Source organism: Leclercia sp. LTM14 (assembly GCF_023736175.1).
Classification (GTDB): Bacteria; Pseudomonadota; Gammaproteobacteria; order Enterobacterales; family Enterobacteriaceae; genus Enterobacter; species Enterobacter barmai.
Genome location: NZ_JAIKTT010000008.1, coordinates 114,626 through 229,673, shown reverse-complemented (window position 1 = coordinate 229,673; position 115,048 = coordinate 114,626). Strand labels below are relative to the sequence as shown.

Below are 115,048 nucleotides of genomic sequence, written 5' to 3'. Positions count from 1 at the left end.
GAATGATTTTCTGGGTAAACTGAGAAAGCATCAGGATATACGTTATCTCCAGGGGGTAACACCTGCGACATTTTTCCGTTTTTTGAATGGCAGCGTCCACCTTAGCCATATCACTGAACTGGCAAAAAATTCCGTGCTGAATGTTCTGCAAAACCCGGAGCGGGCTGATTTTATCTCTTCTTTCTTTGCCGATTTACGTTACCGGGGGAAGGGGCTAAAAACACAGGCTTTCAGGGATAGTCTGATGTGGAGCTATATCCGGCTATATCACCCGCAGCACTTTAAGGTGAATATCTATCATGATGCTTACATTTGTGATCAGATTAATGCTCTGGAGGCATTCTTTGATTCATATTGCTCAGGCGTCAGCAGCGTTCATTTTCAGGCAATAGATAATCTTTATGCAAATGGCAGCCTGTCTTTCTTCCCTGCGGTCAGGACCCTTACACACTCCCCTTTTGACAGTCGCACCTGTAATAACGCTCTGAAAACCATCCGGAAGACGGGGATGGACTCCCTGTATGTGCTGGATGAGAATTTAATGAAGGTGCTGAATTTTTCCGCCCAGGACGGGATTCAGCACGTAATGCAGCTTTATCAGCCGAAGGAGCCGGCATCTGCACTAGCGATTATTGAATATTCGCTGCGGCTATACCGCGAATGCAGAAAGGATGCTGAGGATTTCGCAAATAACTTTTCTGCCAGTGACTACAATGAAAAAAGAAAAGTACTGGAGAAAAAAATCGCTTTTGACACTGTTTTTCTCTATGTGCTGCTGACGGATTTTTGTGACGCTAATGGATTTGATGCTTTCGACAATAAGGCACTGGGTTCGATTAAGCCGGTTCGACCAACCATTTTCTATATAAAAAGCCGGTTCAATTTGTCAAGTGATAAAGTCCTTTCTTTGCAGAAAGAGATTGTCTTGAAATCGGTGCTTTATGCTGTGCTGAAAAGAATGCAGGCAGACAGCAGCACGCAGTATACCCGGCATCGCTTACTCCGGGAGATTGGTGAGCACTATCCCTGGATTGATGCGAACACATCGCGTCGTAACCTTGATATAGAGACCCTGATAGACCGCCCAGAACAGGAATGTTGCATAGAAGCATTATGGGCGGCCAGAACCCTTGTTGATTCCTTCTGTACGGTATAACGGTGCATCCCGTCCCTCAACTGCCGGGCCCATTACTTGGTGCAAGATGCCCATGGCACCCGGCGTCACATTGCACACATCTGGTAAATCAGGGCATGCGTCGTATGTGATTAATTTATTGTTTTTCATTGGTTTTATTGCTCTGCGCACCGCAAAACCGTGTATTTTTTCTGGGGTGTATGGCTTCCCTTACGGGGATTGTCCCAATAAAATTATCCCCGTGCCGTAGATGAAAGCACGCACCTCTACGGCGTTACCTTAATGGAAGGATACTTTGATATGAATACTTTACGCTTTACCCTGAATGCAGCTGGCTATGATGACACTTGCTGAGTTGTTCTTGCGGTATCTGGAATACTCCAGAATACACAAGAAGTCGTTTGCCTCAGATCAGTCAAAAATTAAACATTACCTTCTGCCAAGACTGGGCCATATTAAACTTAATATGATAAACCGGCGTGATATCGCTGATTATATTAATGGGCTTGATGGCCTGAAGTTCTCGACACGCAATCGCCACATCGCTTTACTTAAGGCTATATTTACCTGGGCCAGGGAGTTTGACTATATTTCAACATCTCCGGTCGCAGGGTTTAAAACTTTTAAAGAACCTGCATCATTACGGCGTGCAATGGAGCCTGATGAATTTACCGCTTTTATGCAGGTGCTGGATGCTGAAATTAAACAAGAACCAAGGGACACGCTTTTAATTCTGTCTTTTTTGGCGCTAACCGGTATGCGACTCGGTGAGGCGCGCTCTGCGGATATTCAGAGCATTAATATGAGCAGAAAAACCTTGTTTCTTCATGATACGAAATCAGGGGATTCGCGGCTTGTTCCCTTATGCCAGAGGGCGATGGATATTGCTCTGATGCAGGTGAGCAAGTATGGCAATGGAGGGCTGCTTTTTCGCTCAGGAGCCGGTGGCAGAGTCACTGAGCCCCGCAGGCTCATGACGGCAATATGTGAAAGGGCGGGGATTGCGCGCTTTACTATTCATGAGCTTCGCTACACCGCCGGAAGCGCAATGCTGGCTGTGACCCGGGACATTTATTCCGTTCAGCGGTTTCTCGGTCACAAATGCACCAAAACAACTGCGATCTATGCACAGTATTTTGGTGGGCAGCAACATGATGATATCGAACGCGCGATGGCGCTGATGCTGAACCGCTGAGATTAGTAATTAAACCTTGAATCTGTATTACGGAATTCATTCCCTTTAACCGGGAAGGGGATTCTACAACCTGAATTTAACCTGAATAAGGATGTATTATGTCTGACGTTAAGAAGAAAAATGAACTTCGTTTACCGGAAGGTTTTGTTGAAGAGAATGGTAGATTGTATTTTTGTCATGAAGATGACGATAAAAAGAAACTTGTGTCCAGTCATTTACTGGAACCTGTGGCAAAAGCCTGTAACCGTGCCCGCAACGGTAACTGGCAAATTATTCTGAAATGCACGAATCATAGCGGCACTGAAGTTGACATAACTATCAGCCTGAAAAAGGTTAAAAGAAATGCCGATTCTGTTATCAGCCATCTTGCTGGTAAGGGCGTTTTTGTCCAGGACAGCAAATTATTCCTTTTGTTCCTGGAAAAGTCCTGTGAGCTGGACTTGCCACTCTGCCGCGTGGCGATTCGACCGGGTTTTCAGCCTGAGGAGTTGGTGTTTCAGTTTGGTCCTTATCCCATTTTTGTTGCTGAACGAGAGGGGATTCAGGATGTGATCCCGAATGAGGATATGGCGATTAATGATGCTATTGCTGTCTCGGGTCCGCTTGAGCAATGGCAGGAACATATTGCTCAGAAGGTATGTGGTATGGCACCCAAATTGTCGATTCTGGTGGGGCTGAGTTCATCCCTCCTTCCTTTACTCGGCGAAAGTGGTGCAATTTTCCATCTGTGTGGTGACAGTTCTACGGGCAAAACTGCTGCGATCCAGGCTGGAGCCAGTGTGAATGGCCTTGCTGCTGAACCCGGAAGCGGTAGCCCGACCCAAATTCAGCGCTGGAACAGCACGTCAAACGGACTGGAATTGCTGATGGTAATGAATAACGGAACCACGTTGTGCCTGGATGAGCTGGGTTCCTTCACCGGCAAATTTTTTGCTGAGACGCTGTATGACATTGTTTCTGGGGCAACGAAGTCGAGAATGGACGGCGAGACTCTGGGGATGGCCCGACAATCAACGTGGGTGCAGAATGTGCTTTCGACCGGCGAGTTAACCATTGTAGACAGAATTCGGCAGGAAAAGTCACCTGTGATGGACGGCATGTTGCATCGCGCCTTGTCTATTCCTGTCACGGCAGAGGATTCCCGTGGCGTGAATGAAGACATTGATGCTGCCCGACAGCGCATTGGTGACATAAAAACCAGCCTGCTGACCTGCCATGGTAGTGCTGGTTATGAATTCATTTGTTGCCTGACGGGCCTTACCGATGGAGAGGGTAGGTATTTTGACTGGAAAGCGACCTCTGATTTTCTGAAAGCAGACCTGGGTGTCATGCTTGATGAGATGAAACGACGTTTACATGCAGGCCTGATCACCCTTAATTCTGTTGAGTGCAGGGCTCTCCAGCGTTTTGCAATCCTCTATCTTGCGGGTGCTCTGGCATCAAAGTGGCAAATCCTGCCATGGGAAAAAGAAGAGATTGCCGATGTGGTTTACATAGCTTTTAACCGCTGGTTGCAGAACTATCGTTTTGATGCGGGCCGTAAGCAGAACGTCCTGATTACCGTTCAGAACTTCATTGCAGTGAGCCGGTCAAAATTTATTGATGTGAAAATGCCCTGTTTTGCGTCCCGTAAAACCGATACTGCCGGGTATATTCTAAATGACGGGAGCTATTTGATACTGCCGGATACCCTTGAGAAACTTGGCATGAACTGGGGCTTGTCTGCAAAAAAACTGGCCCGCTTAATTGACGAAGAAGGTTATCTGACCCGCCCGGAAGGCGATCGTCTGACGACACGCCGGACCATACAAAAAGTGAACGTGACGGGGTACTGCTTATCCGCCGAATTTGCCACAGCCGGTTTCTGAACTCTTAATAATTGATTCATAGGCCGCCCGCACAGGCGGCCTTTCTCATTTCTGTTGATTAATCAGATGACCCGGAAAATGCCAGTGCATTACCAATATGTTGCTCTATCAACTGACCGGTTGCTTTCAGCCGTTGCGGATGCAGATGAGCATAACGCTGTGATGACTGAATGCTGCGGTGTCCGAGCTGGGCCTGAACATCATATAAGGTGCCTCCCCGTGAAACGATTAATGCTGCGACGGAATGGCGGCATGTGTGAATACAGACCTCTTCATCGTAGATGCCTGCCCGTCGGATAATGCGCCTGAAGGCTTTGGTGACATTGCAGACAGGTTTACCCGGAATTTTGCCGCCAAACATCCAGATATTGCCCCCGAAGCGGGGTAATTCATCAATCAGCTTTATCGCCCAGTCGTTGAGATGCACCAGTCTGCCTGAGCCATTCTTGGTTTCCGGCAGCCACAGCGTTCCCTGTTGCATACTGTAATGCGCCCATTTTGCCAGTCTCAGCTCATCACGTCGCAACCCGGTCAGTAACAGTAAACGAATATAAATCCCGGCCACGCGGCTGTTGTCCTGACCCGCGGCATCGAATATGCGCCGGATTTCCGTTTCTGAAAAATAGCGCTGGCGGGCGTTATTTTCACGCAGCAGAGGGATGTTCGCTGCCGGGTTCACCGTTACCATCTCATGGCGCAGTGACCATCTGAGGAGGGCTTTCAGCAGGGCAATCACCCGGTTATTGGTGGCGGGCTGGCAGGTTTCGCACAGTGAAGACTGAAGGTGGGTGACGTGACGGGGCGTGATTTCATTAAGCAGCAGATTTCCCATCACCGGGGCAATGTGGTCACGAAAGCGCTGTTCATCCTTATTCCAGCTCTTTTTATGCAACTTTGCCCACGGGAAATAATACTGACTGAAAGCTTCCTGAAGGGTGGGAATGTCCCGGCATTTGTCCCGCTCATAACGCGGGTCAGTGCCGTTGGCTATCTGGCGTTTCATCTCAGTGGCAATCTTTCGGGCGACAGTGACATCAATTTCCGGCCAGTGACCGATACTGATAGCACGTTTGCGGCCCTGCCAGAGATAGCGCAGGAGAAACTTCTTCTTACCTTCTCCTTTACCTACCAGACATTTGAGCCCGCTGATTTCGGTATCGCTGTACTCGGCTTCCCGGGAAGCGGCATCGGATTCATTAGGCGGCAGGCCATCAATGAGGCGGTGAGTGAATTTGAAACGACGTGGTGTGGGCATGCAGAAGTCTCCTTATGCAGTGGGTGATTTAATGCGTGAATGTGGTCAGAAAGTGAGGCAGGGAGGGAAGAGTCCCGTTCCTCAGTGTGTAATGCGCGTTGGAGCAGAAAAGGCAGCATGACTATGTTGTGGCAATGACGGCTACTGATGGGGGAAGGTGATCGCCAGAATTCTCCGGTCCGTCTCTGGTCTTCCCCGCAACTTACCCGGCGAAATCCCTTAAAACGGGAGCTGAAAAAGTAATGCGCCATAACGTTTTGACAGGTAATTCCCCGTTTCCCCGTGAGAATGGTGCAGGGGAGGGCACTGAATTAAAGGCAACGGTGTGTTGTTTACTATCGGTCTTTCAGTGAATAGGGTAAACTTATTAGATAATAAACAACCTATATGAATAATATATAAATGAATATGTACATGAAACCGTTTGTTGATCAGTAAATCATTACAGTTAATTTGGAACTATTTTATTAATGGATATGAATATTAATAGTTGACTTAATTATGAAAGAAATATCAGTCACGCTGTGTTTCCACCTTTATCTGCTGCAAGAATAAAAGTCATGGTTAATGATACATCATGTCACTTGAGAAAATAAAATGAAAAGCCTTCATTGTCTGTTTAATTTGCTTTTATCATGTAACGTATGTTTTTTGGAATTGAATTTATTACCATTATTTTATGAAGGAATATACAGAGTGATATAAATGTTGGATTGATGACTGGTGGTAGCATTCATACCTACCCTGTGAAAATAAATCGGGGAAACGGGAAATTTATAGCAAAGTGTTGGTATACAAGGGATGTGTGGATCTCTGTTACGGGAAAACTACGGGGATATTGTGGGAAAAGGACGGGAGAGAGGTCCTATGTTGATGCTGATCAGATCTTTTCTGGTTTGCACTTGCTCATATCGTGAATAGCGTTAGTGTGGTGAGCATCATTTGCCAAAAGGGTAAGACAATGAAAGCCATACAGCAGCATGCTGCAGCGCTTATGGATAGTATTGCACGATGGAATGAAGTGACGACTCTGGCTAAATTACGCTATCAGTCCGAGCTGGCACCTGATTTCAGCCTCATGGACTGGCTGAGGAATGACGAACTGGCCCTTTCACGCTATCTACGATTTTTGCTTTCTCCTAATGAAACTCATGGTCAGTCAGCACTGTTTCTAAAGGGATTTCTTTCCCTCATTGAAAAGAGTGGGCACGATAGCCCTATAACTACCGGAGGCAGCCATCATAAAGTCAGGGTTGATTATGAAGTCACTATTGAAAACAGAAGAAAAATAGATCTGTTGATGACGTCTTCAGAGGGTTTTATTGCTATCGAAAATAAGCCATGGGCAGCAGATCAGGAAAATCAGTTAGGGGATTATGCATTATGGCTGAACAAAAGTGAAAGACCATGGAAGTTAATTTATTTATGCAATCAGGAACCAGGAGAGTGGACTCTTCCTGACAATACCCCGGAAGCGCTGAAGCAACATATCCTCACGATATCCTGGCATGAAGTCGTCAAATGGCTTAATGAATGTTTATTACATATTCGGGCAGGTGCGGTCAGAATATTTGTTGAATCATTGATTAAATATATCAACCAGTCAATTAATGGTGAGTTCATAATGAATAATAGTCGTGAGTTGTCAGAAATCATCCGCAAGGATAGGCACTCTATAGAATCGGCATTTATGATTTTTAACCAAATGAATGAGGTTCGCAACGATTTATTCAAAGAGTTTATTTCTGATTTAAATGCCAGTTTCATTAATCATCCTTATTCTATTGAAATCTCGGATGAGGACATATCGAAACGTGGGGCTAATTTTTATATCCCATTAAGTCCGGATGGTAATTACTCTTTGTGCTGGGAGTTTGAGTATTCAGGTTATTATGGCTTATTTTTTGGCATTTCGGGAGTGAGTCTGGTTGAAGGTCAATCTGCAAAAATAGCTGCTGCCATGTCAGAGATATTTCCACACACGCAGGGTAAATCCAGCGAATACTGGTCATGGTGGAGCAGGGGTTTCGATCTGAAAGGGAAAAATCGCATTCCTAGAGACTGGGGTAATGATGGAGCGGTTTGGGCGAAGCTCCGTGAGCGTGATACAGACAGTATTTTTGCAGCTACCCGTGAAGCGATTCTGGCCGTTCATGAAAAGCTGGATATGTGTTTATTGCGTTAATTATCTGATCGCCTGCAGTGGTAGATAGCCAATGAGGACAGGACGTGATCACGACTTAATGTGGTAAGCAAAATCTATGAGAGGGTACATGGATAATATCGAAGACAGCATTCCGTTTGGTATGCAGTAGTTGATTGATGCTGAGAGCGACGGGAAGATTTGGCTAAACAGTATTCCGGTCGTGAACGAGCTGTTGGATGATTTGCAGCGCGTGGCATGGCATGCGCGAATTCAGCAGGCAAAACATGAGATAACGGCGCACAAAAGCGCGTATTTGGTGAATGCCAAGATCAGCGAACTGGTGCAGATCTTCGAGGGTAGGAATCCGGCCTATGCCGTCCTGCCGTGGAATACCGATCCCCACCAGATGAAAGCATACATTATGAAACAGGACGACTACTGGGGAGACGATGCCGACGTTATCTATGATGATGCCTTGCCGCGATTGCTCAATTGCTGTGCTGCTGCGGCAACTTGTGGTGTTGAGTCGCTATTACCAGACTGCCCTGAGATATTCCGCAGCAGCAAAGAACAAGTTCTCGCTGACCTGTCTGAGCAGCGCTATCTGGCTGGTGCGTTCCTGATGGGGGTGCCAGTAGAAATATTTATCCAGATGGCGGGCTAAATACCCCCCAATACCGCTACATTTTTACCAATCCATGCTTACTTTCGGAGAATGGACTGGCGGTTTCTATAAAATGGCGAACCTTCTTCAACGGCAGCCAAATTGAACGACACTGGTGATTGTGGGTTATCGTATCATGAAAAGCTTGCCATAGTCTGATCAGTAATTGAATAACTGTAATCCTGTGACTTTTGGCTATACAAGTTGGAGTCAGTTGGTTGAGAGTACTCATAACCGATATTATTGAGAACCGTGAACAAGGCCGGGAACCCTTTCCGGGATTGTGAGGGGTTGAGCAAGCCTACCGGCGCGGTAGTATTTTTACACCAGCTGGGAACAGTTTGAAGACCAGAGCCTCGTTTAGGATTATGTCCATTGTTGGAGGGTAAGATCACAAAGAGATTACACCCGAACAATGGTCAAAAGTCTCTGATGAAATTCAGCATAAACTTCAATTACAATGCGTTTAGTTCTTCCTTCCTTATCATTATCGCTTCGTCTCTATTTAGAAAACCTTTACCTCGACATTTTCTACAATTCCTTATAGTAATTTTTGTACAGTCCGGACAGTCAAAGGAGTCGAAAACATCGATGTCAATTTTTGAATAAATGTTATTCAAAACATAGCCATTCCCCATACAGACAGGACAAGACTGTGCACCCAATACTTGAACACCTTCACAAAGAGGGCATTCAATATATGTACGACCAGGATTCACATTTCGTTTTTTCTTGGGGATAAGTTTAATATACTGCTCAAAATATTTTTTAACTGCTCTATATACGTCCTTTCTATCTTCAGTCGATTGAAAAAGTTCCGGGTCAATTCTAAGTCTCATCATCCCCGTCTGTTTCAAAACAATCAGATCCTTTTCTTTATCACTGACAATTCCCCATGAATTAGTGTGTTCAGGATGCCCATCATATTCAAGTCCAATTTTAGCAATGATTTCATTTGTATCTGAGTCATATAATTCAATTATTAAATCGTTTGAAAGGCTTTTTTTGGTTTTTGGATTGTAAACCTTTTTCTGAAGATGAAAATTTACAGAGTAACATCCATGAACACCATTTATTACGACATTAGTTCCTGAGATATTTTTAAATCTTAATGGTTTAAAATAAGACATAACGTATGCAATAAATGTTGTCTCCGGGGCGGATGAAATTTTGTTGTTAGATTTGAAATTAAATAAATAATCAGATAGATTTTTATTATTAAGTATCGCATCCATTTCTGAGAGACTTAGGCATACTATAGTTCTTTTTTTCTTTTCCATATTTAATTCACCTGAAAATAATTTTTATTTAACTTCTATTAATATCTTCAAGCAACATATCTTTTAAATTTTCTACGCTTAAGGCTTCACTGCTGCGATGTATCATTGCATGACAGTTGGGACAAAGGGGAACCATATCAGTAATTGGATTTACCACGTAGTCCTCACCTACCGTATGCAGCGGTTTGATATGGTGCACGTGGATAAAGCCTTTGCCGTGTTCACCATAGACTTTCTCAAAGTCGAAGCTGCAACACTTACAGGAAGTACCGTGATGGTCAATGCAAGCCTGTCGTGCTCGTGGATCACGCTCGTAAGAGTTTACTGTAACCTGCTTTTTTGCACCTTCTGCGTAATTCTCAGGTGCGGGAATTTCATCGGGAAACGAGTTAGGTAAGAAGTCGGCATACCATACTGTTCCTTCTTTTCGTAGAAAACGCTTTTCAAGTTTAGGGGTAAAACTTTTGATAACGGCAACATCTCGATCTTCGTCGTTTCGCCCCTGCTCCATATCAAAGGTGAAAAAGTCATAACCTTCGGCAATCAATTGGATGTGTTCAATAGCTTGAACGTATCCCAAGTTCTTTCTTGTCTTGCCATCTACCACTTTGGTTTTCCACCGCTCTCGGAGTATTACAGACCTTTCCTGTTCTCTCTGTACATCCCATGCGCCAAAAATCACCATCTTCTTTGCGTGATTAACGAATGACCAACTCCATGTCCAGTTCCTGCAAGTAGCCCCATGTGACTGGATGAATTGTTTTCTGTTCATGTCCATCTCCCTTTTAAGTATTTCTTTGTACATAAAAAATGTACGAGTGATCCAGCACTTTATATAGTTTTCTGACAGCACCAGCATAAGGGGATTTGAGCAATTAGAGGTTAGTATGAAACCGGGCTTGAACAGGCCGGGGCAAACGAGCAAATCGAAGTGCGGTAGTTACTCACGAATAATTACCAAATCACTTTAAGTACTTCAATTGTAGGTACTGTTGTCTGCTTGAGCAAAGCGAGTGCAATCAATCCCTGCGGGTTTTCAGGGGGATTACCGGAAAGGATGATGCTTTTCTTCCCCAGACCGGACAAAGACCGGATGCTGCCTTGCTGTGATCAATTCACCAGCCAGGTATACTTGTTGGAAATAGTGTTTTTTGGTAGCGTGAAGACCAGCAGACGTTGGCACAGTGACCGGAGGGGTGAGCCGCTAAAGGGAAATGCTCAGGCTGGATGGAAGAGGCCGAGTGGCGGTAACTGTGGCTAAGACGACCAGAAATCTACCGGAACCTCAGAAAGCAAAAAACCAGCCCTAGGCTGGTTTTTCTAAATAGTGGTGCCCGGACTCGGAATCGAACCAAGGACACGGGGATTTTCAATCCCCTGCTCTACCGACTGAGCTATCCGGGCAACGGGGCGCATTAAACCCGATCTACCCTCTGCCGTCAACGATATTTGTTAATTTCGCTACTGACCGCATACTCTGTCGCCATTTCGCTGCAATATCAGGCAAAAAACGCAGTCCACAGGGCAGAGAGCGGCATGGCGATCACCAGCGCAGGCAGCATATTCACCACCGCAAACATCTTGATCCCACAGATCCTCAAACCCGTCGCCAGCAGCAGCAGGCCACCGACGGCGGTGAAGTCAGCCATCATTGCCGGGGTTGTCAGCGGCAGTATCAGCGTGGCGCAGGTTGCCAGGGCGAGCTGGATAAGCAGCATCGGCACGCAGATGGCGGCGACGGCAATACCGAGTGTGGTCGCAAAGATGGTGGCGGTAAAGAAATCGAGAAAGGCTTTCGCGATCAGTATGCTCGGATCTCCGGTCATTCCTTCCTGCATCGAACCAAAAATTCCCGTACCGCTGGCGCAGAACAGAATAATGATGGCCACATAGTTCTGGATAAACGCGTCGTGACCGCCGCCTTTCTGTTTACCCCGCGAGAGCAGATTTTTCGCTCTGCTGACGGCACCATTAATACCCTTCTCCAGATAGCAAAACTCGCCAATCAGCGCTCCAAGCAGCGTTGCCAGCACCATTACCGGCAGGTTGGCGCACTTGATAACCAGCAGAATACCAATACCTAGTGAGGCCAGGCCGAAGATCGAGGGCATGGAGGAGCGAATACGCTCCGGTAATCGCTGGCTCAGCACGGCGCCCAGCACGCCGCCCAGCAGCACCGCACCTGCGTTAATAAATGGTCCAATAACCACTGCGAACTCCTACTATTTACTCATTGATATTGCATTATTATTACTCTTTTCAGTGAGTAATCGCCAAATGTAATGACGTATTTTGCATAAAGATTCCTTCTTGCACCACCTTATGAAAGGTGACATTATTGCGCGAATTTTCTTCTCTCAGATACGGGGCCGCCCATGAACAGATCTTCTCTCGCTGTGCGAATGGCTGGCCGTATCGACACATCTTATTCTACGCTCACCATGCGGTGAGGGTAACGCAGGCTCACTGCAGGACAACAGTAAAACCAGACGCGTTCTGTTTTTACTGATGTCTGGCGGTCGGAGCTGAACTCCGGTCAGACACATTCGTTGGGCAGGGGGACTCCCTGTCCGGGGCTTTTTCTCGCCTTGCACGGGTATTTGCGCTTATGAAATCAATGAAAATTGCCGTCAGCCGCGAGCTGGCGTCCGCCTTATCCACGCACCGGGAAGTGGTGACGCTGGATAACACAGATTTTACGGATGTGGCGGCAGTCGTCATTACCGTCGCTGACAGTCACAGCGGCATCCTCGCGTTACTGAAACGCACCGGTTTCCATCTGCCTGTCTATATGTTCTCAACAGAGCCTGTAGAAGCCCCTGCGGGTGTCGATGCGGTAATCGACGGCAAAGCGCAGGAGTGGTTAGAGCTGGAAGCCGCCGCCTGTCGCTACGAAGAGAACCTGTTGCCGCCGTTTTTCGACACCCTCACTCAGTACGTGGCGATGGACAACAGCACCTTTGCCTGTCCGGGGCACCAGCACGGCGCGTTCTTTAAGAAGCACCCTGCAGGGCGTCAGTTTTTCGATTTCTTCGGTGAGAACGTCTTTCGTGCCGATATGTGCAACGCCGACGTGAAGCTTGGCGATCTGCTGATCCACGAAGGTTCCGCCAAACATGCGCAAAAGTTCGCGGCGAAAGTGTTTAACGCCGACAAAACCTACTTCGTTCTCAACGGCACCTCGGCCGCCAACAAGGTGGTGACCAATGCGCTGCTGACCCGTGGCGATCTGGTGCTGTTCGACCGCAACAACCATAAGTCCAACCATCATGGCGCTCTGATCCAGGCCGGTGCCACGCCGGTTTATCTCGAAGCAGCCCGCAACCCGTTTGGCTTTATTGGCGGCATTGATGACTGCTGTTTTGACGAGGCCTACCTGCGGGAGCTGGTCCGTGAAGTCGCTCCGGAAAAAGCCCGTGAAGCGCGTCCGTTCCGCCTGGCGGTGATCCAGCTCGGCACCTATGACGGCACCATCTATAACGCCCGCCAGGTGATCGACAAGATTGGCCAGCTCTGCGACTACATCCTGTTTGACTCCGCGTGGGTGGGTTACGAGCAGTTTATCCCGATGATGGCGGACAGTTCGCCGCTGCTGCTGGAGCTGAACGCCAACGATCCGGGGATCTTTGTCACCCAGTCGGTGCACAAACAGCAGGCCGGGTTCTCCCAGACTTCGCAGATCCATAAAAAGGATAACCATATCCGCGGCCAGGCGCGTTTCTGCCCGCATAAGCGGCTCAACAACGCCTTCATGATGCACGCCTCTACAAGCCCGTTCTACCCGCTGTTTGCGGCCCTCGACGTGAACGCCAAGATCCACGAAGGGGAGAGCGGACGTCGGCTGTGGGCAGAGTGCGTTGAGCTGGGCATTGAAGCGCGCAAGGCGATTATTGCCAACTGTAAGATGATTAAGCCGTTTATCCCGCCGGTCGTGGCCGGACGTCCGTGGCAGGATCACCCAATCCACGCGATTGCCAGCGAACTGCGCTTCTTCAGCTTTGAACCGGGGGCGAAATGGCACGGCTTTGAGGGCTATGCCGACCAGCAATACTTTGTCGATCCCTGTAAACTGCTGCTGACCACGCCGGGCATCGACGCCGAAAGCGGCGAATATACCGATTTTGGTATTCCGGCGACCATTCTGGCGCACTACCTGCGTGAGAAAGGCATTGTTCCGGAGAAGTGCGATCTCAACTCCATTCTCTTCCTGCTGACCCCGGCGGAGAGCGCCGAAAAAATGGCGCAGCTGGTGGCAATGCTGGCCCAGTTTGAGCAGCACATCGAAGATGATACCCCGCTGGCGGATGTTCTGCCGACCATCTGGAACAAATATCCGGTGCGCTACCGCGACTACACGCTGCGCCAGCTCTGCCAGGAGATGCACGATCTGTATGTCAGCTTTGACGTGAAAGATCTGCAGAAGGCGATGTTCCGCAAAGAGAGCCTGCCCACCGTGGTGATGAACCCGCAGGATGCCAACCAGGCCTTTATTCGCGGTAACGTCGAACTGGTACGCATCAGCGAAGCCGAAGGGCGCATCGCGGCGGAAGGGGCGCTGCCATACCCGCCGGGCGTGCTGTGCGTGGTACCGGGTGAACTCTGGGGCGGCGCGGTGCAGCGTTACTTCCTGGCGCTGGAAGAGGGCGTCAATCTGCTGCCCGGTTTTTCACCGGAACTGCAGGGCGTATACAGCGAGAAGGATGCGGACGGGATTAAGCGTTTGTACGGCTATGTACTGAAGTAAAAAAAATCCCCCTCCGCAGGGAGGGGGACTTAACCGATTAATGCGCGACGGTTTGCGCACCTGTTGGGGTACGAACATGTTTGTACTTGAACAGCACCATGAACGCGAAAGCCAGTACCAGTGAGTAGCCTGCGAAGATCAGCCACACCGGCTGCCAGTTAGTAATACCGTTAGTGGTATACATCTCCACAACCTTGCCGCTCACCACGCCGCCGAGAATACAGCCGAAGCCGTTGGTCATCATCAGGAACATGCCCTGGGCGCTGGCGCGGATTTCCGGACGAACCTCTTTTTCCACGAACACGGAACCGGAGATGTTGAAGAAGTCGAAGGCGCAGCCGTAGACAATCATCGACAGAACCAGCAGCACGGTACCGAAGGCAGACGGGTCACCGTAGGCGAACAGACCAAAGCGCAGCATCCACGCGAAGATACTGATCATCATCACGTTCTTGATGCCGTAGCGGCTCAGGAAGAACGGGATGGTCAGGATGAACAGTGTTTCGGAGATCTGGGAGATCGACATCATCACCGAGGCATGTTCAACGATAAAGCTCCCGGAGAACATCGGGTCGTTATCAAAGCTGTGCAGGAAGGTGTTGCCGAACATGTTGGTGATCTGCAGCTCCGCACCCAGCAGCATGGAGAAGATGAAGAAGATCGCCATGCGTTTGTTTTTGAACAGCGCGAACGCGTCCAGGCCGAGCATGGAGCTCCAGCTCTGGTTTTTCTGCTGGTTAGAGACCGGAATGTGCGGCAGCGTCAGGGTGAACAGCGTCAGCACCAGAGACAGCGCAGCACCGATGTAGAGCTGCATATGGCTCAGTTCGAAGCCTGCGAAGCTCACGCCCCACATCGCCATGATAAAGCCGATGGTGCCCCAGATACGGATCGGTGGGAAGTCGGTCACGATATCCATACCGGCGTTTTTCAGACGGTAGTAGGAGATGGTGTTGATAAGCCCCAGCGTTGGCATATAAGCCAGCGAGTTAAGCAGGATCACCATAAACATCGCCCCTGGCGTGGTGACTTCGGCCGCCATAAACAGCGTACCCGCCCCCACCAGATGACAAAGCGCATAGACCCACTTCGCGCTTATCCATTTGTCCGCCACGATCCCGAGCAGCGTCGGCATCAGGACAGCGGCAATGCCCAAAGAGCTATAGACAGCGCCGATAGAGGCACCGTCGAATTTGAGCGTGACAAACATGTAGGAGCCGAGCGTGGTCAGCCAGCTCCCCCACAGACAGAACTGCAGAAACGACAAGATTTTAAGCTGCAGCTTAAGGTTCATGTTACTTTCCTCACAAGAGAGCGGGCTGTATGTTGGTGTAGAAACATTTGGGTTTTGGATTTGATGCAATTCTATCAGCGAGTGGCGTTAAGTTTTGTTACCTCCCGCAAAAAAATGCAATCCACATTAATTTGCAGTTTGGATTGTGATGCAAATAACAATTTCGTATGGATAAAGCGGGCGGTCAGGAATGAAGGATTACCCTCTCCACAACGGAGAGGGTAAAAAAAGTCACACTACTTTCTACGATAGCTCTTCTGAGCCGTATTGACCTTATAGAGGTAGCGGCGGGACTCTGCGGAAGGGTGACGGGTGGTGAGGGTCTGATAAACATCCCCCGGCGACATGCTGTTGATGATGCTCGCCGCCTTGATTTTATCGTTGGAGAAGACGCGCAGCACGCTGCCTGCGCCACCGTTATAGGCGGTGATCACCGCGTAGCGACGCGAGGTCGGGTTATCAATGCCGCCCAGGTAAACGTTATTCAGCATCGCCAGATAGGCGGTGCCGGTATCGATGTTGCTTGCGGGATCGAACAGATAGCTGCGGCTCGGGGTGCCGGAACGCCCCTGCGAGCGGAACACGTCTTTGCCGGCGCTGTGCTGCACAACCTGCATCAGGCCCAGGGCGTCGGAACGGCTTACCGCGTAAGGGTTAAACGACGACTCCGTCTGCATAATCGCCAGGATCAGCGACTCATCCACACCGTATTTACGCGAGGCCTGGCGTACCATCCCGACATATTTATGCGCACGCTTATCGAGGTGGTTCGGCACCAGGTTAATGGTTACGCTGTAGATCACGCGCAGGCCGTTGCTGCGGCTTTTCAGGCGCGTCTGCAGGAGGTAGTTAGCAAAGTTGTTGGCGCGGCCTTCCCAGCGAATGGACTGGCCGGTCTGATCCACCACCTGACCATAGAGGAACGGCTCTCTGGAGATAGTGATATCGTCGGCGTCGGAGTAGAGATCGATAGAGCCCGGATCGTCGCCCATCAGCAGGGTTTTAACGATCGCCTGACGCAGTCGTCCGGCAGGATCGGTCCCGGCGATGGTCTCGACGGTGATAGTCCCTTCGTCAAAGTTGATGTGGCTGCGGGTCTGGTAGCCGTCGGTGTACTTAACGTAGTCCTTGGGACCGGCGATCAGAACTTCGTTAAAACCCCATATGTTTTCGATGTTATGGGCGAACTGCCCCATCAGAATGTCAAAACCGTTGGTGTCCTTTACCCAGGCTTCGTTATAGCTATCGCCTTTATTACTGGAGGAACACGAAACAAGTAACGGTGCAACAAGAGCAAGCGCTAAAAATTTTTTCATCATTCCGGGAGTGCGTGTTGTGTTTGTTCCGGGGCTGTTTTCGCCGGGCAAGCGTAGCGCCACCCGGCATCAGACGCTGGGTATTATTTTTCTGGCGGCGTATAACCTTCGATGTGCACCTCTTTCCCTTCAAACAGGAAATTGACCATCTCTTCTTCGAGCTGTTTACGGTGTTCAACGTTCATCATGTTGAGCTTGCGCTCGTTAATCAGCATGGTTTGCTTGTGCTGCCACTGCGCCCACGCTTCTTTTGAGATCTCGTTATAGATGCGCTTACCCAGATCGCCCGGATAAAGCTGGAAGTCCTGACCTTCTGCTTCACGTTGCAGGAAGGTGCAAAAAATTGTTCTGGCCATACTGATTCCTCTTTGTCGCCCGGAGCTAAACCGTTGCTCCGACACGTAATTGCTGTAACAGGCGCTCTACGGGAGCCGCCAGACCCACTGATGGCGGTTGCGCTAAGTTATACCAGAGAGCGCTGCCTTCATCCATGCACGCCGTGAATGAGGACACGGGAAGCCACATCGGCACAATATCCAGATGGAAATGGCTGAAGGTGTGGCGAAACGCGGTGAGCTGCACAAGAGTATCGGCGCTAATGCCGCGCTGCGCCAGCCAGTCGCGAAGTCCGGCCTCATCCTCAAACTGCGGGAAGCAGAACAGTCCGCCCCATAATCCGCTTGGAGGACGCTGGGCGAGGTACACGGTCTCCTCGCGCTGCATCAGCAGAAAATAGCCGGTACGCTCTGGCAGGGTCTGCTTCGGCTTTTTACCGGGATATTGCGCCCACGACTGGTTAGCATAGGCCACGCACAGATTATTGAGCGGGCAAAGTTCGCATTTAGGTTTCGAGCGGGTGCAGACCATCGCCCCTAAATCCATCATCGCCTGGTTAAAACGTTCAACCCCTCTGGCGGGCGTCACCGCTTCACTGATTTCCCACAGGCGTTTTTCCACCTCTTTTTTGCCCGGCCAGCCGCTGACTGCGTAGCAGCGCGCCAGCACGCGTTTCACGTTGCCGTCGAGAATAGGGAAATGTTTGCCCAGCGAAAGGGAGAGGATCGCCCCGGCGGTGGAGCGCCCGACGCCCGGCAGGGCGGCCACTTCATCGAAGGTTTCGGGGAAGATGCCACCGTGCAGCGACACCACCTGCTGGGCGGCTTTGTGCAGATTGCGGGCGCGGGCGTAATAGCCCAGCCCGGTCCAAAGATGCAGCACTTCGTCCAGCGGGGCGTTGGCCAGATCGGTGACCGTCGGGAAACGCGCCATAAAGCGCTCAAAATAAGGGATAACCGTCGCGACCTGCGTTTGTTGCAACATCACCTCTGAGAGCCATACTTTGTACGGTGTTTTTTCAGTTTGCCAGGGCAGGGTTTTACGCCCGTATTTGTCGTACCAGTCCAGCACCTGGGCTGAAAATTGAGAGGCTTGCATGGTCTTCGCTTTGCGGTATCAGGGACGCAGATTGCAGCACAGCGGCATGCGACTGTAAACCGGATCTTTCCCATGCTTGCATCCGGTCATTAACTTTGGATAATGCCCGTTTCCCGAACATTCTCACAAGCAGACTACTCTTTTATGAAAAACGACGTCATATCACCGGAATTCGATGAAAACGGCCGCCCGCTGCGCCGTATTCGCAGCTTCGTCCGCCGTCAGGGGCGCCTGACAAAAGGGCAGCAGCACGCGCTGGATAACTACTGGCCGGTGATGGGCGTTGAGTTCACCGAACAGCCGCTCGACTTTGTTGAACTCTTTGGCCGCGATGCGCCGATTACGCTGGAGATCGGTTTCGGTATGGGCGCTTCGCTGGTCACGATGGCCAAAGCGCGCCCGGAGCAGAACTTCCTCGGTATTGAGGTACACTCACCGGGCGTAGGCGCTTGCCTGGCGACGGCTCATGAAGAGGGCGTCGAGAACCTGCGCGTCATGTGTCACGACGCGGTAGAAGTGCTGCACAAGATGATCCCTGACAATTCTCTGAACATGGTTCAGCTCTTTTTCCCTGACCCATGGCACAAAGCGCGTCATAATAAACGCCGTATCGTTCAGGCACCGTTTGCCGAACTGGTCAAAAGCAAGCTGAAGCTGGGTGGTGTTTTCCACATGGCGACCGACTGGGAACAGTATGCGGAACATATGCTGGAAGTGATGTCAGGTCTCGACGGGTATAAAAACCAGTCGCAGAGCAACGACTATGTGCCGCGTCCTGAATCACGTCCGGTAACCAAATTTGAACAGCGTGGCCATCGTCTTGGTCACGGCGTATGGGATTTAATGTTCGAGAGGGTGAAATAATGGCAAAGAACCGTAGCCGTCGTCTGCGTAAGAAAATGCACATCGACGAGTTTCAGGAAATTGGTTTTTCGGTTGCATGGCGTTTCCCGGAAGGCACCAGCGTAGAAAAAATTGATGAAGACGTGGATGCGTTCATCAATGAAGTGATCGAGCCGAACAAACTGGCGTTTGACGGCAGCGGCTACCTGGCGTGGGAAGGGTTGATCTGCAAACAGGAGATCGGCCAGTGCACAGAAGAACACCAGGCCATCGTGCGTAAGTGGCTGGAAGACCACAAATTCGAAGAGGTGCGCATCAGCGAACTTTTCGACATTTGGTGGGACTAATAGAGCATCAGGGGCCAGCAATTGCTGGCCCATTTTGTATGAGGGAGAAGATATGATGCGCAAAACGCTGCTCGCTGCGGCTTTAATGACCACGGCCCTGACTGCTCACGCAGAGTACAAATGCGAAGTCACGCCGCGCGACGATGTGATCCTCAGTCCGCAAACCGTGCAGGTAAAAGGTGAGAACGGCAACCTGGTGATCACCCCTGATGGCAACGTGATGTTCAACGGCAAGCAGTACCAGCTCAGCGCCGCCCAACGTGAACAGGCGAAAGATTACCAGGCCGATCTGCGCAGCGCGCTGCCGTGGATCGACGAAGGCGCGCAGACCCGCGTGGAAAAAGGCCGTGTGGCGCTGGATAAGATCATCGCTAAAGAGGTAGGGGAGAGCAGCAACATGCGCTCGCGCCTGACCAAACTGGACGCGCAGTTAAAAGAGCAGATGAACCGCATTATTGAGCATCGTACCGATGGCCTGACGTTCCACTACAAGGCGATCGATCAGGTGCGCGCCGACGGGCAGCAGCTGGTAAACCAGGCGATGGGCGGCATTTTGCAGGACAGCATTAACGAGATGGGCGCCAAAGCGGTGCTGAAGGGCGGCGGCAACCCACTGCAGGGCGTGCTGGGTAGCCTGGGCGGTCTGCAAACCTCTATTCAGAACGAATGGAAAAACCAGGAAGCTGATTTCCAGAAATTCGGTAAAGACGTGTGTAAACGGGTGGTTTCGCTGGAAGAGAGCCGCAAGGGGCTGGTGGGATCGCTGAAGTAGGTTGGTGCGGTCTGGGCCCCTCACCCTAGCCCTCTCCCCAAAGGGGCGAGGGAACAGTCGGGAGCCTGTGGCAAGTACATCGCTGGTTTTCTCCCTCTTTCCAGAGGGGCGAGGGAACAGTATGCTGCACTGCTTTTCTCCCTCTCCCTTTCAGGGAGAGGGCCGGGGTGAGGGTAGAAGTATTTGCAGAGTAGCCAATATTTTTTCCAACCCCTTCTTCATTGTCCCAAAACCGAATCACCAGCCAGGCGGTTCTCTGCTGGTCAGTTAGGTTGGTGCGCTCTGGGCCCCTCACCCTAACCCTCTCTCCAGAGGGGCGAGGGAACAGTATGCTGCACTGGTTTCTCCCTCTCCCTTTCAGGGAGAGGGCCGGGGTGAGGGTAGAAGTGTTTGCAGGGTCGCCAGTATTTTTTCCAACACCCCTTCCTCGTTATTCCAGAGTTCGTTATTCCGGAACCGAATCACCAGCCAGCCTTTTTGATTCAGCCAGACAGTTCTCTGCCGGTCATATTCTTCTCTTTCGTCGTGCTGCCCCCCATCCAGCTCAATAGCCAGACGAGCCTCGCAACAAACGAAATCCAGAATGTAATTCCCAACAGGATGCTGGCGACGAAATTTATAGTGAGCGAACCGACGACTGCGTAACAGATACCAGAGTCGTCTCTCTTCTGTGGTCAACTCACGGCGGAGCCGTTTTGCGTAAGAACGAATAATTTCCATCCCCACACTCTGCCAGCTTTTCCCTCAGCCAGCAGAACGGGATGCAAAATCCTGAATCAGGCTTCAGGATTCTTCGGCGAGGAAAAGCTCGAGAAGGGAGTTTAAGAACAGTTTGCCATGCTCGGTGATCTGCCAGAAATCTGCGCACTCGGTTAGATACCCCTGCGCCAGCGCCTCGTCAATCTGCGGGCGAATCACCGATTCCGCTAACCCGGTATACAGCGTAAACTCCGCGCGCGGTGCGGCTTCCAGCAGGCGGAAGCGGTTCATAAAGAACTCGAACGGCTTATCTGCGGCTTCGACATCATGGCTGCGCTCAAGATAGCGTCCTTCCATATAGCCGCGCGGATGGCGGGTTTTGGCCGTGCGCAGAATACGCCCGTCCGGGAATGTCACTTTGCCGTGTGCGCCACATCCAATGCCCAGGTAGTCGCCAAAACGCCAGTAGTTCAGGTTGTGCTGACACTGGTAGCCCGGCTTGGCATAGGCCGAAGTTTCGTACTGCTGATACCCGGCGGCGGTCAGAAGCCTGTGGCCCTGCTCGAAAATATCCCACAGCGCGTCATCATCAGGCAGTACCGGGGGACGCGACCCGAACAGCGTGTTCGGCTCAATGGTCAGTTGATACCACGAGAGGTGCGGCGGATTCAGCTCAATGGCCTGGCGCAGATCGTCCAGCGCCTCTGCCAGAGACTGATCCGGCAGGCCGTGCATCAGGTCGAGGTTGAAGCTGCGTAGCCCCAGCCCGGTCGCGAGATGGGCGGCGCGCTTCGCCTCATCCGGGCCATGAATTCGGCCCAGACGCTTTAACTTTGGCTCGCTGAAGCTCTGCACGCCAATGGAGATACGGTTCACCCCGGCGCGCTGATACTCCACAAAACGGTCGGCCTCAACCGTCCCCGGATTGGCCTCCATGGTAATTTCTGCATCCGCTGCCAGACTGAGGCGCGCACGCACGCCATCCAGCAGCGTCTGCATCGCCGGGCCTGAGAGCAGGCTCGGCGTACCGCCACCGATAAAAATGGTCTTAACTTCACGTCCCTGCGCGTAAGCGACGTCAGCGTCCAGATCGGCAAGCAGATGCTGAACGTAATCGTCATTAGGCACTTCGCCTTTCAGCGCATGCGAGTTGAAATCGCAGTACGGGCATTTCTGCACGCACCACGGGATGTGAATATAAAGACTCAGGGGTGGCAAATTAGCCATTACGTAATGCTTCCAGTAACAGTTTCAGGGCGCGTCCACGGTGGGAGATCGCGCTTTTTTCTTCGCGGGTCAGTTCCGCAGCGGTTTTGCCCTCGGTCGGGACAAAGAAGATCGGGTCATAGCCAAAGCCGCCGTTGCCAGCCGCCTCGCGGGCGATGACACCCGGCCAGCTGCCGTGGCAGACAATCGGCGTTGGGTCTTCGGCATGGCGCATATAGACCAGCACGCAGTGGAACTGTGCCTTGCGCTGTTCGTCCGGTACGTCCTTAAGCGCGTCCAGCAGCTTTTCAAGGTTCTGCTGGTCGGTGGCATCGACGCCGGAATAGCGGGCGGAGTAAATTCCTGGCGCACCGCCAAGCACGTCCACTGCCAGCCCGGAGTCGTCGGCAATGGCCGGCAGGCCGGTGACCTGCGCGGCATGGCGCGCCTTCAGAATGGCGTTTTCGATAAACGTCAGGCCGGTCTCTTCGGCAGAGTCCACGCCCAGCTCGGTCTGGGCAACCACGTCCAGACCAAAATCATTTAACAGCGAGGCCAGCTCGCGCACTTTACCGGCGTTACCGGTAGCGAGAACAACTTTTTGCATGTGTTAATCCTGTTGTATTAGTGCCGCGACTTCCGTCGGGATATGTTGCGGATTAAGAATTTTGACCTGCTTGTGGCGTCCCAGTTCACCCTTCTCGATCAGCACATGGCCTTTCGCGACGCGAAACTGCTTCGCCAGATACTTCACCAGGTGGGCGTTCGCCTGGCCGTCCACCGGGGGCGCGGTGATGGCGACTTTTACTTCGTCGCCATGCAGCCCGATAATCGAATCACGGCTGGCTTTCGGCTGAATATACAGCCGTAAAACCAGCCCGTCGGCGCAAGTGCTGACCGCACTCATAACGCCATCCACAGCCCCGGCAGCAGCACGTTGCCTGTGGACTGCAGCAGTTCAGCGATACCCATATTGATGACGTACAGCAGCAGCACGAGGATCATCGGGGAGAAGTCGATCCCGCCCATGGCTGGCAGCAGATTACGAATCGGGCGCAGCAGCGGGTCGGCGAGCTGAATCAGGGAGTATTCCACCGGGCTACGGCCCTGGCTTACCCAGCTCATGATCGCCATCAGCAGCAGCACCCAGAAAATCAGCAGGCCGATGGTTTTTATCAGGATCAACACCGCTGCGATCCAGATGATCGGCTGGAAGGTGATGACCATAAACAGCACGATCGCTTTTACCACGCACAGGATCAGCGCAATCAGCAGAGAGGCGCTGTCAATAGGCCCCATCGGCGGGATCACCCGGCGCAGCGGCCCGACAATCGGTTGGGTGACTTTCACGACAAACTGCGAGAAGGGGTTATAAAAATCACAACGGGCCCACTGCATCCAGACGCGTAACAAAAGCACCATCGTATACAGTTCAATGACCGTTGAGAGCAGGAAGGTCAACGTCTTCATGGCGTTCCTCAGGTTTCCTTATTATTGGGTGTAATCGCGCGCGCCGAAAATAGCTGTCCCGATGCGCACCATGGTGCTGCCAGCTGCAATCGCGGCAGCCATATCGTCCGTCATGCCCAGTGAAAGCGTGTCGACCGTTGGGAAGCGTGTTTTAAGCGCCTCAAATGCTACAGCCATTTGCCGGGCTACGGCAAACTGCCTGTCGTAATCTGACTCCGGGGCCGGGATCGCCATTAACCCGCGAAGCGTAAGGCCAGGCAAGGCTGCCACCTGTTCCGCCAGCTGATCAAGCTCTTCCAGCGCAATACCGGATTTGCTGTTCTCATCGCTAATGTTAATTTGAATCAGCACGTTAAGCGGCGGCATCTCTGCCGGGCGCTGTTCGCTCAGACGGGTGGCGATGCGCAGTCGATCGACGGTATGACACCAGTCGAAATGCTCCGCCACCAGCCGGCTTTTGTTCGACTGCAGGGGCCCAATAAAGTGCCACTGCAGATCCGCGGCGCCTGCTTCCCGGAAGTGGCGAATCTTTTCCACCCCTTCCTGCACGTAATTTTCACCGAACATGCGCTGGCCTGCGTCAATCGCTTCTGCGATGGCGCTCGCAGGTTTGGTTTTACTGACTGCAAGCAACGTAACTTCTTCTGAAGCACGGCCGCAACGCGTTGCTGCGGCTGAGATTTTGTCCCTGACCTGTGCCAGGTTATGCGCAATGTCGTTCATTTTCCGGGGATCATTAAATGGATATGGAAGAAATTGTGGCCCTTAGTGTAAAGCATAACGTGTCGGATCTACACCTGTGCAGTAACGCGCCACCACGCTGGCGGCGGCGCGGGAAAATGGAATTCGCCCCTTTTCCGGGACCGGATGTCGCCATGCTGCTAAAAAGCTGGCTCAGCGATGAGCAGCAGGGAGCCTGGTGCGCCCAGGGACAGGTGGATTTTGCCGTCGCGCTGGAGCACCACCGGCTGCGGGCCAGCGCCTTTGCCCATACGCAAGGCTGTTCGCTGGCGCTGCGGCTGCTTGCAGAGCAGTGTCCGCAGCTGCGAACCCTGGGCACGCCGCGGGCGATACCCGAGCTGCTGACCAACGATAACGGCCTGATTCTGGTGACCGGGGCCACCGGCAGCGGCAAATCCACCACCCTTGCGGCCATGGTCGATTTTCTCAATCACCACAGCGACGGGCATATTCTGACTCTGGAAGATCCGGTGGAGTTTATCCATCAGAGCAAGCGCTGCCTGGTACAGCAGCGGGAGATTGGCCTGCATTGTCCGTCGTTTGCCGACGGGCTACGAGCGGCCCTGCGTGAAGATCCGGATGTGATCCTGCTGGGCGAACTGCGTGACAGCGAGACGATCCGCCTTGCGCTCACCGCCGCCGAGACGGGGCATCTGGTGCTGGCGACTCTGCATACCCGGGGCGCGGCTCAGGCGGTAGAGAGGCTGGTGGATGCTTTCCCCGCCCAGGAAAAAGAGCCGGTACGTAAACAGCTGGCGGGCAGCCTGCGCGCCGTGCTGGCGCAAAAGCTCGAAAGGGATAACCAGCAGGGTCGCGTCGCGCTGTTTGAGCTGCTGGTGAATACCCCTGCCGCCGCGAATTTGATCCGTGAAGGTAAAACTTATCAACTGCCCGGCGTGATCCAGATCGGGCAGCAGGCGGGCATGCAGAATTTCGATCAGAGCCTTGCCGAGCGCCGGGCACAGGGGCGGCTGTAATGCATTAGCGGCAGCAGAGAATGGCTTCGCGGCCTTGTTTCCTTCGGTACGGGCGCTAAAATCGACTTTCTGATTGCACTGATTGAAGCGGCTATGTCATCACAACCGAACCAAAGTCTTATCGACGGCATTCGCTGTCTGCAGTATCTGGTTTCCAGCGGCCGCGCCATCGGCTGCCGTGAACTCGCACGACTGATGGGGATTAACACCACCCGTGTTAACCGTTTGCTGATGACGATGGCCTCCATTGGCCTGACCATGCAGGACGATCATCGTCGCTATCTTCCCGGCCCCGGCATTCATGCCCTGGCGGCGCAGTCCATCCGTGGCTCTGAGCTCTTCTCCCGGGCGCTGCCCCGGCTGGAGCGCCATGCGCCGCGCGACATCGTGGTGGCGCTGGGGGTTTTGTGGGAAGACCAGGTTATCTATATCTGGCACTCCGTTCCCGGCAGCCAGACCAGCCAGGCGCTGGCCGGTTTCCACATGCTGCCTGCCTGGCAATCGGTGATTGGTATGTCGCTGCTGGCGAGCGAAACGGATGAAGCGCTAATCCCTCGCTTTACGCCCGAGCAGTGGCAAAACCTGGCCCCACATGTGGCCCAGCAGCGCGAGCAGGGGCATGTGATCTGGCATCACGACGACGGTGAAGTGTCGATGGCGCTGCCCGTGGGCGCGCATCATGCCGCGCTGGCGTTTGCCGGTATGTGGAATATTGACGATGCGAGCGTCCGGACGCGTCTTACTGAACTGACCGCGCTCAATGCCACGCTGCTGGCGGAATAAACGTGATTTGCCCGGGGAACCGGGCAAAGGGAAGGGGGATCAGTAACCCTGCTCGAAGAAACTCTCAAGGATAACCACGGCGGAGGCGGAATCGACGCTGCCTTTGTTAAGCGCGCGGAAACCGCCATGCTCAAACAGACCGGCGCGAGCTTCTACCGTGCTTAACCGTTCGTCGTGCAGCTTAATCGCCACTCCAAAACGGCCATGAATTTTATTGGCAAAATTGCGCGCCCGGGCAGTTAATGGCTGTTCGGTGCCATCCATATTCAGCGGTAAGCCGACAATGACGACATCCGGCTGCCACTCTTTCAGCAGTCGTTCAATCAGGTTCCAGTCCGGGGTGCCGTTTTGCGCTTTCAGCGCCGTCAGCGGACGAGCGGTGCCGGTAATGCGCTGGCCGATTGCCACGCCGATACTTTTGGTGCCGAAATCAAAGGCGAGAAGCGTGCCGCTCATCAGGCATGCCCCGCTACGCCAGGCATGGTCTGGATATCAATGCCAATCAGCTTAGCCGCATCACGCCAGCGATCGGCGATCGGGGTTTTAAACAGAATGTTCAAGTCTGCCGGGGCGGTGAGCCAGGCATTATCCAGGATCTCCTGCTCAAGCTGACCTTTTTCCCATGAGGAGTAACCGAGCGCCACCAGCACATCGGCAGGCTGCTTTTCTGTGCCCAGCGTCTCCAGCACGTCACGGGAGGTGGTCACAACGGTATTGTCAGAGATACGGATGCTGGAGGAAAAACCTGGCGGCGTATGCAGGATAAAGCCGCGATCTTCTGCCAGCGGGCCACCGAGCATTACCGGTTTGTCGAGACGAATTTCAGGCACACGTTCGTCCTGGGAAATTTTCAATTTTTCCAGAATGCCTTCAACAGAAAGATTTTCCAGCGGTTTATTGATGATAATCCCCATCGCGCCTTCTTCGCTGTACTCGCAGATATAAACGACGGAACGGCGGAAAATCGGGTCCTGGAGAGCAGGCATGGCAATAAGAAAGTGATGCTGTAAATTCATTGTCAGAGGTTCTGTTTCCTGGTTTAAAAAGCGACAGCACCCAGTATGCGGACAAAACCCGATACTGTCACTATACACTTCGCCCTTCACGCTGCCTCTGCGTTGGCTGCGCCTTCGGACCCCAGTCACATAGTTGTCTATGCTCCTGGGGATCCTCAGGCTTGCCGCCTTGATGCAACATGAATGGCTGTGTGTATAAATATGGGAGCTATTACTGCTTCAGCCGTTTTTCGATGGCATCCATCAGCATGCCGGTAATAGATACCGGGAACTCAGCTTCGATTTCACGAATACAGGTCGGGCTGGTGACGTTCACTTCCGTCAGGCGGTCGCCAATGATGTCGAGACCTACGAAAATCAGCCCCTTGGCTTTTAACAGCGGACCCACGCGGCGGGCAATTTCCCAGTCGCTTTCGGTCAGCGGACGCGGTTCGCCACGGCCACCGGCCGCCAGGTTACCACGGGTTTCGCCGCCCTGCGGAATACGCGCCAGGCAGTAAGGCACCGGCTCGCCGTCCACCACCAGCACGCGCTTGTCGCCGTCGACAATCGCCGGAATATAGTTCTGCGCCATGCAGTAGCGGGTGCCATGCTCGGTCAGGGTTTCGGCGATAACGCCCAGGTTCGGATCACCCTCTTTGACGCGGAAGATAGAGGCGCCGCCCATGCCGTCCAGCGGCTTCAGGATGATATCGCCGTGTTTCTGCCAGAAGGCTTTCAACTGGGCTTTGTTGCGCGTCACCAGCGTCTCTGGCGTCAGGTCGGAGAACCAGGCGGTGTAGAGCTTCTCGTTACAGTCGCGCAGGCTCTGCGGTTTGTTGACGATCAGCGTACCTTTCTCTTCTGCGCGCTCAAGAATATAGGTGCAGTAGATGTATTCGGTGTCGAACGGCGGATCTTTACGCATCAGGATGACGTCGAGTTCGGCCAGGGGCAGATCCTGCTCGGAACCGAACTCATACCATTTATCGTAATTCTGCTCGACGTTGACGATGCGGGTGCGGGCCCGCGCTTCGCCGTTAATCAGATACAGGTCGCTCATCTCCATATAGTGGAGCTGGTAGCCGCGACGTTGCGCTTCCAGCAGCATAGCGAAGCTGGAATCTTTCTTGATATTGATGCTTGTGATGGGATCCATCACGATGCCGAGCTTGATCATTGTCTTCTCCGTTAATGCTTCAACCTAAATCGCCAAAACGCACCTGCAGGGCAGTGATGGCGGTTAGCGCGGTGGTCTCAGTACGCAGAACGCGGGGTCCCAACAGAATATCAGTAAACTGGTAGCGTGCGGTCATGGCGATCTCATCCGCCGACAGGCCGCCTTCCGGGCCAATCAACAAGCGCACGCGCTCAATCGGCAGCGGCAGGGTATTGATGCTGGCGCTGGCGCGAGGGTGAAGGTTGAGCTTCAGACCCTGTTCCTCTTCGGCACACCAGTCTTCAAGATCCATCGCCGGGCGGATCTCCGGGACGCGATTGCGGCCACACTGCTCACAGGCGGCAATGGCGATTTTTTGCCACTGCTGGAGCTTCTTATTCAGACGTTCAGCATCCAGTTTAACGCCGCAGCGCTCAGAAAAAAGTGGCGTAATGAGGCTTACACCCAGTTCGATCGATTTCTGGATAGTGAATTCCATTTTTTCGCCGCGCGACATCACCTGGCCTAAATGGATATGCAGCGGTGATTCACGATCGTCGATTTCGCCACGCACGATGCTGACGTGCACGCTTTTCTTATCGGCGCGGATGATATTCGCGTCAAAAACCTGGTTTGAACCATCAAACAGCTGAATGGCCTGGCCTGTGCCCATGCGCAGCACGCGGCCCACGTGGTTGGCGGCCTCTTCAGACAGGGCAATCTCGCTGCCTGCGGCGATCGGTTCAGGGTGATAAATACGGGGAACGCGCATAGTCAAAGAATTCCATAAATAGCAGGACCCGGCTCGGTCTATCCCCTCTCCCCTATGGGGAGAGGGTCAGGGTGAGGGGTATACACTTAAAGAAACAGTTGCCGCTAGTGTAGGTTAGCTCTTTTGCGCCTGGCAAGCGCGCTGGACGTAAGGGTTGTGATTCCCCTGCACTTTGGCAATGCGCTCGTCGCGCTCGCACTCCCAGGCGGTCACCGGATAGAGTTTATTCCAGGCGTTGAAGAGCTGGGTTTGCTGGCGGGAGAGGTTGAGGCTATAGCGATCGCGCATATAGAAGTAGGTGCGGGCGATGCTGCCGCGTGCGCGGGCCGGGGGCTCGGCAAGCTTCTCTTTGAAATCGACCTTCATCGCACACTGGCCGTACTGGCCTTCGCCGCCGTTCCACTGGCTGTACATAAAGTTGCCGCGATCGCCATTCACCTCGCCCACGGCGGGTTGCAGGTTATGCATGTCGCTCTCAATCTGGCGATAAACCGGGTCTTTGGCGCAGTTTTTACGCCCGCCATCCTGCCAGCACTGGCGCTGGTGGCCGAACTGCCAGGCCGGGACCACATGTTCCCATTCAATGCGGCTGGCGCGGTTTTCATTTTTACGCACTTTGTAGCCGCAGGACGCCAGGTCCACGACCCCTTTTTTGCCCTGCCAGTTAATTTTGCAGCCACAGTAAAAATCGCCCGCGACGTCGGCATTGACCTTCACGCCAGCGGCTTTTGCCTGAGAGAAACTGTTGATACCTTCGGCCAGCGCATGGCCTGAGAACGCCGTCGTCAGAAACGCGACCGCGAGAGAGAAATTACGGGACATGGTCAACTCCGTGTCAAAACGAGCCCGCAACGTAACGAAAGTTGTTCCTGTATGCAATCAGGCAGATCAGGAATGTTCCTGATAGTTCTGTCGCTTACCCGGCAATAAGCGGTTCACCGCATTTCACGCAACGGTAGGTCGCTTCGCCGCGCACGACACGGTTATGACGACGCACCGTGAGCTGGTGCTGCTGACACTGGCAGCGGTAGGGGAACGTATTGCGGCGAACGGAATCAAGCTCGAACTGGTGGGTCCGACGAGCAGGCACGCCCAGCACCGCTTCCATCATCCATTTCCACTCTTTGCCGTGCGGCGCCACGCGGCCAAAGTGCTTCCACACCAGCAGATGCGCCAGCTCGTGCGGTACCACTTCGTCGATAAAGGCCTGCTGGTTTTCCAGCATTAAAACGGGGTTGAGGCGGATCTCATACGCATCCAGCCAGGCGGTGCCTGCTGCGGTGCCGCGCTGCTGCCAGACCAGCTTAGGTTCAGGGTAGTTCCGGCCGAGCTTCAGGTTGGCCTGGGCCAGTTTGTCGCGCAGGCTGCACATGGCGGCTTGCTGAAGCGCAATGGGGAGACGGGGTGTTTTCATAGGGGCAGAGCATAAAACGTGCGGCGGGGCGGTGCAAGGGGCTTCCTCCGCGAGGGAGGAAGCCGGAAGGATCAGTCGTGAGCGCCAATTTCGCGCAGGGGACGACCTTTCATCAGGTTGCGTTCGATATGTTCCAGCGAAACGTGTTTAGTTTCAGGAACCAGCCACAGGGTCAGGACGATAAACAGCAGGTTCAGACCGCCGTACACCCAGAAGGTGTTGGCGTTACCCAGCGTATCGAGCATGGTCAGGAAGGTTGCGCCGACAATCATGTTGGCGATCCAGTTAGTGGCGGTGGAGCAGGTGATACCGAAGTCACGGCCTTTCAGCGGCTGGATCTCAGAGCAGAGTACCCAGATCAGCGGGCCTGCGCTCATCGCAAAACCAACGATAAACATCAGCAGCATCCCAACGGCCACATACTGCAACTCAGGGGACTCGATGCCCACATGTAGCATGGTACCCAGCACGCCCATGCCGACGGCCATCACCAGGAAGCCCAGCGTCAGGGTCGGTTTACGGCCCCAGCGATCCACCAGACCGATGGCGATAAAGGTTGCCAGCACGTTGGTCAGGCCGACAATCACGGTGCCCCACATCTGCTGGGTGGTGTTGCTATAACCCGCCAGCTCAAAGATTTTCGGCGCGTAATACATGATGACGTTCATCCCGGTGAACTGCTGCATGATCTGCAGCAATACGCCAAGGAACACCGCCCGACGGAAGTTGCTGTTCTCTTTAAACAGCGCCCAGCCGCTCTGTTTTACCTGCAGGCTTTCGCGGATCTCTTCCAGCTCACGCTTCGCTTCGGCGCTGGTGTCGCGCAGGCGCAGCAGCACCCGTTCCGCATCGTTAAAGCGGCGTTTGGCCGCAAACCAGCGCGGGCTGTCAGGCAGGAAGAAGACGCCAATCAGCAGCAGCACCGCCGGGATAATGATCACCCCCAGCATCCAGCGCCATGCGCCGCTGTAGCTGAAGGCGGTGTCAGAAAGATAGGCCCCGAGAATACCGATAGTGATCATCAGCTGGTACATGGAGATCATGCTGCCGCGGATTTTCTCCGGCGCAATCTCCGACAGGTACAGCGGCGCGGTATAAGAGGCCACACCCACCGCCAGGCCCAGCAGCACGCGGGAGGCAATCAGTACTTCCACGTTCGGTGCCGCGGCGGAAAAGAGCGAGCCGGCGACAAACAGGATCGCGCCAATCATCAGGCTCTTTTTACGCCCGAGCTTGAAGGAGAGCCAGCCGCTGCCGACCGCCCCGACCGCCGCCCCAAACATCATTGAGCTCACCACCCACTCCTGGGTGTGGGAACTGATCTGGAATTCATCGGTAATGAACGGCAGGGCACCGGCAATTACGCCGATATCCAGACCAAACAGTAATCCTGCCAGTGCTGCGAGGAAGCAGACGAAGAATGTCATCGTCTTATTGGACGTCCGCCCCTTTTTTTTATTATCAGGCATCAAGCCCTCCGGTTAGTTTTATGTTTTTGAATGTAAAGATTTGAATGGGATACTGTAAAAGTATGTGAGAGGGGCGAGACAAACAAAGAGAGTATTCCGAAAGGGCTGCGCTTTTCTCGCGGTGAGAGCGTTTTCAGACAGGGGTAATGAGGCAGAAAAACAAAAAGGCCAGCACGCGGCTGGCCTCATTAAAGCTTTGTCAGTCGATTATTTCAGACCGGCAGCTTCACGCAGCTGAGCGGCTTTGTCGGTTTTTCCCATGGGAAATGTTCGCGACCAAAGTGACCGTAAGCAGCGGTTTCTTTGTAGATCGGGTGCAGCAGATCCAGCATCTGAATCAGGCCGTATGGACGCAGGTCGAAGAACTCGCGTACCAGCAGGGTCAGCTGCTCGGTTGCCACTTTTTCGGTACCGAAGGTTTCAACCATGATAGAGGTGGGTTCTGCCACGCCGATGGCGTAGGAAACCTGGATCTCACAGCGGTCAGCCAGGCCAGCCGCAACGATGTTTTTCGCAACATAACGTGCCGCGTAGGCTGCAGAACGGTCAACCTTAGACGGATCCTTACCGGAGAATGCGCCGCCACCGTGACGCGCCATGCCGCCGTAGGTATCAACGATGATCTTACGACCGGTCAGACCGCAGTCGCCCATTGGTCCACCGATAACAAAGCGGCCCGTTGGGTTGATGAAGTATTTGGTTGAAGCGTTCAGCCACTCGGTTGGCAGAACCGGCTTGATGATCTCTTCCATCACTGCTTCCTGCAGGGATTTCTGGTCGATATCCTCAGCGTGCTGAGTGGACAGAACCACCGCGTCAATGCCGACAATTTTGCCGTCGTCGTACTGGAAGGTGACCTGGCTTTTCGCATCCGGACGCAGCCACGGCAGGGTGCCGTTTTTACGCACTTCAGCCTGACGCTGCACCAGACGGTGAGCATAGGTGATTGGCGCTGGCATCAGCACGTCGGTTTCGTTGGTCGCGTAGCCAAACATCAGGCCCTGGTCGCCCGCGCCCTGTTCCAGCGGATCGGCACGGTCAACGCCCTGGTTGATGTCAGGGGACTGTTTGCCAATCGCGCTCAGGACGGCGCAAGAGTTGGCATCAAAGCCCATATCAGAATGCACATAGCCGATTTCACGCACGGTGTTACGGGTGATCTCTTCGATATCAACCCATGCACTGGTGGTGATTTCACCGCCAACCATAACCATGCCGGTTTTGACATAGGTTTCACAGGCTACGCGCGCCTTTGGATCCTGCTCGAGGATCGCATCCAGCACCGCATCGGAGATTTGGTCAGCAATTTTATCAGGATGTCCTTCTGATACGGACTCGGACGTAAACAGGTGTTTTGCCATGTTTTAATTTACCTAAGGAGAATTTGTTTAGCTCAAACTGTCGTGTGGGGTAGCCGTGGCAGTATTTTCCACCAGGACTTGCAGATGATGACACTGGCAGTCTGAGTGTTAATCAGTATGGATGGATTAACATCTGGATGGCTATTTTAGGTCACTTCTTCGCCCGATTTCCAGCTTTTTTTGATTGCGTGCCTACGCCCTTGAAAACCCGGCTGGAAATTTTTGCTGACGGTGCTGGCAATGCGCGCATTTATATTTTGCATTTTCCCCGTCTTGTCGGTATAAAACGCGGCGCGCGGCTCATACAAAAAAGCACACGACGTTTCTTCGTGTCGCCACTTCCAGCCGGGTAAAGCAGTGAACTTTTAGCTTTAACTTGTCGCGGGTTTAATCAGGCTTGCGTGGAGGTGATACGAGATAATGAACCGTCGTTTTCCGCTAATTCAGTTCTGCCTTTCAGGCCGGAACATGTTCCCCGCCATTCGCATTTCTAATCTGCAAACCTGCCGATGTTATACCCATCTCGGCGCTTCTCAGGATTCAAGGGCTGGCACTACGCTTTGTGAAGACTGAACAAGGGCGCTCTTGTAAATACAAGAGTTTTCTCGTGGTTTCGCCGGACCTTGTCATACAGAGTTCGGATACGTGTTTTACAATGATATGAATAAGAAACCGGTCGCACGCCCCGGCTTTCAGCATTCTGTGCTGGAAAGCGGGTCGGATAATGGGTTGTTATCGCAGATTGACGCTGCGATAGTAGTCAACTGTTTTACACTGAATAGTAAGAGTTGAGGTTCGCTATGTCTGACGACATGTCTTTTGTTTCGCCTTCGTCAGCGGGCGAACAGGGTGTACTACGTTCTATGCAGGAGGTTGCGATGAGCTCCCAGGAAGCCAGCAAGATGCTGCGCACTTACAATATTGCCTGGTGGGGCAATAACTACTACGACGTCAACGAACTGGGCCACATCAGCGTTTGCCCGGATCCTGACGTACCGGAAGCGCGCGTCGATCTCGCCAAACTGGTGAAAGCACGTGAAGCGCAGGGGCAGCGTCTGCCTGCTCTGTTCTGCTTCCCGCAGATCCTGCAACACCGTCTGCGTTCCATTAACGCCGCCTTTAAGCGCGCGCGTGAATCCTACGGCTACAACGGCGACTACTTCCTGGTCTATCCGATCAAGGTTAACCAGCATCGTCGAGTAATCGAATCCTTAATTCATTCTGGCGAACCGCTGGGACTGGAAGCCGGTTCTAAAGCGGAGCTGATGGCGGTACTGGCACATGCCGGAATGACCCGCTCGGTGATCGTCTGTAACGGCTATAAAGACCGTGAATACATTCGCCTGGCACTGATCGGTGAGAAGATGGGCCACAAGGTCTATCTGGTCATTGAGAAGATGTCTGAGATCGCCATCGTGCTGGAAGAGGCCGAGCGCCTGAACGTTGTGCCGCGCCTCGGCGTACGTGCGCGTCTGGCGTCCCAGGGCTCCGGTAAGTGGCAGTCCTCCGGCGGCGAAAAATCCAAATTCGGCCTGGCGGCGAACCAGGTTCTGCAGTTGGTGGAAATCCTGCGCGAACGTGGTCGTCTGGACAGCATTCAGCTCCTGCACTTCCACCTCGGCTCGCAGATGGCCAACATTCGCGACATCGCCACCGGCGTACGTGAGTCGGCCCGTTTCTACGTTGAGCTGCACAAGCTGGGCGTGAACATTCAGTGCTTCGACGTGGGCGGCGGTCTGGGCGTGGACTATGAAGGTACGCGCTCGCAGTCCGACTGCTCCGTAAACTATGGCCTGAACGAATACGCGAACAACATCATCTGGGCGATTGGTGATGCCTGTGAAGAGCACGGCCTGCCGCACCCGACGGTAATTACCGAATCCGGGCGTGCGGTGACCGCACACCACACGGTGCTGGTCTCCAACATCATCGGCGTTGAGCGTAGCGAAATCAGCGAAGCGACGCCGCCAGCGGATGATGCCCCACGTTCTCTGCAAAGCATGTGGGAAACCTGGCAGGAGATGCACGAGCCGGGCACCCGCCGCTCGCTGCGCGAATGGCTGCACGACAGCCAGATGGATCTGCATGATATTCATATCGGCTATTCATCCGGGACGTTCAGCCTGCAGGAGCGCGCCTGGGCGGAGCAGCTGTATCTGAACATGTGTCACGAAGTGCAGAAACAGCTCGACCCGAGCAACCGCGCGCACCGTCCGATTATCGACGAGCTGCAGGAGCGCATGGCGGACAAGATGTACGTCAACTTCTCCCTGTTCCAGTCGATGCCGGATGCCTGGGGTATCGATCAGCTGTTCCCGGTTCTGCCGCTGGAAGGGCTGAACCAGGTGCCTGAGCGCCGCGCGGTGCTGCTGGATATTACCTGTGACTCCGACGGGGCTATCGACCACTACATTGACGGTGACGGTATCGCCACCACCATGCCAATGCCGGAGTACGATCCGGAGAACCCACCAATGCTGGGCTTCTTTATGGTTGGCGCCTATCAGGAGATCCTCGGCAACATGCACAACCTGTTCGGGGATACCGAAGCGGTTGACGTGTTTGTCTTCCCTGACGGCAACGTGGAAGTGGAACTCTCTGACGAGGGCGACACCGTGGCGGACATGCTGCAGTACGTTCAGCTCGATCCGAACAAGCTCCTTACTCAGTTCCGCGATCAGGTGAAAAAGACCGATCTGGACGACACGTTGCAGAAACAGTTCCTGGAAGAGTTTGAAGCCGGTCTGTACGGCTACACTTACCTGGAAGACGAGTAACGCCTGTGCCCGGTGGCGCTGCGCTTACCGGGCCTACAAAGCCGCGACACGTAGGCCGGATAAGGCGAAGCCGCCATCCGGCGATAAAATTTCGCCGGAATTGCGTTTGCTATACTCACTTGAACCCGTATGAAATAGCGGCGATAATCCGCCGCAACAGGCACTATTCGAATCAATCCCTTCCTCGTCGGGTTTAACGACGCGGAGGGGATTTTTTTTCATCTATTTTTAATGCACCGACGTTATAAAGAGGTCAGGACATGAGCACTTTAGGGCATCAGTACGATAATTCTCTGGTATCTAACGCTTTTGGTTTTTTACGCCTTCCGATGAACTTCCAGCCGTACGACAGCGACGCGGACTGGGTGATCACCGGGGTGCCATTTGATATGGCGACGTCCGGCCGTGCCGGTGGCCGTCATGGCCCGGCGGCGATCCGTCAGGTCTCCACCAACCTGGCCTGGGAGCACAACCGCTTCCCGTGGAACTTCGACATGCGCGAGCGCCTGAACGTGGTTGACTGCGGCGACCTGGTGTACGCCTTTGGTGACGCGCGTGAAATGAGTGAAAAACTGCAGGCCCACGCAGAAAAACTGCTGGCAGCCGGCAAGCGCATGCTCTCTTTCGGTGGTGACCATTTCGTGACTCTGCCCCTGCTGCGCGCCCACGCGAAGCACTTCGGCAAGATGGCGCTGGTGCATTTCGATGCCCATACCGACACTTACGCGAACGGCTGCGAATTCGACCACGGCACCATGTTCTACACCGCGCCGAACGAAGGCCTGATCGATCCGAACCACTCCGTGCAGATTGGTATTCGTACCGAGTTCGATAAAGACAACGGCTTCACCGTGCTGGACGCCGGTCAGGTGAACGATCGCGGCGTGGACGATATTCTGGCCCAGGTGAAACAGATCGTCGGCGATATGCCGGTCTACCTGACCTTCGACATCGACTGCCTGGATCCGGCCTTTGCCCCGGGTACCGGTACCCCGGTGATCGGCGGCCTGACCTCTGACCGCGCCATCAAACTGGTGCGCGGCCTGAAGGATCTGAATATCGTCGGCATGGACGTTGTGGAAGTGGCGCCTGCCTATGACCAGTCCGAGATCACTGCCCTGGCCGCAGCGACCCTGGCGCTGGAAATGCTCTACATCCAGGCGGCGAAGAAAGGCGAGTAATAAAGACAGAGGCCGGGACAGATTGCCCGGCCTGTGTATCGACGTTACTTGAGGCCGTCTGCGGACATGCGATCGCGAATATGCTGCGCACGCTCTGCAGAGGCAGGGTGGTCGTCAAACATGGAGCTTTGACGGCCCGCTTCCTGTTGAGCCAGCTTTTCGAAGCTGGTGGCTAAACCTGACGGGTTAATGCCACGTTTGCGCAACAGATCGTATGAGTAGTCATCGGCCTCAGATTCCTGACGCTGGGAGAACTGGGAGTTAACCAGTTTTTCGCCGAGATCGCCAAGCTGCGACTGGGAGAGGCTCCCGACAATGCCGCCAGCAGAGGCTGCCGCCACGCGTACGGCGTTAGTGCCGAGCGCGACCTGCATTCCTTTCTTCACGTGGCCGAGGGCAACGTGACCCATTTCATGGCCGATAACCGCTTCGACTTCGTTGTCGTTCATCATATCCATCAGCCCGCTGTAGACGCGGATACAGCCGTTGGCCATGGCAAAGGCGTTGACGTCTTTGGCCATGTACACCTTGTAGTTCACCGGCTGGCCATTAATGTTGTCGCCGAGGGCCGAAGCAATCTTATTCAGACGCTGAGCGTAGGTGCTGTCAGCAGGCGCGATGGTCGCTTTGCCGTCCATCTCCTTACAGGCCTCATCGCTTAACGTTTTCACCTGGGCGTCGGTCAGGGAGTAGGCCTGAAAAGCCTCTGCTCCGGAGCTCAACAGGCCGCCAGAATTCATATTTTGACACCCGCTAAGCAGGAGCGTCGTTCCCAGAGCCAGCACTATTGCACGCATTTTCATTATGTTGCTTCCGTACTCGTTAACATTGATAAATTCTGAAAGTTTTGCCGCCCCGGAGAAGGGTGCAGGAGTAATTATAAGGAATTTAAACCCAGCCGGGCGAGAAGATTGCGCAACGTGCGATCGTGTTCCGGAGATTTCTTAAGCGGCAAAAGAATGGTCCATGTACATGCTTTGTCGCTTGGGTTACATTGTTGGCACTTTTTTCTGGCGTAGCCCAAAACGCGCTGTCGTCAAGCCGAAACGGGTATGGCCTTCAACATCCGATCTGGAGTCAAAATGTCCTCACGTAAAGAGCTTGCCAATGCTATTCGTGCGCTGAGCATGGATGCTGTACAAAAAGCTAAATCCGGTCACCCGGGTGCCCCGATGGGTATGGCTGACATTGCCGAAGTGCTGTGGCGTGATTTCCTGAACCACAACCCGCAGAACCCGGCCTGGGCTGACCGCGACCGTTTCGTTCTCTCTAACGGTCACGGCTCCATGCTGATCTACAGCCTGCTGCACCTCACCGGCTACGACCTGCCAATCGACGAGCTGAAAAACTTCCGTCAGTTGCACTCCAAAACCCCGGGTCACCCGGAAGTGGGCTACACCGCAGGTGTAGAAACCACGACCGGCCCGCTGGGCCAGGGTATTGCTAACGCCGTAGGTATGGCGATCGCCGAGAAGACGCTGGCGGCGCAGTTCAACCGTCCGGGCCACGACATTGTTGACCACTTCACCTACGCGTTCCTGGGTGACGGCTGCATGATGGAAGGCATCTCTCACGAAGTGTGCTCCCTGGCAGGTACCCTGAAGCTGGGCAAACTGGTTGCGTTCTACGACGACAACGGCATCTCCATCGACGGCCACGTTGAAGGCTGGTTCACCGACGATACCGCAGCACGTTTCGAAGCCTACGGCTGGCACGTGGTGCGTGGCGTTGACGGCCACGATGCTGAAGCGATTAAACGTGCGGTAGAAGAAGCGCGCGCAGTCACCGACAAACCGTCCCTGCTGATGTGCAAAACTATCATCGGTTTCGGTTCTCCGAACAAAGCCGGTACGCACGACTCTCACGGCGCACCGCTGGGTGATGCTGAGATCGCGCTGACCCGCGAAGCGCTTGGCTGGAAACACCCTGCGTTTGAAATCCCGTCTGACATCTATGCCCAGTGGGATGCAAAAGAAGCCGGTCAGGCAAAAGAAGCGGCCTGGAACGAGAAATTCGCTGCCTATGCGAAAGCCTTCCCACAGGAAGCGGCAGAATTCACCCGTCGTATGAAAGGTGACATGCCGGCAGACTTCGACGCGAAAGCGAACGAGTTCATCGCTAAGCTGCAGGCTAACCCGTCCAAAATCGCCAGCCGTAAAGCGTCCCAGAATGCCATCGAAGCCTTCGGTCCGTGGCTGCCAGAGTTCCTCGGCGGCTCCGCTGACCTTGCGCCTTCTAACCTGACTATCTGGTCCGGCTCTAAAGCGATCAACGAAGATACTGCCGGTAACTACATCCATTACGGCGTGCGTGAGTTCGGTATGACCGCAATCGCCAACGGTATCTCCCTGCACGGTGGTTTCCTGCCGTACACCTCCACCTTCCTGATGTTCGTGGAGTATGCCCGTAACGCGGTGCGTATGGCTGCGCTGATGAAACAGCGTCAGGTGATGGTCTACACCCACGACTCCATCGGTCTGGGCGAAGATGGCCCGACTCACCAGCCGGTTGAGCAGGTTGCCTCTCTGCGCGTGACCCCGAACATGTCCACATGGCGTCCATGTGACCAGGTTGAGTCCGCGGTAGCGTGGAAATATGGCGTTGAGCGTAAGGACGGCCCGACCGCACTGATCCTCTCCCGTCAGAACCTGGCTCAGCAGGATCGTACTGAAGCACAGCTGGCGAACATCGCCCGCGGTGGTTACGTACTGAAAGACTGCGACGGTCAGCCGCAGGTGATCTTCATCGCCACCGGTTCTGAAGTTGAACTGGCCGTTGCGGCCTGGGATCAGCTGGCAGGGGAAGGCGTGAAAGCGCGCGTGGTGTCCATGCCGTCTACCGATGCCTTCGACAAGCAGGAAGCGGCTTACCGTGAATCCGTGCTGCCGAAAGCCGTTTCTGCCCGCGTGGCAATCGAAGCGGGTATCGCTGACTACTGGTTCAAATACGTGGGCCTGAACGGCGCTATTGTCGGTATGACCACCTTTGGTGAGTCTGCTCCGGCTGAGCAGCTGTTCGAAGAGTTCGGCTTCACCGTTGAGAACGTGGTCGCGAAAGCGAAAGAACTGCTGTAATTGCTGTTTTGCCCGGTGGCGCTACGCTTACCGGGCCAACAAATGGCACGAAAACCAGGCCGGGTAATCGCAAGCGAATTACCCGGCTTTTTTGTATGTACTATTCCTCCAGCCTGTAACCAGACCGTTAATTATTCCATTAGAAATGTGACGCAAGTCATATAGCTGGCTTATTGGTCTGGACAGTCATTTCCTTTATTCCGTGTTTCGCTTATTCTGGCTGAAGCGTTTCAGTCGACTAAATGTTCGACAAATGACCAATCAGTTGGAGTTTGTGACAGGCAAGGATTCCCCTCAGAGCGTTGCTGCATTACTCTGTCAGCCACCTCAAGTCAGGGAAAGCTTTGCAGGAGACTTATGACCGTACGCGTAGCGATTAATGGTTTCGGTCGCATCGGACGTAACGTGGTTCGTGCTTTATATGAATCCGGACGCCGGGCGGAAATTACCGTGGTGGCCATCAACGAACTGGCGGATGCCGCAGGCATGGCGCATTTGTTGAAATATGACACCAGCCATGGGCGCTTTGCCTGGGACGTTCGTCAGGAGAGAGAGCAGCTGCTTGTCGGTGATGACGTGATTCGTCTGCTTCATGAGCGGACGATCGACGCATTACCCTGGCGTGAACTGGGCGTTGATGTGGTCCTCGATTGTACCGGCGTCTACGGCAATCGCGAACACGGCGAAGCCCATCTGGCGGCCGGCGCAAAGAAAGTGCTCTTTTCACACCCTGGCAGTAACGACCTCGATGCCACGGTGGTGTACGGCGTCAACCATCATGAGTTGCGCGCGGAACACCGTATCGTCTCCAATGCCTCCTGCACCACCAACTGTATTATTCCGGTCATCAAACTGCTGGACGATGCCTACGGCATTGAGTCGGGTACGGTTACCACCATCCACTCCGCCATGCACGATCAGCAGGTCATTGACGCTTACCACCCGGATCTGCGACGCACTCGCGCGGCGAGTCAGTCGATTATCCCGGTGGACACCAAACTGGCGGCCGGTATTACCCGAATTTTCCCCCAGTTTGAAGACCGTTTTGAAGCCATTGCCGTGCGTGTTCCCACCATCAACGTGACGGCAATCGACCTCAGCGTAACCGTGAAAAAACCGGTAAAAGCCTGTGAGGTCAACCTGTTGCTGCAAAAAGCGGCACAGCAAGCATTTCATGGTATAGTTGACTATACGGAATTACCGTTGGTCTCAGTAGATTTTAACCACGATCCGCATAGCGCCATTGTTGATGGCACGCAAACGCGCGTAAGTGGAGCGCATCTGATCAAAACGCTGGTCTGGTGTGATAATGAATGGGGCTTTGCTAACAGGATGCTCGACACCACGTTAGCTATGGCCGCTCAAGGTTTCAGGTAAGACGCGTATTGCGTCTGCAAAACTTTAAGAATCAACGAGAGGATTCACCATGTCTGTAATTAAGATGACCGATCTGGATCTGGCAGGTAAACGCGTTTTCATCCGTGCGGATCTGAACGTACCGGTTAAAGATGGTAAAGTGACCAGCGACGCGCGTATCCGTGCTTCTCTGCCAACCATCGAACTGGCACTGAAGCAGGGTGCGAAAGTGATGGTAACCTCCCACCTGGGTCGTCCGACTGAAGGCGAGTACAACGAAGAGTTCTCTCTGCTGCCGGTTGTTAATTACCTGAAAGACAAACTGTCCAGCCCGGTACGTCTGGTTAAAGACTACCTGGACGGTGTTGAAGTTGCTGAAGGTGAACTGGTTGTTCTGGAAAACGTTCGCTTCAACAAAGGCGAGAAGAAAGACGACGAAACCCTGTCCAAAAAATACGCTGCGCTGTGCGACGTATTCGTCATGGACGCTTTCGGTACTGCTCACCGCGCGCAGGCTTCCACTCACGGTATCGGCAAATTTGCTGACGTTGCTTGTGCAGGTCCACTGCTGGCAGACGAACTGGAAGCACTGGGTAAAGCACTGAAAGAACCTGCTCGTCCGATGGTTGCTATCGTTGGTGGTTCTAAAGTGTCTACCAAACTGACCGTTCTGGACTCTCTGTCCAAAATCGCTGACCAGCTGATTGTGGGCGGCGGTATCGCCAACACCTTCGTTGCAGCCCAGGGCCACAACGTCGGTAAATCCCTGTACGAAGCAGACCTGGTTGGCGAAGCTAAACGCCTGCTGACTACCTGTGACATCCCGGTTCCAACTGACGTTCGCGTAGCGACCGAGTTCTCTGAAACCGCAACCGCAGAGCTGAAATCTGTTTCTGACATCAAAAATGAAGAGCAGATTCTGGACCTGGGCGACGCCTCTGCAGAGAAGCTGGCTGAAATCCTTAAGAATGCAAAAACCATTCTGTGGAACGGTCCGGTTGGCGTGTTCGAATTCCCGAACTTCCGTAAAGGTACTGAAATCGTAGCTAACGCGATTGCAGACAGTGAAGCATTCTCCATTGCTGGCGGCGGTGATACCCTGGCAGCAATCGATCTGTTCGGTATTTCCGACAAGATCTCCTACATCTCCACTGGCGGCGGCGCATTCCTCGAATTCGTGGAAGGCAAAGTTCTGCCAGCAGTAGCCATGCTCGAAGAGCGCGCTAAGAAGTAAGCCATTTTAGGGCAGGGAAACCTGCCCAATTTTCAGCGCGCTTTTAAGAGCTCGCCCCTTTCCAAGGCCGAAGATACAGGACTCGCAACATGTCTAAAATTTTTGATTTCGTAAAACCTGGCGTGATCACTGGTGATGACGTTCAGAAGGTGTTCCAGGTAGCTAAAGAAAACAACTTTGCTCTGCCAGCTGTTAACTGCGTCGGTACCGACTCTATCAACGCCGTACTGGAAGCCGCAGCGAAAGTTAAAGCTCCGGTAATCGTTCAGTTCTCCAACGGTGGCGCTGCGTTCATCGCAGGTAAAGGCGTTAAAACTGACGTTCCTCAGGGCGCAGCAATCCTGGGCGCAATCTCTGGCGCACATCACGTTCACCAGATGGCTGAGCACTACGGTGTTCCGGTTATCCTGCACACTGACCACTGCGCGAAGAAACTGCTGCCGTGGATCGACGGTCTGCTGGACGCGGGCGAAAAACACTTCGCTGCAACCGGTAAGCCACTGTTCTCTTCTCACATGATCGACCTGTCTGAAGAGTCTCTGGAAGAGAACATCGAAATCTGCTCCAAATACCTGGCGCGCATGGCCAAAATGGACATGACTCTTGAAATCGAACTGGGTTGCACTGGTGGCGAAGAAGACGGCGTGGACAACAGCCACATGGACGCTTCTGCTCTGTACACTCAGCCAGAAGACGTTGATTACGCTTACACCGAGCTGAGCAAAATCAGCCCACGTTTCACCATCGCTGCCTCCTTCGGTAACGTACACGGCGTGTACAAACCAGGTAACGTGGTTCTGACGCCAACCATCCTGCGTGATTCTCAGGAATACGTTTCCAAGAAACACAACCTGCCGCACAACAGCCTGAACTTCGTCTTCCACGGCGGTTCCGGTTCTTCTGCTCAGGAAATCAAAGACTCCGTAAGCTACGGCGTAATCAAAATGAACATCGATACCGATACCCAATGGGCGACCTGGGACGGTATCCTGCAGTACTACAAAACTAACGAAGCTTACCTGCAGGGCCAGCTGGGCAACCCGAAAGGCGAAGACCAGCCGAACAAGAAATACTACGATCCACGCGTATGGCTGCGCGCAGCCCAGACCTCTATGGTGACGCGTCTGGAGCAGGCTTTCAAAGAGCTGAACGCGGTTGACGTTCTGTAACTTGAGCTGCTAACAGCATCAGAAGCCCGCGTTAATCGCGGGCTTTTTTTATGTCTTTTCAACTGGCTATCTTGCCTGTTTTTGTGATCTGTTTGGCAAAAGCCAGCCTTTTTGTTTACCCTTTACACACTTGCCACTCCATCAGTGGAATGGCGTATTGTGGTTTTTATGTGCATAAGGAAAGATAAATGGAAGATCTCGGTGTTGTAGATAGCATCAATAACGCTGGCTCCTGGCTGGTGCGTAACCAGGCATTGCTGATCAGCTATGCCGTCAATATTGCTGCGGCTATCGCCATTATCGTGGTGGGAATGATAGTCGCACGTACGGTTGCCAGAGGCGTTAACCGCGTAATGCTCGCGCGTCATATCGATGCAACCGTCGCCGATTTTCTTTCGGCACTGGTGCGCTACGCGATTATCGCTTTCACCCTCATTGCGGCAATGGGGCGCGTGGGTGTCCAGACCGCCTCAGTGATTGCGGTACTGGGTGCCGCCGGTCTGGCCGTGGGGTTGGCATTGCAAGGTTCGCTGGCAAACCTGGCTGCCGGTGTGCTGCTGGTGACCTTCCGTCCATTCCGCTCCGGGGAATATGTCGATCTCGGCGGCACTGCGGGTACGGTGCTGAACGTGCAGATTTTCTCCACCACGCTGCGTTCAGCAGACGGCAAAATTGTCATCGTGCCTAATAAGAAGGTTATCGACGGCAATATCACGAATTTTTCCCGTGAGCCGGTTCGCCGAAATGAGCTCGTTATCGGCGTCGGTTATGACTCCGATACTGAACTGGTGAAAAAGCTGATCACCGATATTATTGAATCCGATGAGCGCATCCTCAAAGATCGGGAAATGACTGTTCGCCTGAACGAGCTTGGCGCATCATCCATCAACTTCGTGGTGCGTATCTGGAGCAACAGCAGCGATTTGCAGAGCGTTTACTGGGATGTGCTGGAGCGCATCAAGCGTGACTTTGACGCCAACGGCATCAGCTTCCCGTATCCGCAGATGGACGTGAACTTCAAGCGTGTGAAAGAACCGGCGGAATAACCTTTCTGCCTGACCCGGTACGCGCAATGCGTGCCGGGTTTAATTAGCTTCTCTTATTGCCAATTAATATTATCCATTTCCTCTTATTATTCTCCCGCAGTATAGTCAGCCCTCAAGACACACTTCTGAGATTAAATTCCATGTTCTCTTTTTATATTCAAGGGCTTATGATTGGCGCAGCGATGATCCTGCCCCTCGGCCCGCAAAACGCCTTCGTCATGAATCAGGGCATTCGTCGGCAGTATCACATCATGATCGCGCTGCTCTGCGCGGTGAGCGATATGCTCCTCATTTGCGCCGGAATTTTTGGCGGCAGCGCGTTGCTGATGCAGTCCCCGTGGCTGCTGGCGCTGGTCACCTGGGGTGGCGTAGCCTTTCTGCTCTGGTATGGCTTTGGCGCGTTGAAAACGGCGATGGGCAGCAATATCGAGCTGGCAAGCGCCGAAGTAATGAAGCAGGGGCGCTGGAAAATTATCATCACCATGCTGGCGGTGACCTGGCTTAATCCGCACGTTTATCTGGATACGTTCGTTGTTCTGGGGAGCCTGGGAGGGCAGCTGGACGCTGAGCCAAGGCGCTGGTTCGCGCTGGGCACCGTGAGCGCCTCTTTCCTGTGGTTCTTTGGTCTGGCGCTGCTCGCCGCATGGCTGGCACCCCGCCTGCGCACCGCCAAAGCCCAGCGCATTATCAACGGTCTGGTCGGCGTGGTGATGTGGTTTATTGCTTTCCAGCTGGCGAAAGAAGGGATTCATCACATTAGTGAACTATTCTACTAAGCGTTGTCTTATGGACATTCGACCAGCAGCCGCTAAGCTTGCTGGCATGCGCCCTGTTACATGGGCACTCTTCGCAACATGGAGGAATAAAAGTGAAGTTGAATGCAATCGCCCTGGCGGCATTAATGGGTTTTGGCGCAGCATCCGTTCAGGCCAGTGAACTGCCTGACAGCCCGCACATTGTGACCTCCGGCACCGCAAGCGTGGATGCGGCCCCGGATATCGCGACCTTAGCCATTGAAGTGAACGTGGCGGCAAAAGATGCGGCCACCGCCAAGAAACAGGCAGACGACCGCGTTGCGCAATATCTCTCTTTCCTGGAGCAGAACGGCGTCGGTAAAAAAGATATCAACTCCGCCAATCTGCGTACCCAACCGGATTACGACTATAAGGATGGCAAAAGCATCCTGAAAGGTTACCGCGCGGTACGTACCGTAGAAGTCACGGTGCGTCAGCTGGATAAACTCAACTCCCTGCTGGACGGCGCCCTGAAAGCGGGCCTGAATGAGATCCGTTCGGTGTCACTGGGTGTTGCGCAACCTGAGAAGTATAAAGATGAAGCGCGCAAAGCGGCGATTGATGATGCCGTTCGTCAGGCACAGCAGTTGGCCGCTGGCTTTAACAGCAAGCTGGGCCCGGTTTACAGCGTGCGTTACCACGTCTCTAACTACCAGCCGAGCCCGATGGTGCGCATGATGAAAGCGGAAGCGGCGCCGGTCTCTGCCCAGGATACCTACGAGCAACCTACGATTCAGTTCGACGATCAGGTTGATGTGGTGTTCCAGCTTGAGCCCGCTCAGGGTCAGCAGCAGACTCAGCAGAACCAGCCGGTTCAGCAAAATCACCAGCAGGATACGGCGACTAAAGCACCGTAAGTATTGTTTTGATATACAGCGACAAGGCCGGGTCAGCGTTTACGCGACCCGGCTTTTTTATTAGTCCTGACGCAGAACCTTATGACCGTGGGCCAGCAGCGCATCGGTCACGTTGCGCATCATACGGCTTTCCGGCGCGAAGCGGTGCCAGTAGAGCATGCGGCGCTGGTGCAGGCCTGGCGTCAGGTCGATCAGCTCACCGCTCTGCAGCTCTCTTTCAATCTGCAGATGCGGGATCATGCAGCAGGTCGTGCCCTGACGCGCCAGCTGTACGAAGGCTTCGGAGGAGTTAACGATATGGCAGGGAACGCTGCCGGGCGGCAGGTCGAAGTTCTGCTGTAAAAACGCCTGATGCATATCATCAAGATGGTCAAACGCCACGGCAGGGGCTTTGAGCAGGGCCGCGCGGGTAACGCCGTTCGGGAAGTAGCGCTCAGCAAAGGCTTTAGAGCCGACAAACAGGTAGTCCAGCGCCCCCAGCTGATCCACCAGGCAGCTTGGCAGCGCCTGGGGCTGGATACTGACTGCACCTACCACTTCACCACGACGCAGACGCTCCTGGGTACGGGTTTCGTCTTCAACCTGTAAGTTCAGGCGAATAGGCGAATCGGCCAGCACCGGGGCGAGGGCAGGGAGGAGCCAGGTTGCCAGACTGTCGGCGTTGACCGCCAGCGACAGCAGCAGCGGCGTGGAGCCGGTCTGTTCATCGCCAAGCCACTCATCTTCCAGCAGCTCAACCTGACGCAGCAGCGCCAGCAGCTTTTGCCCCTGTTCGGTAGGACGCGGCGGCACGGTACGAACCAGCAGCGGCTGCCCGAACATGTTCTCAAGCTGTTTGATTCGTTGCGAAACGGCGGACTGGGTAATACACAGCTTCTGTGCTGCGCGTTCGAATCCGCGTTCACGTATAACGGCATCAAGCGCCTGTAATGTTCTGTAGTCCGGACGTTTCATTGCTCTGGCTGACTCCCAAATAATTCAATACTTCGCACTATGACATAAATTTATGTTTGATACAGACGAAATTGGTGACCTCGCAGATCACATGGCGCAGGTGAATGCTCTATAATGCGCGTCACGCAAAATCACCACGGGCAAGAGATCATGACGCAGGATGAACTGAAAAAAGCAGTAGGATGGGCCGCTCTCCAGTATGTACAGCCGGGTACCATTGTCGGCGTGGGCACCGGGTCAACGGCAGCACACTTTATTGATGCGCTGGGCACGATGAAAGGCCAGATTGAGGGCGCAGTTTCCAGCTCCGATGCATCCACGGAAAAGCTGAAAAGCCTGGGCATTACCGTTTTCGATCTGAACGAAGTGGACCGTCTGGGGATTTACGTGGACGGCGCGGATGAGATCAACGGCCATATGCAGATGATCAAAGGCGGCGGCGCGGCGCTGACGCGCGAGAAGATCATCGCCTCTGTCGCGGACAAGTTTATCTGTATCGCCGATGCCTCCAAGCAGGTGGATATCCTCGGCAAATTCCCGCTGCCGGTTGAAGTGATCCCGATGGCGCGTAGCGCGGTTGCCCGTGAGCTGGTCAAGCTGGGCGGACGCCCGGAATACCGTCAGGGCGTGGTGACGGACAACGGGAACGTGATCCTGGACGTGCACGGTCTGGAGATCCTCGACGCCGTCGCGCTGGAAAACGCCATCAATGGCCTGCCGGGCGTGGTAACCGTAGGGTTATTTGCCAACCGTGGCGCGGATGTCGCGCTGATTGGCACCGCCGATGGCGTCAAAACCATCGTGAAATGATCTGACGGGGGGAACCTCCCCCCGCTAACTTTTTTTGCAAAAGCGATATTCGGTGACTTGTGTCACATTTCTAACCCTCTACTGACGATCCTGCCGCTTTCTTATTTCTCCGCAGCATTTTTCACTGCCAATTGACGCTGTATGACATTTCTTCAGAGTGCCGACGCAAACGTTCATATTGCTGCAATAGTTTTTTTTGATATGTTGGCTGGAGCGGATTCAAATCCAGCACAACAACAGTTCAGACAATCAGACAGGGTCGGGGAAATGGCAAAGGTATCACTGGAGAAAGACAAGATTAAATTTCTGCTGGTCGAAGGGGTGCATCAGAAAGCACTGGATAGCCTTCGTGCGGCGGGTTACACCAACATCGAATTTCACAAAGGTGCGCTGGATACCGAACAGCTGAAAGAGTCGATCCGTGATGCCCATTTCATCGGCCTGCGCTCCCGTACCCATCTGACAGAAGACGTTATTGCGGCGGCAGAAAAACTGGTGGCGATCGGCTGCTTCTGCATCGGCACCAACCAGGTTGACCTTGATGCGGCTGCGAAGCGCGGTATTCCGGTCTTTAACGCGCCATTCTCCAACACCCGTTCCGTGGCGGAGCTGGTCATCGGCGAACTTCTGCTGCTGCTGCGCGGCATCCCTGAAGCCAACGCCAAAGCCCACCGCGGCATCTGGAATAAGCTGGCCTCCGGCTCTTTCGAAGCGCGTGGTAAAAAGCTGGGGATCATCGGTTACGGCCACATCGGTACGCAGTTGGGTATTCTGGCCGAATCGCTGGGAATGCACGTCTTCTTCTACGACATCGAAAGCAAACTGCCGCTGGGTAACGCCACTCAGGTTCAGCATCTCTCCGACCTGCTGAATATGAGCGACGTGGTGAGCCTGCACGTGCCTGAAAACGCCTCCACCAAAAACATGATGGGTGCGGAAGAGCTGGCGCTGATGAAGCCGGGCTCACTGCTGATCAACGCCGCGCGCGGTACGGTGGTGGATATCCCGGCCCTGTGTGACGCGCTTAAACGCAAACACCTGGCGGGCGCGGCTATCGACGTCTTCCCGACCGAGCCTGCGACCAACAGCGATCCGTTCACCTCGCCGCTGTGTGAGTTCGACAACGTGATCCTTACGCCACATATTGGTGGCTCTACTCAGGAAGCGCAGGAAAATATCGGTCTGGAAGTGGCCGGTAAGCTGAGCAAATACTCCGACAACGGTTCAACGCTGTCTGCGGTTAACTTCCCGGAAGTATCGCTGCCGCTGCACGGTGGGCGTCGTCTGCTGCACATCCACGAAAACCGTCCGGGCGTGCTGACCGCCATTAACCAGATCTTCGCCGAGCAGGGCGTCAACATCGCCGCACAGTACCTGCAAACTAACGCGCAGATGGGCTATGTGGTTATCGATATCGAAGCGGATGAGGACGTGGCAGAGAAAGCGCTGCAGGGGATGAAAGCCATTCCGGGCACCATTCGCGCGCGTCTGCTTTACTGAGTTTAGTGCGGCCTGATGCCCTCACCCCGTCCCTCTCCCACGGGGAGAGGGCGCAAAACTAAAAACGGTAACTGGCGTTACCGTTTTGCTTTTACCTCCACTGCCACAATTTCGACGGTGTCACCACCGCAGGCAGCGGGATATCCCATTTCTCCACCGGTAACTTTTCAACGCCCTGACAATCATGGGCATAGCCCACCGGCTGTAAGCCGTGCTGCTGCCAGTTCTGCAGGGTGCGATCGTAAAAACCTCCGCCCATCCCTAAGCGCTGACCGCTTTCATCAAACGCCACCAGCGGCGTCACCAGCACGTCGAGTCGATCCAGCGGCAATACGTCGCGCACGTCCAGTTTCGGTTCGGTGATTTTGAGACGATTTACCACCAGTTCGCTGTGCGGGTGGTAGTGCAGAAACAGCAGATTACCCGGGCTGAAAGGGTGGAGTACCGGCAGATAGACCTTTTTCCCGGTGCGCCAGAGTTCATCGATTAGCGGTTGGGTATCCAGTTCGCCGTCAAAGGAGAGAAACAGGGCCACCGTGTGCGCCATCACCACGGGCGGATACGCCATCATGCGGGCCGCGGCTTGTTGCGCGAAATGGGCTTGTTGTTCAGGCGTTAAGGCTCTGCGCTGCTGACGGATAAACTGACGAATGTGCTGACGGGAAGAGGTAACTTCAGGAAGTTGCGTCATGGTAGTCGCTGGGTAGAAAGGTGAGGGAATCTCCGAGATGCCGCCGCAGGCTGTAACCCTTGAACCCTTGGTTCAAGGTGAATGTGTCGTCATAGTTTTAAGGCTTCTCGGACGAACCGAGCATGCTCACCAACCATGGAGCGCCACATTCTTGTGGTATGAAATATCGGCTCAGGGGACTGGCCCGCATGCGAACATCTCAGAGAAATTTTTCCTTCAGGGTCACTCTACCATAGTAGACCATGAAGTGTTATTCAAAGTTTTGCCCCGGTCTGTCTGTAATGCGACCCTGATCAAGCAATGCCTGTTCAATGGTCTGCTGGAGCATTTTAATACGTTGTTCCATGCTCGCCGCGTATTCGCGGGTCTTCGCTTTTTCCTGAGTCAGCTCATAACTGATGTTCAACGCGGCGATGAAGACCAGCTGCTCAGTATTTGTGACTCTAGTGCGTTCTTTTAAATCTTGCAACCGCTGATTCAAATCATCCGCAGCCTGATTCAAAGCATCCCTTTGTTCAGGCGGACAATTCACTCGCAGCGAACGGCCAAAAATTTGGATATCGACGGGTTGTGCAGACATGCCACCTTCCTGCTGTTTGACTGCGCTGCCTTCACACCCGATTCCGGGGGCTGCGAAGGGGCGACACTATAGCTACCCTGGTGCGCAGATACAAGCCCTATTCTGGTTCACCAGGGTCCAAAGTGGTAGCATACCATGAATATTCCTCCCAATGATGACGAATGCGCATGTCTATACAGAACGAAATGCCTGGCTACAACGACCTTAGCCAGTTACTGAACCAGCAGGGCGTAGGTTTAACCCCGGCTGAAATGCACGGTCTGATCAGCGGGATGCTGTGTGGTGGAAACAGCGACAGCTCATGGCTGCCGCTGGTTCACGACCTGACGAACGAAGGTCTGGCGTTTGGTCACGATCTGGCCCAGGCGTTGCGGAGCATGCATGGCGCAATCAGCGATGCGCTGGAAGATGACGGCTTCCTTTTTCAGCTTTATCTGCCTGATGGCGATGACGTCAGCGTGTTCGATCGCGCCGATGCGCTGGCCGGGTGGGTCAACCATTACCTGTTGGGGTTGGGCGTAACGCAGCCTAAGCTTGAGAAGGTGACGGGCGAAGCCGGAGAAGCTATCGACGATCTGCGCAATATTGCGCAGCTGGGCTACGACGAGGACGAAGACCAGGAAGAGCTGGAGATGTCCCTCGAAGAGATCATTGAGTATGTGCGCGTTGCGTCGCTGCTCTGCCACGATACCTTTACGCGGACCCAACCGACTGCGCCGGAAGTGCGCAAACCAACCTTACACTAATAACAACGACTGGAGGGTGTCATGACTCAGCAAGAGTATCTGCGCCGTCGGCAGGCGCTGCTGGCCACAATGCAGCCGGGAAGCGCCGCGCTGATATTTGCCGCACCGGAGGCCACGCGCAGTAACGATAGCGAATATCCGTACCGCCAGAGCAGTGATTTCTGGTACTTCACCGGCTTCAACGAGCCGGAGTCGGTACTGGTGCTGATTAAAAGTGATGACACCCACAACCACAGCGTGCTGTTTAACCGCGTCCGGGATCTGACCGCCGAGATCTGGTTTGGTCGCCGCTTAGGCCAGCAGGCTGCGCCCGAAAAGCTGGGCGTGGATCGTGCGCTGGCGTTCAGCGAGATCAACGAGCAGCTCTACCAGTTGCTGAATGGTCTGGATGTGGTCTATCACGCGCAGGGTGAATACGCCTGGGCCGATGAGATCGTCTTTGCCGCGCTGGATAAGCTGCGCAAAGGCTCCCGGCAAAACCTGAAAGCTCCGGCAACCCTGACCGACTGGCGTCCTGCTGTGCACGAGCTGCGCCTGTTTAAATCGGCGGAAGAGCTGGACGTGATGCGCCGTGCAGGCGAAATCAGCGCGCTGGCCCACACCCGGGCGATGCAAAAATGCCGTCCGGGGATGTTCGAATATCAGCTCGAAGGCGAAATTCATCATGAATTCACCCGCCACGGCGCGCGCTACCCGGCCTACAACACGATTGTTGGCGGCGGGGAAAATGGCTGCATTCTGCACTACACCGAAAACGAGTCCGAACTGCGCGATGGCGATCTGGTGCTGATTGATGCCGGTTGCGAATATAAAGGCTATGCCGGGGATATCACCCGCACCTTCCCGGTGAACGGCAAATTCACACCCGCCCAACGCGCCATTTACGACATCGTCCTGCATTCGCTGGACACCGCCCTGATGCTGTTCCGCCCCGGCACCTCCATTCAGGAAGTCACCGGCGAAGTGGTGCGCATCATGATTAGCGGCCTGGTGGAGCTGGGTATTCTGCATGGCGATGTCGATCAGTTGATTGCCGAAAACGCGCACCGTCCCTTCTTTATGCATGGCCTGAGCCACTGGCTGGGGCTGGATGTGCATGATGTGGGTGTCTACGGCCCGGAACGTTCCCGCGTGCTGGAGCCGGGCATGGTGCTGACCGTTGAGCCGGGACTCTATATCGCCCCGGATGCCGATGTGCCTGCGGAGTATCGCGGGATCGGCATTCGTATCGAAGATGACATTGTCATCACCGAAACCGGCAACGAGAACCTGACCGCTTCGGTGGTGAAAAACGCCGACGAGATTGAGGCGCTGATGGCGGCGGCGCGCCCATGAGCATCATCATCGTTGGTGGAGGCATGACGGGAGCTACGCTTGCGCTGGCGATCTCCTCCCTGACCCAGGGTAAACTTCCGGTTCATCTGGTCGAGGCCGTTGCGCCACAGTCGACCGGTCATCCGGGATTTGACGGACGCGCTATCGCCCTGGCGCAGGGCACCTGTCAGCAGCTGGCACGCAGCGGCATCTGGCAGGCCATTGCCGACTACGCCACGGCCATCGAAACCGTTCATGTCAGCGACCGGGGCCATGCCGGGTTTGTTACCCTTGAGGCGCAGGATTACCGTATTGATGCGCTGGGGCAGGTGGTTGAGCTGCACGACGTGGGCCTGCGCCTGTTCCGTCTGTTAAAAGAGGCCCCAGGCGTAACTCTGCACTGCCCCGCGCGCGTGGAGCGCTTTACCCGCAGCGAAGACGCGGTGAGCGTCACGCTGGATGACGGCACGACGCTGGACGGACAGCTGCTGGTGGCCGCCGACGGTTCCCGTTCGGCACTCGGCCAGCAGTGTGGGATCCAGTGGCAACAGCAGCCTTACCATCAGTTGGCGGTGATTGCTAACGTCGCCACCGCCGAGCCGCACCGGGGGCGCGCCTTTGAACGTTTTACTCAGCACGGCCCGCTGGCCATGCTGCCGATGTCCCAGGGGCGCAGTTCGCTGGTCTGGTGCCATCCCCTGGAGAGTGCGGATGAGGTGCAGCGCTGGTCTGATGAACGCTTCTGTACCGAACTGCAAAAAGCCTTTGGCTGGAGGCTGGGACGTATCACCCATGCCGGCAAGCGGGCGTTTTATCCCCTGGCGTTAACCACGGCGTCGCAGTCTGTCTCCCATCGCGTCGCGCTGGTGGGCAATGCGGCCCAGACGTTACACCCCATCGCCGGGCAGGGCTTTAATCTCGGACTGCGCGACGTCATGACCCTGGCCGAAACGCTGGCCCAGGCGTTTGCGCAACAGCAGGATTGCGGTGCCTACCCGGTCTTATGCCATTACCAGAAACGACGCCAGGCCGATAAAGAGGCCACCATCGGCGTAACCGATGGGCTGGTGCATCTGTTTGCCAATCGCTGGGCACCGCTGGTGGCGGGCCGTAACGCAGGGTTGATGGCGATGGAACTATTCATTCCGGCACGAGATGTGCTGGCACAGAGGACGCTTGGTTGGGTCGCTCGCTAAGGAGTAAACAAAGTGCAGAATGTTGATGTCGCCATTGTCGGTGGCGGAATGGTAGGACTGGCGTTGGCCTGCGGCTTGCAGGGCAGCGGTCTGCGCGTGGCGGTGCTGGAGCAGAAGCAGCCGCAGCCTGTCGCTCCCGACGCGCCGCCTGAGCTACGCGTCTCGGCGATCAACGCCGCCAGTGAAAAGCTGCTGACCCGCGTCGGCGTCTGGTCGGAGATTATCGCCCAACGCGCCAGCTGTTATCACGGGATGGAAGTGTGGGATAAAGACAGCTTCGGGCATATCGCGTTTGATGACGAGAGCATGGGCTACAGCCATCTCGGGCATATCATTGAAAATGCGGTCATCCACCATGCTCTGTGGCAGAAAGCGCAGCAGTGCAGCGATGTTACGCTGATTGCGCCTGCTGCGCTGCAGCAGGTCGCCTGGGGTGAAAACGACGCCTTTATTACCTTGCAAAGCGGAGACATGCTCACCGCTCGCCTGGTGGTGGGGGCCGATGGCGCAAACTCCTGGCTGCGAAATAAAGCCGACATTCCGCTGACGTACTGGGACTATCGTCACCATGCCCTGGTCGCCACTATTCGCACGGCGGAGCCGCATCAGGCCGTGGCCCGGCAGATCTTCCACAATGACGGCATTCTGGCCTTCCTGCCGCTCAACGATCCGCATCTCTGTTCGATCGTCTGGTCGCTGGCGCCCGAGAAGGCCCAGCAGATGCAGGAGGCGTCAGCCGAGGAGTTCAATCAGGCTTTGTGCGTGGCGTTTGATAACCGGCTGGGGCTGTGCTCCGTCGAAAGCGAGCGTCAGGTATTCCCGTTGACCGGCCGCTATGCGCGCCAGTTTGCCGCGCATCGTCTGGCGCTGGTGGGCGACGCGGCGCATACCATTCATCCGCTGGCCGGGCAGGGCGTAAACCTGGGCTTTATGGATGCCGCCGAACTGGTGGACGAACTGCGCCGACTGCATCGCGAAGGCAAGGATATTGGTCAGCACCTTTATCTACGCCGCTACGAGCGCAGCCGCAAACACAGCGCGGCAATGATGCTGGCAGGTATGCAGGGGTTCCGCGAACTGTTTGCCGGGGCGAACCCGGCGAAAAAACTGCTGCGCGACCTCGGCCTGAAACTGGCTGATACCCTTCCAGGCGTTAAACCTCAACTTCTGCGTCAGGCGATGGGGCTTAACGATCTGCCGGACTGGCTTCAGTAAACCAGACCCCCATCACACTTTCTTCCCCCGGCCTGTGGGCCGGGAAATTACCCTCGTTTGAAATAATCTAATTTCACCGACTTTTTCGCATTAGATTATCTAATCTGGCTGTTTTTATGTTACGGAAATTCCGCGCGTTTTTCCGCAGTAAATATCATCCTGTGCTCAACTCCATGCTGTTGACTTTGCTTTTGTGCGGAACGTTTCGCATTTTTATAGTGAATAACTCTGTACGCTTTGTTGGCTTTTTTGACCATAAGCTAATGTGATGACCCATTTTACCTTATGGTTAACCACCCTTTTCGGTGGTAAGTTCAGAGGAAAGAGAACGTTTGCGTCGGCGTCCGGGAGCGATGCCGATGCCGGGTTTTGTGGTGATTTTTTCACCTTGAAACGCAAGACAGCCCTGCTCATTCAACGAGGATAAGATGGCTCAACAGACGCCTTTGTACGAACAACACACCCTGTGCGGTGCACGCATGGTCGATTTCCATGGCTGGATGATGCCGCTGCATTATGGTTCGCAGATTGATGAGCATCATGCGGTGCGCACCGATGCCGGTATGTTCGACGTCTCTCACATGACCATTGTCGATCTCCACGGCAGCCGCACCCGGGAGTTTTTACGCTATCTGCTGGCAAACGACGTGGCTAAGCTCACAAAGCCGGGTAAAGCGCTCTACTCCGGCATGCTGAATGCCTCCGGCGGCGTGATTGACGACCTGATTGTCTATTACCTCTCTGATGATTTCTTCCGCCTCGTTGTTAACTCCGCCACCCGCGAAAAAGACCTCTCCTGGATCACCCAACACGCAGAACCCTACGCCATCGACATCACCGTGCGTGACGATCTGTCGCTGATCGCGGTGCAGGGTCCAAACGCGCAGGCAAAAGCGGCCTCCCTGTTCAGCGATGAGCAGCGTCAAGCCACCGAAGGCATGAAGCCGTTCTTTGGCGTGCAGACGGGCGATCTGTTTGTGGCGACCACCGGCTACACCGGTGAAGCGGGCTATGAAATTGCGATGCCGAACGAAAAAGCGGCCGATTTCTGGCGTGCGCTGGTGGAAGCGGGCGTTAAACCGGCGGGGCTCGGCGCGCGCGATACGCTGCGTCTGGAAGCCGGTATGAATTTATACGGTCAGGAGATGGACGAAGGCGTCTCTCCGCTGGCGGCCAACATGGGCTGGACCATCGCCTGGGAACCTGCCGATCGTGATTTTATCGGCCGTGAAGCGCTGGAAATGCAGCGCGAGAAGGGCACCGAACAGCTGGTTGGCCTGGTGATGACCGAAAAAGGCGTCCTGCGCGGCGAGCTGCCGGTACGTTTCACCGATGCTAACGGCAACCACTGTGAAGGCATTATCACCAGCGGCACCTTCTCTCCGACGCTGGGTTACAGTATTGCTCTGGCGCGTGTTCCGGCGGGCATTGGCGAGACTGCCGTGGTGCAGATCCGCAACCGCGAAATGCCGGTCCGCGTGACCAAACCGATTTTTGTTCGCGCCGGTAAACCGGTCGCCTAATTATTTTTATCAGGAGAAATTCAATGAGCAATGTGCCAGCAGAACTGAAATACAGCAAAGAACATGAGTGGCTGCGCAAAGAAGCCGACGGCACTTATACCGTTGGGATCACCGAACATGCTCAGGAGCTGTTAGGTGACATGGTCTTTGTGGATCTGCCGGAAGTGGGCGCGACCGTCACTGCAGGCGACGACTGCGCGGTAGCCGAGTCCGTAAAAGCGGCGTCGGACATCTATGCCCCGGTCGGCGGCGAAATCGTGGCGGTTAACGACGCGCTGAGCGACTCACCGGAGCTGGTCAACAGCGAGCCTTACGGCGAAGGCTGGATCTTCAAAATCAAAGCCAGCGACGAAGCGGAAGTTGCCGCCCTGCTGGATGCAACAGCCTATGAAGCACTGTTAGAAGACGAATAACCGTTTTTCTCCCTCTCCCATTCAGGGAGAGGCGAGACAACGTAGGCCCGGTAAGCGTTAGCGCCACCGGGCAACAGAGTTACAGACAACTACGATTCACTGCACGTTTCAGGAACCATCGCTCATGACACAGACTTTAAGCCAGCTTGAAAACCGTGGCGCCTTCATTGAACGTCACATTGGGCCGGATGCTCAGCAACAGCAGGAGATGCTGAAGACGGTTGGCGCGGATTCGCTCAACGCCTTGATCGGCCAGATTGTGCCAAAGGATATTCAGCTCGCCACGCCGCCGCAGGTGGGGGAATCGACCACTGAATACGCCGCGCTGGCGGAACTGAAAGGCATTGCCAGCCTGAACAAGCGCTTTAAGTCTTACATTGGCATGGGCTACACCAACGTGCAGTTACCGCCGGTGATCCTGCGTAACATGCTGGAAAACCCGGGCTGGTACACGGCCTATACCCCTTATCAGCCGGAAGTGTCTCAGGGGCGTCTGGAAGCGCTGCTCAATTTCCAGCAGGTCACGCTGGATCTGACCGGTCTCGACATCGCTTCGGCTTCGCTGCTGGATGAAGCCACCGCCGCTGCAGAAGCCATGGCCATGGCAAAACGCGTCAGCAAGCTGAAGGGCGCAAACCGCTTCTTCGTCGCGGCCGACGTTCACCCGCAAACCCTGGACGTGGTGCGTACCCGTGCAGAGACGTTTGGCTTTGAGGTGATCGTTGATGATGCCGATAAAGTGCTGGATCACCAGGATGTGTTCGGCGTGCTGTTGCAGCAGGTTGGCACCACCGGTGAAGTGCATGACTACAGTACGCTGATTGCCGGGCTGAAAGCGCGCAAAGTTCTCGTCAGCGTGGCGGCCGATTTCATGGCGCTGGTGCTGTTAACCGCCCCGGGTAAACAGGGTGCGGACATCGTCTTCGGCTCTGCGCAGCGCTTCGGCGTGCCGATGGGCTACGGCGGTCCACACGCGGCCTTCTTCGCCGCAAAAGATGAATTCAAACGCTCCATGCCAGGCCGTATTATCGGCGTATCGAAAGATGCGGCCGGTAACACCGCCCTGCGCATGGCGATGCAGACTCGCGAGCAGCACATCCGCCGTGAGAAAGCGAACTCCAATATCTGTACCTCTCAGGTACTGCTGGCCAACATCGCCAGCCTGTATGCCGTCTATCATGGCCCGGCTGGCCTTAAGCGTATCGCCGGCCGTATTCATCGCCTGGCCGATATTCTGGCCTGCGGCCTGCAGCAGAAAGGTCAAAAACTGCGTCACGCGCACTTCTTCGACACCCTGTGCGTTGAAGTGGCCGACAAAGCGAACGTGCTGGCACGCGCTGAAGCAGCTGAGATCAACCTGCGCAGCGACATCCTGAATGCGGTCAGCATCACCCTGGATGAAACCACCACCCGTGACGATGTGCAGGTGCTGTTCAACGTCCTGCTGGGTGACGACCACGGCCTGAATGTGGACGCGCTCGATAAAGAGGTGGCGCACGACAGCCGCTCCATCCAGCAGAGCATGCTGCGTGACGATGCGATCCTGACCCATCCGGTCTTTAACCGCTACCATAGCGAAACCGAGATGATGCGCTATATGCACTCCCTGGAGCGTAAAGATCTGGCCCTGAACCAGGCGATGATCCCGCTGGGCTCCTGCACCATGAAGCTGAACGCCGCTGCCGAGATGATCCCCATCACCTGGCCGGAATTCGCTGAGCTGCACCCGTTCTGCCCGGCTGACCAGGCGGAAGGTTATCATCAGATGATCAACCAGCTCTCAGACTGGCTGGTAAAACTGACCGGCTATGACGCACTCTGCATGCAGCCAAACTCCGGCGCACAGGGTGAATACGCGGGCCTGCTGGCCATCCGCCACTACCACGAGAGCCGCAACGAAGGCCATCGCGATATCTGCCTGATCCCAAGTTCTGCCCACGGCACCAACCCGGCATCGGCCCAGATGGCAGGGATGGAAGTGGTGGTTGTGGCCTGCGATAAGAACGGTAACATCGACCTGGCCGACCTGCGTGCGAAAGCGGAACAGACCGGCGATAAGCTCTCCTGCATCATGGTCACTTATCCGTCCACCCACGGCGTGTATGAAGAGACCATCCGTGAAGTGTGCGAGATCGTGCATCAGTATGGCGGCCAGGTTTACCTCGATGGCGCCAACATGAACGCCCAGGTGGGCATCACCACCCCAGGCTTTATCGGCGCGGACGTGTCGCACCTGAACCTGCACAAAACCTTCTGCATTCCGCACGGCGGTGGCGGCCCGGGCATGGGTCCAATCGGCGTGAAAGCGCACCTGGCACCGTTCGTACCGGGTCACAGCGTGGTGCAGATCGAAGGCATGCTCACCCGTCAGGGCGCGGTCTCTGCGGCACCGTTCGGCAGCGCCTCTATTCTGCCAATCAGCTGGATGTATATCCGCATGATGGGCGCAGAAGGGCTGAAACAGGCAAGCCAGGTGGCGATCCTGAACGCCAACTACATCGCTACGCGTCTGAAGTCTGCCTATCCGATCCTCTATACCGGCCGTGACGGTCGCGTGGCGCACGAATGTATTCTCGATATTCGTCCGCTGAAAGAGCAGACCGGCATCAGCGAGCTGGACATTGCCAAACGTCTGATCGACTACGGCTTCCACGCCCCGACCATGTCGTTCCCTGTTGCAGGTACGCTGATGGTGGAGCCAACCGAGTCCGAAAGCAAAGCCGAACTGGACCGCTTTATCGACGCGATGCTGGCGATCCGCATGGAGATCGATCGCGTTCAGGATGGCGAATGGACGCTGGAAGATAACCCGTTGGTGAACGCTCCGCACACCCAGCACGAGCTGGTGGCTGAGTGGAACCACGGTTACTCCCGCGAGCTGGCGGTCTTCCCGGCAGGCGTTGCTAACAAGTACTGGCCGACCGTGAAGCGTCTTGATGACGTCTACGGCGACCGTAACCTGTTCTGCTCCTGCGTGCCGATGAGCGAATACCAGTAACTCTCTGCCATACTCTAGGCCGGGTAAGCGTAAGCGTCACCCGGCTTTTTTTATCCGGAGGTTGTAGATGGCAATAGCATTAGTAACCGGCGCCAGCCGCGGGATCGGCAAAGCGACGGCGCTTCAACTGGCACGTGAAGGCTACACCGTAGCGGTGAATTATCACCACAACATCAAAGCCGCCACCGATGTGATCAATCAGATTGTCGAAGAGGGCGGCAAGGCCTTTGCCCTGCGCGCGGACATCAGCGACGAGGCCCAGGTTATGGCCATGTTCGAAAGCCTCGACCGCGAAGGCGAGCCCCTTACCGCCCTGGTCAACAACGCCGGTATTCTGTTCGAGCAGAGCACCATCGAAAATCTCTCCGCCGAGCGGATTAACCGCGTGCTGGCCACCAACGTGACCGGGTATTTCCTCTGCTGTCGTGAAGCGGTGAAACGCATGGCGCTGAAGCACGGCGGGAAAGGCGGGGCGATCGTCAATGTGTCGTCTGCGGCCTCGCGACTCGGCGCGCCGGGGGAATATGTGGATTATGCGGCATCGAAAGGGGCCGTGGACTCCCTCACGACCGGGCTGTCGCTGGAAGTGGCGGCGCAGGGGATCCGGGTTAATTGCGTACGTCCGGGGCTGATTTATACCGAAATTCATGCCTCCGGCGGTGAACCCGGGCGCGTGGATCGGGTGAAGTCGATGCTGCCAATGCAGCGCGGCGGTCAGCCGGAAGAGGTGGCGCAGGCGATTGTCTGGCTGCTGAGCGAGAAAGCCTCGTACGTGACGGGGAGTTTTATTGAGTTAGCGGGCGGGAAATAAATGCCGGGTGGCGGCTTCGCCTTACCCGGCCTACCTGAATCGTAGGCCCGGTAAGCGCAGCGCCACCGGGCAAAACCTTAAAGCGTCTCGCCGTTGCTGGCGATCACTTCTTTGTACCAGTTAAAGCTCTTCTTGCGTGAACGGGACATGTCGCCGGTGCCGTCGTCGTGCTTGTTCACATAGATAAAGCCGTAGCGTTTGCTGTACTGGCCGGTGGTGAAGGATACGCAGTCGATGCAGCCCCACGGGGTGTAGCCCATCAGATCCACGCCGTCGTAAGTGACCGCTTTTATCATCTCTTCCACGTGCGCGCGCAGGTAGTCGATGCGGTAGTCATCGTTGATGCTGCCGTCTTCTTCCACTTTATCGTAGGCACCAAAACCGTTTTCCACGATAAACAGCGGCTTCTGATAGCGTTCATACAGTTCACACAGGGCGTAACGCAGGCCCACCGGGTCAATCTGCCAGCCCCAGTCAGACGCTTTAACGTGCGGGTTCGGCACGCTGCCTTCGAAGCCGGAGATCGCATCCCCGGTGCCGCCTTCGGCTTTCACCGCGTTGGTCATGTAATAGCTGAAGCCGAGATAATCACAGGTGCCTTCACGCAGGATCTGCTCGTCGCCCGCTTCCATGTTGATGGTGAAGCCGCGACGTTCCCACTCGTTCAGCACGTAGGACGGGTAGTAACCGCGCAGCTGCACGTCGGTAAAGACATAACGCTCGCGCATTGATTCCTGAGCAAACATCACGTCTTCTGGTTTGCAGGAGAACGGATAGAGCGCCACCATCGCCAGCATGCAGCCGACTTTCATCTCCGGGTTGATGCGGCGAGCCGCTTTCACCGCCAGGGCGCTGGCCACGAACTGGTGATGCAGCACCTGGTACATGGTCTCTTCCGGGTTTTGATGCTCGGTATAGACCACGCCGGAGCAACAGTAGCCGAACAGCGGCGCGCGCCAGTTACGCTGGTTGTTGATTTCGTTGAAGGTCATCCAGTACTTGACCTTGCTCTTGTAGCGCTCAAACACCACTTCGGCGAAGTTAACGAAGAAATCCACCACCTTACGGTTGGTCCAGCCGCCGTACTCCTGCACCAGGTGCAGCGGCATTTCGAAGTGGGAGAGGGTGATCACCGGCTCGATGTTGTACTTCAGCAGCTCATCGAACATGTCATCGTAGAACTTCAGCCCCTCTTCGTTAGGCTGGGGTTCATCACCTTTCGGGAAGATGCGGGTCCATGCGATGGAGGTGCGGAAGCACTTGAAGCCCATCTCGGCAAACAGCTTGATGTCTTCTTTATAGTGACCGTGGAAGTCGATGGCTTCGTGGTTCGGGTAGTATTTACCCTCAACCACTTCCTGGGTGATTTCACGCGGTACGCCGTGCGCGCCGCCGGTCAGCACGTCACAAATGCTCGGGCCTTTGCCGCCTTTGTTCCAGCCGCCTTCAACCTGATGCGCCGCAACCGCGCCGCCCCATAAAAAGTCTTTTGGTAAGGTGAGTTTTTTCATCTTTGCTAATCTCATTTATTACTATTGTTTTTGAGTCTAACAAAGGGAAATAAAAAGTCACGATATAACAATTCGCCGGAATTGTAATTTGTCACATCAAAAAAACAGGGTGTTTTATTCTGTTAATTTCTTCGCCAGTTTACGTCCCAGCGATTCGAGAATATAAACGACCGGAATTTGGGTGGTAATATCGTACACGCCGCCAATACGCGTTTGCGGCACGTGCCAGGAGAGATTGAAATCCGCTAATTTAGCCAGACGCGAGTGCTCGTGGCTGGTGATAGAGAGCACCTTGCAGTGATGCAGACTGAACTGGCTGGCGAAGCGCAGGATCTCTTCGGTTTCGCCCGAGACCGAGAGCACAATAGCCAGCGCGTTTTTCGCCATATCATTAGTGACCGGGAAATAAGGATCGTCGATATGGTTGCTGAATTTTCCAATATTGGAAAAGAAACGCGCGCCATATTTCGCCAGCGAGCCGGACGTACCTGCCCCGACAAAGATAATACGCTCGGAGGATAATATAATTTCCACCGCTTCATTTAATAGCGCGTCAAATTCGTCGTTATTTACACTCTTGAAAAAACTGATAATCTCACTGGCGCCAAAATTAGCCTGCTGCGGTTCGTTCTGCTCAAGATATAATTTAAACCGCACGCGGAATTCAGAGTAGCCATCGCAGTTCAGCTTGCGGCAAAAGCGCAGCACGGTGGTGGTGGACACTCCCGCCGCATCCGCCAGTTCGCGTATGGTCATGTACATCACCCGATCGCGGTTTTTGATGACGGTGTTGTAGACCATCATCTCCAGATTATTGAGACTGGCAATGGCGGAATGGGAGAACATGCTCACAGTGGCTAAACTCACTCATCAGACTTCATCTTCAGGGAATAATAACATGCAGCCAAACGACATTACTTTTTTTCAGCGTTTTCAAGATGACATTCTGGCCGGACGTAAAACCATCACCATTCGCGATGAAAGCGAATCACATTTCAGCGCGGGCGACGTGCTGCGGGTAGGTCGCTATGAGGATGACGGCTATTTTTGCACCATCGAAGTCACAGCAACCTCGACGGTAACCCTTGATACATTAACGGAAAATCATGCTCAGCAGGAGAACATGACCCTGGACGAACTGAAGGGGGTGATTACAGAAATTTACCCTGACCAGCAACAGTTTTATGTTATTGATTTTAAATGTCTTTGAGGTTTTATGTGAACACACGTTAGCTGAAATAATCACTCAAGCCTATGATTGTAATATATAAAGTTTTAGGCGATATTTATTTTAGCTAACAGGTGTTCACTGGAATCATTCTCAGTTAGCATAGTCAGCGATGCACTATTCACTTTTGTTTTCCCGGAGTTATCTATGGTTAGCAAACCATTAACCACACAGGGATATTCGCTGGCTGAGGAAATAGCCAACAGTATTAGTCACGGAGTCGGCCTGGTGTTTGGCATTGTCGGGCTGGTGTTGCTGCTGGTTCAGGCCGTCGATACCAATGCCAGCGCGCTGGCGATCACCAGTTACAGCCTGTATGGCGGGAGTATGATCCTGCTGTTCCTGGCGTCCACCCTTTACCATGCCATTCCCCATCAGCGGGCCAAGATCTGGCTGAAAAAATTCGACCACTGCGCCATCTATCTGCTGATTGCCGGAACCTATACGCCATTTTTGCTGGTCGGGCTGGATTCGCCGCTGGCGCGTGGGTTGATGATTGTTATCTGGAGCCTGGCCCTGCTGGGGATCCTGTTTAAACTCACTATCGCGCACCGCTTTAAGGTGCTGTCGCTGGTGACTTACCTGACGATGGGCTGGCTGTCGCTGATAGTGGTTTATCAGCTGGCAGTAAAACTGGCGGCGGGCGGCGTGACGCTGCTGGCGGTGGGTGGCGTGGTCTATTCGCTGGGGGTCATTTTTTACGTCTGTAAGCGCATCCCCTATAACCACGCGATCTGGCACGGGTTTGTGCTGGGCGGCAGCGTGTGCCATTTCCTGGCGATCTATTTGTACGTCGGGCAGGTTTGATTCCGCTTTGCCCGGCGGCGCTTCGCTTGCACGGGCCTACAAAACCCGTAGGCCGGGTAAGGCGAAGCCTCTACCCGGCACTAACAGCATTACTCTTCCAGCGAATACGGCAAAGGCTCGATGCTCAGAGTGTTCACATCCTCGCGCACGCGGAACACGCTGTCGGGCTCCATATCGTTATTCATCACGGCCTGAACCAGCAGGCGACCATCGTCGAGCTGAACGGCAGCCAGCACGGTGCCGGTACGACGCCAGTTTTCACCCATTTTCAGTTCCAGATCTTCACCGGCTTCCGGTACGCGGCTGGCTTTACCCGCCAGATACCACAGGGCGCGTTTGTTGGCGCCGCGGAACTTCGCGCGTGCCACCATCTCCTGGCCGGTGTAGCAGCCTTTTTTAAAGCTGATACCGCCAAGCGCCTGCAGGTTGGTCGCCTGGGGAATAAACTGCCCGCTGTTGGCGGCGTCGATCACCGGGATGCCCGCTTCAATGTTCAGCGACAGCCACTGCTGGCTGTTATTCAGCTGCGCTTCGCCACGCAGGGCCTGGGTCACGCGCTCGGCGGTGGCGACATCGGTCACCAACAAGAAGCGCTCTGCCGGATGTTCAAACCACAGCAGGGAGGTGACCCCGTCGGTGGTCACCTGTTTTTCTGCATCAGGCAGTTCGCTGAACAGATTTTTCAGCGCAGCGCGCGCCTGGAAGCCCGCCACACCCAGCAGCACCAGTTCGTCATCGGCGGCAATGGTGACTTTGGAGAACACCGCATACTTTTTCAGTTCGGCGAGCTGTGCGTCGCGCAGGCTGCGGCGTTCGATAAGGGCGAAACCGTCCTGACGGCGGAACAGACGCAGGTTGCTCCACATCTTGCCTTTCGGATCGCAGTGCGCCGCCAGCAGGTGCTGGTGTTCGGTCAGCTGACTGACATCAGCGGTCACCTGGCCTTGCAGGTACTTTTCGCTGTCTGCGCCGACGAGGGTCGCCAGCGCCCAGTCATCAAGGGTCATAAGCGTCAGCGGCAGACGCGCAGAGGCGACAGGCTGGCGCGGAGAAAACGGTGTAAATGCCATATTGATGTCCTGAATTGCTTAACGCTTTGATAATGCCTAATGGTAAAAGAGACTGTCGCCATTGCAAGCGGTTTCAACAGGCTATTCGTGCCCTCAGGCTATTCTGCGTAACGCCACGCAAAACAGATGAACACGCTTATTTATTGTGGTTTTTTGTGGAAGCCTGCTCCAGGAACGTAATATTCCAGTAATGAAACAGCAAAAAACACGTTACACTAGAGGCCGTTTCATCCCGGTAGAGCGCCTTTCGCCGCCGGTACGAACGGAACACTGCCTGAACTCAACGTTATGCAGGAACCAGACATGGACATTAATAACAAAGCCCGCATTCACTGGGCATGCCGTCGCGGCATGCGCGAACTCGATATCTCCATCATGCCGTTCTTCGAATACGAATATGACAGCCTGAGCGATGAGGATAAGCAGCTCTTTATCCGCCTGCTGGAGAACGACGATCCTGACTTATTCAACTGGTTGATGAATCACGGCGAACCCGCCGACACCGAACTGCAACGGATGGTGCTTTTAATTCAGACACGGAATCGGGAACGTGGTCCTGTGGCAATCTGATCTACGCGTCTCGTGGCGCTCCCAGTGGATGTCTCTTCTGCTCCACGGCCTGGTCGCGGCCTTCATTCTGCTAATGCCGTGGCCGCTGAGCTACACCCCGTTATGGCTGATACTGCTGTCGCTGGTGGTGTTTGATAGCGTACGCAGCCAGCGGCGCATTAACGCCCGCCAGGGTGAAATCAAACTGTTCATGGATTCCCGGCTGCACTGGCTGGGCAACGAATGGGAGATTGTCGGCACGCCGTGGATGCTCAATTCCGGCATGATGCTGCGCTTGCGCAAAGGCGCAGGACAACGCTGCCATCATTTATGGCTGGCGGCAGACAGTATGGAAGAAGGGGAGTGGCGGGATCTGCGTCGGATGATTTCACAGCAGCCGACGCAGGGGCGATAGCGGTTTAACTGAACTGCTCCGCCATTTCACCGAGGATCTGCTCGCACCAGTTCTGCAGGCGCTCTTCACTGAGGTCGTACTGGTTGGTTTCATCGAGAGCCAGTCCGACAAACAGCTGGCCGTCGGCGATGATCGGTTTCTTACTGGTAAATTCATAGCCTTCTGTCGGCCAGTAACCGATGAACGTCACCCCTTTCGGTGCCAGCTTGTCATGCAGCATACCCAGCGCGTCGAGGAACCATTCGCCGTAGCCCAGCTGATCGCCCATGCCGTACAGCGCGATGATTTTGCCTTCAAGCTGCAGGGAATCGAGCCGATCCCAGATGGCTTCCCAGTCTTCCTGCAGTTCGCCGAAATCCCAGGTCGGGATGCCCAGAATGAGCACGTCATACTGCTCCATCATCGATGGGGCATCGTCTTTAAGGTTATGCAGGGTGACCAGTTCCGGGCCGATAATGTCGCGAATTTTCTCTGCGGCCATCTCGGTGTAGCAGGTGCTGGAACCATAAAACAGACCAATATTCATCGCTAAAATGTCTCAATACTTGCTATGACTTTGCGAGTAGTGTACCAGAAACAACACCCATTCAGGCATAATGCCCCATTGCAGAACGAAAGAGGCGGACGTGGAAAAGGATCTCTCACTCATCGAACAGTTTCTCGATGCGCTCTGGCTGGAGAAGAATCTTGCCGAGAATACCCTTAGCGCCTACCGACGCGATCTGGCTATGCTGGTGGCATGGTTACACCATCGCGGCCTCTCTCTTGCCACGGCGCAAAGCGACGATTTGCAGGCCCTGCTTGCCGAGCGAATGGAGGGGGGATACAAAGCCACCAGCTCCGCACGGCTGTTAAGCGCCATGCGGCGTCTGTTTCAGCACCTGTATCGCGAGAAATTACGCTCCGACGATCCCAGCGCGGCGCTGGCGTCGCCAAAATTGCCTCAGCGTCTGCCAAAAGATCTCAGCGAAGCACAAGTTGAGAGATTATTACAGTCGCCGGTGGTTGACCAACCGCTGGAGTTACGCGATAAAGCGATGCTTGAAGTGCTATACGCTACAGGATTGCGCGTGTCTGAACTGGTGGGGCTGACGATGAGCGATATCAGCCTGCGCCAGGGCGTGGTGCGGGTGATCGGTAAAGGCAATAAAGAACGTCTGGTGCCGCTGGGCGAAGAGGCGGTTTACTGGCTGGAGAACTATCTTCAGCATGGCCGTCCGTGGTTGCTGAACGGTGTCTCCATTGACGTGCTGTTTCCCAGCCAGCGTGCGCAGCAAATGACGCGTCAAACCTTCTGGCATCGCATCAAACATTACGCCACACTGGCAGGTATCGACAGTGAAAAACTTTCGCCGCACGTTCTGCGTCACGCTTTTGCGACCCATCTTCTGAACCATGGCGCCGATCTGCGTGTGGTCCAGATGCTGCTTGGTCACAGTGACCTCTCAACGACGCAAATCTACACGCATGTCGCGACGGAACGCCTGCGGCAGCTACACCAACAGCATCACCCACGCGCGTGAGTGATGACTTGTAACAGGAACCCATATGAAAAAGTCTTTAGTGCTGTTCTCTCTGCTGGCAGCATCTTTAACCGGTCTGGCGCATGCTGACGATGCGGCCATCAAACAGTCTCTGGCGAAGCTCGGCGTCACTAGTAGTGAAATTCAACCTGCGCCCGTAGCCGGTATGAAAACGGTGCTGACCAACAGCGGCGTGCTATATGTAACCGAAGACGGTAAGCACTTTATCCAGGGGCCGCTGTACGACGTGAGCGGCGCGCAGCCGGTCAACGTGACTAACCAGATGCTGATGAAAAACCTGAACGCGCTGGAAAAAGAGATGATCGTCTACAAAGCGGCGCAGGAAAAACATGTCATTACCGTGTTTACCGACATCACCTGCGGCTACTGCCACAAGCTGCATGAAGAGATGAAAGATTACAACGCGCTGGGGATCACCGTGCGTTATCTCGCCTTCCCGCGTGCGGGCGTGCAGAGCCAGCCTGAGCAGGATATGAAGGCCATCTGGTGTGCGAAAGATCGCAACAAAGCCTTTGATGACGCGATGAGCGGCAAAGGCGTTCAGCCTGCCTCCTGTGATATCGACATTGCTAATCACTACGCGCTGGGCGTGCAGTTTGGCGTGACCGGTACGCCAGCAATCGTGCTGAGCAACGGCTACGTCGTGCCGGGCTACCAGGGGCCGAAAGAGATGAAAGAGTTCCTCGACGCGCACCAGAAACAGTTTGGCGGTAAATAATTCGCGTGAAATCTTCGACACAACTTCGTCGTCGTGAAGTGGACGAGAGCGCTGCGCTACCCGCAGAACTCTCGCCGCTGTTGCGTCGGCTGTACGCCAGCCGTGGCGTGCGAAATGCAGACGACCTTGAGCGCAGCGTAAAGGGCATGCTCTCCTGGCAGCAGCTGAGCGGCGTCGAGCGCGCCACGGAGCTGCTGTACAACGCCTTGCGGGAAGGGACGCGCATTATCGTGGTAGGGGACTTTGACGCCGATGGCGCCACCAGTACCGCGCTGAGCGTGCTCAGCCTGCGGGCGATGGGGTGCGATAACGTCTCGTACCTGGTGCCGAACCGCTTCGAGGATGGCTACGGCCTGAGCCCGGAAGTGGTCGATCAGGCCCATGCCCGCGGCGCACAAATGATCCTCACCGTGGACAATGGGATCTCATCCCATGCTGGTGTCGATCGGGCGCATGCGCTCGGGATCCCGGTGCTGGTCACCGATCACCATCTGCCCGGCGATACATTGCCGGCGGCGGAAGCAATCATTAACCCTAACCTGCGCGACTGCGACTTTCCGTCGAAATCGCTGGCGGGGGTGGGGGTCGCGTTCTACCTGATGCTGGCCCTGCGTACACGGCTGCGTGATGAAGGCTGGTTTGAGGCGAAGGGCATTGCGGCGCCTAATCTGGCTGAATTCCTCGATCTGGTGGCGCTGGGTACCGTGGCGGACGTAGTGCCTCTGGATGCCAATAACCGCATTCTGACCTGGCAGGGCTTAAACCGCATTCGTGCGGGGAAATGCCGTCCGGGCATTAAGGCGCTGCTGGAGATCTCCAACCGGGATCAGCAGCGGCTGGCGGCCAGCGACCTGGGCTTTGCCCTGGGACCGCGTCTGAACGCCGCAGGACGGCTGGATGATATGTCGGTGGGCGTGGCGCTGCTGCTGTGCGACAACATCGGCGAAGCGCGCGTGCTGGCCAACGAGCTGGATGCCCTGAACCAGACCCGCAAAGAGATCGAGCAGGGGATGCAGGCCGAAGCCCTGACCCTGTGCGAAAAGCTGGAGCGCAGCGGCGATACGCTGCCCGGCGGGCTGGCGATGTATCATCCCGAGTGGCATCAGGGCGTGGTGGGGATTCTGGCCTCGCGCATCAAAGAGCGTTTCCACCGTCCAGTGATCGCCTTTGCTCCGGCCGGAGACGGCACGCTGAAAGGATCTGGTCGATCCATTCAGGGGCTGCACATGCGCGATGCGCTGGAGCGTCTTGATACGCTGCATCCAGGGCTGATGCTCAAATTTGGCGGCCATGCTATGGCGGCGGGACTGTCGCTGGAGGAGGCGAAATTCGACCAGTTCCAGCGTCTGTTCAGCGAACTGGTTACCGACTGGCTGGATCCTGCCCTGTTACAGGGTGAAGTGGTTACCGATGGCCCGTTAGCCCCGGCTGAAATGTCCATGGAGGTGGCGCAGATGCTGCGCGATGCCGGTCCGTGGGGACAGATGTTCCCTGAGCCGCTGTTTGACGGGCGTTTCCGCCTGCTGCAGCAGCGTCTGGTGGGGGAACGTCATCTGAAGGTGATGGTAGAACCGGTGGGCGGTGGCCCGCTGCTGGACGGCATCGCCTTTAACGTCGATACCGCGATCTGGCCGGACAACGGCGTACGTGAAGTCGAACTGGCCTATAAACTCGATATCAACGAGTTTCGCGGCAACCGCACCCTGCAAATCATCATCGACCATATCTGGCCACTTTAGCATCACTATTCCGCTATAAAACAGGGCGTGAATCCGGTACAATTCCGCCCTTACACCGCATTTTGACTCGTCCATAAAAGAAAACAGACCATGTTTGAAATTAATCCGGTAAAAAACCGCATTCAGGACCTCACAGAGCGCTCTGACGTTCTTAGGGGGTATCTTTGACTACGATGCCAAGAAAGAGCGTCTTGAAGAAGTAAACGCCGAGCTGGAACAGCCGGACGTCTGGAACGAACCTGAACGCGCACAGGCGCTGGGTAAAGAGCGTTCCTCTCTCGAAGCTATCGTAGATACGCTGGATCAAATGGCGCAGGGTCTGGATGACGTTTCCGGGCTGCTGGAGCTGGCCGTTGAGGCCGACGACGAAGAGACCTTCAACGAAGCCGTCGCAGAGCTCGACGTGCTGGAAGAGAAGCTGGCGCAGCTGGAATTCCGTCGTATGTTCTCCGGCGAGTACGACAGCGCCGACTGCTACCTGGATATCCAGGCCGGTTCCGGCGGTACAGAAGCACAGGACTGGGCCAGCATGCTGACCCGTATGTATCTGCGCTGGGCTGAAGCCCGCGGCTTCAAGACTGAGATCATCGAAGAGTCTGAAGGCGAAGTGGCAGGCCTGAAATCTGTCACCATCAAGATTATTGGCGATTACGCTTACGGCTGGCTGCGTACTGAAACCGGCGTTCACCGCCTGGTGCGTAAGAGCCCGTTTGACTCCGGCGGTCGCCGTCATACCTCGTTCAGTTCCGCGTTTGTCTATCCGGAAGTGGACGACGATATCGACATCGAAATCAACCCGGCAGATCTGCGTATCGACGTTTACCGTGCTTCCGGTGCGGGTGGTCAGCACGTTAACCGTACGGAATCTGCGGTGCGTATTACCCACATTCCTACCGGGCTGGTAACGCAGTGCCAGAACGACCGTTCGCAGCATAAAAACAAAGACCAGGCCATGAAGCAGATGAAAGCGAAGCTTTATGAGCTGGAGATGCAAAAGAAAAATGCTGAGAAACAGGCGATGGAAGATAACAAATCTGACATCGGCTGGGGCAGCCAGATCCGTTCTTACGTCCTTGATGACTCCCGCATCAAAGACCTGCGTACCGGTGTCGAAACCCGTAACACGCAGGCGGTGCTGGACGGCAGCCTGGACCAATTTATCGAAGCAAGTTTGAAAGCAGGGTTATGAGGAACCAACATGTCTGAACAAAACGCACAGGGCGCTGACGCGGTAGCCGATCTTAACAATGAACTGAAAACCCGCCGCGAGAAGCTGGCTGCACTGCGCGAGCAGGGCGTGCCGTTCCCGAACGATTTTCGTCGCGATCGCACCTCAGACCAACTGCACGCTGACTTCGACGATAAAGAGAACGAAGAGCTGGAAGCGCTGAACGTTGAAGTCGCCGTTGCAGGCCGCATGATGACCCGTCGTATTATGGGTAAAGCGTCCTTCATTACGCTACAGGACGTTGGCGGCCGCATTCAGCTGTATGTTTCTCGCGACGATCTGCCAGAAGGCATCTACAACGAGCAGTTCAAAAAGTGGGACCTGGGCGATATCCTGGGCGCGAAAGGCAAGCTGTTCAAAACCAAAACCGGCGAGCTGTCCATTCACTGCACCGAGCTGCGTCTGCTGACCAAAGCCCTGCGCCCGCTGCCGGACAAATTCCACGGCCTGCAGGATCAGGAAGCGCGCTATCGTCAGCGTTACCTGGATCTCATCTCAAACGATGAATCCCGCAACACCTTTAAAATTCGCTCCCAGATCATGGCCGGTATCCGCCAGTTCATGGTTGGCCGCGACTTTATGGAAGTCGAAACTCCGATGATGCAGGTGATCCCGGGCGGTGCGTCCGCGCGTCCATTCATCACCCATCACAATGCCCTGGACCTGGACATGTACCTGCGTATCGCGCCGGAACTGTACCTGAAGCGTCTGGTGGTAGGTGGTTTCGATCGTGTATTCGAGATCAACCGTAACTTCCGTAACGAAGGTATCTCCGTACGTCATAACCCAGAGTTCACCATGATGGAACTCTATATGGCCTACGCGGATTACAAAGATCTGATCGAGCTGACCGAATCCCTGTTCCGTACCCTGGCGCAGAACATTCTGGGTAAAACCGAAGTGCCATACGGTGACGAGGTGTTCGACTTCGGTAAGCCGTTCGTTAAGCTGACCATGCGCGAAGCAATCAAGAAATACCGTCCGGAAACCGAGATGGCGGATCTGGATAACTTCGACTCCGCGAAAGCAATCGCTGAGAGCATCGGTATCAAAGTTGAGAAGAGCTGGGGTCTGGGCCGTATCGTGACCGAGATCTTCGAAGAAGTGGCCGAAGCGCACCTGATTCAGCCTACCTTCATCACCGAATACCCGGCTGAAGTTTCTCCGCTGGCGCGTCGTAACGACGAGAACCCGGAAATCACTGACCGCTTTGAATTCTTCATCGGTGGCCGCGAAATCGGCAACGGCTTTAGCGAGCTGAACGATGCAGAAGACCAGGCGCAGCGCTTCCAGGATCAGGTTGATGCGAAAGCGGCGGGCGACGACGAAGCGATGTTCTTCGACGAAGACTACGTGACCGCGCTGGAACACGGCCTGCCGCCAACAGCGGGCCTGGGTATTGGTATTGACCGTATGGTGATGCTGTTCACCAACAGCCACACCATCCGCGACGTGATCCTGTTCCCGGCGATGCGTCCGGTAAAATAAGCCACTGTTGCTAAAAAGCCCCGACGTGTTACGCGTCGGGGCTTTTTTATTGCTTCGCGTTGGCCGCGAAGTGAAGTAATGCTTCTCTCGCAGCCCGGGCTTCCATCACCATCCACGGGCTGAACGCCCAGGGTGTGGCTTCCAGCGCGCCGAGCAGCGCCTCCAGTTTTACCCACTGATGTTCCATCACCTCGTCGCGATTGATCACCAGATCGCTGACGGCACGCGCCGCAAAAACCGGGCAGATCTCATTTTCGACAATCCCGGAAGGATCGGTTTCGCGGTAGCGAAATGCCGGGGCGACCGGTGCGATCCCGGCGATTTCTGTGCCGACTTCATAGCGACAGCGGCGGATCATCGCCTGCTCCAGGGTTTCACCCTGCTGCGGATGACCGCAAACCGAGTTGGTCCAGATGCCGGGCCAGGCTTTCTTACTCATGGCGCGACGCGTGACCAGCGTTTCCCCTTTGTCGTTGAATAGCCAACAGGAGAAAGCCAGATGAAGAGGGGTGTGCGAGGTGTGTGCGGCGTATTTTTCCGCTGTCCCAATAGCCGTTCCGTGGTCGTTAACTAAAATAACGTGTTCGTGTGTACCCATTATCACTCCCGTGCTGAAATCGCCGGGCGATACTGACTTGTTATCCGCTAAGTTCAGCACGGCCAGGCCGCGGCGATTATAGCGTAATCGTCACGAAACTGTTTGTCGCATAGGGTGCTCTTGGGCATCCGGGGTGAGGCTGCTATGATAGCGCGGCCATTCACGTTGACGAGGAACTGTTTTGTTTGCAGGAAGCCTGACGAAAAACCCTGTTTCTGCTCTGTTTTGCCTGATCCTGGCTCTGTTGCTGGCGGGATGTGCGGGCAGTAACTCATCGGATTCTGGTGTGTATACCGTTAAACGCGGCGATACGCTGTACCGCATCTCGCGTGCGACCGGCACCAGCGTGAAGGATCTGGCACGCCTGAACAATATTTCTCCGCCTTACACCATCGAAGTGGGGCAAAAGCTGAAGGTTAACGGCACCAGTACCACGGCCAAAAAATCCTCCTCAAAGAGCCGCGGGAAAACCGCCGCCGTCACGCCTTCTTACGTCGTGCCTAAATCCTCCTGGCCGCCTGTCGGGCAGCGCTGCTGGGTCTGGCCTGCCAGCGGTAAAGTGGTGCTTCCGTACTCCACCGCGGAAGGGGGAAACAAAGGCATTGATATCGCGGGCACCCGTGGCGCACCGGTTTATGCCTCCGATGCGGGGAAGGTGGTTTACGTCGGCAATCAGCTGCGCGGTTATGGCAACCTGATCATGATTAAGCATGGCGAGGATTACATCACCGCCTATGCCCATAACGACACCATGCTGGTGAATAACGGGCAAAACGTGAAGGCCGGACAGAAGATCGCCACTATGGGCAGCACCGGATCCAATACCGTGGCGCTGCATTTCCAGATCCGCTATCGGGCGACGGCTATCGATCCGGTACGCTATCTACCCGCGCCGGGCGGTAAACCGAAGTGCTAAGTGGTTATTTTATCGCCGGTTAGCGCGCGGGAGTCTTGTCAGAAGGGGCGTAAGGTCTATAATGCTTTACGCACCTCAAAGCGGGCGTAGTTCAATGGTAGAACGAGAGCTTCCCAAGCTCTATACGAGGGTTCGATTCCCTTCGCCCGCTCCAGAACCTCTTTCTATGTAAGAACTTATCCCGCAGCTAACCCACGCTATTGCTGTAGCGAAACCATTTTTTCTACCGATACCCCGCTGTCATTTAAATATCGAACACGCAGTCGCGATCCGTCCGGCATGCCCTTAACCGCATCCAGCGGATAACGCCGCGTGCTGAATGTTCTGATCATCATATCGGGTTGCTGGGTGACCTTCTGTTCATGCGTACCCTTTAACAGAGCAAGCGAGGTAAACGAGATATTCAGCGGTGTAGGGTTATTGCACTCAACCGCCCAGCCTTTGCCATCGGGTACCAGACGAAAAGCCAGCTTTTTCACCGCCTCTTCCAGCGTCATGGTGAGATCTTTTGGGCGCCAGAACAGCTTCATTTGCGTATTCATCGCCACCGTCAGGCGTGCAGCTTCAGCCTTTTTTGCCGTCAGGGGCGGGATTTCGTAGAGGTTGATCCAGAAAACAGACTCACGATCCTGAGGTAACGGATCCTGATTGTAGATAAGCCGTAACCCCTGACGCTCTCCCGGTTTCAGGCGAAACACCGCAGGCAGCGCGACAAAAGGCGCGGCGGCAGATTCCGGATCGCCTGTGCCGTCATCCACCCAGCTCTGCACGACCACCGGATACTTATTGGTATTCACCAGCATCAGCGATTGCTCCCGCTTGCCCGCCGGATAAATTACCCGCGTGCCGGCAGCCATAATCCCTGCATGCAGCGGGGATGAGATCAGCAGGCACAGAAGCCAGAGAACAGACCTTTTCATCATTGCATTTTCACCAGCACATACGCCGTCGCATGCACCTTACCTGGCGTTATCTCCTTGCCGCTCAGTTTTTTCAGCGTGGCGATAAAGGAGTAGGTGTAATAGGTATAGCCGCTCGTGACGCTGCCCATCGCTTTAGCGCCCTGCAACACCGGGTACCAGCCCGCGCTGTTTCCGCCCGGCTTAAGCGTTGCTATACCAGGCTGGCCGACAAAGTTAAGGGTTTGTCCCGGATTAGCACTGTTTGCCAGCGTAATACCCACCCCTTTCGCCATATCCGGGTCGTTATAGTTGTCCGACACCAGTGCGCTCACGCCGCCGCTACTGTTGACCAGTCCCAGGGACTGCGCCGCGGCATAGGCATCCTCAGAAACCTGGAAACCCATCGCCGTCTGCGTATCGGCCACCCCGGACTTAGCCGAATCACTGCACTCAACCTGCACCGAAAACGACGAGCTTGCCCCCATCCCGGCTTCGAGCTCGGCGGTAGAGATTGTCGGCAGAAGGACTATTGGATCCGCACTGCGGGCCACGCAGGTTGGGTTGCTGTAAATGGAGCTGCCGGTACGCATCCCATAGCCAAAGCCGTTATCCGCTCCCCAGAAACTAAAATCTGTAGAGCTATCTTCCCCGACCTCATCGTGGGCGAAAGCAAATGAAACAGAGGGATCGCCGGAAAGCTGAATGTAGGCGTTCGGTTGTATGCAGCTGTATACCTTGCCGGTAGGTTTGCCGTAGGCCAGACCAGAACCATCAGTATTATTGTTTCCACAATAGGCTGATTTAGCAGACGTTCCTGGTAAGGCGCTAATGCGGTACAGCTCGGCCTGCAGCGGCGGGATATCCTGGAGGCGAATCTGAATTTTCCCTGCTGAGGTGGTGGCCCACGAGGTAACGGGCATTTTCTGCCAGGTGCGTTTTAGCGTTATGCCCGCCATGGTCTGACGTAATCCAACGTAAGCGAACCAGGTTGCATAGACGTCCGTCAGCCCATCATTAGTACCAATGTCATAGTAGCCGCCCACCCGGTCATCACCGTTGGTCGCCACCAGGAAATAGATGTTTGCGAGATCCGCCTCGTCACACTCCCAGAGCACCGTCGAGCCCGTCGAGCCGCCATAGGTGTAATTTGTGGGCGGTACCACGACGCTTCCCAGTAAGGAGCCTACCGGAACGAAATACGTATCCGTCAGGTTGATTTTTCCGAACGGAATGATCGCCGTATAGCCGTCCTCCGTTTGCAGTTTAGTGGTCTTAGTGCAACGACTCCATCCGGGCATGGCACTCAGGAGCAGCGCAAGGCCGAGGCAGAGTTTCAGCAGCAATCCTCTGTTTTTTTCATCATCACTTCCTGAACCTTAACCTGAACATACTGACGTTAATCTGACCATGGGCTGCCCGGCTTCGGCGTGGGCGATGGTAAAGGGCAGGTAGCAGCGCTCGCTGGGCTGCTCGCCCCATCGCACGGTAAACCGCCCACTGGTTTGTTCACTGCGAACATAGATCTGCCCGCCCTGACCGGTCATGCCGACAATGTTGCCGTTGTCATCCAGGACATCGGCCCCAAGAGGCAAAACTTCCCCGTCCGGGAAGCGCGATTTGATCAACAGCGCCGTGCCGCGACGTGTGCGGAACACCACTTTGCTGGCCGCCCCTGCAACCGGTGCAATTCGTTTTTCGCTATCGACCAGCTCGGCATCGCCATCCATATTTTGCGGATCGAGCGTTATCCGGTTGTAGCGATACGGCGTGACGGCAGGGATAAGCGCATAGCCATTGCCGTCGACGGTTACCTGCTGAGAGTTGTATACCTGGGCGCCCTCGGCGCCTTTCGCTTCAACCAGGGCAAAGGTATCGCTCAGATAGGGGCCTAATGTAATCCCACCCGAATGGATAGCCATCGCGCCCTGGGCATTGCCGGACGCCTGCCAGTATCCCTGGCCCTGCGCGGCATTCAGCCCTACTGTTGTATCGGCCAGGCGCTTCTGCAGGTTCCCGCTGATTACGGTCTGCTTGTACTGCTGATCGCGACTCACGTTGATGCCGTAGTTGGTCGTCTGTTTCTCATCAAGCATGCCTGAGACCGAACTCTGATACTGATCCCCGCCGTTGGTGGAGTGGGTCCAGGAGTTACTCAGGGTCGGGGCGCGCGGATCGGTAGTGCCCAGCGGGATGGAGACAGACAGCGATGTCACCGTCTCCATGGTGCCACTGTCGTCATAATCCCCCATCTGCTGACGGGAGATGGACAGGTTCGCGCCGATCCCGTACATGAAGCTTTTGCTGTAACCAAACTGCAGCTGCGTATCCCGGCTGCGGCCATCGCGATAATCCTGGGTTGAGCCTGACAGGAACACGCTCCCGAGCTCCCCAAGGTTCTGATTCAGGGAGAGCTCAAAGCGGGACTGCTGGCTGTAGGTGGTGGACTCCCAGCTTTCGCCTGTTTTCGCGGCCTGGCGTACACCGAGTACATCAGTGAGATCCCGGTAGCCGCTGGTGGAATAGCGATAGCCAGCAAGTGACACCGTGGTGTCCGTTGCCGGAAACGTTTTGCTCCAGGAGAGATGCGCCATTCCCCCGCTGATATAGCCCGTATCCGGGAGTTCGGCATGCGACCAGGTCATGTCCATCCCCAGTGCGCCAAACCAGCTGCCGTAGACCCCGCCCAGCATCACGGCCTGATAAGCATCTGCGAGGCGCAGCCCGCTGTTCATGGTGACGCTGTTACTTAAACCACGTTGCCAGGTGAGATCGCTAAAAGCCGATTCATCGCCGCTATCGAGCGTTTTCCCCATCTCAACGCTGTAGCGAGAAACGCCCGCGCGCATGGACTCGGGAACCGCAGAAAACGGGACGCTGAACCGGTTGACGGAGCCGTCAGCCTCGGTCACTTCAACATCAAGGTCGCCGCTATAGCTGGTAGGGTAGAGGTCGGTAATTTCAAATGCGCCGGGAGCGACCGTGGTCTGGTAAATTTCCTGGCCATTCTGACGCACCGATACTTTAGCGTTGCTGGATGCGACGCCGCGGATCACCGGTGCATAGCCTCGCATGGAATCAGGCAGCATGCGATCGTCGCTCGCCAGGCTGACGCCTTTGTAATTCATACCGGAGAAAAAGCGCCCTGACGTCACGAGCTGGCCCATCATCATCTGGCTGCCGATCTTCGGCAGCGGTCTTTGCAGATAGCGACGAATGTTTTGCCAGTCGCTGCCGCTATCCCGGCTCCAGTTCAGGTTGGATATTTGTCGGTACTGCCATTTGCCGAGATTAAGCCCGCCGTTCAGGGATAACCACGCGGAATCCTGATCGTTGGTGTTCTCCCCGGAATAGGAGACGTGGTAGTAGTTACTGATGTAATTGACAAACCCCATCGCACTGCCGACGTCTAAATCGTCAGGGTTAACATAGCCACGCGCATCGTTGCTCATATCCGTTTGCGGCACGCTAAGATTCAGGCGCAGCTCGGCCATATTCATATCGACACTGCTGCCTTTCACCGCCTGGCTGAATAAAAAACAGCCCTTATCGGTTTTGGCGTGCGCGGATGCCTGCGGATCAAATTTAATTCCGGCGTTTTTGAAAAGTTCCGGTGACAGGCAGAGGGCGACGCTATTGTCTGCATCGTTAACAAATTCGACGCTCATGGTGTCGATAAATCGGGTGTTTACATAGACATCTACTTTGTAGATGCCTGCGGCAATACTGTCTTTTCGGTTAAATTGCTCCAGAGTCGATTGACTAAATTTCCCACCGCGAAATAAAGCTGGTTCAAAAGTATAATCGTCCGCTGTGGTAGCAGCGGACGATGAATCATTGGTGCCATTAGCCGCCAGCGCCACAGGGACAGAAGCAAAAACAAAACATAAAATAACAATGTATTTCACTTGAGTTAGCCGCCTGTGCTTATTATTGCGTTACGATCAGCGCTTATAGCGTTCGTTCACTGACGGTATCCATTCCGTAATCATTCACTAACGTCAGTTTTAAACGTGCACCCTTCAGATTTTTAACGGGTACGGAAGGCGTCCATTCACTTGAGGATTTTGGGGCGACCATTTTTGTGTCTGCCAGACGCACTTCCCGCCCTTGAATAAATAAGCTGGCCCGGCGTACGACGGCATAATAACCGCCGGGGTTTGTCACCTGAATATTTTTACCGTCCAGCCTGAAGGTGAGGTTTTTCGCGGTATCTTCCTGGCGGCCAGCGATCCCCTGAGGGCGATAAAATATTTTCACGCGGTTTGTGATGGACAATACCAGTTGATTAGCGCTTTGACTGGCTGTTTTAGTGGCGGGTAACTGGGTAAAATTCATATAAAAAACCGCCTCACGATCCTGAGGCAAATTCTTACCCGCGTACATCAGGCGAACAGATTGCCCGGCATTGGGTTCCATGCGGAAAATCTGTGGCGTAACAACAAAATCGCCATCCTCTGTAGCGCTATTTTTCTGCCCTTTATCCGTCTCAACCTGGACAATATAAGGTTGATTATCCATATTTCTTAACTGAACGGATTTTTCTCTCGTCTGAGCCGGGTAGATAATTCGCGTACCGGTCATTACCACGCTGGCGAAAGCGCTCTGACTTATAATCAAAGAAAGCGTAACGAGCAGTGTTGAATAAGTGCGCATGTTACGCTCCCCGTATAAAATAAAGTTTAGTCTGAAGTGAAAATCTGGCTGGAAGTCGCCCTCCAGCCAGTATCGAACGATCAAAAATAACTCAGGGTATATTCTGCAACTGCAGTAATTTTACCTGGTTGAGCTTTAGTGGCATCGACCACATAATATTGCGCACCAAAATCATGGCTTGCAGATGTTTCAGTTGCTTTCAGAACCAGACCGCTAACATTGGTTGGGCCGGAAAGCACTACAGGGTTAGTTCCATCGCTGGAGCCTGTTAACTGAATGCCGTAACCGACAGCTGCATTGTCTGTCGCACGGTTACCCAGTACCCCTGAAGATGCATCAACATCATATCCCAGGAATTTCGTACTAATATTTAGATCGGCTGCCGGTGCAGTACATCCACTAACGGAAACAGTGAATGGAGTAAGGCCTGCTTTTTGTCCATTTGCCAGCGTTGTACCAAAATCAGAAGTCGAGACCGTTGGCAACATCACGACAGAGTTTGTCTGACCATTAATGTTGACCGAGCAAGTCTGATTGGTGACTTCGCCCTGGAAAGTAACTGTAGGCGCTGCAAAAGCAGCACAAGGTAAAACACCCACAGCGACGAACAGTGCTACTTTTTTCAACTGACTAATCATTTTATATCCTTATATAATAAATTAATGAACTAATAACCTCATCTCTATGAGGGGAGCTGCTTTAAAATTAAACCTTTATATCTCTGCGATAACGGCCTTACCTGTTAAGCGATTTATAAGGGATAGGGGAATTATAAAACAAGGTGAGTTGCCAACAACGCCCGGTCCAGGATAATAATGGTCAGGAAATATTAGCAATTGAATGGATAAGTTTTGACAGGGAGCGAGAGTTAATGTAAGTGCCAGATGCCGTTAATAAAGCAGAAATTAATTATGCGCAACTGAAATGGTGGGTTTTATTGTCCAGATTATCGAATCTACTCCAGCGTTTTGCCACCTGATATATGCTTACCAACAGTTTACAATCTTCGAACAAGCTCCCCACCTCCCGACCTTGCTCATTGTAAAAAATTTAAAAATAAACAACATAAATTTTACCCGCCGTAGAGATATTGCTATATCTGAATATCGGAAAGTGTTTTAAATCTGCATCAAAGTCAGGGTGCTGCAGAGGCGAATCAGGCCGCACCGCGCAACTTACAGGTTTGCTCCAGGAGCTAATCTGGCTGTGATGCAAAGCTATCAGGTAATACTATGCATCTTATGTCACCCATACGTCCCGAAAATTCCATGCAGCGTTTGTTGGCGGCGCTTGAGCCCATTGCTGATAAAATCCAGGTCATCCCGCGCAAAAGAATGACCTGGAACTACAAAGGCCGTCCCCAGCTCTACTTTTTTCTTGAGGGGGAGCTCTCCATACTGCGTGCCTCCGATGGGCTGCTGATTGTCACCGTGTATGAAGCGCATCTTTTTGGCATTGCAGAGATGATCCAGCCGACGAAAGGCCATATTTTGCGTACCGAATCTGAATCAACAATGTTACGGATTGATGCAAAACTGGCGGCTGAGATCATCTGCCAGCAGGGGCTGTGGGAGGACGTTGCCGCGGTGCTCTCGTACCATACCGCTTATCTGTTTTATCGTGATGCATTAGTCGTGCAACAACGAACCTATTCGGTAATACGTAACCATCTGCTGGAGATGATAACACTGCCGGAACAGACGCGCATGCGAACATCAATTCTGGATTATATTCAGGACAGAACGCTACTTTCGCGCAGCAGTGTATTGAATGTGATCTCCGCGTTGAAAAAAGAGGGCTATATTGCCTTCAAACGTGGCGGTTATCTGCTGGAAATAAAGGCGTTACCCGAAAATTTTTGATTGAAAATTTAATTTTAAACAGAATGATAATTAACCTGACAGCGGTTTTTGTATATCGTTTGCCTACTGAAATAAATAACGAAATTTACCTCCAGTAAGTTTAAACGAGATTGTTATGAAAAAGACCGTTGTTGCTTTAATTATCGTAAGTGCTTTCACGACTACCGCAGCGTTTGCCGCGGGCGATGCCGGAACCTGGTACAGTGGTGGAAAGTTCGGTTGGTCACACTATTTCGATGCCAGTACAGGTAGCAAAGCGCTGGATAATAATAGTGGCTCAAACCATTTTGACGTAGACCATGACAACGTAGGTGGTGGAATTTACACCGGTTACCAGATTAACTCGTGGCTGGCTGTCGAAGGTGGCTACGACTATTTAGGTAACATGCAGATTAAAGGTCATCACAGCGGCGCCGGAGCCACACTGAAAAGTCAGGGGATCCAGATGTCCCTGAAAGCGAGCTATGCCATCACGCCAGAGTGGGACCTGTATGGCCGGGCCGGGGCAATGGGATACCGGGCGGAATCTGATGTAAGCGGTCATAATCGCTTTGAAACCGGCGTTCGTCCGCTGGCTGCTGTGGGCACCGAGTATGCCTTCAACAAAAACTGGGCAGGACGCCTTGAATATCAATGGGTAAGCAACGTAGGTAATGCCAATCAGATTGGGGTAAGCGCTGACGTTAGTACGGTTACGGCCGGGCTGAGTTATCGTTTTGGCCAGAACGATTGACGCACCTCTAGCCATGACTCTGCGTACAAGCCCGGCACTTACCTGCCGGGTTTTTTTATATTGGGGATTAGCCTGCCAGAACCGGTTTTAGCACGATCTGAATCTGCTCCAACCCTGTTTCATTATTTTCTTTAAGGTATTGCTGATTCATCATGGCTAATGCTTCTAATCTGGAAAGGGATGTGTAGACTGGCTGCACATCGCTATCCATTTCGAATATCTCTTTCTGTTTTACATCCTGTAAATATTGTTTTTTATCGTATCGGTAAGCGTAGCAATATCCTGTTTATTGGTATTGTACAGCGAGGCGATATGTGATGTCGGGACAGGTTGCGTTTTTGCACCAGGAAGCACTAAAGGAATGTGCATTCGATTAATCTGCTCTACTTTGTCTGGTTTTGGCGTGCTACAACCGCTGACTGAAATCATACTGAATATCAGTATAAATGATGGTATGGTTCTCATTATCTGACCTGTATTGCTGAAAAACAGCGTTAATTATCCCGTCTGGATAGGCAGATTGCAGAGTAATGTTGTTTATTTTTAAATATTACGAATGCTTGCCAGTCGAGTTCACATCATGAGCTCCGGTCATAAGGTTTTAAAATTAGCGTTGTCTCAGTAGGTTGAATGATAATATCGCGCTATGCTTGTTCCCGGACCCCATAATAACTACAGAGGCAATGTCATGGATAATGAACTGCTGGAGGCGGGATACCGGGCCTATACCGGTGAGAAAATTGACGTCTACTTCAACACCGGTATCTGTCAGCACTCGGGAAACTGCGTGCGCGGCAGCGCTAAGCTCTTCAACCTGAAACGTAAGCCGTGGATCATCCCCGATGAAGTGGATGTGGATACGGTTGTGCGTGTGATCGACTCCTGCCCAAGCGGCGCACTCAAATACCGCCACAAATAAGCGAGAAACCATGGAAATTCAGGAAGGCCACAACAAGTTTTATGTGAACGATGCCGAGGGCAATCAGGTCGCGGAGATCGTTTTTGTTCCTACCGGCGAGCATCTCAGCATTATCGAGCATACGGATGTCGATCCCAGCCTGAAAGGGCAGGGCGTGGGCAAACAGCTGGTGGCGAAGGTCGTGGAAAAGATGCGCGCTGAAAACCGCAAAATCATTCCCCTGTGCCCGTTCGCCAAACATGAATTTGATAACACCCGCGAATACGACGATATCCGCGCCTGATTCTGAACCTGCAGCCTGCTGCAGGTTCCCTCTCTTAAGCGATAAACATCACCGACACGCACAACACCCCGACAATCAGCGTCAGCACATTGCCGACGGAGCGGTATGGCTTCAGGGCCGGAATGAGGAAGGTCGACAGGGTCGGCATGATAAACAAGATCATGGCGATAAGCGGCCCGCTGATGGCGTAGATCATCGAGATGGCGTTGGGATTAATGCAGCATACCGCAAAGGTGATCAAGGATACGCCCATCACCGACACGGCCCGGTTAAAGGCCCGGCTTTTCTTCACCCCAGCCTGATTTAACGCGGACTTCACCATCTCGGTGGCCCCCTCAATCACCCCGAAATAGGTCCCGAGAAACGACTTCGACATGGCGACAATGGCGACCACAATCCCGGAGATCCCAAGCCAGGAGGGGGAGGAGGGCATCATGGACAGCGCCGAGAGAATAGTCACACCTTGCTCTTTGGCGGCGACGATGTACGACGGGGGGATCGACAGCAGGCAACTGAAGACGAAGAACAGTACGCTCAGGCAGATAATCAGGTAGGCCACTTTCATGATGCGGGTGCATTTGCCCATCGCGGCATCGCCATATTTCTCCTGCCGATCGACGGCAAAGGTCGAAATAATCGGAGTATGGCTGAAGGCAAACACCATCACCGGAATGGAGATCCACACCTGGTGGAGCGTATGTTGATCGAAGGCCATCTGGCTGGTAAGCAGCGACGGCTGCCAGCTCTGGGTGAGATAGAGTGACACCAGCAGAAAGTAAGCGATGAGCGGAAAGACCAGAAAACCCATCACCCGGATGGTGACGTGCCGCCCCATCAGAAAGATCAGGTTCAATGCCAGCACCACGCCGAGGCTCACCAGCACCCGCACGGTGGTGTCTACCGTCATATGCTTCGCCAGCTGTTCCGTCAGGGAGTTGGTGATGGCCACGGCATAGATCTGCACCACCACAAAAAAGGCGATGAAATAGAGCGTGGTGATCAGATTGCCGATCTTCTTCCCGTAGTAGTGCGTGACCGCGCCGGTGATCCCTTCGCTACCTTTGGTTTTTGCGCTCAGGATGAACTGGCATAACGCTTTGTGGGGCCAGTAGGTGAATGGATATGCCACAAGGGCGGTGATAAACAGGACGACAGCGCCCGCAGACCCTAGCTGGATGGGCAGAAACAGGGTTCCTGCGCCCACGGCCGTGCCATACAGGGCAAAGCTCCAGAGGGTCTCTTCTTTAGACCAGATTTTCGACATGAGAGAAACGTATCAACTATAAAACCAACAAAAAGGAGACTATTTTACCATAATGATGGGTTGGGGTCGCAGTTGACGCTACGGGAAGCTGGCCGGAAAGCATTTCCGGCCGGAGGGATTAGTACGTGGCAGCCTGGCGCTGCTGGCGTCGCTTCATAATGCGATCCCGCAGAGTGTCATACGCCCAGTTATAAACCATGGTGTACGGCAGGAAGAAGATGAAGAAGCCAATTTCCAGGGTGAAGGCCTGAAGCAGGCTCACGCCCAGCACCAGCGACACAATGCCGACGCCGATAAAGATGAAACCGACTTCAAAGCCAAGTGCGTGCAGGGCGCGGACCTTCGCGGTGCGGGGCACCTCATGTCGCGGCCAAAGCTTGTCAAACACAGCGTTAAAGATGATGTTCCAGATCATCGCCGTGGTGGCGAGGATAATGGTTAACCCACCCATTTCGAGCACCGGGCGCTGCATCAGCCATGCGGTGGTCGGAGCGAGAATGGCCGTGGCGATACCCTCAAAACAGACGGCGTGGAAAATGCGTTCCGGCAGTGTTCTGCGTTGAACATCGTTGTGCTGCATAACGTCTTACCTCAAAAATAAGCCAGGATGGGCAAATAATGCGGCTATTTTTATCGTTTAAACTGATATATAAAAGTTAGATCCCATCGATAAAGTAGATACATCATGCGCTACTCACCTGAAGCGTTAACCGCGTTTGTCGAGACGGTGGCGGCGGGCTCGTTCTCCGCCGCCGCCCGCCGCCTGCGTAAAAGCCAGTCCACCGTCAGTACCGCCATCGCCCATCTGGAAGACGATCTGGGCTTCGCCCTGTTCGATCGCAGCGCCCGCCAGCCGGTGCTTACCGCCCAGGGGAAGCAGGTGCTGGGCTATGTTCAGTCGATTCTGGCCGCCAGCGCCCGGCTGGATGAACTGGCGGTCTCCCTCAGCGAAGAGACCGAAGCGCGGCTGACCTTTGTCCTCTCCGATACCCTGCACCCGGACGTGCTGGAGGATATGCTGTTTCGTTTTGATGAGCGTTTTCCCCATACCGAATTCGAATGTCTGATTGGCGAAGAGGAAGACGTCATCGACCTGCTGCAAAAAGAGCGGGCGCAAATCGGCCTTACCGAGGCGCGGGAGAGCTATCCCACCGACATCGCCGCCGTTCGCCTGCCGATGCAGACCCATATGGCGATCTACACCTCGGCCAGCCATCCGCTGGCCGGGCAACAGCGCCTTGAAGCCGATGAGCTGCACGGCTGGCGGGAGCTGCGCCTGAACACCTATCTGGAGCGGGAACCGGTGCTGGCGCAGGGGCCGGTCTGGTCGGCGCCCAACTATCTGATGCTGCTCAGCATGGCGGTGCAGGGCTTCGGCTGGTGCGCGCTGCCCTGTGCGCTGGTGGAGGAGTTCGCCCCGGCAAAAGCGCTGGTGCAGCTCAACGTGCCGGGCTGGCCGCGCTCGGTGGCGATCGATCTGCTGTGGAATAAACGCTCCCCACCGGGAACGGCAGGCAACTGGCTGCGCCATTATCTGCAGCAAACAGCGGATCCGCTGTGATGAAGGCTGTAGCGGTAGTGAAATAAAAACGCACTACACTTAACTGAGTTTCATCACTGACTGAGAAAACCCATGACCGCTAAAGATACCATTACGCCCCGGGTGCTGATGCTCTCAGCGAAAGACTGGGTGCCGAATAATCCCCATCTGCCGGTGCTTATCTATAAAGGGGTGATAACGGACGGCGATATTGCCAGCCAGTTTGAACAACGGTTCGCCGACAACGGCTGGCCGCCCCAGTGGCGCGATGGGATCTTCGATTATCACCATTACCATTCCACCGCACATGAAGTGCTCGGCATTGCCCGGGGATCGGCGCGGCTGGTCATTGGCGGGCCTGGCGGGGAAGAGATGGAGGTGGAAGCGGGGGATGCACTGTTACTGCCTGCGGGAACCGGACATTGCCGCTTATCAGCCACCCTTGATTTTCTGGTGGTAGGGGCGTATCCGCCGGGCATGGAGTTCGATCTGTGCAAGCAGGCGGCGACCCCAGCGATACTGGCGCGCATCGTTGCGCTGCCGTTTCCTGAGCGGGACCCGTTAAACGGCGACTCGCCTCCCTTAACGCAGTTCTGGAAATCACCGCCCTTCAGCCAGTGAAGGGCGGAACAACGCTATTTGCCGGTATAGATATCGAAGCTGAAGTATTTCGCGGCGAGCTTTTTATAGGTACCGTCGGCGAGGATCGCGGCGATAGCGCCGTTCAGATCCTTACGCAGCTGCTCATCCTCTTTACGCAGGCCGATGGCTGCCCCGGCGCCAAACAGGGCGTCGTCCTGCAGCGCACCGCCGACAAAGGCAAACTCTTTGCCCTGCGGTTGGCTGAGGAAGCTATAATCCGCCATCACCCCTGAGAGCACCGCCCCATCGATACGCCCGGATTCCAGGTCGCGAATCACCTGGTCCGCGCCCTGATAGGCCACCACGTTAACGCCCTTGCCGCGCCACTGCTCGTTGGCATAGGTCTCCTGAGCGGAACCCTGCTCCACGCCGATGGTTTTCCCTTTCAGCTGATCCACGCTGTTGCCGGGAAGCGTGTTTTTGCGTGCCACCAGGAAGGCCGGGCCGCTGTAGATCTTGTCGCTAAAGGCAATCTGCTCTTTGCGTTTTTCGGTGATGTACATCCCCGAAAGGATGGCATCAAACTTACGCGCCTTCAGGGACGGAATGATGCCGTCGAAATTGCTTTCAACCCAGACGCATTTCGCCTGCAGCTGCTGACAGATGGCATTGCCCAGATCGATATCGAACCCGACCACCTCGCCCTGCGGGTTCTTGGACTCAAACGGGGCAAAGGTCGGATCCACGCCAAAACGCAGCTCTTTAGTCTCTGCCGCGAAGGCGGATGAGGCAGCCAGCAGTGCCACCAGCGGTAAAAGGTATTTTTTCATTAGTCTGTCCCTGTTTTAACGGCAATAGTTTTCAACCAGACGGGCAAAGAAGGAGGCCCCGGTGGTGATGATCTCGTCATTGAAGTCGTAGCCGGGGTTATGCACCATGCAGCCGCCTTTTTCCCCTTTCACGCCGTTACCGAGCAGGAAGTAGCTTCCCGGACGTTGCTGCAGCATAAAGGCAAAATCTTCGCTGCCGTTGGACGGGGAGACGCTGTCGAGTACCGCATCTTCACCAAAGAACTCCACGGCCAGCTGCCGGGCGAAGGCGGTCTGTTCCGCATCGTTCACCAGCACCGGGTAGGAGTCATAGATCTCCACTTCGCTGGTGGCACCGTAGCTGCGGGCGGTGAAATCGGCGAGCTCCTGAATGCGGCGGATCAGCAGGTCGCGGATCTCCGGCTTCATCGAACGTACCGTCAGCTCCATCACCGCGCTGTCCGGGATCACGTTGGAGGCAATGCCCGACTGGAAGGTGCCAACGGTGACGACCGCGGTTTCACCCGGCGGCACGTTACGCGCCACAATGCTCTGCAGGGACATGATCAGGGCCGCGCCGGTCACAATCGGATCCACGGTGCGTTCCGGATGTGCGCCATGCCCGCCGTACCCTTGCAGGGTGATTTTGACGGTATCGGCGGAGGCCATAAAGTTGCCCTCATAGAAGCCAAATTTCCCGGTCGGCAGGTAAGGCATATTGTGCAGGGCAAAAATACGATCACAGGGGAAGCGGTCGAACAGCCCGTCTTTGATCATCAGATCCGCGCCGCCAATGGCCTCTTCGGCTGGCTGGAAGATAAGGTGCACGGTGCCGTTAAACTGGCAGGCGTCGGAGGCGATGTATTTCGCGGCGGCCAGCAAAATGGCCGTGTGGCCGTCGTGACCGCAGGCGTGCATTTTGCCAGGCACGGTGCTGGCCCAGGGTAAATCGGTAGCTTCGAAGATCGGCAGGGCATCCATGTCGGCGCGCAGGCCGATGGATTTTGTCCCCTGGCCTTTGGCGATCGTGCCGACCACGCCGGTTTTGCCGATCTCCCGCGTCACCTTGTAGCCCCAGCCTTCGAGCTGGCGGGCCACCAGGTTGCTGGTATTAAACTCCTCCAGGCTTAATTCGGGGTTGGCATGTAAATGACGACGGATGGCGATGATCTCTTCTTCTGATTCTTTTATTTCTGGAATGATACAGTCGGACATTTGTTACTCCAGTGTTAACGCGTGTTTGCATTCCTAACTTATCGTCACGTCGTCGGTAATGCCAACGAGTTATCTAATAATTACCGTGAAAATTATCAATTGCGTGAATACATCACGGGGCGTTAATCCGGGCTCACGGATTCTTTGTGATAAAACTCACTTTTTTTAAACAATTACATCATTAGTTGATAACAACCCTCTACTATGGGCGGTGTCATTTTGCACAGAGGTAGAGATGAAAGACGTCGTGATAGTGGGTGCATTGCGTACCGCAATCGGCTGTTTCCAGGGAGCGCTTTCACGCCATTCGGCAGTGGAGTTAGGCAGCGTGGTGGTGCGCGCGCTGGTGGAGCGCAGCGGCATTGAGGCACACGAGATCGACGAAGTGATCCTCGGTCAGGTGCTGACCGCCGGTGCCGGGCAAAACCCTGCCCGCCAGGCCGCGCTAAAGGGAGGATTACCCAACACCGTCTCTGCCATTACCATCAACGACGTGTGCGGCTCCGGCTTAAAAGCGCTGCATCTGGCGACCCAGGCGATCCAGTGCGGCGAAGCCGATGTGGTGATCGCCGGCGGCCAGGAGAACATGAGCCGCGCGCCGCACGTGCTGACCGACAGCCGCACCGGGGCGCAGCTGGGCAATAGCCAGCTCATCGACAGCCTGGTGCATGACGGCCTGTGGGACGCGTTCAACGACTACCATATGGGCGTCACCGCAGAAAACCTGGCGCGTGAATATGGCATCACCCGCGAACTGCAGGATGCCTACGCGCTGAGCTCCCAGCATAAGGCCCGGGCCGCTATCGACGCGGGCCGCTTCCGGGACGAGATTGTGCCGGTTGTCGCCCAGAAGCCCGGCGGGGAGAATCTGCTGGTGGATACCGACGAGCAGCCGCGCACCGACGCCAGCGCAGAAGGGCTGGCGCTGCTCAATCCTGCCTTTGAGCTTACCGGTTCGGTCACCGCCGGAAACGCCTCCTCTATTAATGACGGGGCTGCTGCGGTAATGATGATGAGCGAGAGCAAAGCTGAATCGCTGAATCTGCCGGTGCTGGCGCGGATCAAAGCCTTTGCCAGCGTCGGCGTCGATCCTGCCTTAATGGGGATCGCCCCGGTACACGCCACGCGCCGCTGTCTGGAGCGGGCGGGCTGGCAGCTGGCGGACGTTGATCTGATCGAAGTGAATGAAGCCTTTGCGGCTCAGGCGCTGTCGGTGGGTAAAATGCTGGAGTGGGATGAACGCCGGGTCAACGTCAACGGCGGCGCCATTGCGCTGGGCCACCCTATCGGTGCTTCGGGCTGCCGCATTCTGGTCTCGCTGGTGCACGAGATGGTGAAACGCGATGTCCGCAAAGGGCTGGCAACGCTGTGCATTGGCGGCGGACAGGGCGTGGCATTAGCTATAGAAAGATAATTCGCGTTGATATATATCAACCAAAACAGGCCTCCGTCCACGGAGGCTTATTTGTTTGTGACTCCCGTCATATTTTTACCCTTGTAAGTCAATTCTCAAACACCCTCGAAATATTTAACGCATTCACTGAATCGCTAATAACGATTTAGTGTGATCGCGATCCGTTAAATTCCCCTTAAAACTCTTCTTTTGTTGATATTGCTCACGGCTGGCTTTGCCAAAAAAAATGAAACAAATAATTACGATCATGATCACTAAAATTACGTATTTAAAAAAATAAAATGCAATTCCATAAAAACGAAACATAATTTTAAACGAGGGTTTTTCCATGTTTAAGAAATCTCTGGTCCTTGCTTCACTTATTGGCGCTTCTTTCGCAGCTCAGGCTGTCACCGTGGATCTGCGTCACGAATACATCGATAGCGGCTCGAACGCAGACCGTGTTGCGGTTTCGCACCGTTTCGAAAATGGTTTTGGTTTTTCTGTAGAAGCAAAATGGAAATCAGGCGGCGATAAAGCTGACCAGCCATTTGCGGATGTGGTGGGTAACGGTCACGAAGATCAGATCAGCTGGCGCTGGAAAGCCAACCAGAACATTGCGTTAACACCAGGTTTTACGCTCGAAAGTAAAGACAGCTTCACCATTTATAAACCCTATCTGCACGCGCAATATAGCTTTGATAATGGCTTCTATGTCGCAGCCCGTTATCGCTATGACTACACCCGTTATCCATCAAGCTCGAATAAAGACGATGATAAAGTTAACCGTGGTGATGCGTGGGTAGGTTGGGTAATGGGCGACTGGCGCACCGAGCTTAACTACGTATACGCGAAAAGCTCCGAAGGGACGATTCGTAATAATAACAAAGATTACTCCCAGGAATATAACGTCAAGCTGGCGTACAAAATTGATAAAAACTGGGCACCGTACGGCGAAGTGGGTAACGTTGGTGTGAAAGAGACCGATGAGCGTCAGACCCGTCTGCGTGTCGGCGTTGCATATTCATTCTGATAACAAGCAGTACCTTCGGGATAAACCGGCTCTTATGAGCCGGTTTTTTTATATCTGTTATCTGGCGGTGCTGATAAAAGCGGACAATAAAAAAAGCCCTCCATAAAGGAGGGCAAGGCCAGTTACAGGAACACAAACACTAACATTTATTCACGCAATAATTCAGGTTGCTCAGGAAGCTTCGCAATATAGAGAGCAGGTTTGCCGTCTTTATCAGAACTAAACAGAACCGCTTTATCATCCGGGGTAAAGGAAGGGTGCGGATGGGTCACCTGGCGGCTGTTGGCCACGGTTGCCCAGGAAGTATCGTGACGCGCGATGCGGAAGTAAGCCTCTTTCGCCACGTCAAACGCGTAGAGATACGGATCGTTGTCGATGGTGTAGCCGCTGGTATCTTTCACATCCACCGGAGTGCCGGAACCGTCCCCCACCAGCAGCGTGCCGTCAAAGTTACTCATCAGATGCGAACAGGCTGGCATCTTCATTACCGCTTTGTTCTCGCCGGTATCCGGGTTGAAGCTGTACACGGTACGTCCTTGCTCACCTTTCAGATAAGAGACATACACCAGCGCCGAGCCGTTCGGGACCCAGAATTCATGGGTGCAGCTTTCGCCTTCGGCGTGCTCTTTCACCTTACGCACGTTGCTGCCGTCTTCGTTGACCATCCACATGCGGGCATCCACCAGATCGTGCGGACCTTCATGGCAGAACGCGACGGTATTGTCGTCAAACGGACGGTAAATCGGGTGACCGAGCCAGTTTTTCTCTTCGTGGATCACGCTGCTTTCACCGGTCTGCAGATCGACCCGCAGCAGGCGGCAGTGCGGCCCTTTATGGAAGAAGTCGTGGAAGATTTTCCAGTCGTTCAGCGGCGTCCAGTCGCTTTTCGCGATTTCGATGCCGACCAGTTTGGTGCAGTCGCTGTTCGCCACCCAGGTGCCATAGCCGACCCAGTCGTCGCTGACGCGATAGACTTCGCGCTCTTCAAAGGTGGTCAGATTGACTTCCCGCAGAGTGCGATCATTCTTAACGTAATAGAGGGATTTATCATCCGGCGACAGGAAGCCGCCGAAGGTGTTATCACCCGCGCCTTCGGTTAACTGCACCGCTTCGGCGTTTTTCAGATCCAGCAGATAGTAGTTCCAGTGGCCATCGAATTCACCGGCAAACAGCAGGTGGCTACCATCGTTGAAAAAGCACTTTTGGTAGAAGTAGTTACGATGACAGGTAACTTCAGGGGGGGTCAGGCGGGTCACTTCCACGCCTGTATCCGGATCGCGACTGACCTCGTAGTTCAGTTTGACCCGCATACCTTTTGCCATGATGCACTCCTTGAATTCGACGGCAGGATCGCGCCTGCGGTCCGATCGGTAAAATATGAGTTTAAAAACTGGGTGTTAAAATATCAAAACATCGTTTCAGTGTGTGTGACTGGTGGCGCACTTCTGAAGGAAAACCCCGCTGACTCATCAAATTCGTTAAATTCGTTGAGTTTTATCTCATCGGGTCATTAATTTTTAAACCTTTCATAACTGATTGTTTATTATAAAAATTAACGCTAAGGAATTAAAAAATGTTTAAAGAAAGCGTTGTCAACTCCCTGACAATCGTGATCGCAACTGCAATTTTGAGATTAACTTGCAGAAAAAGTGAAACATCGTTTTGAATGTAATTGAAAACCCATTTCACAGCAGATAATATGTGCCCATCATGAAAACGGAACATCGTTTTGTTAATTATCCAGGCCTTCGGGGCCGATAAATTCTGGAGGTTAATGTGGAAGTCAGACAAAGCATCCACAGCGCGCATGCAAAAACGCTGGATACCCAGGGGCTGCGTGATGAGTTTTTAGTCGAGAAAGTGTTTGTCGCTGATGAATACACCATGGTGTACAGCCACATTGACCGCATCATCGTTGGCGGCATCATGCCGGTTGCCAAAACGGTCTCTGTCGGTGGCGAAGTGGGCAAACAGCTGGGCGTCAGCTTCTTCCTGGAGCGTCGCGAGCTGGGCGTGATTAACATTGGCGGCCCGGGCACCATCACCGTTGACGGTCAGTGCTATGAAATTGGCCATCGTGATGCCCTGTACGTCGGTAAAGGCGCGCAGGAAGTGGTATTCGCCAGCGTCGATAGCAGCAAACCGGCGAAGTTCTACTATAACTGCGCCCCGGCACACACCACGTATCCAACCAAAAAAGTGACCCCGGCAGAAGTTTCTCCGGTCACGCTCGGTGACAACCTCACCAGCAACCGCCGCACCATCAACAAATACTTCGTTCCTGATGTGCTGGAAACCTGCCAGCTCAGCATGGGTCTGACCGAGCTTGAGCCGGGCAACCTGTGGAACACCATGCCGTGCCATACCCACGAGCGCCGCATGGAAGTGTACTTCTACTTCAATATGGAAGAAGACGCCTGCGTATTCCATATGATGGGTCAGCCGCAGGAGACGCGCCATATCGTGATGCATAACGAGCAGGCAGTCATCTCTCCAAGCTGGTCTATTCACTCCGGCGTAGGCACGCGTGCCTATACCTTCATCTGGGGCATGGTCGGTGAAAACCAGGTCTTCGATGATATGGACCACGTTGCCGTTAAGGATCTGCGCTAGTCGCGGACAGTTAAGCATAAACTTGCCTGTTCGTTCAGGCGCTGAAAGATAAGGATTAAAAATGATTCTGGATGCATTTTCTCTGCAGGGTAAAGTTGCGGTTGTGACCGGTTGCGACACTGGCCTCGGCCAGGGCATGGCGGTGGGTCTGGCAGAAGCGGGCTGCGACATCGTGGGTATCAACATCGTTGAGCCGCAGGAGACCATCGAGCGTGTAACCGCGCTGGGCCGCCGTTTCCTGAGCCTGACCGCTGACCTGCGTAAAATCGACGCGATCCCTGAGCTGCTGGATCGTGCGGTGGCTGAATTCGGTAAAATCGACATTCTGGTGAACAACGCCGGTCTGATCCGTCGTGAAGACGCGATCAACTTCAGCGAGCAGGACTGGGACGACGTCATGAACCTGAACATCAAGAGCGTGTTCTTCATGTCTCAGGCGGCCGCGAAGCACTTTATCGCCCAGGGCAACGGCGGCAAGATCATCAACATCGCCTCTATGCTCTCCTTCCAGGGCGGCATCCGTGTCCCGTCTTACACCGCTTCCAAAAGCGGCGTAATGGGCGTAACTCGTCTGCTGGCGAACGAGTGGGCGCAGCACAACATCAACGTCAACGCTATCGCGCCGGGCTACATGGCGACCAACAACACCCAGCAGCTGCGTGCTGACGAAGAGCGTAGCGCGGCAATCCTCGAGCGTATCCCTGCGGGTCGCTGGGGTCTGCCAAGCGATCTGATGGGCCCGGTTGTGTTCCTGGCGTCCGGCGCATCTGACTACATCAACGGCTACACCGTAGCGGTTGACGGCGGCTGGCTGGCGCGTTAATCCAGCGCATTGATAAAAAACCGCTGCCCATGGGCAGCGGTTTTTTTTTGCCTGGCGGCGACGCTTTTGTAGGCCGGGTAAGGCGTAGCCGCCACCCGGCTTTTTTCACACCTGCGCCAGATACAGCGCTGGCATGCCTTCTTCATCTGACGTATACAGCACCCACTTATTGTCCGGCGAAAACGACGGATGCGGATGGGTCACCTGACGATCGCCATCCAGCACTTTCCAGCTGGTATTGTGCTGACAGATGGCGGTCTGCGTTCCTTTCTGAATATCGAACACCCAGATAAAGGGATCATTGAGGCTGATATCGCCGGTGTTGTGCGGCGCGCCGTCGCCCACGATCAGCGACCCGTCGTGGTTACTCATCAGGTGGGAGCAGGGCGGGATCGCCATCAGCTGGCGATTTTCCAGCGTGGCGGGATCGGCGCTGAACAGATAGCGCTGCGGATCGTTCTCCTTGTGCGCCACGTAATAGAGCGCCGAGCCGTCCGGCACCCAGAATTCGTGGGTAAAACTCTCGCCTTCGCCATGCTGGCGCACCTTGCGCAGGTTGCTGCCATCCTCGTGAATCAGCCACATGCGGGCATCGATCGCATCGCGCGGCCCCTCGTGACAAAACGCCACGGTGTTGTCGTCAAACGGGCGGTAGATCGGGTGCCCGAGCCAGCGTTTTTCCTGCAAAATCACCCGGCGCTCGCCGGTTTGCAGGTCGATATTAATCAGGCGGCATTCCGGGTTAGTGAAGTAAAACGCGCGGAACTTGCTCCAGTCGGTGAGCGGCTGCCAGTCGCTTTTTTTGATCTCGATGCCCACCAGCTTCGTGCAGTCTGAGTTCGCCACCCAGGTGCCGTACGCCACCCACTCGTCATCCACCTCATACACCACGTACTCTTCCAGACTCTCGAGATCGACGCGCCGCAGCTCGCGGCTGTTTTTCACGTACCACAGAGAGCGATCGTCTGCGGAGAGGAAGCCGCCAAAGGTGTTATCGCCGGCGCCGTCGGTGAGCTGGGTCGCCTGTTGGCGGGCAATATCCAGCAGGTAGTAGTTCCAGTGGCCTTCGAAGGCGCCGCCAAAGATCAGCTTGCTGCCGTCCTGGGTAAAACATTTCTGATAGAAGTAGTTACGGTGACAGATGATGTGCGGCGGCGTCAGGCGGATCACCTCGTGTCCGGTTTCGCTGTCGTGACGGGTGCGAAAACTCAGGGGAATGATTTTTCCTTTCATAGTATGTTCCTTCAGATAAAAAAATACCCCACCGCCTGCGCGGTAGGGTATTGATAACGTAAGGGAATTAGCGCATTGCGCGTTTCAGGATACGTTCAGCCTGACGCTGGAAGTCAGCTGCAGTCTCTTCGACGGTTTTCTGTCCATAGTCGATGTACTGCAGAGAAGTACCGAACTGGGCCACGATCTGCGGGTCGTCAAAGTAGGGCGATACGGAGAGTTTGGCTGGCAGAGACTGCGCCAGACGCAGGCCCGCAACCGCCGGATCGTTCTCTTTGATGGTGCCGTCTTCGGTCAGGTATTTCACCGCCACTTTGCTCAGCGGTACGCCACGCTCCAGACCCAGAGTCTCAACGCCTTCTTTACTGTTCAGCAGGAAGTTGATGACTTTCGCTGCCGCTTCCGGGTTCTTGGTAGATTTACCGATAGAGAGCATCTGGGCTGGTTTGAAGAACAGACCGGCATCCGTTGCGCCCGGCAGCATTGGGTAGCTGCCCAGCTCCAGTTTTGCTGGTGGCTTCAGGTTATCGGAATATTTCTTGATGGTGGAGTTCCACATATAGGTGCCGCCCCATTCACCCTCGATCCACGGCTTCATCTCATACATGTTGCTCTTACCGAACGACGCGTAGTACTTGGTGTCCGGCATTACGTGGCTGTCGATCAGCTTTTTGTAGGTCTGGAAGAACTCAACCCACTGCTCTTTGGTATAGGAGAATTCCTTCGTCTTCTCGTCCACCGCCGGGATGTTGTACTTCTGGATCATGTAAGAGTTCAGCAGCGCCAGGGTATCCTGGTGCTCCAGCACCACCGGGTAGTACTGTTTGCCCAGTTTGCTTTCGAAGGCTTTGCCCGCCGCCATCAGCTCATCCCAGGTTTTCGGGTACTCTACGCCCGCTTTTTTCCAGGCTTCATCGTTGAAGTAGAAGACGCGCGCGGTCACGGAGATTGGAATACCGTTCAGCTTGCCGTTCACCGTGGTGGACTGCAGCTCTTTGGGATCGAACTGAGACAGGTCGATCACGTCCTTCATCTTGTTCAGATCGTAGAAGCCGTCGCCGGTTTTCGAGAAGATCGGCAGCCAGTTCCAGTTGGTCTGCATTACGTCCGGCTCGGTGCCGCCCGCAATCTGCGTGGTCAGACGCGACAGGTGACCGTCCCAGCCGGTGTATTCCGACTTAACGTTAATATCCGGGTTCTGTTTGTGGAACTCTTCCAGAGCTTTCAGGGTGACCTGGTGACGGCCGTTGCCGCCCCACCAGGACATACGCAAATCGGTGCTGTCCGCAGCAAAAGTGGGTAGGGCACTCATTCCAAAGGTAGCGGAGATAACGGCGCTTAAAAGCACTTTTTTCATTTTTATAACTCCATTAAAGAGAGATGTTCTGTTCAGTTTTTGCGTCAAAAATATGACACTTATTCATATCGAACTTAAAGTAAACCTTACGGTGAAGACCCTTGTTGATCATAGGCTTAGCTTCATCGGAAGGGATTCGGGCTGTCAGTTCATACTCGCCAACTTTCAGGTACACGAAGAATTCATGGCCCATGTTCTCGGCGCGGACCATTTCGCCGGTGCAGCACCCTTCGGCAAACGGCTCGTCGGAGATAGAGACAAAGTCAGGGCGAATGCCGTAGAAAATGTCCTGGTTGGCGTAGCTGGCGACTTTCTCTTTCAGCTCAGCGCTTAACGGCAGGGTCTGGTTGCCGATGGTCAGCGCCAGCTGACCGTCTTCCTGCACCAGCCTGCTGGCGCGGATGTTCATCTCCGGTGAGCCGATAAAGCCGGCCACGAACATGTTTTTCGGTTTGTGGTACAGGTTGTCCGGGGTATCCACCTGCATGATGTGGCCGAGCTTCATCACGCAGATGCGGTCGCCCATGGTCATCGCTTCGGTCTGATCGTGCGTCACGTAGACGGTGGTCGCCGGTTTGCCAGAGGCCTTGAGCTGCTTGTGCAGGTCGGAGATACGGATACGCATCGACGCACGCAGTTTGGCGTCGAGGTTCGACAGCGGTTCGTCAAAGAGGAACACGTCTGGCTTTTTCACAATCGCACGGCCCACGGCCACACGCTGGGCCTGACCACCGGAGAGCTGGCGCGGCAGACGGTCCAGCAGCTCTTCCAGCTCGAGAATTTTTGCCGCTTCGTTAACCTGGGATTCAATCTGCGCTTTCGGCAGCTTGCTCAGCTTCAGGCCAAAGGCCAGGTTTTCGCGCACGGTCATGTGCGGATAGAGCGCATAGTTCTGGAACACCATCGCAATCCCGCGCTCTTTTGGCGCGAGGTTGTTAACGATCTTTTCGCCGATGCGCACTTCGCCGCCGCTGATGGTCTCCAGACCGGCCAGCATACGCAGGGTGGTGGACTTGGCGCAGCCGGACGGGCCGACGATGACCATGAACTCCCCTTCAGCGATTTTCAGGTCGATAGCATGTACCGCTTTGAAGCCGTTGGAGTAAACCTTTTCCAGTTTGTTGAAGATAACTTCAGCCATGATATTTCCCTCTTAACCTTTAATTCCGCTGCTGGTTACGCCCTGTACGAAGTAGCGCTGTGCCAGGAAGAAGACAATGATGGATGGCAGAATGGAGATGCTCGCCATTGCCAGAATTTCGTTCCACGGCGCACCTTCGGTGACGTCGATGGACATTTTCAGAGCCAGTGCAATCGGGTATTTATCCACGCTGTAGACATAAATCAGCGGCCCGATAAAGTCGTTCATTGACCACATGAACTGGAACAGCGCCACGGAGATGATGGCTGGCTTCAGGATTGGCACGACCACGTACCACAGCACCTGAATGGAGTTACAGCCGTCAATCTGCGCCGCCTCTTCCATGTCACGCGGTACGCCGCGCAGGAACTGGATCAGCATGAAGACGAAGAACCCTTGCGTGGCGAAGGCCAGCGGCAGGTACAGCGGCATATAGCTGTTCAGCATGCCCATTTCACGGAACATCAGGTACTGAGGGATCAGCAGTACGGTGCTTGGCAGCAACATGGTGGTAATCAGCGTCGCGAACCAGAACTTCTTCCACGGGATCTCGAAGCGGGCAAAGCCGTACGCCACGATGGTGGAGGAGATAATGGTCAGGATCACTTTCGGGATCACATACTTAAAGGTGTTCAGCATGTAATGGCCGAAGTTGTACTCGGTACCGGTTTTCCAGCCGTTTACAAAGCCGTCCCAGGTGGCGTGTGCCGGCCACAGGCTCAGGGTGGTGAAGATCTCGTGGTTCGGTTTGAACGACGCCGAGAACATCCACACCAGCGGATAGAGCATCAGCAGGCCAACAAACAGCAGGATCACATAGCGAATGCCGGCACTAATTTTTTCACGACGCTGGGTACGCGCCACTTCACGCTCTGCGATGCTTCTCGCCGTGGAGAGTTGTTGAATATCAGCCATTTTTGCCTCCCTTATCGGCGGAGTAGAAGACCCAGTATTTCGAAGACTTAAAGGCGATAGCGGCAAAGACAGCAACCACCAGGAACAGGATCCAGGCCAGCGCCGCGCCGTAACCCATGTCAAAGTACTTGAATGCGGTGTCGTAGATGTACAGTGAGAACAGGTAGGTGGAGTAGGTTGGTCCACCGCCGGTAATAACATACGGACCGGTAAATTCCTGGAACGCCTGGGTGGTCTGCATGATGAAGTTAAAGAAGATAACCGGGGTGATCAGCGGCACGGTCACTTTCATGAACATCTGCCATTTAGAGGCACCGTCAATCATGGCGGCTTCGTACTGCGACTGCGGTACGTTTTGCAGGGCGGCGAGGAAAATTACCATCGCGGAGCCGAACTGCCACACGCGCAGCAGGGTGACGGACATCAGCGCCAGGGACGGCTCGCCAAGCCAGTTCACCGCGTCAAAACCAAACACGCCAATAAAGCTGTTAAGCAGGCCATCAATGGCGAACAGCGCACGCCACAGAACGGCGATAGCAACGGAGCTGCCGAGAATGGACGGAATATAGTAAGCGGTACGGAAGAAGCCGATGCCGCGCAATTTAAAGTTCAGAACAAAGGCAATACCCAGCGCAAAGGCCAGCTTCAGCGGGATAGTTAAAAATACGTAGGCAAAGGTCACGCCCATGGATTTCCAGAAGAGGGTATCTTCCGTAAACATGTAGCGATAGTTTTCGATGCCGTTAAATACCGGCGGGCTCATCAAGTCATACTCAGTGAAACTGAGGAAGAACGATGAGACAAAGGGGAAGGCGGTGAAAAGTATCAACCCAATTATGTAGGGTGATATCCACGCCAGCCCCAGCATCTTGTTTTCATTCATACATACCTACCTGGTAATTAAGGGTTTAAAACGGAATCTTTACGCCTGGTGCAAGCCGGTGTTTCAATTTTTTAAAACTTATGAACCATCGTTTTCAAATTGTAAAACGTCGTTTTAATTTATTTTATTGCGATTAAAATCCACGTCATTCGATAAATAGTGGAAATGTGATCAAGGTCGAAACAGCGTTTCAATAAGGTGAGATGGGTGGCATTTTTATCGGTTTGCGCGGAATAGCAAGGTGGAGAGAACCGGCTAAACAGAGGACTTTGCTCAGGTATTCTGGAAATTATTGGCGGTAGATACAAACTACTAATATTTGTAGCAAATCTGTAACATGGCAATTAAGCTAGCGAGGATATAATTAACTTGTTGAATGATTAACGGCTGAAATAACGCGAAATTGCGCTTAAGCATAAAAAAGGCGATGCCGGAGCATCGCCTTTTTCATTTATTTGAGGAAGTCTTCACGCACCGGCGTAAAGGTATCCAGCAGGGTGCCCGGTTTCAGGCAAACGCAGCCGTGCATAATATGCGGCTCCTTATAAAGCGTATCCCCGGCGGTGACGACATGTTTCTCTTCACCGATGGTAAATTCGAACTCGCCGGACAAAACATAGGTCAGCTGCTCATGCGGATGGTTATGCATTGGGCCAACGGCGCCCTGTTCAAAATTAACCTCAACCGCCATCATTTTGCCGTCGTGCGCCAGAATGCGGCGCGTCACGCCGTTACCCAGATCTTCAAGCTGCGTCTCTTTGTGGAAAATAAACATGCTCATGTCCTGTTATATAGTGAAACATCGTTTCATTTAATTTATCCCAGAGAGGGCTAAAAGGAAATGTCGAACCAGAGAACTGGAAACTCGATCACAAGTTTGCTTCACTGGATGAAACCGGAAAGGAGAGCACGATGAAAACGATTGGCCTGTTGGGGGGAATGAGCTGGGAGTCCACCATTCCATATTATCGTCTGATCAACGAAGGGGTAAAACAGCGCCTCGGGGGATTACATTCGGCGAGCCTGCTGCTGCACAGTGTCGATTTCCACGAGATCGAAGCCTGCCAGTCCAGCGGCGACTGGGAAAAGGCCGGGGAGATCCTCGCCACTGCGGCGCTGGGCCTGCAGGGAGCAGGGGCGCAGGCCATTCTGCTCTGTACCAATACCATGCACAAAGTCGCGGAGCAGATTGAAACCCGCTGTTCGCTGCCGTTCCTGCATATCGCCGACGCCACGGGCCGGGCCATCACGGCGGCGGGCATGAACCGCGTGGCGCTGCTCGGCACGCGCTACACCATGGAGCAGGATTTCTACCGCGGACGACTGACGGCGCAGTACGGCATTGAGAGCCTGATCCCGGACGAAGCGGACCGGGCACGTATCAATCAGATTATCTTCGACGAGCTCTGTCTCGGCACCTTCAGCGAGGCGTCACGCCGTTACTATCTTGAGGTGATCCAGAAACTGGCCGATCAAGGCGCGCAGGGGGTGATCTTCGGCTGCACCGAGATTGGCCTGCTGGTTCCGGCGGATGAGAGCCCGATCCCGGTGTTTGATACCGCCGCGATCCACGCCGCCGATGCGGTGGAATTTATGCTTTCGTAACGGGCGAGGCCAGCAGCTGCTCCAGCGGGCCGGTGAGGGCCGCCAGCCCCTGTTGCAGATGCGCGCTGAAGGCGTCCACCAGCGCCGAGGCCGGGCGGTGCAGGGGGCGGATCAGGCTCACCGTAAACGGCACCGAAATACTGAAGCGACGGATCACAATCCCGCTGTCGGCATAATCCAGCGCCGTCAGCGGGTTCACCACCGAAATCCCTACTCCCGCCCGCACCATGGCGCAGATTGATGCCGCGCTGTGGGTCTCCACCACCATCCGCCGTTTCACCTGATGCTCGGCAAAAAGCTGGTCCAGCAGCTGCCGGTAACTGTCGGTGCGCGACAGGCTGATGTAGTTCTCGCCCTGAAAATCCCCCGGCGTCAGCATCGCTTTTTCAGCCAGCGGATGCCCGGCAGGCAGGACGCACACCTCATCTAACGACAGCAGCTCGTGGCGGGCGGTGCCCGCCGGGGTGGCGAGGGTTTCGGTCAGGCCAAGATCGTGGCGCTGGGCCGAGAGCCACTCCTCCAGCAGGGGGGACTCCTGCGGCACGATGGTGAGATTCACATCCGGGTAGCGGGCGAGAAACGGCTGAAGCAGGGCAGGCAGGAATGACTGGGAGAAGACCGGCAGGCAGACGATGGAGAGCTCCCCCTGGCGAAACTCGCGCAGGCTGTCGGCGGCGCTGACGATGCGATCCAGCCCGTACCAGGAGCGCTGCACCTCCTCGAACAGACGCAGCCCCTGCACCGTGGGGTGCAAACGCCCGCGCGTGCGTTCAAACAGCGTCAGGCCGATCACCTTCTCGAAGCGCGCCAGCTCGCGGCTCACCGTCGGCTGGGAGGTGTGCAGCAGACGCGCGGCTTCGGTCAGATTCCCCGCCGTCATCACGGCGTGGAAAATCTCGATATGGCGTAAATTCACAGCGGGCATGGCGGCGACCTCGTTGAACTAATCCATATCATTTTTGCATAGACTGGCGATAAAACGATATTTTTTATTCTCTTCGCGCTGTGGCGTAATCATAAAAAATTGAATTCCCGGAGAGCACCATGCCACGCCCGTTGAACAACACCGATACCTGCCTCAATGCCGACAATCTGCTGCGCCTGCCTGCGGAGTTTGGCTGCCCCGTCTGGGTTTACGACGCGCAGATTATTCGCGACAAGATTGCGGCCCTGCATCAGTTTGACGTGGTGCGTTTTGCCCAGAAAGCCTGCTCCAACATCCATATTCTGCGCCTGATGCGCGAGCAGGGGGTGAAGGTCGACTCCGTGTCGCTGGGTGAAATCGAGCGTGCGCTGGCGGCGGGCTACGATCCCAAGGCCGACAGCGATGCGATTGTCTTTACCGCTGACCTGATCGACAGCGCCACCCTGGCCCGGGTGCACGAGCTGCAGATCCCGGTCAACGCCGGTTCCGTGGACATGCTGGAACAGCTGGGTCAGGTTTCGCCGGGCCACCGCGTCTGGCTGCGCGTTAACCCGGGCTTTGGTCACGGCCACAGCCAGAAGACCAACACCGGCGGCGAGAACAGCAAACACGGCATCTGGTACAGCGATCTGCCTGCCGCGCTGGAAGTTCTGCAGCGCTACAACCTGAAGCTGGTGGGAATTCATATGCACATCGGCTCCGGCGTGGACTACGGTCACCTTGAGCAGGTATGCGGCGCGATGGTGCGCCAGGTGGTTGAGTTTGGTCAGGATCTGGAGGCGATCTCCGCCGGTGGCGGGCTGTCGATCCCGTACCGCGAAGGGGAAGAGGCGATCGATACCGATCACTACTACGGCCTGTGGAACGGCGCGCGCGATAAAATTGCCGCCCATTTGGGCCATGCGGTGAAACTGGAGATCGAACCGGGCCGCTTCCTGGTGGCGGAATCCGGCGTGCTGGTGTCCCAGGTGCGCAGCGTGAAGGCGATGGGCAGCCGTCACTTCGTGCTGATCGACGCGGGCTTCAACGATCTGATGCGCCCGGCGATGTACGGCAGCTATCACCACATTACGGCGCTGGCCGCCGACGGCCGCGATTTAACCCAGGCTGATTTAGTGGAAACGGTGGTCGCCGGTCCGCTGTGCGAATCCGGGGATGTGTTTACCCAGCAGGAGGGCGGGAAAGTGGAAACCCGCGCGCTGCCGCCGGTCGTACCGGGTGATTACCTGGTGCTGCACGATACCGGCGCGTACGGCGCGTCCATGTCATCCAACTACAACAGCCGTCCGCTGCTGCCGGAAGTGCTGTTTGATAACGGCGTGGCGCGTCTGATCCGCCGCCGCCAGACCATTCAGGAACTGCTCGCCCTCGAACTGTTCTGATCGAACCAGGGTCCCGTCGCCACCGAATCGCGTAACACCAGCGTGCCGGTAAAGGGCGGGATCGCTTCGATCGGCTCGCTTTTGACCAGCCGGATGGCCTGATCGATAGCGGTCGTGATCATGTTATCGATAGGCAGGTAGACGGTTGAGAGCGCCGGTTCCAGCCACTTCGCGCACGGCGCGTCGTCGAAGCCGAACAGCGACACGTCTTCAGGAATGCGCAGCCCCGCCTGGTGCAGCGCTTTCGACGAGCCCAGCGCCATATCGTCGTTACAGGCAAACAGGGCGCTGAACGGCACCTTCTCGTTCAGCAGCTCCTGACACAGCTCGTACCCGCGCGTCATCCCCGAATCGCCATACTTCACCCGGTTTTCATCCCAGGGAATACCGTGCTTTTCCAGCGCCTGGCGATAGCCCATCAGTCGCGCCTTACCGGTAGGGGTGTGGATCGGCACGGTCATGCAGGCGATCTCCCGGTGGCCCTGGCTTATCAGATACTCCACCGCGTTGAAGGCCGCCTCCTGCTGCTCGAAGAACACGCAGCGCTCCCGCGCCTGGCTGACGTCACGGTTGATGACGATAAGCGGCATCTGCACGCTGTTGATGAGCTTCATGATCGCTTTTTCGCTCATATAGCGGGTGTAGAGCACGATGGCATCGCACTGGCGGTCGGCCAGCATCTGCACCGCTTCCTCTTCCCGCTCCGGGGTGTCGTGACCGTCGGTGACAATCAGCTGCTTCCCGTGCGTTTCTGTCTGTCGGGAGGCCTGCTGCAGCAGGCGACCAAAGTAAAAACCGTCAAAGGTCGAGACCACCAGACCAATGCTGTTGCTGGTCCGGTTCGCCAGGGATCGCGCCAGGAAGTTGGGACGATAGCCCAGCTCTTCCATCGCGTTAAAGACCTGCTGACGGGTGCTCTCTTTTACCTGACCTGTGCCGTTCAGTACGCGCGACACCGTGGCTTTCGACACGCCCGCGCGCAGTGAGACATCCAGCATTGTTGCCATTCGCTATTCCTGCTTCCACGTTATGCACCGAAGTTTATCACAGACGTTCAGGGGCATAAGCCGGGCGGGAGGGGGAAAACCCCCATCAGGATCACGCTTTCTGGTTACGGGTAGCGTACCGGGCAAAAGTGGCATACCAAAGTGACGATAATTCACACTCCGGGATACCTCTTACCGCGTTGGGAGCTTAATCACAGAACAAATTCTCACCAGAAGCTATTTTTGGTATGCCAATAGAAGCCGGCTGAACACCTTATCCCAATAAAGGCCCTTTTACTGAGGTATTACCCCATGGCATTACAGGAAAAACTGATCAACTCTCTGGGCAGTTTCGCCACGAAGTTCAACAGTTATCGCTATATCATGGCGATAAAGTCCGCCTTCATCACCTTAATGCCGGTCATCATTGTTGGCGCATTTTCGGTGCTGATCTCCAACATGGTGCTGGATCCAAAGAACGGCTTAGCCAGTTTCCAGTCGCTCTCTTTTCTGGCCGCGCTGAAACCCATCACCAGCGCCCTGAACTACGCCACGCTTAACTTCCTCAATATCGGGGCCGTGTTCCTGATCGGTATTGAGCTTGGGCGCATTAACGGCATCAAGTCGCTGTTCCCCGGCCTGCTGGCGGTGATCTGCTTTATCTGCGTTACCCCGACTACCGTTGAGATGATGGTTGATGGCGAAATGCACATGGTCAAAGATGTGCTCCTGCGCCAGTTCTCTGATACCCGCAGCCTGTTCCTCGGCATGTTTATCGCCATCCTGTCGGTGGAGATTTACTGCTGGCTGGAGGGGCGTCCGGGACTGAAAATCAAGATGCCGGACACCGTCCCGCCTAACGTGTCGGCCTCGTTCTCGGCGCTGATCCCGGCAATCATCACTACCACCACCATCGCCACCTTCGGCTTTGTATTCCATCAGGTCACCGGCATGTACCTCTACGATGCGGTATACCAGGTGGTGCAGCAGCCGCTGGAGCGCGTAGTGCAAAGCCTGCCGGGCATTCTGCTGCTGATGTTCGTCGCCCAGCTGTTCTGGGTGATTGGGATCCACGGCAATCAGATGATCAAACCGATCCGCGAGCCACTGCTGCTGGGGGCGATCACCGTAAACATGAGCGCCTTTGAGCAGGGAAAAGAGATCCCGAACATCATCACCATGCCGTTCTGGGATGTGTACATGAGCATCGGCGGTTCGGGCTTAACCATCGGCCTGCTGATCGCGGTGATGATCGGCACCAAACGCAAAGAGATGAAGGAGATCGCCAAGCTCTCTATCGGCCCGGGGATCTTTAACATCAACGAGCCGGTGATCTTCGGTATGCCAATCATGCTCAACCCGATTCTGGCGATCCCGTTCATCATCACCCCGCTGGTGACCGGCTCCATCGGCTACTTCGCCACGGTTACCGGTTTTGCCGGCAAGCCGTGGTGATGGTGCCCTGGACCACGCCGCCGCTGATCAACGCCTGGCTCTCTACCGCCGGTTCGATGGGGGCGGTGATCACCCAGGGTATCTGCATCATCACCGCCGTTCTTATCTATCTGCCGTTCGTGAAGATCGCATCACGCCGTGCGGAACAGGCCGCGATTCAGGCCGCAAATCAGGAGGCGACGAATAACGCATGAGCATTAAACAGATGACTATCCCCGGGGACTTTATCCTCGGGGCGGCGGCCTCCGCCTGGCAAACCGAGGGCTGGAGCGGCAAAAAAGCCGGGCAGGACTCCTGGATCGACCTCTGGTACAAAAACGATCGCCAGGTGTGGCATAACGGCTACGGCCCGGCGGTGGCGACCGATTTCATCAACCGTTTCCGTGAAGACGTGGCGCTGATGAAGCAGGCCGGGCTGACCCACTACCGCACCTCCATCAACTGGTCGCGTTTTCTCACCGACTATGAAAACGCGACGGTGGATGAGGAGTACGCCGCGTATTACGACGCCCTGTTCGCCGAGATGCACCGTCAGGGCATTGAGCCGATGATCTGCCTCGAACACTACGAGCTGCCGGGCACCCTGCTGGAAACCTACGGCGGCTGGGCGTCGAAGCACGTGGTGGAGCTTTTCACCCGCTACGCCGAAAAGGTCTTTGCCCGCTATCACCATGTGGTGACGCGCTGGTTTACCTTTAACGAGCCGATTGTGGTCCAGACCCGGGTCTACCTTGACGCCCTGCGCTGGCCCTATGAGCAGAATACCCACACCTGGATGCAGTGGAACCACCACAAGGTGCTGGCGACGGCGAAGGTAGTGAAGTTGTTCCGCGAGAAGGGCTATCGCGGCACGGTGGGCTGCATTCTTAACCCGGAAGTGACCTATCCCCGTTCCCGCGCCGCCCACGACGTAAAGGCCGCGGAGATCTACGACCTGTTCTACAACCGGGTGTTCCTCGATCCGCTGGTGCACGGTCGCTATCCGCAGGAGCTGTTCACCCTGCTGGAAAAACATCAGGTGCAGTGGGAGTACAGCGAGGACGAGCTGGCCCTGATTGCCGCCAATACCGTCGATGAACTGGGGATCAACCTCTATTACCCGCACCGGGTGAAGGCCCCGTCCCGGGCCTGGCATCCCGACACGCCGTTCCATCCGGCGTACTACTACGAACCGTTTGAACTCCCGGGGCGGCGGATGAACACCTCCCGCGGGTGGGAGATCGCCCCGCGCATCATTTACGACATGGCGATGCGTATCAAAAATGACTACCGCAACATCGACTGGTTCGTTGCTGAAAGCGGAATGGGGGTCGAAAACGAAGGCCAGTACCGCAACAGCGACGGGGTGATCGAGGATAACTACCGCATTAATTTCATCAGCGAACATCTTTACTACACGCTGCTGGCGCGGGAGGAGGGGGCCAACTGTCACGGCTACATGCTATGGGCCTTCACCGATAACGTCTCGCCGATGAACGCCTTTAAAAACCGCTACGGTCTGATTGAGATCGATCTGGCGAACAATCGTGCCCGACGCGCCAAAAAATCGGCCAGCTGGTTCCGGCAACTGCGCGATGAGCGCGTGCTGACCCTGACCATCGACGATGAATGGAAGTAGGCGAAGATCGCGACGATTCTGCTAACATAGTGCCCAAACTGGCCGGGAGGATGCCCGGCCCGCGCATTAACTCAGAGTACAGGTGATAACGTGGATAAGGCTGTCGTCCCGGCGGAAAAGAAGCAGTACCAGGAGATTGGCGAGGATTTGCGCGCCCAGATCATCCAGGGGCACTATCCCGTGGGCTCACGTCTGCCGCCGGAGCGCAATATCGCGGAAACCTACGGCGTCAGCCGTACCATCGTGCGTGAGGCGCTGCTGATGCTGGAGCTGCAGGGCACCGTGGATATTCGCCAGGGTTCCGGGGTCTACGTGATGCGCATACCCGAAGAGCACGAGAACGAGGAAGAGCGCCTGTTAACAAGCGACGTCGGCCCGTTCGAGATCCTGCAGGCGCGCCAGCTGCTGGAAAGCAACATCGCCGCCTTTGCTGCGAAGATGGCGACCCGGGCGGACATCGACAACCTGCGCCGCATCATCGAGCAGGAGCAGCGGGCCATCGCCGCCAACGACAACAGCCAGGACAACAGCAAGATGTTCCATCTGGTGCTGGCGGGGGCCACGCAGAATCAGATGCTGCTGGCGACCGTCGAAAGCGTCTGGCACAACATGGACAGCAGCCCGCTCTGGCAGCAGTTTAATGCCCACATTGCCAGCCGGGCGTACCGCCTGAAGTGGCTGGGCGACCGTCAGACCATTCTCGCCGCCCTGCGCCGACGCGACGTAATGGGGGCCTGGCAGGCGATGTTCCAGCATCTGGAAAATGTCAAAAAGAGCCTGCTGGAGCTCTCCGACGAGGACGCCCCGGACTTTGACGGTTATCTTTTTGATTCGGTTCCCATTTTTCAGGGGAAGCCGGTGTGAATATTCAGCCGCTGTACGCCGCCCCGCAGCACGCGGAGCAGGTGACCGACTGGCTGTGGCAGGCCTTTGGCGACGGCGTGCCGCGCGCGTTTTTCGAAAGCATTGTGATCCACAGCCAGACCCCTGGCGCGCTGCCGCTCACCTTTATTGCCACCGAGGGGGAACGCCTGCTCGGCACGGTGGGGTTATGGCGCTGCGATCTAATCACTCGCCAGGATCTCTGCCCCTGGCTGGCGGCGCTGTACGTTGACGACGCCGCGCGCGGGCAGGGGCTGGCGGGGAAATTACAGCAGCACGTTCAAGCCCATGCCGCAGGGCTCGGGTATCGCGAGCTGCATCTCTGGTCCGCCTGCCGCGATTTTTATGAGCGCTACGGCTGGCACTACATCGGCGACGGTCTGGAATACCCGGACAAAACCGTGCATCTCTACCGCTATTCGCTGGCCGACTCGGCCGGCGGCACAACGGAGTGACGACGCACCAGCGTCGGGCTGAAGACGTGGGTGATTTCCGGCGGCTGGCGTTTATCCGCCAGGGATAGCGCGAGCTCCGCCGCCTGCGTCGCCATGGTGACGATAGGGTAGCGCACCGTGGTCAGGCGCGGTCGCACGTAGCGCGAGATCAGAATGTCATCGAAGCCGATCAGCGAAATATCCCCCGGCACGTCAATCCCGTTATCGTTCAGCACCCCCATCGCCCCGGCGGCCATCGAGTCGTTGTAACAGGCGATCGCCGTAAAGTTACGTCCGCGCCCCAGCAGCTCGGTCATCGCCTGCTCGCCGCCGCGCTCGTCGGGTTCCCCGTAGGTGACCAGGCGATCGTTGCAGGGAATGTCGTTTTCGCGCAGCGCATCGTAGTAACCCTGTAGCCGGTCTTCGGCGTCGGAAATGGGATGGTTAGAACATAGGTAGCCGATGCGGGTATGCCCCTGTTGGATCAAGTGTCGGGTGGCAAGCCAGGCGCCATAGCGATCGTCCAGCGCCACGCAGCGCTGCTCGTAGCCGGGAATAATGCGGTTCACAATCACCATGCCGGGGATCTGCTTCATCAGATGCACCAGCTCCTCATCCGACAGCTTTTTGGCATGCACCACCAGCGCCGCGCAACGATGGCGGATCAGCTGTTCAATCGCCTGCCGCTCTTTCTGCTCATTGTGGTAGCCATTGCCGATCAGCAGGAAGTTGCCGGTCTGGTAGGCCACCTGCTCGACGGCTTTCACCATCGCGCCGAAAAAGGGATCGGAGACATCGCCCACCACCAGCCCGACGGTATCGGTGGACTGCTGAGCCAGCGCGCGGGCGTTAGCGTTGGGGTGATAGTTCAGGGACTCCATGGCGGTCAGCACCGCCTGGCGGGAGGTTTCACTGGCTTTAGGGGAGTTATTGATAACGCGCGAAACCGTGGCGACGGAAACACCCGCCATTCGGGCCACATCCTTAATAGTCGCCATTCTCTACCTTCTTGTTGGGGTAAGCGTTTACACATCAAATAGTGTTGCGGAAAAGTGAGGTGTATTCAAGCGCAGGGCGGTGAGGCAATTCACAAAGGTGATAAACGTAATCTGAAAGTGTGTAATCGTTACACAGCGAAGCGTGACAGACGCGGGTGAATTTGAATCTTTGGTTACACTTTGCCTCAGGCTGTTGCGATTGTCTGCTGGCAGGGAATTAACCCCCGTTGCTACAGTTGAGATCCCAGAGGTATTGATTGGTGAGAATTCTTAGTACGTACTGCGTACTCATCTCTTGCACCAACCTGCGCAGATGCGCAGGTTTTTTTTGTCTCTATCCGGCTGTCGCTCCCACCGCACTTCTCGTGTAATCTGCCACAATTTACCGTAACCCTACTCATTGAAAGGCAAAGGAAGTTGACATGCTATTTGGGTTTTTCCGCACCTTATTTCGAATTCTGTTTCGCGTCCGTCTGACTGGCGACACCCAGGCACTGCACGCGGAGCGCGTTCTTATTACCCCTAATCACGTCTCCTTTATAGACGGCATTCTGCTGGCGCTGTTTTTACCCGTGCGCCCGGTGTTTGCGGTCTACACCTCCGTGAGCCAGCAGTGGTACATGCGCTGGCTGACAAAACTCATTGATTTTGTTCCGCTCGATCCGACCAAGCCGATGATGATCAAACATCTGGTGCGTCTGATTGGCCAGGGGCGTCCGGTGGTGATCTTCCCGGAAGGGCGAATCTCGATCACCGGCTCGCTGATGAAAATCTATGACGGCGCAGGCTTCGTGGCGGCGAAATCCGGGGCGACGGTGGTGCCGCTGCGTATTGAAGGCGCGGAGCTTACCTTTTTCAGCCGCCTGAAAGGGCTGGTAAAACAGCGCATGTTCCCGCGCATCACCCTTCACCTGCTGCCACCAACCACCCTGCCGATGCCCGACGCGCCACGCGCCCGCGACCGGCGTAAAATCGCCGGTGAGATGCTCCACCAGATCATGATGGAAGCCCGGATGGCGGTGCGCCCGCGCGAAACGCTGTATGAATCGCTGCTGTCGGCGATGTACCGTTACGGGGCGAAGAAGAACTGCATCGACGACATTAATTTTGCCCCCGATACCTATCGCAAGCTATTGACCAAAACGCTGTTTGTTGGCCGCATCCTTGAGAAATACAGCCAGCAAGGGGAGAAGATCGGCCTGATGTTGCCAAACGCAGGGATTAGCGCGGCAGTTATTTTTGGTGCCGTCTCCCGCAGACGTATTCCGGCGATGCTCAACTACACCGCAGGGGTGAAAGGGCTCAGTAGCGCCATCACCGCCGCGCAGATCAACACCGTGTTCACCTCCCGCACCTTCCTCGATAAAGGCAAACTCTGGCATCTGCCGGAGCAGCTCACCCAGGTGCGCTGGGTATTCCTCGAAGATCTTAAGGCGGAAGTAACCACCGGTGACAAGCTGTGGATTTTTGCCCACCTGCTGGCGCCGCATCTGGCGCAGGTGAAGCAGCAGCCGGAAGATGCGGCCGTGATCCTGTTTACCTCCGGCTCGGAGGGGAATCCGAAAGGGGTGGTTCACAGCCATAAAAGCCTGCTGGCTAACGTCGAACAGATCAAAACCATCGCCGATTTTACTGCCCGGGATCGCTTTATGTCGGCGCTGCCGCTGTTCCACTCCTTTGGCCTGACAGTGGGGCTGTTCACGCCGCTGCTGACCGGTGCCGAAGTGTTCCTCTACCCGAGCCCGCTGCACTACCGCATCGTGCCGGAGCTGACCTACGATCGGAACTGCACGGTGATCTTCGGCACCTCGACGTTCCTCGGCAACTACGCGCGCTTTGCCAATCCGTATGATTTCCATCGCGTGCGCTACGTGGTGGCCGGGGCGGAAAAACTGCAGGAGAGCACCCGCCAGCTGTGGCAGGACAAGTTTGGCCTGCGCATTCTGGAAGGCTACGGCGTGACCGAGTGCGCGCCGGTGGTCTCCATTAACGTGCCGATGGCGGCAAAACCCGGCACCGTCGGGCGCATTCTGCCGGGGATGGACGCGCGTCTGCTGGCCGTACCGGGTATTGAAGAGGGCGGACGCCTGCAGCTGAAAGGGCCGAACGTCATGAACGGCTACCTGCGGGTGGAAAACCCTGGCGTGCTGGAAGCGCCGACGGCGGAAAACATCAACGGCGAAGTGGAAACCGGCTGGTACGACACCGGCGATATCGTGCGCTTTGATGAGCAGGGCTACGTGCAGATCCAGGGCCGCGCCAGGCGCTTCGCCAAAATCGCCGGTGAAATGGTGTCGCTGGAGATGGTCGAACAGCTGGCGATGGCCGTATCGCCTGACAAAATGCACGCCACCGCGGTGAAAGCCGATGCCAGCAAAGGTGAAGCGCTGGTGCTTTTTACCACCGACAGCGAGCTGAAACGCGAGCAGCTTCTGCAGCATGCGCGTGAACATGGCATCCCTGAGCTGGCCGTGCCGCGCGATATTCGTTATCTCAAGCAACTTCCGGTATTGGGCAGCGGTAAACCGGACTTTGTCACCCTCAAAGGCATGGTTGATCAGGTGGAGTCGCATAATGAGTGAGTCAGTACCCACTAACACCTCCATCTGGTCGAGAGGGATGATGGCGGTAACCGCCGCCCAGTTCCTCTCTGCCTTTGGTGATAACGCGCTGCTGTTTGCCACTCTGGCGCTGCTGAAATCTCAGTTTTACCCGGACTGGAGCCAGCCGATCCTGCAGATGGTGTTTGTGGGCGCTTACATCCTTTTTGCCCCCTTTGTCGGCCAGGTGGCGGACAGTTTCGCCAAAGGGCGGGTGATGATGTTTGCCAACAGCCTGAAACTGCTGGGGGCGGCCAGCATCTGCTTTGGCGTGAATCCGTTCATTGGCTACACGCTGGTGGGGATCGGAGCGGCCTCCTACTCACCGGCCAAGTACGGCATCCTGGGGGAGCTCACCACCGGAGATAAGCTGGTTAAAGCTAACGGGCTGATGGAGGCCTCGACCATTGCGGCGATCCTGCTGGGTTCGATGGCGGGCGGTGTGCTGGCCGACTGGCACGTGCTGGCGGCGCTGGGCGTTTGCGCCCTGATGTATGCCGGGGCGGTGATCGCCAACCTGTTTATCCCGAAACTGCCGGCGGCGCGTCCGGGACAGTCCTGGCGCTTTACGCCGATGACCGCCAGCTTCTTTAACGCCTGCCGCGTGCTGTGGCATAACGG

109 protein-coding genes, 2 tRNA genes, 1 other RNA gene and 3 pseudogenes (2 of these 115 cut by a window edge) are annotated in these 115,048 nt (G+C 55.0%); 61 read left to right on the top strand and 54 right to left on the bottom strand.

What is annotated here, in order from left to right; all coding sequences use genetic code 11:
- From K5I40_RS16915 to K5I40_RS16905, 3 genes are all read left to right on the top strand, one after another.
- Positions 1-1,156: the 3' portion of a hypothetical protein gene (locus tag K5I40_RS16915; protein WP_223075474.1), read on the top strand. It extends 20 nt beyond the left edge of the window; only the last 1,156 of its 1,176 coding nucleotides appear in the window; the start codon falls outside the window, past its left edge; the stop codon is at positions 1,154-1,156.
- A gap of 316 nt (positions 1,157-1,472) precedes the next feature.
- Positions 1,473-2,330 carry a site-specific integrase gene (locus K5I40_RS16910; RefSeq protein ID WP_223075473.1) on the top strand — a complete coding sequence of 286 codons (858 nt, stop codon included), beginning with the start codon at positions 1,473-1,475 and terminating at the stop codon, positions 2,328-2,330.
- A 98-nt stretch (positions 2,331-2,428) separates the two neighbouring features.
- Positions 2,429-4,198: a DUF927 domain-containing protein gene (locus tag K5I40_RS16905; protein WP_223075472.1), complete on the top strand. Its 1,770-nt coding sequence runs from the start codon at positions 2,429-2,431 to the stop codon at positions 4,196-4,198.
- A gap of 58 nt (positions 4,199-4,256) precedes the next feature.
- Here K5I40_RS16905 and K5I40_RS16900 read toward each other — a convergent pair whose 3' ends face one another.
- Positions 4,257-5,453 (bottom strand): site-specific integrase, encoded by a 1,197-nt coding sequence (locus K5I40_RS16900; protein ID WP_223075471.1) that lies wholly within the window; start codon positions 5,451-5,453, stop codon positions 4,257-4,259.
- Between the two features lie 961 nt (positions 5,454-6,414).
- On the opposite strand from K5I40_RS16900, the gene K5I40_RS16895 reads away from it, so the two are divergent.
- Positions 6,415-7,638, top strand: coding sequence for a PD-(D/E)XK nuclease family protein (locus K5I40_RS16895; protein WP_223075470.1), 1,224 nt, complete (start codon positions 6,415-6,417; stop codon positions 7,636-7,638).
- A gap of 181 nt (positions 7,639-7,819) precedes the next feature.
- Positions 7,820-8,263 carry a hypothetical protein gene (locus K5I40_RS16890; RefSeq protein ID WP_251929623.1) on the top strand — a complete coding sequence of 148 codons (444 nt, stop codon included), beginning with the start codon at positions 7,820-7,822 and terminating at the stop codon, positions 8,261-8,263.
- Between the two features lie 16 nt (positions 8,264-8,279).
- Here K5I40_RS16890 and K5I40_RS16885 read toward each other — a convergent pair.
- The 5 genes and pseudogenes from K5I40_RS16885 to K5I40_RS16865 all read right to left on the bottom strand — a co-directional run.
- Positions 8,280-8,420: pseudogene (locus K5I40_RS16885) on the bottom strand (IS630 family transposase); the annotation flags it as partial.
- A 298-nt stretch (positions 8,421-8,718) separates the two neighbouring features.
- A complete protein-coding gene (locus tag K5I40_RS16880; protein ID WP_223075469.1) occupies positions 8,719-9,543 on the bottom strand; it encodes a hypothetical protein in 825 nt (274 codons plus the stop codon).
- Between the two features lie 28 nt (positions 9,544-9,571).
- On the bottom strand, positions 9,572-10,315 hold the full coding sequence (locus K5I40_RS16875; protein ID WP_223075468.1) for an HNH endonuclease: 744 nt from the start codon (positions 10,313-10,315) through the stop codon (positions 9,572-9,574).
- A 556-nt stretch (positions 10,316-10,871) separates the two neighbouring features.
- A tRNA-Phe gene (locus tag K5I40_RS16870) sits at positions 10,872-10,947 on the bottom strand.
- Positions 10,948-11,042: 95 nt separating this feature from the next.
- Entirely contained in the window at positions 11,043-11,753 is a 711-nt protein-coding gene (locus K5I40_RS16865) for a DUF554 domain-containing protein (RefSeq protein ID WP_039029786.1), read from the bottom strand.
- Between the two features lie 398 nt (positions 11,754-12,151).
- On the opposite strand from K5I40_RS16865, the gene K5I40_RS16860 reads away from it, so the two are divergent.
- Positions 12,152-14,287 carry an ornithine decarboxylase gene (locus K5I40_RS16860; RefSeq protein ID WP_223075467.1) on the top strand — a complete coding sequence of 712 codons (2,136 nt, stop codon included), beginning with the start codon at positions 12,152-12,154 and terminating at the stop codon, positions 14,285-14,287.
- Positions 14,288-14,324: 37 nt separating this feature from the next.
- On the opposite strand, the gene K5I40_RS16855 is transcribed toward K5I40_RS16860, so the two are convergent.
- The 4 genes from K5I40_RS16855 to mutY all read right to left on the bottom strand — a co-directional run bounded on the left by K5I40_RS16855 (position 14,325) and on the right by mutY (position 18,331).
- Positions 14,325-15,581, bottom strand: coding sequence for a nucleoside permease (locus K5I40_RS16855; protein ID WP_139563597.1), 1,257 nt, complete (start codon positions 15,579-15,581; stop codon positions 14,325-14,327).
- 236 nt (positions 15,582-15,817) lie between these two features.
- Positions 15,818-16,897, bottom strand: coding sequence for a membrane-bound lytic murein transglycosylase MltC (gene mltC, locus K5I40_RS16850; RefSeq protein WP_223075466.1), 1,080 nt, complete (start codon positions 16,895-16,897; stop codon positions 15,818-15,820).
- Positions 16,898-16,980: 83 nt separating this feature from the next.
- The gene (locus K5I40_RS16845; protein ID WP_039029789.1) at positions 16,981-17,253 is read right to left on the bottom strand and encodes an oxidative damage protection protein; all 273 of its coding nucleotides are present in this window, start codon (positions 17,251-17,253) and stop codon (positions 16,981-16,983) included.
- 25 nt (positions 17,254-17,278) lie between these two features.
- A complete protein-coding gene (mutY, locus tag K5I40_RS16840; RefSeq protein WP_223075465.1) occupies positions 17,279-18,331 on the bottom strand; it encodes an A/G-specific adenine glycosylase in 1,053 nt (350 codons plus the stop codon).
- A 144-nt stretch (positions 18,332-18,475) separates the two neighbouring features.
- Between mutY and trmB the strand changes: the two genes are divergently transcribed.
- From trmB to K5I40_RS16825, 3 genes are read left to right on the top strand one after another with little or no spacing between them, the layout of a single operon-like run.
- Positions 18,476-19,195 (top strand): tRNA (guanosine(46)-N7)-methyltransferase TrmB, encoded by a 720-nt coding sequence (trmB, locus tag K5I40_RS16835; protein WP_039029791.1) that lies wholly within the window; start codon positions 18,476-18,478, stop codon positions 19,193-19,195.
- Positions 19,195-19,521 carry a YggL family protein gene (locus tag K5I40_RS16830; protein WP_039029792.1) on the top strand — a complete coding sequence of 109 codons (327 nt, stop codon included), beginning with the start codon at positions 19,195-19,197 and terminating at the stop codon, positions 19,519-19,521. Before trmB ends, K5I40_RS16830 begins: the two co-directional genes overlap by 1 nt.
- Positions 19,522-19,573: 52 nt before the next feature.
- Positions 19,574-20,293, top strand: a complete 720-nt coding sequence (locus K5I40_RS16825) for a DUF2884 domain-containing protein (RefSeq protein WP_138370482.1) — start codon at positions 19,574-19,576, stop codon at positions 20,291-20,293.
- Positions 20,294-20,650: 357 nt separating this feature from the next.
- Here K5I40_RS16825 and K5I40_RS16820 read toward each other — a convergent pair whose 3' ends face one another.
- The 6 genes from K5I40_RS16820 to K5I40_RS16795 form a co-directional block, all read right to left on the bottom strand.
- Positions 20,651-21,013: an endonuclease domain-containing protein gene (locus K5I40_RS16820; RefSeq protein WP_223075464.1), complete on the bottom strand. Its 363-nt coding sequence runs from the start codon at positions 21,011-21,013 to the stop codon at positions 20,651-20,653.
- 63 nt (positions 21,014-21,076) lie between these two features.
- Entirely contained in the window at positions 21,077-22,219 is a 1,143-nt protein-coding gene (hemW, locus tag K5I40_RS16815; protein ID WP_223075463.1) for a radical SAM family heme chaperone HemW, read from the bottom strand.
- Positions 22,212-22,805, bottom strand: coding sequence for an XTP/dITP diphosphatase (locus K5I40_RS16810; protein ID WP_039029796.1), 594 nt, complete (start codon positions 22,803-22,805; stop codon positions 22,212-22,214). Before K5I40_RS16810 ends, hemW begins: the two co-directional genes overlap by 8 nt.
- A 3-nt stretch (positions 22,806-22,808) precedes the next feature.
- On the bottom strand, positions 22,809-23,105 hold the full coding sequence (yggU, locus tag K5I40_RS16805) for a DUF167 family protein YggU (RefSeq protein WP_039029797.1): 297 nt from the start codon (positions 23,103-23,105) through the stop codon (positions 22,809-22,811).
- The gene (locus tag K5I40_RS16800; protein ID WP_039029798.1) at positions 23,102-23,668 is read right to left on the bottom strand and encodes a YggT family protein; all 567 of its coding nucleotides are present in this window, start codon (positions 23,666-23,668) and stop codon (positions 23,102-23,104) included. The genes yggU and K5I40_RS16800 overlap by 4 nt, the downstream gene beginning before the upstream one ends.
- Positions 23,669-23,689: 21 nt before the next feature.
- Positions 23,690-24,391 (bottom strand): YggS family pyridoxal phosphate-dependent enzyme, encoded by a 702-nt coding sequence (locus tag K5I40_RS16795; protein WP_223075462.1) that lies wholly within the window; start codon positions 24,389-24,391, stop codon positions 23,690-23,692.
- A 17-nt stretch (positions 24,392-24,408) separates the two neighbouring features.
- Between K5I40_RS16795 and K5I40_RS16790 the strand changes: the two genes are divergently transcribed.
- On the top strand, positions 24,409-25,386 hold the full coding sequence (locus tag K5I40_RS16790) for a type IV pilus twitching motility protein PilT (protein WP_251929624.1): 978 nt from the start codon (positions 24,409-24,411) through the stop codon (positions 25,384-25,386).
- Positions 25,387-25,479: 93 nt separating this feature from the next.
- Complete coding sequence (locus tag K5I40_RS16785) at positions 25,480-26,169, top strand: hypothetical protein (protein ID WP_039029801.1); 690 nt, start codon at positions 25,480-25,482, stop codon at positions 26,167-26,169.
- Between the two features lie 39 nt (positions 26,170-26,208).
- Here the strand turns inward: K5I40_RS16785 and ruvX are convergent, their stop codons facing one another.
- From ruvX to metK, 8 genes and pseudogenes are all read right to left on the bottom strand, one after another.
- A complete protein-coding gene (gene ruvX / locus K5I40_RS16780; protein WP_139563590.1) occupies positions 26,209-26,625 on the bottom strand; it encodes a Holliday junction resolvase RuvX in 417 nt (138 codons plus the stop codon).
- Complete coding sequence (locus K5I40_RS16775) at positions 26,625-27,185, bottom strand: YqgE/AlgH family protein (RefSeq protein WP_039029803.1); 561 nt, start codon at positions 27,183-27,185, stop codon at positions 26,625-26,627. Before K5I40_RS16775 ends, ruvX begins: the two co-directional genes overlap by 1 nt.
- A 211-nt stretch (positions 27,186-27,396) precedes the next feature.
- The gene (gene gshB, locus K5I40_RS16770) at positions 27,397-28,344 is read right to left on the bottom strand and encodes a glutathione synthase (RefSeq protein ID WP_138370489.1); all 948 of its coding nucleotides are present in this window, start codon (positions 28,342-28,344) and stop codon (positions 27,397-27,399) included.
- Between the two features lie 19 nt (positions 28,345-28,363).
- Positions 28,364-29,095, bottom strand: coding sequence for a 16S rRNA (uracil(1498)-N(3))-methyltransferase (gene rsmE / locus K5I40_RS16765; protein ID WP_039030109.1), 732 nt, complete (start codon positions 29,093-29,095; stop codon positions 28,364-28,366).
- Positions 29,096-29,209: 114 nt separating this feature from the next.
- Positions 29,210-29,917, bottom strand: a complete 708-nt coding sequence (gene endA / locus K5I40_RS16760) for a deoxyribonuclease I (RefSeq protein ID WP_223075461.1) — start codon at positions 29,915-29,917, stop codon at positions 29,210-29,212.
- Positions 29,918-30,011: 94 nt separating this feature from the next.
- On the bottom strand, positions 30,012-30,509 hold the full coding sequence (locus tag K5I40_RS16755) for a SprT family zinc-dependent metalloprotease (RefSeq protein WP_223075460.1): 498 nt from the start codon (positions 30,507-30,509) through the stop codon (positions 30,012-30,014).
- Positions 30,510-30,580: 71 nt separating this feature from the next.
- Positions 30,581-31,978, bottom strand: coding sequence for a sugar porter family MFS transporter (locus K5I40_RS16750; protein ID WP_139563588.1), 1,398 nt, complete (start codon positions 31,976-31,978; stop codon positions 30,581-30,583).
- Between the two features lie 207 nt (positions 31,979-32,185).
- A pseudogene (gene metK / locus K5I40_RS16745) lies at positions 32,186-33,339 on the bottom strand (methionine adenosyltransferase).
- 137 nt (positions 33,340-33,476) lie between these two features.
- Here metK and K5I40_RS16740 point away from each other — a divergent pair.
- The 4 genes from K5I40_RS16740 (at position 33,477) to speB (ending at position 37,297) form a co-directional block, all read left to right on the top strand.
- The gene (locus K5I40_RS16740) at positions 33,477-33,692 is read left to right on the top strand and encodes a hypothetical protein (RefSeq protein WP_223075458.1); all 216 of its coding nucleotides are present in this window, start codon (positions 33,477-33,479) and stop codon (positions 33,690-33,692) included.
- A gap of 307 nt (positions 33,693-33,999) precedes the next feature.
- Positions 34,000-34,131 carry an acid stress response protein YqgB gene (gene yqgB / locus K5I40_RS16735; RefSeq protein ID WP_156126890.1) on the top strand — a complete coding sequence of 44 codons (132 nt, stop codon included), beginning with the start codon at positions 34,000-34,002 and terminating at the stop codon, positions 34,129-34,131.
- Between the two features lie 8 nt (positions 34,132-34,139).
- Complete coding sequence (speA, locus tag K5I40_RS16730) at positions 34,140-36,116, top strand: biosynthetic arginine decarboxylase (protein ID WP_223075457.1); 1,977 nt, start codon at positions 34,140-34,142, stop codon at positions 36,114-36,116.
- A 260-nt stretch (positions 36,117-36,376) separates the two neighbouring features.
- Positions 36,377-37,297: an agmatinase gene (gene speB / locus K5I40_RS16725; RefSeq protein WP_006811917.1), complete on the top strand. Its 921-nt coding sequence runs from the start codon at positions 36,377-36,379 to the stop codon at positions 37,295-37,297.
- A gap of 44 nt (positions 37,298-37,341) precedes the next feature.
- On the opposite strand, the gene K5I40_RS16720 is transcribed toward speB, so the two are convergent.
- The gene (locus K5I40_RS16720; protein ID WP_039029810.1) at positions 37,342-38,100 is read right to left on the bottom strand and encodes a M48 family metallopeptidase; all 759 of its coding nucleotides are present in this window, start codon (positions 38,098-38,100) and stop codon (positions 37,342-37,344) included.
- Between the two features lie 279 nt (positions 38,101-38,379).
- Here K5I40_RS16720 and tkt point away from each other — a divergent pair, with 279 nt between their 5' ends.
- From tkt to K5I40_RS16685, 7 genes are all read left to right on the top strand, one after another.
- The gene (tkt, locus tag K5I40_RS16715; RefSeq protein ID WP_223075456.1) at positions 38,380-40,371 is read left to right on the top strand and encodes a transketolase; all 1,992 of its coding nucleotides are present in this window, start codon (positions 38,380-38,382) and stop codon (positions 40,369-40,371) included.
- A 357-nt stretch (positions 40,372-40,728) separates the two neighbouring features.
- On the top strand, positions 40,729-41,748 hold the full coding sequence (gene epd / locus K5I40_RS16710; protein WP_039029812.1) for an erythrose-4-phosphate dehydrogenase: 1,020 nt from the start codon (positions 40,729-40,731) through the stop codon (positions 41,746-41,748).
- 49 nt (positions 41,749-41,797) lie between these two features.
- Positions 41,798-42,961, top strand: a complete 1,164-nt coding sequence (gene pgk, locus K5I40_RS16705; protein WP_039029813.1) for a phosphoglycerate kinase — start codon at positions 41,798-41,800, stop codon at positions 42,959-42,961.
- An 89-nt stretch (positions 42,962-43,050) separates the two neighbouring features.
- Positions 43,051-44,130 carry a class II fructose-bisphosphate aldolase gene (gene fbaA / locus K5I40_RS16700; RefSeq protein ID WP_039029814.1) on the top strand — a complete coding sequence of 360 codons (1,080 nt, stop codon included), beginning with the start codon at positions 43,051-43,053 and terminating at the stop codon, positions 44,128-44,130.
- 188 nt (positions 44,131-44,318) lie between these two features.
- Positions 44,319-45,176: a small-conductance mechanosensitive channel MscS gene (gene mscS, locus K5I40_RS16695; protein WP_223075455.1), complete on the top strand. Its 858-nt coding sequence runs from the start codon at positions 44,319-44,321 to the stop codon at positions 45,174-45,176.
- A 140-nt stretch (positions 45,177-45,316) separates the two neighbouring features.
- On the top strand, positions 45,317-45,952 hold the full coding sequence (gene argO, locus K5I40_RS16690) for an arginine exporter ArgO (RefSeq protein WP_223075454.1): 636 nt from the start codon (positions 45,317-45,319) through the stop codon (positions 45,950-45,952).
- 125 nt (positions 45,953-46,077) lie between these two features.
- Positions 46,078-46,827 (top strand): oxidative stress defense protein, encoded by a 750-nt coding sequence (locus tag K5I40_RS16685; protein ID WP_375540654.1) that lies wholly within the window; start codon positions 46,078-46,080, stop codon positions 46,825-46,827.
- 60 nt (positions 46,828-46,887) lie between these two features.
- Here the strand turns inward: K5I40_RS16685 and argP are convergent, their stop codons facing one another.
- Positions 46,888-47,781, bottom strand: a complete 894-nt coding sequence (gene argP / locus K5I40_RS16680; protein ID WP_039029817.1) for a DNA-binding transcriptional regulator ArgP — start codon at positions 47,779-47,781, stop codon at positions 46,888-46,890.
- A gap of 150 nt (positions 47,782-47,931) precedes the next feature.
- Here argP and rpiA point away from each other — a divergent pair, with 150 nt between their 5' ends.
- The gene (rpiA, locus tag K5I40_RS16675; protein WP_039030111.1) at positions 47,932-48,591 is read left to right on the top strand and encodes a ribose-5-phosphate isomerase RpiA; all 660 of its coding nucleotides are present in this window, start codon (positions 47,932-47,934) and stop codon (positions 48,589-48,591) included.
- Positions 48,592-48,858: 267 nt separating this feature from the next.
- Positions 48,859-50,091, top strand: a complete 1,233-nt coding sequence (gene serA, locus K5I40_RS16670) for a phosphoglycerate dehydrogenase (RefSeq protein ID WP_223075452.1) — start codon at positions 48,859-48,861, stop codon at positions 50,089-50,091.
- A 91-nt stretch (positions 50,092-50,182) separates the two neighbouring features.
- On the opposite strand, the gene K5I40_RS16665 is transcribed toward serA, so the two are convergent.
- The 3 genes from K5I40_RS16665 to zapA form a co-directional block, all read right to left on the bottom strand.
- The gene (locus K5I40_RS16665) at positions 50,183-50,782 is read right to left on the bottom strand and encodes a 5-formyltetrahydrofolate cyclo-ligase (RefSeq protein ID WP_223075451.1); all 600 of its coding nucleotides are present in this window, start codon (positions 50,780-50,782) and stop codon (positions 50,183-50,185) included.
- Between the two features lie 25 nt (positions 50,783-50,807).
- Positions 50,808-50,991, bottom strand: a non-coding RNA gene (ssrS, locus tag K5I40_RS16660) — 6S RNA.
- Between the two features lie 41 nt (positions 50,992-51,032).
- On the bottom strand, positions 51,033-51,362 hold the full coding sequence (gene zapA, locus K5I40_RS16655; RefSeq protein ID WP_039029820.1) for a cell division protein ZapA: 330 nt from the start codon (positions 51,360-51,362) through the stop codon (positions 51,033-51,035).
- 167 nt (positions 51,363-51,529) lie between these two features.
- Here zapA and K5I40_RS16650 point away from each other — a divergent pair, with 167 nt between their 5' ends.
- The 8 genes from K5I40_RS16650 to K5I40_RS16615 all read left to right on the top strand — a co-directional run bounded on the left by K5I40_RS16650 (position 51,530) and on the right by K5I40_RS16615 (position 61,578).
- A complete protein-coding gene (locus K5I40_RS16650; protein WP_138370500.1) occupies positions 51,530-52,108 on the top strand; it encodes a YecA family protein in 579 nt (192 codons plus the stop codon).
- A gap of 21 nt (positions 52,109-52,129) precedes the next feature.
- On the top strand, positions 52,130-53,443 hold the full coding sequence (pepP, locus tag K5I40_RS16645) for a Xaa-Pro aminopeptidase (RefSeq protein WP_039029822.1): 1,314 nt from the start codon (positions 52,130-52,132) through the stop codon (positions 53,441-53,443).
- Positions 53,440-54,618, top strand: a complete 1,179-nt coding sequence (gene ubiH, locus K5I40_RS16640; protein WP_223075450.1) for a 2-octaprenyl-6-methoxyphenyl hydroxylase — start codon at positions 53,440-53,442, stop codon at positions 54,616-54,618. The genes pepP and ubiH overlap by 4 nt, the downstream gene beginning before the upstream one ends.
- 12 nt (positions 54,619-54,630) lie before the next feature.
- Positions 54,631-55,833, top strand: coding sequence for an FAD-dependent 2-octaprenylphenol hydroxylase (gene ubiI / locus K5I40_RS16635; protein ID WP_223075449.1), 1,203 nt, complete (start codon positions 54,631-54,633; stop codon positions 55,831-55,833).
- Between the two features lie 428 nt (positions 55,834-56,261).
- Positions 56,262-57,356: a glycine cleavage system aminomethyltransferase GcvT gene (gene gcvT / locus K5I40_RS16630; RefSeq protein WP_139563575.1), complete on the top strand. Its 1,095-nt coding sequence runs from the start codon at positions 56,262-56,264 to the stop codon at positions 57,354-57,356.
- 23 nt (positions 57,357-57,379) lie between these two features.
- Positions 57,380-57,769 carry a glycine cleavage system protein GcvH gene (gene gcvH / locus K5I40_RS16625; RefSeq protein ID WP_039029826.1) on the top strand — a complete coding sequence of 130 codons (390 nt, stop codon included), beginning with the start codon at positions 57,380-57,382 and terminating at the stop codon, positions 57,767-57,769.
- 124 nt (positions 57,770-57,893) lie between these two features.
- Positions 57,894-60,767, top strand: a complete 2,874-nt coding sequence (gcvP, locus tag K5I40_RS16620; protein ID WP_223075448.1) for an aminomethyl-transferring glycine dehydrogenase — start codon at positions 57,894-57,896, stop codon at positions 60,765-60,767.
- Between the two features lie 67 nt (positions 60,768-60,834).
- Entirely contained in the window at positions 60,835-61,578 is a 744-nt protein-coding gene (locus tag K5I40_RS16615; protein ID WP_039029828.1) for an SDR family oxidoreductase, read from the top strand.
- A gap of 77 nt (positions 61,579-61,655) precedes the next feature.
- Here K5I40_RS16615 and bglA read toward each other — a convergent pair whose 3' ends face one another.
- A complete protein-coding gene (gene bglA / locus K5I40_RS16610; RefSeq protein WP_223075447.1) occupies positions 61,656-63,089 on the bottom strand; it encodes a 6-phospho-beta-glucosidase BglA in 1,434 nt (477 codons plus the stop codon).
- Positions 63,090-63,203: 114 nt separating this feature from the next.
- A complete protein-coding gene (locus K5I40_RS16605) occupies positions 63,204-63,935 on the bottom strand; it encodes a MurR/RpiR family transcriptional regulator (protein WP_039029830.1) in 732 nt (243 codons plus the stop codon).
- A gap of 52 nt (positions 63,936-63,987) precedes the next feature.
- On the opposite strand from K5I40_RS16605, the gene yqfB reads away from it, so the two are divergent.
- A complete protein-coding gene (yqfB, locus tag K5I40_RS16600; protein WP_039029831.1) occupies positions 63,988-64,299 on the top strand; it encodes a N(4)-acetylcytidine aminohydrolase in 312 nt (103 codons plus the stop codon).
- A gap of 165 nt (positions 64,300-64,464) precedes the next feature.
- On the top strand, positions 64,465-65,124 hold the full coding sequence (locus tag K5I40_RS16595; protein WP_039029832.1) for a hemolysin III family protein: 660 nt from the start codon (positions 64,465-64,467) through the stop codon (positions 65,122-65,124).
- Positions 65,125-65,213: 89 nt separating this feature from the next.
- Here K5I40_RS16595 and ygfZ read toward each other — a convergent pair whose 3' ends face one another.
- Positions 65,214-66,194: a tRNA-modifying protein YgfZ gene (gene ygfZ, locus K5I40_RS16590; RefSeq protein WP_039029833.1), complete on the bottom strand. Its 981-nt coding sequence runs from the start codon at positions 66,192-66,194 to the stop codon at positions 65,214-65,216.
- A gap of 303 nt (positions 66,195-66,497) precedes the next feature.
- Here ygfZ and sdhE point away from each other — a divergent pair, with 303 nt between their 5' ends.
- Positions 66,498-66,764 carry an FAD assembly factor SdhE gene (sdhE, locus tag K5I40_RS16585; protein ID WP_039029834.1) on the top strand — a complete coding sequence of 89 codons (267 nt, stop codon included), beginning with the start codon at positions 66,498-66,500 and terminating at the stop codon, positions 66,762-66,764.
- Positions 66,745-67,158, top strand: coding sequence for a protein YgfX (locus K5I40_RS16580; RefSeq protein ID WP_138370507.1), 414 nt, complete (start codon positions 66,745-66,747; stop codon positions 67,156-67,158). Before sdhE ends, K5I40_RS16580 begins: the two co-directional genes overlap by 20 nt.
- A 4-nt stretch (positions 67,159-67,162) precedes the next feature.
- On the opposite strand, the gene fldB is transcribed toward K5I40_RS16580, so the two are convergent.
- Positions 67,163-67,684 (bottom strand): flavodoxin FldB, encoded by a 522-nt coding sequence (fldB, locus tag K5I40_RS16575; protein ID WP_039029836.1) that lies wholly within the window; start codon positions 67,682-67,684, stop codon positions 67,163-67,165.
- A 70-nt stretch (positions 67,685-67,754) separates the two neighbouring features.
- On the opposite strand from fldB, the gene xerD reads away from it, so the two are divergent.
- The 5 genes from xerD to lysS all read left to right on the top strand — a co-directional run bounded on the left by xerD (position 67,755) and on the right by lysS (position 73,875).
- Positions 67,755-68,681 (top strand): site-specific tyrosine recombinase XerD, encoded by a 927-nt coding sequence (xerD, locus tag K5I40_RS16570; RefSeq protein WP_255589036.1) that lies wholly within the window; start codon positions 67,755-67,757, stop codon positions 68,679-68,681.
- Positions 68,682-68,706: 25 nt separating this feature from the next.
- Entirely contained in the window at positions 68,707-69,420 is a 714-nt protein-coding gene (gene dsbC, locus K5I40_RS16565; protein ID WP_039029838.1) for a bifunctional protein-disulfide isomerase/oxidoreductase DsbC, read from the top strand.
- 5 nt (positions 69,421-69,425) lie between these two features.
- The gene (gene recJ, locus K5I40_RS16560) at positions 69,426-71,159 is read left to right on the top strand and encodes a single-stranded-DNA-specific exonuclease RecJ (protein ID WP_039029839.1); all 1,734 of its coding nucleotides are present in this window, start codon (positions 69,426-69,428) and stop codon (positions 71,157-71,159) included.
- A gap of 90 nt (positions 71,160-71,249) precedes the next feature.
- A protein-coding gene (gene prfB / locus K5I40_RS16555) for a peptide chain release factor 2 (RefSeq protein ID WP_138370509.1) occupies positions 71,250-72,348 on the top strand; the annotation gives its coding sequence in 2 pieces (ribosomal slippage) (positions 71,250-71,324 and positions 71,326-72,348; 1,098 coding nt in all).
- Positions 72,349-72,357: 9 nt separating this feature from the next.
- Positions 72,358-73,875 carry a lysine--tRNA ligase gene (lysS, locus tag K5I40_RS16550; protein ID WP_039029841.1) on the top strand — a complete coding sequence of 506 codons (1,518 nt, stop codon included), beginning with the start codon at positions 72,358-72,360 and terminating at the stop codon, positions 73,873-73,875.
- A gap of 46 nt (positions 73,876-73,921) precedes the next feature.
- Here the strand turns inward: lysS and idi are convergent, their stop codons facing one another.
- A complete protein-coding gene (gene idi, locus K5I40_RS16545) occupies positions 73,922-74,473 on the bottom strand; it encodes an isopentenyl-diphosphate Delta-isomerase (RefSeq protein ID WP_223075446.1) in 552 nt (183 codons plus the stop codon).
- A 181-nt stretch (positions 74,474-74,654) separates the two neighbouring features.
- On the opposite strand from idi, the gene actS reads away from it, so the two are divergent.
- Both actS and K5I40_RS16535 read left to right on the top strand, forming a co-directional pair.
- Positions 74,655-75,389, top strand: a complete 735-nt coding sequence (gene actS / locus K5I40_RS16540; RefSeq protein ID WP_223075445.1) for an amidase activator ActS — start codon at positions 74,655-74,657, stop codon at positions 75,387-75,389.
- Between the two features lie 80 nt (positions 75,390-75,469).
- Positions 75,470-75,543 (top strand) — tRNA-Gly (locus K5I40_RS16535).
- A 43-nt stretch (positions 75,544-75,586) separates the two neighbouring features.
- On the opposite strand, the gene K5I40_RS16530 is transcribed toward K5I40_RS16535, so the two are convergent.
- The 5 genes from K5I40_RS16530 to K5I40_RS16510 form a co-directional block, all read right to left on the bottom strand.
- A complete protein-coding gene (locus K5I40_RS16530; RefSeq protein WP_223075444.1) occupies positions 75,587-76,312 on the bottom strand; it encodes a molecular chaperone in 726 nt (241 codons plus the stop codon).
- Entirely contained in the window at positions 76,309-77,589 is a 1,281-nt protein-coding gene (locus K5I40_RS16525; protein WP_251929625.1) for a fimbrial protein, read from the bottom strand. Before K5I40_RS16525 ends, K5I40_RS16530 begins: the two co-directional genes overlap by 4 nt.
- Before the next feature lie 78 nt (positions 77,590-77,667).
- A complete protein-coding gene (locus K5I40_RS16520) occupies positions 77,668-80,187 on the bottom strand; it encodes a fimbria/pilus outer membrane usher protein (protein ID WP_375540653.1) in 2,520 nt (839 codons plus the stop codon).
- A gap of 52 nt (positions 80,188-80,239) precedes the next feature.
- A complete protein-coding gene (locus K5I40_RS16515) occupies positions 80,240-80,944 on the bottom strand; it encodes a molecular chaperone (protein ID WP_223075441.1) in 705 nt (234 codons plus the stop codon).
- 80 nt (positions 80,945-81,024) lie between these two features.
- Positions 81,025-81,582, bottom strand: a complete 558-nt coding sequence (locus tag K5I40_RS16510; RefSeq protein ID WP_223075440.1) for a fimbrial protein — start codon at positions 81,580-81,582, stop codon at positions 81,025-81,027.
- A 594-nt stretch (positions 81,583-82,176) separates the two neighbouring features.
- On the opposite strand from K5I40_RS16510, the gene K5I40_RS16505 reads away from it, so the two are divergent.
- Positions 82,177-82,806 (top strand): helix-turn-helix domain-containing protein, encoded by a 630-nt coding sequence (locus K5I40_RS16505; RefSeq protein WP_039029862.1) that lies wholly within the window; start codon positions 82,177-82,179, stop codon positions 82,804-82,806.
- A gap of 115 nt (positions 82,807-82,921) precedes the next feature.
- Positions 82,922-83,539 carry an outer membrane beta-barrel protein gene (locus K5I40_RS16500; RefSeq protein ID WP_039029863.1) on the top strand — a complete coding sequence of 206 codons (618 nt, stop codon included), beginning with the start codon at positions 82,922-82,924 and terminating at the stop codon, positions 83,537-83,539.
- A 67-nt stretch (positions 83,540-83,606) separates the two neighbouring features.
- Here K5I40_RS16500 and K5I40_RS16495 read toward each other — a convergent pair whose 3' ends face one another.
- The gene (locus tag K5I40_RS16495) at positions 83,607-83,750 is read right to left on the bottom strand and encodes a hypothetical protein (RefSeq protein WP_251931024.1); all 144 of its coding nucleotides are present in this window, start codon (positions 83,748-83,750) and stop codon (positions 83,607-83,609) included.
- A 477-nt stretch (positions 83,751-84,227) separates the two neighbouring features.
- Between K5I40_RS16495 and yjdI the strand changes: the two genes are divergently transcribed.
- Complete coding sequence (gene yjdI / locus K5I40_RS16490; RefSeq protein ID WP_138370514.1) at positions 84,228-84,458, top strand: 4Fe-4S mono-cluster protein YjdI; 231 nt, start codon at positions 84,228-84,230, stop codon at positions 84,456-84,458.
- A 10-nt stretch (positions 84,459-84,468) separates the two neighbouring features.
- Entirely contained in the window at positions 84,469-84,741 is a 273-nt protein-coding gene (locus K5I40_RS16485) for a GNAT family N-acetyltransferase (RefSeq protein ID WP_039029866.1), read from the top strand.
- Positions 84,742-84,775: 34 nt separating this feature from the next.
- On the opposite strand, the gene K5I40_RS16480 is transcribed toward K5I40_RS16485, so the two are convergent.
- Both K5I40_RS16480 and K5I40_RS16475 read right to left on the bottom strand, forming a co-directional pair.
- Positions 84,776-86,005, bottom strand: a complete 1,230-nt coding sequence (locus K5I40_RS16480) for an amino acid permease (RefSeq protein ID WP_138370515.1) — start codon at positions 86,003-86,005, stop codon at positions 84,776-84,778.
- Positions 86,006-86,123: 118 nt separating this feature from the next.
- A complete protein-coding gene (locus K5I40_RS16475; RefSeq protein WP_223075438.1) occupies positions 86,124-86,585 on the bottom strand; it encodes a multidrug/biocide efflux PACE transporter in 462 nt (153 codons plus the stop codon).
- 105 nt (positions 86,586-86,690) lie between these two features.
- Here K5I40_RS16475 and K5I40_RS16470 point away from each other — a divergent pair, with 105 nt between their 5' ends.
- Entirely contained in the window at positions 86,691-87,566 is an 876-nt protein-coding gene (locus K5I40_RS16470; protein WP_223075437.1) for a LysR family transcriptional regulator, read from the top strand.
- A 72-nt stretch (positions 87,567-87,638) separates the two neighbouring features.
- The gene (locus tag K5I40_RS16465) at positions 87,639-88,166 is read left to right on the top strand and encodes a cupin domain-containing protein (RefSeq protein WP_139563554.1); all 528 of its coding nucleotides are present in this window, start codon (positions 87,639-87,641) and stop codon (positions 88,164-88,166) included.
- A 14-nt stretch (positions 88,167-88,180) separates the two neighbouring features.
- On the opposite strand, the gene K5I40_RS16460 is transcribed toward K5I40_RS16465, so the two are convergent.
- Positions 88,181-88,957, bottom strand: coding sequence for an ABC transporter substrate-binding protein (locus tag K5I40_RS16460; protein ID WP_223075436.1), 777 nt, complete (start codon positions 88,955-88,957; stop codon positions 88,181-88,183).
- A gap of 15 nt (positions 88,958-88,972) precedes the next feature.
- Positions 88,973-90,151 (bottom strand): M20 aminoacylase family protein, encoded by a 1,179-nt coding sequence (locus K5I40_RS16455; protein WP_223075435.1) that lies wholly within the window; start codon positions 90,149-90,151, stop codon positions 88,973-88,975.
- Positions 90,152-90,386: 235 nt separating this feature from the next.
- Between K5I40_RS16455 and K5I40_RS16450 the strand changes: the two genes are divergently transcribed.
- Positions 90,387-91,565 (top strand): acetyl-CoA C-acetyltransferase, encoded by a 1,179-nt coding sequence (locus K5I40_RS16450; RefSeq protein ID WP_138370519.1) that lies wholly within the window; start codon positions 90,387-90,389, stop codon positions 91,563-91,565.
- Positions 91,566-91,893: 328 nt separating this feature from the next.
- Positions 91,894-92,577 (top strand): porin, encoded by a 684-nt coding sequence (locus K5I40_RS16445; protein WP_039029874.1) that lies wholly within the window; start codon positions 91,894-91,896, stop codon positions 92,575-92,577.
- A 146-nt stretch (positions 92,578-92,723) separates the two neighbouring features.
- Here K5I40_RS16445 and K5I40_RS16440 read toward each other — a convergent pair whose 3' ends face one another.
- Positions 92,724-93,899, bottom strand: coding sequence for an oligogalacturonate lyase family protein (locus K5I40_RS16440; protein WP_039029875.1), 1,176 nt, complete (start codon positions 93,897-93,899; stop codon positions 92,724-92,726).
- 454 nt (positions 93,900-94,353) lie between these two features.
- Between K5I40_RS16440 and kduI the strand changes: the two genes are divergently transcribed.
- Both kduI and kduD read left to right on the top strand, forming a co-directional pair.
- Positions 94,354-95,190: a 5-dehydro-4-deoxy-D-glucuronate isomerase gene (kduI, locus tag K5I40_RS16435; RefSeq protein ID WP_039029876.1), complete on the top strand. Its 837-nt coding sequence runs from the start codon at positions 94,354-94,356 to the stop codon at positions 95,188-95,190.
- Between the two features lie 61 nt (positions 95,191-95,251).
- Positions 95,252-96,013, top strand: coding sequence for a 2-dehydro-3-deoxy-D-gluconate 5-dehydrogenase KduD (gene kduD / locus K5I40_RS16430; RefSeq protein WP_039029877.1), 762 nt, complete (start codon positions 95,252-95,254; stop codon positions 96,011-96,013).
- Positions 96,014-96,118: 105 nt separating this feature from the next.
- Here kduD and K5I40_RS16425 read toward each other — a convergent pair whose 3' ends face one another.
- The 6 genes from K5I40_RS16425 to K5I40_RS16400 all read right to left on the bottom strand — a co-directional run bounded on the left by K5I40_RS16425 (position 96,119) and on the right by K5I40_RS16400 (position 102,317).
- On the bottom strand, positions 96,119-97,246 hold the full coding sequence (locus K5I40_RS16425; protein WP_223075434.1) for an oligogalacturonate lyase family protein: 1,128 nt from the start codon (positions 97,244-97,246) through the stop codon (positions 96,119-96,121).
- 67 nt (positions 97,247-97,313) lie between these two features.
- Entirely contained in the window at positions 97,314-98,603 is a 1,290-nt protein-coding gene (locus tag K5I40_RS16420) for an ABC transporter substrate-binding protein (RefSeq protein ID WP_223075433.1), read from the bottom strand.
- Between the two features lie 13 nt (positions 98,604-98,616).
- Positions 98,617-99,744, bottom strand: a complete 1,128-nt coding sequence (locus K5I40_RS16415; RefSeq protein WP_039029880.1) for an ABC transporter ATP-binding protein — start codon at positions 99,742-99,744, stop codon at positions 98,617-98,619.
- Positions 99,745-99,756: 12 nt separating this feature from the next.
- Positions 99,757-100,659 (bottom strand): carbohydrate ABC transporter permease, encoded by a 903-nt coding sequence (locus K5I40_RS16410; protein WP_039029881.1) that lies wholly within the window; start codon positions 100,657-100,659, stop codon positions 99,757-99,759.
- On the bottom strand, positions 100,652-101,542 hold the full coding sequence (locus K5I40_RS16405) for a carbohydrate ABC transporter permease (RefSeq protein ID WP_039029882.1): 891 nt from the start codon (positions 101,540-101,542) through the stop codon (positions 100,652-100,654). Before K5I40_RS16405 ends, K5I40_RS16410 begins: the two co-directional genes overlap by 8 nt.
- A gap of 451 nt (positions 101,543-101,993) precedes the next feature.
- Positions 101,994-102,317, bottom strand: a complete 324-nt coding sequence (locus tag K5I40_RS16400) for a cupin domain-containing protein (RefSeq protein ID WP_114385821.1) — start codon at positions 102,315-102,317, stop codon at positions 101,994-101,996.
- A 137-nt stretch (positions 102,318-102,454) separates the two neighbouring features.
- Here K5I40_RS16400 and K5I40_RS16395 point away from each other — a divergent pair, with 137 nt between their 5' ends.
- On the top strand, positions 102,455-103,147 hold the full coding sequence (locus K5I40_RS16395; RefSeq protein ID WP_223075432.1) for an aspartate/glutamate racemase: 693 nt from the start codon (positions 102,455-102,457) through the stop codon (positions 103,145-103,147).
- Here the strand turns inward: K5I40_RS16395 and K5I40_RS16390 are convergent.
- Positions 103,134-104,072: a LysR family transcriptional regulator gene (locus K5I40_RS16390; protein WP_223075431.1), complete on the bottom strand. Its 939-nt coding sequence runs from the start codon at positions 104,070-104,072 to the stop codon at positions 103,134-103,136. The two genes, K5I40_RS16395 and K5I40_RS16390, sit on opposite strands and share 14 nt — an antisense overlap.
- Positions 104,073-104,191: 119 nt before the next feature.
- Between K5I40_RS16390 and lysA the strand changes: the two genes are divergently transcribed.
- Complete coding sequence (gene lysA, locus K5I40_RS16385; protein ID WP_223075430.1) at positions 104,192-105,454, top strand: diaminopimelate decarboxylase; 1,263 nt, start codon at positions 104,192-104,194, stop codon at positions 105,452-105,454.
- On the opposite strand, the gene K5I40_RS16380 is transcribed toward lysA, so the two are convergent.
- Positions 105,424-106,461 carry a LacI family DNA-binding transcriptional regulator gene (locus K5I40_RS16380; protein WP_039029887.1) on the bottom strand — a complete coding sequence of 346 codons (1,038 nt, stop codon included), beginning with the start codon at positions 106,459-106,461 and terminating at the stop codon, positions 105,424-105,426. The two genes, lysA and K5I40_RS16380, sit on opposite strands and share 31 nt — an antisense overlap.
- Positions 106,462-106,752: 291 nt before the next feature.
- On the opposite strand from K5I40_RS16380, the pseudogene K5I40_RS16375 reads away from it, so the two are divergent.
- The 4 genes and pseudogenes from K5I40_RS16375 (at position 106,753) to K5I40_RS16360 (ending at position 110,850) form a co-directional block, all read left to right on the top strand.
- Positions 106,753-108,089 (top strand): annotated as a pseudogene (locus tag K5I40_RS16375) (PTS sugar transporter subunit IIC).
- A complete protein-coding gene (locus tag K5I40_RS16370; protein WP_223075429.1) occupies positions 108,086-109,513 on the top strand; it encodes a glycoside hydrolase family 1 protein in 1,428 nt (475 codons plus the stop codon). Before K5I40_RS16375 ends, K5I40_RS16370 begins: the two are co-directional and overlap by 4 nt.
- A 90-nt stretch (positions 109,514-109,603) precedes the next feature.
- Entirely contained in the window at positions 109,604-110,377 is a 774-nt protein-coding gene (locus tag K5I40_RS16365; protein WP_039029890.1) for a GntR family transcriptional regulator, read from the top strand.
- On the top strand, positions 110,374-110,850 hold the full coding sequence (locus tag K5I40_RS16360; RefSeq protein WP_223075428.1) for a GNAT family N-acetyltransferase: 477 nt from the start codon (positions 110,374-110,376) through the stop codon (positions 110,848-110,850). The genes K5I40_RS16365 and K5I40_RS16360 overlap by 4 nt, the downstream gene beginning before the upstream one ends.
- Here the strand turns inward: K5I40_RS16360 and galR are convergent.
- Complete coding sequence (gene galR, locus K5I40_RS16355) at positions 110,811-111,827, bottom strand: HTH-type transcriptional regulator GalR (RefSeq protein WP_138370524.1); 1,017 nt, start codon at positions 111,825-111,827, stop codon at positions 110,811-110,813. The two genes, K5I40_RS16360 and galR, sit on opposite strands and share 40 nt — an antisense overlap.
- A 422-nt stretch (positions 111,828-112,249) precedes the next feature.
- Here galR and aas point away from each other — a divergent pair, with 422 nt between their 5' ends.
- Positions 112,250-114,409 (top strand): bifunctional acyl-ACP--phospholipid O-acyltransferase/long-chain-fatty-acid--ACP ligase, encoded by a 2,160-nt coding sequence (gene aas / locus K5I40_RS16350; protein WP_223075427.1) that lies wholly within the window; start codon positions 112,250-112,252, stop codon positions 114,407-114,409.
- Positions 114,402-115,048 carry the 5' portion of a lysophospholipid transporter LplT gene (gene lplT / locus K5I40_RS16345; protein ID WP_039029894.1) on the top strand. Its footprint extends 547 nt past the window's final position, so 647 of the gene's 1,194 nt are visible here — the first part of the coding sequence; its start codon is at positions 114,402-114,404; its stop codon lies beyond the right edge, outside the window. The genes aas and lplT overlap by 8 nt, the downstream gene beginning before the upstream one ends.

Coding starts and splice junctions, on each gene's coding strand:
- K5I40_RS16370 (WP_223075429.1), top strand. CDS start 108,086: ATGAGCATTAAACAGATGACTATCCCCGGGGACTTTATCCTCGGGGCG.
- lysA (WP_223075430.1), top strand. CDS start 104,192: ATGCCACGCCCGTTGAACAACACCGATACCTGCCTCAATGCCGACAAT.
- mutY (WP_223075465.1), bottom strand. CDS start 18,331: ATGCAAGCCTCTCAATTTTCAGCCCAGGTGCTGGACTGGTACGACAAA.
- K5I40_RS16480 (WP_138370515.1), bottom strand. CDS start 86,005: ATGTCGAAAATCTGGTCTAAAGAAGAGACCCTCTGGAGCTTTGCCCTG.
- mltC (WP_223075466.1), bottom strand. CDS start 16,897: ATGAAAAAATTTTTAGCGCTTGCTCTTGTTGCACCGTTACTTGTTTCG.
- gcvP (WP_223075448.1), top strand. CDS start 57,894: ATGACACAGACTTTAAGCCAGCTTGAAAACCGTGGCGCCTTCATTGAA.
- K5I40_RS16500 (WP_039029863.1), top strand. CDS start 82,922: ATGAAAAAGACCGTTGTTGCTTTAATTATCGTAAGTGCTTTCACGACT.
- K5I40_RS16740 (WP_223075458.1), top strand. CDS start 33,477: ATGGCTATTTTAGGTCACTTCTTCGCCCGATTTCCAGCTTTTTTTGAT.
- K5I40_RS16830 (WP_039029792.1), top strand. CDS start 19,195: ATGGCAAAGAACCGTAGCCGTCGTCTGCGTAAGAAAATGCACATCGAC.
- tkt (WP_223075456.1), top strand. CDS start 38,380: ATGTCCTCACGTAAAGAGCTTGCCAATGCTATTCGTGCGCTGAGCATG.
- hemW (WP_223075463.1), bottom strand. CDS start 22,219: ATGGCTAATTTGCCACCCCTGAGTCTTTATATTCACATCCCGTGGTGC.
- speB (WP_006811917.1), top strand. CDS start 36,377: ATGAGCACTTTAGGGCATCAGTACGATAATTCTCTGGTATCTAACGCT.
- gshB (WP_138370489.1), bottom strand. CDS start 28,344: ATGATCAAGCTCGGCATCGTGATGGATCCCATCACAAGCATCAATATC.
- K5I40_RS16470 (WP_223075437.1), top strand. CDS start 86,691: ATGCGCTACTCACCTGAAGCGTTAACCGCGTTTGTCGAGACGGTGGCG.
- K5I40_RS16455 (WP_223075435.1), bottom strand. CDS start 90,151: ATGTCCGACTGTATCATTCCAGAAATAAAAGAATCAGAAGAAGAGATC.
- K5I40_RS16685 (WP_375540654.1), top strand. CDS start 46,078: ATGGGTTTTGGCGCAGCATCCGTTCAGGCCAGTGAACTGCCTGACAGC.
- K5I40_RS16410 (WP_039029881.1), bottom strand. CDS start 100,659: ATGGCTGATATTCAACAACTCTCCACGGCGAGAAGCATCGCAGAGCGT.
- K5I40_RS16440 (WP_039029875.1), bottom strand. CDS start 93,899: ATGGCAAAAGGTATGCGGGTCAAACTGAACTACGAGGTCAGTCGCGAT.
- sdhE (WP_039029834.1), top strand. CDS start 66,498: ATGGACATTAATAACAAAGCCCGCATTCACTGGGCATGCCGTCGCGGC.
- ruvX (WP_139563590.1), bottom strand. CDS start 26,625: ATGAGCGGCACGCTTCTCGCCTTTGATTTCGGCACCAAAAGTATCGGC.
- xerD (WP_255589036.1), top strand. CDS start 67,755: ATGCCCCATTGCAGAACGAAAGAGGCGGACGTGGAAAAGGATCTCTCA.
- K5I40_RS16405 (WP_039029882.1), bottom strand. CDS start 101,542: ATGAATGAAAACAAGATGCTGGGGCTGGCGTGGATATCACCCTACATA.
- K5I40_RS16450 (WP_138370519.1), top strand. CDS start 90,387: ATGAAAGACGTCGTGATAGTGGGTGCATTGCGTACCGCAATCGGCTGT.
- yggU (WP_039029797.1), bottom strand. CDS start 23,105: ATGAGTGCGGTCAGCACTTGCGCCGACGGGCTGGTTTTACGGCTGTAT.
- aas (WP_223075427.1), top strand. CDS start 112,250: ATGCTATTTGGGTTTTTCCGCACCTTATTTCGAATTCTGTTTCGCGTC.
- K5I40_RS16605 (WP_039029830.1), bottom strand. CDS start 63,935: ATGTTCTCCCATTCCGCCATTGCCAGTCTCAATAATCTGGAGATGATG.
- galR (WP_138370524.1), bottom strand. CDS start 111,827: ATGGCGACTATTAAGGATGTGGCCCGAATGGCGGGTGTTTCCGTCGCC.
- yjdI (WP_138370514.1), top strand. CDS start 84,228: ATGGATAATGAACTGCTGGAGGCGGGATACCGGGCCTATACCGGTGAG.
- K5I40_RS16845 (WP_039029789.1), bottom strand. CDS start 17,253: ATGGCCAGAACAATTTTTTGCACCTTCCTGCAACGTGAAGCAGAAGGT.
- K5I40_RS16900 (WP_223075471.1), bottom strand. CDS start 5,453: ATGCCCACACCACGTCGTTTCAAATTCACTCACCGCCTCATTGATGGC.
- argO (WP_223075454.1), top strand. CDS start 45,317: ATGTTCTCTTTTTATATTCAAGGGCTTATGATTGGCGCAGCGATGATC.
- idi (WP_223075446.1), bottom strand. CDS start 74,473: ATGGGTACACACGAACACGTTATTTTAGTTAACGACCACGGAACGGCT.
- dsbC (WP_039029838.1), top strand. CDS start 68,707: ATGAAAAAGTCTTTAGTGCTGTTCTCTCTGCTGGCAGCATCTTTAACC.
- K5I40_RS16720 (WP_039029810.1), bottom strand. CDS start 38,100: ATGAAAATGCGTGCAATAGTGCTGGCTCTGGGAACGACGCTCCTGCTT.
- epd (WP_039029812.1), top strand. CDS start 40,729: ATGACCGTACGCGTAGCGATTAATGGTTTCGGTCGCATCGGACGTAAC.
- K5I40_RS16665 (WP_223075451.1), bottom strand. CDS start 50,782: ATGACGCAACTTCCTGAAGTTACCTCTTCCCGTCAGCACATTCGTCAG.
- K5I40_RS16445 (WP_039029874.1), top strand. CDS start 91,894: ATGTTTAAGAAATCTCTGGTCCTTGCTTCACTTATTGGCGCTTCTTTC.
- K5I40_RS16895 (WP_223075470.1), top strand. CDS start 6,415: ATGAAAGCCATACAGCAGCATGCTGCAGCGCTTATGGATAGTATTGCA.
- serA (WP_223075452.1), top strand. CDS start 48,859: ATGGCAAAGGTATCACTGGAGAAAGACAAGATTAAATTTCTGCTGGTC.
- lysS (WP_039029841.1), top strand. CDS start 72,358: ATGTCTGAACAAAACGCACAGGGCGCTGACGCGGTAGCCGATCTTAAC.
- K5I40_RS16860 (WP_223075467.1), top strand. CDS start 12,152: ATGAAATCAATGAAAATTGCCGTCAGCCGCGAGCTGGCGTCCGCCTTA.
- K5I40_RS16825 (WP_138370482.1), top strand. CDS start 19,574: ATGATGCGCAAAACGCTGCTCGCTGCGGCTTTAATGACCACGGCCCTG.
- K5I40_RS16855 (WP_139563597.1), bottom strand. CDS start 15,581: ATGAACCTTAAGCTGCAGCTTAAAATCTTGTCGTTTCTGCAGTTCTGT.
- K5I40_RS16460 (WP_223075436.1), bottom strand. CDS start 88,957: ATGAAAAAATACCTTTTACCGCTGGTGGCACTGCTGGCTGCCTCATCC.
- K5I40_RS16395 (WP_223075432.1), top strand. CDS start 102,455: ATGAAAACGATTGGCCTGTTGGGGGGAATGAGCTGGGAGTCCACCATT.
- K5I40_RS16495 (WP_251931024.1), bottom strand. CDS start 83,750: ATGGATAGCGATGTGCAGCCAGTCTACACATCCCTTTCCAGATTAGAA.
- K5I40_RS16795 (WP_223075462.1), bottom strand. CDS start 24,391: ATGAACGACATTGCGCATAACCTGGCACAGGTCAGGGACAAAATCTCA.
- gcvH (WP_039029826.1), top strand. CDS start 57,380: ATGAGCAATGTGCCAGCAGAACTGAAATACAGCAAAGAACATGAGTGG.
- zapA (WP_039029820.1), bottom strand. CDS start 51,362: ATGTCTGCACAACCCGTCGATATCCAAATTTTTGGCCGTTCGCTGCGA.
- K5I40_RS16775 (WP_039029803.1), bottom strand. CDS start 27,185: ATGAATTTACAGCATCACTTTCTTATTGCCATGCCTGCTCTCCAGGAC.
- mscS (WP_223075455.1), top strand. CDS start 44,319: ATGGAAGATCTCGGTGTTGTAGATAGCATCAATAACGCTGGCTCCTGG.
- K5I40_RS16905 (WP_223075472.1), top strand. CDS start 2,429: ATGTCTGACGTTAAGAAGAAAAATGAACTTCGTTTACCGGAAGGTTTT.
- K5I40_RS16530 (WP_223075444.1), bottom strand. CDS start 76,312: ATGATGAAAAGGTCTGTTCTCTGGCTTCTGTGCCTGCTGATCTCATCC.
- K5I40_RS16615 (WP_039029828.1), top strand. CDS start 60,835: ATGGCAATAGCATTAGTAACCGGCGCCAGCCGCGGGATCGGCAAAGCG.
- pepP (WP_039029822.1), top strand. CDS start 52,130: ATGACTCAGCAAGAGTATCTGCGCCGTCGGCAGGCGCTGCTGGCCACA.
- K5I40_RS16875 (WP_223075468.1), bottom strand. CDS start 10,315: ATGAACAGAAAACAATTCATCCAGTCACATGGGGCTACTTGCAGGAAC.
- yqgB (WP_156126890.1), top strand. CDS start 34,000: ATGAATAAGAAACCGGTCGCACGCCCCGGCTTTCAGCATTCTGTGCTG.
- K5I40_RS16510 (WP_223075440.1), bottom strand. CDS start 81,582: ATGATTAGTCAGTTGAAAAAAGTAGCACTGTTCGTCGCTGTGGGTGTT.
- gcvT (WP_139563575.1), top strand. CDS start 56,262: ATGGCTCAACAGACGCCTTTGTACGAACAACACACCCTGTGCGGTGCA.
- K5I40_RS16515 (WP_223075441.1), bottom strand. CDS start 80,944: ATGCGCACTTATTCAACACTGCTCGTTACGCTTTCTTTGATTATAAGT.
- yqfB (WP_039029831.1), top strand. CDS start 63,988: ATGCAGCCAAACGACATTACTTTTTTTCAGCGTTTTCAAGATGACATT.
- argP (WP_039029817.1), bottom strand. CDS start 47,781: ATGAAACGTCCGGACTACAGAACATTACAGGCGCTTGATGCCGTTATA.
- kduD (WP_039029877.1), top strand. CDS start 95,252: ATGATTCTGGATGCATTTTCTCTGCAGGGTAAAGTTGCGGTTGTGACC.
- K5I40_RS16380 (WP_039029887.1), bottom strand. CDS start 106,461: ATGGCAACAATGCTGGATGTCTCACTGCGCGCGGGCGTGTCGAAAGCC.
- K5I40_RS16750 (WP_139563588.1), bottom strand. CDS start 31,978: ATGCCTGATAATAAAAAAAAGGGGCGGACGTCCAATAAGACGATGACA.
- K5I40_RS16910 (WP_223075473.1), top strand. CDS start 1,473: ATGATGACACTTGCTGAGTTGTTCTTGCGGTATCTGGAATACTCCAGA.
- K5I40_RS16650 (WP_138370500.1), top strand. CDS start 51,530: ATGTCTATACAGAACGAAATGCCTGGCTACAACGACCTTAGCCAGTTA.
- trmB (WP_039029791.1), top strand. CDS start 18,476: ATGAAAAACGACGTCATATCACCGGAATTCGATGAAAACGGCCGCCCG.
- K5I40_RS16420 (WP_223075433.1), bottom strand. CDS start 98,603: ATGAAAAAAGTGCTTTTAAGCGCCGTTATCTCCGCTACCTTTGGAATG.
- K5I40_RS16485 (WP_039029866.1), top strand. CDS start 84,469: ATGGAAATTCAGGAAGGCCACAACAAGTTTTATGTGAACGATGCCGAG.
- K5I40_RS16800 (WP_039029798.1), bottom strand. CDS start 23,668: ATGAAGACGTTGACCTTCCTGCTCTCAACGGTCATTGAACTGTATACG.
- ygfZ (WP_039029833.1), bottom strand. CDS start 66,194: ATGGCATTTACACCGTTTTCTCCGCGCCAGCCTGTCGCCTCTGCGCGT.
- fldB (WP_039029836.1), bottom strand. CDS start 67,684: ATGAATATTGGTCTGTTTTATGGTTCCAGCACCTGCTACACCGAGATG.
- K5I40_RS16755 (WP_223075460.1), bottom strand. CDS start 30,509: ATGAAAACACCCCGTCTCCCCATTGCGCTTCAGCAAGCCGCCATGTGC.
- ubiH (WP_223075450.1), top strand. CDS start 53,440: ATGAGCATCATCATCGTTGGTGGAGGCATGACGGGAGCTACGCTTGCG.
- pgk (WP_039029813.1), top strand. CDS start 41,798: ATGTCTGTAATTAAGATGACCGATCTGGATCTGGCAGGTAAACGCGTT.
- endA (WP_223075461.1), bottom strand. CDS start 29,917: ATGTCCCGTAATTTCTCTCTCGCGGTCGCGTTTCTGACGACGGCGTTC.
- fbaA (WP_039029814.1), top strand. CDS start 43,051: ATGTCTAAAATTTTTGATTTCGTAAAACCTGGCGTGATCACTGGTGAT.
- K5I40_RS16425 (WP_223075434.1), bottom strand. CDS start 97,246: ATGAAAGGAAAAATCATTCCCCTGAGTTTTCGCACCCGTCACGACAGC.
- K5I40_RS16400 (WP_114385821.1), bottom strand. CDS start 102,317: ATGTTTATTTTCCACAAAGAGACGCAGCTTGAAGATCTGGGTAACGGC.
- K5I40_RS16810 (WP_039029796.1), bottom strand. CDS start 22,805: ATGCAAAAAGTTGTTCTCGCTACCGGTAACGCCGGTAAAGTGCGCGAG.
- bglA (WP_223075447.1), bottom strand. CDS start 63,089: ATGAAAAAACTCACCTTACCAAAAGACTTTTTATGGGGCGGCGCGGTT.
- K5I40_RS16390 (WP_223075431.1), bottom strand. CDS start 104,072: ATGCCCGCTGTGAATTTACGCCATATCGAGATTTTCCACGCCGTGATG.
- K5I40_RS16785 (WP_039029801.1), top strand. CDS start 25,480: ATGTCATCACAACCGAACCAAAGTCTTATCGACGGCATTCGCTGTCTG.
- speA (WP_223075457.1), top strand. CDS start 34,140: ATGTCTGACGACATGTCTTTTGTTTCGCCTTCGTCAGCGGGCGAACAG.
- K5I40_RS16820 (WP_223075464.1), bottom strand. CDS start 21,013: ATGGAAATTATTCGTTCTTACGCAAAACGGCTCCGCCGTGAGTTGACC.
- K5I40_RS16465 (WP_139563554.1), top strand. CDS start 87,639: ATGACCGCTAAAGATACCATTACGCCCCGGGTGCTGATGCTCTCAGCG.
- K5I40_RS16595 (WP_039029832.1), top strand. CDS start 64,465: ATGGTTAGCAAACCATTAACCACACAGGGATATTCGCTGGCTGAGGAA.
- K5I40_RS16415 (WP_039029880.1), bottom strand. CDS start 99,744: ATGGCTGAAGTTATCTTCAACAAACTGGAAAAGGTTTACTCCAACGGC.
- K5I40_RS16475 (WP_223075438.1), bottom strand. CDS start 86,585: ATGCAGCACAACGATGTTCAACGCAGAACACTGCCGGAACGCATTTTC.
- rsmE (WP_039030109.1), bottom strand. CDS start 29,095: ATGCGCGTTCCCCGTATTTATCACCCTGAACCGATCGCCGCAGGCAGC.
- K5I40_RS16880 (WP_223075469.1), bottom strand. CDS start 9,543: ATGGAAAAGAAAAAAAGAACTATAGTATGCCTAAGTCTCTCAGAAATG.
- K5I40_RS16505 (WP_039029862.1), top strand. CDS start 82,177: ATGCATCTTATGTCACCCATACGTCCCGAAAATTCCATGCAGCGTTTG.
- K5I40_RS16525 (WP_251929625.1), bottom strand. CDS start 77,589: ATGCCCGGATGGAGTCGTTGCACTAAGACCACTAAACTGCAAACGGAG.
- K5I40_RS16790 (WP_251929624.1), top strand. CDS start 24,409: ATGGATATGGAAGAAATTGTGGCCCTTAGTGTAAAGCATAACGTGTCG.
- rpiA (WP_039030111.1), top strand. CDS start 47,932: ATGACGCAGGATGAACTGAAAAAAGCAGTAGGATGGGCCGCTCTCCAG.